Below are 115,343 nucleotides of genomic sequence, written 5' to 3' on the forward strand. Positions count from 1 at the left end.
CGCAGCCAGCGTCAAAGGCGTAGAGCGCGATCCCGGAGCGATACAAACATGCCGCACTCCATGGCGAGCCAGCGCTTCCAACAGCAACGCCGCCCACCGGCGATTAAAAACACTTGTCGACATAGTTCGCTCACAAGTCGGTTAACAGAATCTGCCTCTGGCACCCGCCGATCGGCGGCATGCCAAAAATGATGTTCTGCATTATATGAGTAGTTATCTTTACGACTTTTGCGCCAGCGCAAAAACGCCGTACATCCCGGTGACTTTATGGTAGACAATCAATTGATTTAGAACAAAAAATAAACATAAAAATCACACGCAGTTTACACTCACCGCGCCGTTCCCTCAATAAATCCGTAACCCAAGCAGGGAAATTCAGGGTAAAGCGTCTGGCTGCAGCAATGTCAGTAACCCGGCGGCCTTGTTTTCAATCTCCTGCCACTCTTCGGCGGCGTCGGAACCGGCCACGATACCGGCACCGGCGTACAGCCGTAACCGGTCACCGTCTAACTGCGCGCAGCGTAGCGATACGCAAAACTCGCTGCGGGAAGCGGACAAATAGCCGGCAGAACCGGCATACCAGCCGCGCGAGAAGGGTTCGTGCTGCAGGATAAACTCACGCGCTGCCTGACGCGGCAACCCGGCGACCGCCGCCGTGGGCTGTAACCGATGCAAGCAATCGGCATCGTCATCACGTTTCAGCCGGCCTTCAATACGGCGCCGCAGGTGCTGCACCTTACGCAAACGCACAACTTCCGGCGGCAGTACATCCACGGCATTAGCTCCCCCTTGCAGGCGCTGGCAGATGTCGTCCACCACCAGCAGGTTTTCACGCCGGTTCTTGCCATCCTGCAGCAACCATTGCGCCAGGGCCTGAGCCTGTTGATTCTCGGGGTGATTGGCCACGGTACCTGCCAGGGCTTCGGTCAGCAGATGATGCCCCTTGCGCAGATACAGCCTTTCCGGGCTGGAACCGAGAAAGGCGGAATCTGCATCAAATCGCAGCATATAGTGGTAACATCGGTGATTCACTCTGCGGCTGGCTTCCATCATCGCCGGCGCAAACAGCGGACCATCCAGCGTCAGTAGCGTACTGCGCGCCAACACCACCTTCTCCATCTGTTGCCGATCTATCGCCTTAAGCGCTTCGTGCAACATGGTTTCCCACCCGGCGCGTTCCGGTTGATGCTGCACCTTTCTCACTTCCGCCTTTAATGGCGTTATAGGCTGTGCAGCCACGCTATTTTCCAGCCAGCGCTTGGCGATGAGCGCATCCTCGTGCAGCGAGCTTTCAGAAAACAGATTAAGCGTTAATCGTGCTTCACCCTCGCGGCTGAGAATTTCCAGACGCGGCAAAAATAAATGCGCCGTACCGTCGAAAGCGTTCAGCCCCCACACACGCGCATCTTCATGCGCCCTGAGAAATGCCTGTGCTTGTTCCGATTGGGTAAACAGGCGCAATGCACCACAGACCACGGCCTCTTCATGCCCGTCGCGATGATGCCAGTAAAACTGAGGGAATGTCTGCTGTGCCGCCAACCATGCCAGCAAGGGAGTGGCCAAGGGTGCGGGAACGGGAAGTGAAAGCTGGCGAAAGCCGCTCTCAGCAGGAAAATGTTGCTCAAGCTGCCGGCGTAATCGCCCCAGCAATGCCGAAAGTTGTTCCACGGCCACCTCAATAACCAAACTTAATGTAGGGAATTATACGGCAAATCAAGGATCAACGACGGAAAAATAGCGTCGTGACGCTCACAGCAGGGCCCGCAAATTGTTTATAAAAATTAAACAATTAGCTCAAAAAGCGGCCAATAATGCATTGTCCGACTATACTGAGAAAGCATGTTCCTGCCTGCTGTGAACCCACGCCAGATCTTCCCGGCGTTAAAAACAGGATGTTCACGCTCTCCCAGCGGTTTCACCGGCTGTCCTTTGGGTCAGATGTAAGGAGCTTTTGTGTGAAAGAAATACTAATCAATTGGTTAAAAAAACAGCGTAAAATTTCTAAAATTAAATCTTTGCCGCTGCGGCGTCAAAAAGACGCCCCTGACAACAGCGGCAGCGCCATTAAGGCAGAGCTGTTTTCTGTCGATCAGATGGAGCGCTACGGGCAACGCCTGGCGCGTTCCCACAAGCTGGCGACGCGTAAAACGCCCTACTACCTGCTGAAACGGCTGGACGATAACGAACGCACCCTGGCGGAAAGCTGCCACCAGCTCAGCAACGGCAAGAAAGCCAGCATGACTCCCGCCGGCGAATGGCTGCTGGACAATTACTATCTGATTGAAGAACAAATCCGCGTCGTGCGCCACCACTTGCCGAAAACCTTCGGTCGCGGTCTGCCACAGCTGGCGCCGCCGCATAACTGCCCGCGGATCTATGACGTGGCTGCCGAAGCCATCGCGCACGGTGACGGCCACTGGGACGCCGAAAGCCTCACGCGGTATATCGCCGCCTACCAAAAAGAAGTCAATCTGACGCTCGGCGAACTCTGGGCGCTGCCCGGCATGCTGCGCCTGGCGCTGATCGAAAACCTGCGCCGCGTCAGCGTGGAAGTCGCGCAGGCCCAGCAGGAACGGAATCTGGCCGACAGCTGGGTGACGAAAATGCTGGAGTCGGCGGAAAACGATCCGGCCAACCTGATCGTGGTGATCGCCGATATGGCGCGATCCAATCCCCCACGCACCAGCGCCTTTGTCGCCGAGCTGGTCCGCCGCCTGCAGGGGCACGGTACCATGCTGGCGCTGCCGCTCACCTGGGTAGAGCAGCGGCTGGCGGAAGTCAGCCTGACCTCGGATGAATTGATCCACCGTTTTAACCAGCAGTTGGCCGTCAGCCAACTGTCGGTCAGCAACAGTATTTCCGGCCTGCGCCAGCTGAGCGAAATGGATTGGGCAGAATTTGTCGAAACCATGAGCCAGGTAGAACAGACCCTGCGTGAAGATCCGGCGGGGGTTTATCCCTTGATGCATTTCACAACCCGAGACAACTATCGCCACGTGATCGAAATGCTGGCACGCCACTGTCCGCACAATGAAGTCCAGGTCGCTCAACACGTGCTTAATATGGCGCGCGTGGCGGCTGAAGACCCATCCAGCGATCCTCGCCGCAACCACATCGGCTATTACCTGATTGACGATGGTCGCCCTGAGCTGGAACAGCAATTAGAGGTAAAACTCGGACGCATTACCCAACTGCGCCATGCGCTCAGTCAGGCACCGCTGCTTTCCTGGCTCGGCAGCCTGAGCCTGATCACCACCGCCATCTGCGCGGAACTGCTGCGGCACGCTTACAGCACCGGCATCAGTTGGGGACTGGTGCTGCTGTTCTTCCCAATGGCTATCGTGGTCAGCCAGTTTGTGCTCAATCTGCTCAGCGAGGTCACCACCCGCAGCCGCACGCCACAGTCTCTGCCAAGGCTCGATTTCTCCTGCGGTATTCCCGCTGAATTCCGCACTCTGGTGGCGATCCCGACGTTAATCGACAGCAAAAACGGCATCGATACACTGATCAATACGCTTGAGGTTTGTTATCTGGGCAACGCGATGAAGCATCTGCACTTTGCCCTGCTCACCGACTTCAACGATGCGCCCCAGCAACGGCATGCGGACGACGCCGCCTTGCTGGACTACGCCTGCCGGCAAATGGCAGCGTTGAACGCACGCTACCCTTGCGAGGGGCCCAGCCACTTTTTCCTGTTCCACCGCGACCGCGAATGGAACGAAAAACAGGGCGTTTGGATGGGGCTGGAGCGAAAACGCGGCAAACTGAATGCGCTGAATGACTGGCTGCGCAACCGAGGTAACGCCTTCTGCACGCAGATTGGCGATGGGCTGGAGGTGCTGAAAAACGTCAAATACGTCATTACGCTCGACAGCGATACCGTCCTGCCGCGCGAAAGCGCCCATCAGCTGATCGCCGCCATGGCGCACCCGCTCAATCAGCCTCAGTACGATGCACGCCAGCAACGGGTGGTGGAAGGCTATGCCATTTTGCAACCGCGCATGGCCGAAGAAATCCCCAGCTACGGCCAGGGCCGTTACGCCGCCCTGTGCAGCAGCACGCCGGGTAATGATCCCTATACGCTGATGGCTTCGGATATCTATCAGGACCTGTTTGGCGAAGGCTCGTTCATCGGCAAAGGCATTTACGACGTGGACGTGTTCTCCCACAGCCTGAAAGGCACCTGCCCGGCGAACCTGGTACTGAGCCACGACCTGCTGGAGGGCTGCTACGCCCGTTCCGGCCTGCTGAGCGACGTGCTGCTGTACGAGCAATATCCCAGCAACTATCTGGTGGACGTCGCGCGCCGCACGCGCTGGATCCGTGGTGACTGGCAATTGCTCAATTGGCTTCTGCCACGGGTGAAAACCGAGGACGGTACCCGCACCGCCAATCCGCTGAGCACCCTGTCGCGCTGGAAGCTATTCGATAACCTGCGCCGCAGCCTAGCTGCCCCCAGCCTGCTGCTGTTGCTGTTTTGCGGTTTTGTCTGGCTGCCAAACACCCGTTACTGGTTCGGGGTGTTCGCCCTTATTCTGCTGTTACCGACCCTGTTGGCGTTAGCACAGGATATCCTGCGTAAACCGCCGCGCAGATCTTTCCTGCAACATCTGCTGTTGGCGTTGAACGGTTCGCTGCATCGCCTGGCACAAATCGGACTGCGGTTGGCGACGCTGCCGCATGAAACGCTGTACAGCCTGAAAGCGATCGTCGTGACCCTGTGGCGACTGTTGATTAGCAAACGCAACCTGCAAGAGTGGACCAGCTACGATCAATCCAGGGCTCGCCAGCAGGTCACGCTGGAAAACTTCTACCGCGCGATGTGGATCAACCCGCTAGCGGGCGTCGCATTGCTGCTGTTTAGCTTCCTGCATAACCCAATGGCGCTGTTTATCACCTTGCCGTTCGCCACTCTGTGGATCCTGTCACCTTTCCTGCTGTATTACCTCAGTCGGGAACCGCAACGCAGCAAAACCGCAATCAATGATGAACAACGGCGCTTTCTGCGCCACACCAGCCGTCAAACCTGGGACTTCTTCAATACCTTCGTCAACCAGCAGGAAAACTGGCTGCCGCCGGATAACTACCAGGAAATACCGGAGCCGGTGGTGGCGCACCGTACCTCACCGACCAATATCGGGCTGTCGTTACTGGCTAACCTCACCGCCTATGACTTCGGCTATCTGACGCTCAGCGAAGCACTGCGGCGCATCGAGCTAACGCTCAATACCCTGGATCGCATGGAGCACTATCGCGGTCATCTGTACAACTGGTACGACACCCGCACCCTGGAGCCGCTGAACCCGCGTTATATCTCCAGCGTCGACAGCGGCAACCTGGCCGGCCACCTGCTGACGCTCAGCGCCGGCTTGCCGGCACTGGCCCACCAGCCGGCCATAGATCCGCTGCGGGTGCTGACCGGCCTCGGCGACAGCCTGCAACTGCTGGAGCAGCACTGGGGCGACGCCGCACCGAAAAATCTGTCGAAGCTGCGCAACCATTGGGAACAGGCCCATCACAGCCACCCGGCCGCCCTGCTGGCGGAACTGAACGCCATGCGCAACTACAGCAACGGGCTGCAGGAACCGGCGCTGAATCATGATGAGGAAACCAAACGCTGGGCCGGAGCCGTGCACCAGCAACTTAACGAACTCTGTGCCGAATGGACGCAGTGGTTCGGCTGGCTGAGTGACGGCATGCCCGAACTGGAGCAGGTGCCCAGCCTGCACTGGCTGGCTAACCCGCCAGGCCAGTTGACGCTGTCGCCAGAACAGCAAAATCAGCTGAGCGCGGCGGGTACCCTGGCGCAGGAACGTCTGACGCAGTTGCAAAGCCTGCAGCAGCGGCTGGAAAAAATGGCGCAAATGGACTTCAACTTCCTGTATGACGAATCGACCCATTTGCTGAGCGTTGGCTTTAACTGCGATCAAAACAAGATGGACAGCAGTAAATACGATCTGCTGGCCTCCGAGATCCGTTTGACCAACTACGTCGCCATCGCCACCAACCAGGTGCCGCAGCGCAGTTGGTTTGCACTTGGCCGCCTGTTCACCGTGATCGACCACGAACCCGCGCTGATGTCGTGGAGTGGTTCGATGTTTGAGTACCTGATGCCGCAGCTGGTGATGCCCGCCTACCCTGACTCCTTGCTGGTGCAGATGTGCCATGCGGCGGTGGCGCGGCAAATTGCCTGGGGTAAGGAACGCGGCGTTCCCTGGGGCATTTCCGAATCCGGCTACTTCGGTTTCGACGCTGACCAAAACTATCAGTATCACGCCTTTGGCGTTCCGGGGCTGGGCCTGCGACGCGGGCTGGGTGACGATATGGTGGTCGCGCCTTACGCCACGGTGATGGCGCTGATTGTCGAACCAGACGCCGCCTGCAATAACCTGATTACGTTGGAGAAAAATGGGGCCAAAGGCCGCTACGGCTTCTACGAAGCGCTGGATTACACCACCGCTCGCCTCAGCCGGGGTCAACTGTATGTGATCATCCGTTCCTATATGGCGCACCACCAGGGCATGAGCTTCCTTGCCCTGTCGCATTTGTTGCTGGATGCGCCGATGGTGGCACGCTTCGCTGAGTATCCGGCGTTCCAGTCGACGCGTTTGCTGCTGCAGGAACGGGTGCCGGATGCGGTCGAGCTGTACAGCACCCGCCGCCATTTCGAAACCCACGAGGGGACCATCACCCCGGCCAGCTTCGCCGCACGCGAATTCAACCGGGTGGACTCCCCGATCCCCGAAGTGCAGTTGCTGTCCAACGCCAACTATCACCTGATGCTCACTCAGGCCGGCGGCAGCTATAGCCGCTGGCAGAACCTGGCCCTGACCCGCTGGCGCGAAGACGCCACCTGCGATAACTGGGGCGCTTTCTGTTACCTGCGCGACCCGCAAACCGGTGAGGTCTGGAGCAATACCTGGCAACCGATTGGCGGCGCCGCCAAGGGGTACAGCGCCGTGTTCAACGACGCCGGGGCCGAGTTCCAGCGTCAGCAGGGGTCGCTGTCAGTGAAAACGCAGGTGGTGGTATCGCCGGAAGATGATATTGAGCTGCGCCGCGTGACGCTGGTCAACCGCAGCAAGCAACCGCGTACCATCGAAATCACCAGCTATGCAGAAGTGGTGCTGGCACCGGCCGGCAATGATCTGGCCCACCCAGCGTTCAGCAACCTGTTCGTGCAAACCGAACTGTTGCCGGATCAGGACGCCATTTTGTGCCACCGCCGCCCGCGCGAGCCGAAAGAAAAATGCCCGTGGTTACTGCACATGATGACGGTGCAAGGCCGCACCAGCCAGACGTCGTTCGAAACCGACCGCGCCAAATTTATCGGCCGCGGCCGCACCCCGGCCAATCCGCAGGAGCTGTATCAAAATACCCCATTGAGCAACAGCGCCGGGCCGGTCATTGATCCGATCATCGCTATCCGTCAGCGCGTGGTCCTGGAGCCGAACGTACCGCTGACGCTGGATATCTTCTATGGCGTCAGTGAAGACCGCGCCAGCGGCCTGGCCATGCTGGAAAAATACCGCGATCGCCATTTGGCAGACCGCGTGTTTGAACTGGCATGGTCGCACAGCCAGGTGGTACTGCGTCAGTTAAATGCCAATGAGGATGACGCCAACCTGTTCAATCGTCTGGCCAGCGCGGTGGTCTTCCCGGCGCAGGAAATGCGCGCCGCCAGCAGCGAAATCATTAACAACCGCCGTGGTCAGTCAGGGCTGTGGGGGTATTCAATCTCCGGCGATCTGCCGATTGTGCTGCTGACCGTAACCGACGGCGAAAACATCGAGCTGGTTCGGCAACTGATCCAGGCACACAACTACTGGCGCCTGAAAGGGTTGCAGGTGGATCTGGTGATCCTCAATGAGGACATCGGCGGCTACCGTCAGGATCTGCAGAACCAGATCATGGGCCTGATTGCCGCCGGCATGGAGTCGACCCAAACCGATAAGCCGGGCGGCATCTTCGTACGCACCAGCGAACATATGTCACCGGAAGATCATCGTCTGCTGCTCAGCGTCGCGCGTATTTATCTCGACGATCGGCGCGGCGGTTTAACGGAGCAGCTCAACCAGCGACTGCAGTTGCCGCAGATCCTGCAGCAGCCGCTGTCGCCGGTGACCGCCTCGTCGAAACTGGCAACGGTGGATAATTTGCCGCGCAACCTGCATTCGCCGCAGTTGCCTGACATTGCCGCACTGCAGTTCTATAACGGTCTCGGCGGCTTCTCGGAGAATGGCCGCGAATACGTGATTGCGATGAACGAAAGCAAGATCACCCCTGCGCCCTGGTCGAACGTAATGGCCAACCCCATGTTCGGCTCGGTGGTTTCGGAGAGCGGCCAGGCCTACACCTGGTACGAAAACGCCCACGAATACCGTCTGACCCCTTGGGACAACGATCCCATCTGTGACCGCAGCGGCGAAGCTTTCTATCTGCGCGACGAAGAGAGCGGCCATTTCTGGTCGCCGACACCGCTGCCCGCACGGGGCCGCGGCCATTACCTGACCCGTCACGGTTTCGGCTACAGCGTTTTCGATCACCGCGAAAGCGGTATCGACAGCCAGTTCACCCTGCTGGTGGCTAAAGATGCACCGGTAAAACTGTTCCTGCTGACGCTGACCAACACCTCAGGACGCACCCGCAAGCTCTCGGCTACCGGTTATGTGGAGTTTATCCTCGGCGATTTGCGGCAAAAGTCGGCCATGCATATCGTCACCCAGGCGGCTACGTCTGAAAACGGCTGCGGTATCCTGGCAACCAACCACTACGGGGGTAACGGATCGGATCGCACCGCGTTCTTCGGCGTATCGGGGGCGCATTGTTCGCTCACCGGCGATCGGCGTGAATTTATCGGTCGTAACGGTTCGCTGGCCAATCCTGCGGTGCTAAAACTGCGACGCCTGTCTGACAAAGTTGGCGCCGGTATGGATCCGTGCGGTGCGGTGCAGTCGGCCATCAGCCTGATCGACGGCGATCAGCGCAGCTTTGTGTTCGCCCTAGGGTTAGGGCAAAACGCCGAAGAAGCCGAAGCCCTGCTGCACAAATACCTCCAAGAAGACAACCTGCAGGATGAGCTGCAACAGGTGGCTGCGCACTGGGACGCTATTCTCAACAAAGTGCAAATAGGTACGCCGCAACCGGCCGTTGATTTGCTGGCCAACGGCTGGCTGCTGTACCAGACCCTGGCCTGCCGTATTCAGGCGCGCAGCGGTTACTACCAATCCGGCGGTGCCTTTGGCTTCCGCGATCAGCTGCAGGATACCCTGGCGCTGACTCACGCCGCCCCGGAACGGCTGCGGGAACAGATCCTGCTGTGCGCTTCGCGCCAGTTTGTCGAAGGCGACGTGCAGCACTGGTGGCATCCGCCGCAGGGCAATGGCGTGCGCACCCGCTGTTCGGATGACTATTTGTGGTTGCCGCTGGCCATTTGCCACTATCTGGACGCCACCGACGATCGGAGCATCCTGGATGAACAGGTGGGCTATCTGGAGGCGCGCAAGCTGGCCCCCGGCGAGGAGTCTTCCTATGAACAACCGGCGCAAAGCGCCACGCAAGAAACCTTGTACCAGCACGGCGTCCGGGCGTTAAAACACGGATTGAACTTCGGCGAACACGGCCTGCCGCTGATGGGGGCCGGTGACTGGAACGACGGCATGAACATGGTGGGTCTGGAGGGCCGTGGCGAGAGCGTCTGGCTTGGCTTCTTCCTGTTCCATATCCTGCAGCGTTACGGCAAGCTGGCAACCGCGCGTCATGACGACGAACTGGCAACGCTGTGCCGCCAGCAGGCCGATATGCTGCGCAATAATCTGCGTGACCATGCCTGGGACGGCGAATGGTACCGCCGGGGCTATTTCGACAGCGGGGAACCGCTGGGCTCTCATCAGTCGGCGGAGTGCCGTATCGACGCCATCGCCCAAAGTTGGTCAGTGCTGTCCGGTGCCGGTGATGAGCCGCGCAGCCTGCAGGCGATGCAGTCGTTGGATAAACACCTGGTCGACACCCAGGCCGGCTTGATCAAGCTGCTGACGCCGCCTTTCGACGGCAACGGCCCCAACCCGGGCTATATCCGCGGCTACCTGCCCGGTGTGCGGGAAAATGGCGGGCAATATACCCATGGCGCGGTGTGGGCAGTGATGGCCTTCGCCGAAATGGGCAATATCGAACGCGCCTGGGAACTGATGGCGCTGATCAACCCGATCAACCACAGCCTGGACAGCACCGCCGCCGAACGCTACAAGGTCGAACCTTATGTGGTTACCGCCGATATTTACGCGGTGGCGCCGCACGTCGGTCGCGGCGGCTGGAGCTGGTATACCGGCTCTGCCGGTTGGATGTATCGGCTGATCCTCGAGTCACTGCTGGGTCTGAAACGCCATGGCGATCGGCTGAGCGTCAACACCCGCCTGCCGGCGGATTGGCCACAGGTGACGCTTAACTACCGGGAGGGTAGCAGCGAATATCGGTTGGTTGTTCGTCAGGGGCAAGGCGCGGCACAGGTTAGCGTCGACGGTGAAAAACAGTCGGAGGCCGTGATAGCGCTGATAGACGATGGCAAAATCCATCAGGTGGAAGTGACATTAGGGCAGTAAATATCGGGGCGCGGCGGATGCCGCGCCCAACGTCTACAGGCCGTTATTTACGCGCCAGCAACAAGCCCATCACCAGGCCAACCGTTGCGCCAATCCCTACGCTGCACCAGGGATTTTCACGCACGTAACCGTCGGTACGGCAAACGGCGTCCTTGGCGCGCGCATAGTAGGACTCGGTGGTGTCAGCCAACCGCGATTTGACCTCACTCAATGCCTCTTCGGCATGAGTTTTGATATCGATATAGGCCTGATCGGCGCGATCGCCGGAGTACTTCAACACTTCTTCCAGCGTGTCGCTCAGCATTCTCAAATCGTCATCGAGCGTGGTTTGATCCGCATCCGTATTTCTCGCCATGTTAAGTTCTCCGTGTTTAAAAAATGAAACGGCCCTTAACTATAGACAAGGATCGCCGATCCCCGCCATCAGACTGACGGCTAAAATCAGAATACCAACTGGACTTTGGCAGCACGGCTCTTGTCACCGGCAAACGTCAGCGCCTCAGCCAGTTGACGATTGTCAAACTCGGCGGACAGCAGCGGCAGCGGATTGACTGTTCCCTCGGCCAGCCACGCCACCGCCAGGGCAAACTCTTCAACAAATCGGAAGGATCCCAGCAGATTCAACTCTTTGGCGATCAACAACATCAGCGGGAAATCCGGGAAGCTGCTTCCCATACCGACTTGCACCACCGTCCCCTTGGCGCGGGTGATCTCCAGACAGCGCTGCAACGACAAAGGGTGCCCGGAGACTTCAAAAGCGATATCAAAATACCCTTTTTCCTGCTGATAGAAGCTGAAATCGTCATTGCCGGCGTGCAGACAGCGGGATGCCCCCATCTCTCCAGCGATATCCAGGCAACGCGGGCTGAGATCGGTGCAGACAATCTCTTCGGCACCCAACGCCTTCAGCGCCGCCACCAGCAGGCAGCCTATCGGGCCGACGCCGGACACAAACACCTTTTTCCCTTTGACTTCACCGGGCTGCCTGGCGGCATGTATCGCCACCGCCAACGGCTCGGCAAAAACCATCACCTTCTCGTCGCAATCGGCGTCGAACGCAATGCACTGCGCGCTATCAACCACCTTGTACTGGGTAAAAGCGCCGTCAACATGTGGAAAATACATCGCGCTGCCGAAAAATCGCATCTGGATACACTGGTTTTGCTGCTCTGCCAGACAATACTTGCACTGCCCACAGGGCTTGCTGGGGTTTAACGCCACTTTCTGGCCAACGGGCAGCCGAGCCGTGTCGCTGGCGACCACTTCACCGATCACCTCATGGCCCAGCACCATCGGCTGACGCACCTGAAAACTGCCGACCTTGCCTTCCTGATAATAATGCAGGTCTGAGCCGCAGATGCCGCCGCGGGTGATTTTCACCAGCGTGCCGCTGCCCTGGTAATCGACCTCCTGCTCCACTACCGCCACGTCATATTTGCCGTTGACCACGCAGGATTGGGTTTGAATTTTCATCATCATGTTCTCATCAGCAGGCGGTTATACCGCAGCGGACATCCCGCCATCGACAAACAGCAGGTGGCCATTGACAAAATCCGAGGCTTTGGACGACAGGAACACCGCCGCACCAATCAGCTCCTGTGGATCGCCCCAACGGGCAGCCGGCGTACGCTTGGTCAGCCAGGCGGTAAACTCTGGGTTGTCCGCCAGCGCCTGAGTCATTTCGGTTTTGAAGTAGCCCGGAGCAATACCATTGACCTGAATGTTGTAGCGCGCCAGCTCAACGCACATGCCGCGCGTCAGCATTTTCACCGCCCCTTTGGAGGCGGCATAGGGCGTGATGGTATCGCGGCCCAGTTCGCTCTGCATCGAGCCGATATTGATGATTTTACCGCTTTGGCGCTGCACCATATGGCGGGCTACCGCTTGCGACACCATAAATACCGCCTTCTGGTTGACGGCGATAATGTCGTCCCAGTCTTTTTCCGGAAATTCGGTAAACGGGTGGCGTCGTTGTATGCCGGCGTTGTTGATCAGCACATCGATCCCGCCGCTTTGTGCCTCAACTTTCTCAATGGCGGCATGAATGGCCTGGGAGTTAGTGACATCAAAGGCCGCAGCATCGGCACGGAAGCCCTCACGGCGCAGTGCTTCAACGGCTCGCTGGGCGTTTTCCTCGGTGGTCGCATTGACCAATATGTGAGCGCCGTACTCCGCCAGCCCGCGCGCCAGCAGAAAACCAATGCCCCGAGAAGCGCCGGTAATCAGTACTTTTTTATTATCCAGTGAAAATAAGTTGTTCATAGCATTCCCCGGCAGTGTTATTCCGATAAGACAGGCGCCTATCTCAGCGGATCGCCGCCGGCAAAAACGTGATACCGATCACTTAAAACAGTGTTACTAAAACCTGTTACCTTTAACGTGAAGCCACGCAAGCGCACAGGAAGGAAAATGCATACATTTCATTGAAAAATAAGATTTTTATACTTTATAACGTCGATTGTTATCGCCAAATCGATTTGTTAACATGGCGTTATTCGCGATTTCGCCGCCCCACCCCGTTAAGGCCTCAGAATGAAGAACCAACGCGTCACGCTGCAAGATATTGCGCTGCTCGCCGGCGTGACCAAAATGACCGTCAGCCGCTATCTGCGTACGCCGGAAAAGGTGGCGGCCGAAACCGCCGAGAAAATTGCCCAGGTGATGAAGGAAGTAAACTTTACCGACAGCGATGAGGCGCGTTCGACGCAAAAGCCGCGCATTGGCGTCTTGATCCCCTCCTTCAACAACCAAATTTTCGCCGATCTGCTGGCCGGTATCGAATCCATCACTCTGGAACAGGGCTATCAAACGCTGGTGGTGAACTATGACTACAGTCGGCAGCGCGAAGAAGAACATATCGTCCAACTGCTGGCTTACCCGATCGCCGGGCTGATCCTGACGGATTCGGAACATACTCTGCGGGCAGAAAAATACCTGACGGCGGCCAAAATCCCGGTGGCGCAGGTGATGGATCTGGAAGGCCCGGAAGGAAGGATCGCCGTGGGGTTCGATAACTTCCAGGCGGGTTACGACATGACCGAAGCGCTGCTCGCCAGCGGTAAACGTCAGGTGGTTTATTTTGGCGCCATGTCCGATGCACGCGACACCAAACGTTTCCAGGGCTATTGCCGGGCAATGGAAAAACAGGGCCTGACACCGCGCCAAATCACACCGCACCGTGTTTCGTCGGTGACGGTCGGCTCCGACATGTTGGCCATGGCACGGCAGCTCTACCCGGATTTGGACGCTATCTTATGCACCAATGACGATCTGGCGGTTGGGGTGTTACAGGAGTGTCTGCGGCTGGGGCTGCGGGTTCCGCAGGACATCGCGCTGTCGGGCTTCCACGGTCTGGATATCGGCAAAGCCACCACGCCGGGCATCGCCAGCGTGATCACACCCAGGTTTGATATCGGCAAGGTCGCCACTGAGATCTTGCTGAAACGCATTAAAGGGGTGCCGTGCATTGAGCGCGTTGATCTGCACTACCGCATCTCACTCGGCGGCACCATTTAATTCAACGGTTAACATGTTCGGTAACAGCGGCCGCCGGTTTCGGTTTTTCGCTGCGCGCCGCCAGCCACAGGCCGCTGTTTTTCATCGCGTAGCCGAACACCAGCCCCACCAACAGGGAAAGGGTCACCAGAGACCAATTGCCGCCGCCGGCAAAGGTAGCGCAAGCGCCGATAAAGGTGCCGGGCACAAAACCCAACCACTGCTGTTTTGCCTGAATGCACATCAGGAAAGCCACCGCGCCGGTCAGCAGATAACCGAGCAGGCTCCAGCCGGGTGCCAGCTCACTGCCGTGAATGATCGCCATCGCCCAAAATACCCCGCTGCAGCAGGTCAGCGTGCTGATCAACAACCCTTTCAGGCCCCCCTGCGGGCAAGCAAAATAGGCCGTACAGCCCAGAAAACCGGCCCAACTGATCAGCCCCAGGCTAACAGCTACCCATCCCCACACGCCGGAGAGGATCCCGGTAGTCACAGCAATGGCAAAAATAACGTTCATAAACTGACCCGCAGCAAAGAAAGCGCGCAGTTTACGCGAAAATCGGCAAATTCACGTGATGGAAATCACAAAAATTTTGTAATGAGAAATACTGAAATTGCAGAATTGAGGAATTTGTCACAAAAAAAACCAGCGTGGCAAGCACGCTGGAAATGACACACAACAACACCAGGGAAATCGTTCGCCACCTTGCGTGGCTAAAATCTTTGTTCACCTACCCTGCGAATTTCACCTTGCCCACGGGCAACATGAAACTCGGCGGGTATCAGCGCGGGAAGCCCGCGCGGGTCACCATGAAGCTCAAGGATAAGCACACCACGGCACTGACCAGAAATAACAGATTGACCGCCAGATGCAGGCTGGCATGGTCGATAACCGCCCCCAACAGGATCGGAACCCAGTTGGCGATATAGGCGATTACGTAAAACAGTGAAATCAGTCTCGCATGGCTGGCCTTCGGTGAAATCAGGTTCACCAACGTGGCACTGCCGACAAAAATGGCCCCGTAGGCGTAACCGGCAATCACCATACCGGCACTGGCCAAAGCCAGCGAGTGGATCTGAATCGCTTCGGCGAACACCACCACCGACAGCGCCTGCGCCAGACAGCCAAACATCAGCGAATGGCGCGCATTAACCCGACGGCTCAGGATCTGGCTAATACCGGCAATCACCAGATACACCGCAATCACGTAGCCGTAGATGCCCCGGCTGTGCATGCCCAACAGCTTTTCTGACACGCTTGGCCCAATCGCCAGAATACTGGCCGCCACCGCCCAGCAGATAAACAGCGCACCGGCACACAGGAAGAACTTGCCTCCTGTAGCGCGCAGGCCATCCGCCAACGAACTTTTTTCCGGCGCAGCCTCGGCTACGGGCGTCCCGCCTGGCGGTACCGTAACGGCTTCAACCGGCCATTTCAGCATCACGCCCAGTGCGGCAACGGCCGCCACTGCCATGATGATAATGAACGGCAGCGAGGTAGTGTGGAACCCGGTTTGCAGCGCCACGCCGCTGAAAATCGGCCCTAAAGCCAGACCGGTGGTGAATGACAGCGTGGCAATCAGCGCCGCATTTTTACCGCCGTCTTTCGGCCCAAAACGCACCAGCGCAATGTTAGCCGCGCCGGTTAAGGCACCGGTGCCGACCCCGGCCAGCAGACGCGCCATAAACATCATCAGAAACGAATCGGCCATCGAAAACAGCAAGGCCCCAGCCAACACCACCAGCAGCGCCGGTACAATCATGCTGCGCAGGTCTTTGACCTTGCCGGCCATGTTGCCCACGCCGAACAGGGAAATCAGGACGCCGGCGGCATAGGCACCATAAATGACCGTCAGGCTGACCGAGCTTAGCGCCAACTCATGTTGATAAAGCGGATAAAGCGGCGTCGGCGCACTGCTGTTCAGCAATGCGGACATTAATGCCAAAGCTAAAAACAGCAGGATGGCAAAATGCGACGCGCCCGAATTCGCTTTAGCGGCTTCATCAACAGCCACACCTTCAGACATTTTTCTCTCCCGAAACAATCTGGATAAACACCTAACCCTGAAAACCAAACTCCTCAGGAAACGCGTTTATCATACCTTTCGGGTATAACGGTCAAAATAGCCAAGAATGCATCATAGTGATTCATTAATGCATTTGCGCTGACGCCCGCCAGCGCTTAATGCCGAGCAATTTACACCGCCGCCGCCTTCGAGGCTTTTGCCGGAGCGCGTTTCACTATCGCCAATGCACCGGAGAGAATAATCAGCGCCATGCCGCCCGCGGCAATGTAGGACAGCTTCTCGCCAAACAACAGATAGCCGAGCAGCGTGGAGAAAATGATGGTGCTGTAGGAAAGAATGCTGACAATCACCGCATTGCCGCTGCCGTAGGCGCGAGTCATGGTGATTTGCCCCAGGCTGCCGAACACGCCGATGGCACAAACGCACAGCATCATGGCGCCGTCCAGTGCGGTAAACCCCACCGCCGTGGTCATCACAGCGCCCACCAGGGTGCCCACCAGCGAGAAGTAAAACACCACTCGCAGTTCCGGTTCGCCGCTGCGCACCAGCTTACCGACGTTAAAATAGGCCAGCGCGGTCAGCAGACCGGAAAGCAGGCCAATCAGGGTCGCGGCATACTCGCCGTTCGGCGTATCGGGCCGCAGCAGCACCAGAATGCCGATAAAACCGAGCAGTACCGAGAACAGCAGCTTGCCGGTCAACTGGCCTTTGGAGGTGACAAAGGCAATCGCCGACTGAAAAATAGGATTGGTGTAGCCCAACGTGGTGGCCGTGGCGATCGGCAGATGGATCAGTGAGTAGAAACCGCAATACATTGCCGCATTGCCAATGGCGGCGCGTTTCATGTGCAACCCCAGGTGTCGGGTGCGGAAACCGAGATTTTTCACATGGATCAGCGCGGCAACGATCAGGACGTTAATGACAGAGCGGTAAAAAATGATGTCGAAAAAACCGACCTTGGCCGAAGCCAGTTTGATGCTGGCCCCCATCAACGCAAAGAACCCGCTGGCGACGACCATCCACAAAGCAACCATGATTTCCTCGGTATATCACCCCAACGGGCGACAAAATAAAACGGGGCGAATGAATTCGCCCCCTCAGGTTATTGACAAAGGGGGGATAAAAGCGTGGTTTTTCCCCCTTTGTGTTATCAGGCGAAAATCAATAAATTGATTTTCCTGATTTATTTTCAAAACCTTTAGCGCCTGCCGCCAAACATTATATGTTTGTCAGCAGTCTTACGGGGCGAATGAATTCGCCCCGTACGGCCAATGCAGTCAACAACGCCGCAGCTAAAAAAACGGCGGGGATATTATTCGGCAGCTTTCACCGTCAGCGGTTTGTTATCAGCGCAGGCGAAGAATACCAGCATCTCCGCGCCTTTATCACCGGAAACCCCCTGGTGAACGATATCTACCGTGTCGGTAAAGGAATCGCCCTGCTTAAAGGTGTGTTTCACGCCGGTTTTCTTGACCGTCAGCGAAACGCTGCCCCCGGTCATATACACCGCGCTGATGCACGGATGAGTATGCCAGGCGAGCACCTTGTTCGGCTCTACGGTCACCTTCAACATGGTGATCTGCGGAGCACCGGCCGGGTAATGCTGGTACGGCGTCCCTTCCCACGAGGTCTCGGTTTTCAGCAGGGTTTCTTTGCTGATGCCTTCGCCGTGATCCTCTGCGGCCTGCGCATAGCCCTGAAATGCCATCATTAATGCCAGAAGTGTCAGTTTGTACATTGTTATCGCTCCATGACTACGGTAAACAAAATAGAATGGCGTGATACAAAGGGCAATCATGACGGCTCCCGCTGGGATTGGGCTACGCCTTACCCCCTTTGATACGCTGCTCGTATTCTACGATGCTCTCGGCATAGTATCGATTAGGTGCCACATGATTTCCTACCAACACTTCTATCAGGAAAGGCCCCTGGTGCTCAGCCGCGGCGGTCAGCGCCTCGTCCAGTTCCTCCAGCGTCGCCGCTTTGGCGGAGGCAACCCCCAGGCTGTTGGCGAAGGCCTTCCAGTCATGATTCGGCAACGCGGTGTAGTCCGCAGATACCCCACGGTTTTGCAAGGTGTCGATGTGCATCGCTCCGTGAGCGCAGTTGTTCATTACCACAAAGGTCATTTTGACCTGATAACGGGCAGCCGTCTGGATCTCGATGCCGTGCATCAGCATGCAGCCGTCGCCGGTGACCACTACGCAGTCGCGGTGCGGCGCTGCCAGTTTGATACCGATGCCGGCGCAAATCGCCCAGCCCATCGGCGCCAGGGAGCTTGAGGTATGGTAATCGCCGCGCCCGCTGGCCTGCCAGTGATGCGCCATAAAGATACGGTGTGCGCCGGAATCGACCACCACGTTGGTGTCGTGATTCATGCGGCTGCGGATGCGCTTGATGGCATCGCCGGGGTACATGTTGGCCTCGCCCTCGGCAAGACGCACCTGCAAATCGGGCCGCTGCTGCTCCAGCGGCAGTTGACTCACCTGCTCCAGCCAGCCGTTACGCAAGCGTTTAATGCTGTCCAGGTGCGCGTCATCGTCGCCGATCGCATCCAGCAGGTGCTGCAACGAGCCGGTCAGGCTGGAGAAAATCTGCATATCCGGTTGATAATGCGAGCTGACCTTATCGAAATCCTCATCAATCACCACCAGCGTTTTGGTGCCGTGCAGCCGCGGATTCCAGTTCAGGCTATCGCGCTGGCTCAGGTCACAACCCAGCACCAGCAACACATCCACTTCATCGCCATTGATGGTTTCCACCGCCCGGGTATGGCCGGCAAAACCGTACAGCCCCAGCGCCAGCTCGTGCCCCTCGGGAAACGCGCCCTTGCCGGACAGCGTAGTGGCAACCGGCAAACGGTATTTCTCCGCCAGGCGCAACAGCAGGGCCGCATCCAACGGATTATTCATGCGGTTACCCACCAGGCAGGCAACGTTCAGCCCACGCAGCAGATAGTCATCCAGCAACTGATCCAATGCCTGTGGGTCGATTGCGGCCTCTCGGCATTGAGGCGTGCGAGGCGGGCTGACTTCATGATGACCGGCCACCTCTTTCTTTTGCATATCGACCGGCACGCTGAGATAGGTGCGACCTTTTCGCTGGGTGTTAAGGCAGGACAAACTGCGCCGCAGCTCGTGCTGCAACGTGAGATTATTTTTCACTTCTATCGCGGCGGAAAGCAGCGGTTTGACGATAGTCAGCTCATCGATGCCACTATTGCTGCCGTCCTGGAAGGCACCCTGCGCCTCATGATAAGTGGCAATGCCGCCGGCCAGATACAACACCGGGATTTTGTCGGCCTGTGCCGCCGCCATCGCTGGCAGAAAATTCATCGTGCCGGGGCCGGAGATGCCCAGACAAACGCCAAACTTGCGGCTGGCGCGAGCATAGCCGTCCGCCATAAAGCCGCAGGCGGTTTCATGGGCGCCGACGATCCCGGCAATGCCTGAATGTTCAATGGATTTTATCAGTGGGTACACCAGCTTGCCGGGTACCAGGAATATGTGCTGAATGCCGCGTGCTTCAAGACTCTGGATAATTGCATCCGCGTTGCTTTGCGTTGCCGCTTTCGCACCGGGGGTTGCAATAACTCTGACACCGTCCGCAGTTGCCAGTGCTACCGGGGTGTATAACTTCTCTGCGTGAGACTCCATTTTCAATGTCCAGTCGTGGTGGGCCAACCTAGATTCAGAGTCGATCCCACCAGGCGATTAGCCCACAGAGACAGGCTCTCATGCGCGTCTGCTTACGCGTTCAGGGTAACATTGGCACAAAATGTGCGCCAGATCACAGCATAAACGTTGATAAGCATAAAGATTGTCGGGTAAAAATAAAGATGCAAAACTGCTTCACGTTGATGCATTTATTCATATCCTGAAACATAATTAATAATTATGATACGTGAGCCTCATTGGCAGCCAAACCAGAGCCGGTACGGTTGCGCAATAATGAACACCGACAAGACCGATAAGCCTGCACAAAGGAAATGGCATGATGAATTGGGATGATGCACGCTTCTTCCTGGCAGTGGCGCGCTGCGGCACTTTACGAAAAGCCGCCAATGAACTACACGTTGACCAGGCTACCGTCGGGCGGCGTATTACCGCTTTTGAAGAAAGCCTGGGTTCCAAGCTGTTTATCCGCACGCCAAAATCCTTCTCCCTCAGCCCCTTGGGTGAGGAAATGCTGGCGGACGTGATGAACATGGAGAACTCGGTGCAGGCGATTGGCCGCAAAGCCACCAGCGGCGACGACAGCCTGTGCGGCAACGTACGCATCGCGACCACCGATACCATGGCCGAGGCTTTCGTCATCCCTGCGCTGAAGGCGCTGCGAGAGCAACACCCGCTAATTACCGTCACTATGCTGACGGCGGTCAATATCTCTGATATTTCCTACCGCGGTGCGGATCTGGCGATCCGTGGCGCGCGGCCCGAATCCGATGAGCTGATTATCAAACGCATGGCTACCATCGAAATGGGGCTGTATGCAACGCAGGACTATCTCGACAAACACGGCCTGCCCACCAAGGGCGACCACCTGCGTGGTCACGACCTGCTGATGTTCCCGCGAGAACTGGTGCCCCGCCACTGGAACAACTTCTGCGGCGAAACGCTGATCGACCCTAACGTGGTGCTGCAGTGTAATTCGCAGTTGCTGCTGCGCTCGGCAACGCGCAATGGTTTGGGGATTGGCCTGCTGTCCTCGTTCCTGGCGGATAAGGACCCGGACCTGGTGCGAATTTTCCCGGAAAATAAAGACTGGGTAGATATCTGGCTGGTGCTGCATCCTGACCTGCAACGTGCCGCCAGGGTGCGTGCCGTAGTCCAGGCACTGGAAACCTCATTTAAAAACAACCCCGGCTGATCCCCCTACTCAGGGGTTAGGGTGACTTACCCTGCCCCTCTTATCCCGTTTCGCCACATTGCAACAATTAGATAAAAAGCTTATTATCTAATTAACGCACAGGACGTGCCCCCACAGTCGAGGGAATGATGGCAAAGGTTAACTGGTCGCGCAAAGCCGTTAAACAATTGATGACGCTACCTACTCAGGATCGCTCAGCCATTAAAGACAAGGTCGGGCTGTTAAGCGCGTTTCCGGCCATCAGGCTGGATATCAAAAAATTGCATGGTGCTGACAGCCAATTTCGCCTGCGCGTCGGCAGCTATCGCATTATTTTTGAGATGAGTGATGGTGAACCGCTTGTCTGCCTGATCCAACAAGTGAAGCGTAGAACGTCGACAACTTACTGAACCGCGTTGAGCTGAAATTTATAATCCGAGGTATGCCAGATGGCGAAGTTACAATATATCCATGATGAATCAGGTAAACCGCTGTACGTGGTATTGCCTGTCGATGAATATAAAAAGCTGGTAGGCCGGCAAGATGACTATGAGTCTATTCCCTATCATAGCGATGCACACGATGATGAAACTGTTCCTCACGAAGTGGTCTCTATCATGTTGGATCAGAACATCAGCCTGATAGCCGCATGGCGAATTTTCCGCGGCTTCTCGCAGTATGATGTGGCGACAAGACTGGGTACCACCCAATCTGCCGTTTCGCAGTGGGAAGCCAACGACTCTAAACCGCAAAAAAGAACCCGGGAAAAACTGGCGGAGTTATACCGCTGTAACCCGGCGCAGATGACGCTTTAATCTGTTCCCCTCGCCATAAAAAAAGGTCGCCAAAGCGACCTTTTTCACTGCCCTGATGCCCATCAGAACATCGGTTGTGCCATCTGCACCAGCGTAATCAACGGCTGCGGATAAACACCCAGCAACAGCACCAACGCGGCGGAAATCAGCACCACTACGCCGCCTGCGGTCAACGCCCAGTTGTTTGGGGTATCGCGCTGCAGCGCTTCCGGCGCGCTGAGGAACAGGCTGACGGTGACGCGCAGGTAGTAGTACAAACCAATGGCGCTACCCAGCACCACGGCGCCGGTCAACCACCACAGGTGAGCGCTGACGCCCATTGCGATCACGAAGAACTTACCGATAAAGCCCAGGGTCATCGGAATACCGGCCAGTGACAGCATCATCACCGTCATGACGGCAGACAGGATGGGCTTATGCCAGAACAGACCGCGGTAGGAGAACAGTGAATCTGCATCCGGACCACGGTACGGGCTGGACATCAGGCTGACCACGCCGAACGCGCCCAGGCTGCTGAACAGGTAACCGGCCAGGTAAACCCCGGCGGTTTCCAGCGACAGCTGGTGGGTTTGCACCGCAATCAGCGCCACCAGCAGATAACCCAGGTGAGCAATCGACGAGTAACCCAGCAGGCGCTTGATGTTGGTCTGGCTGATGGCCATCAGGTTGCCGAACAGAATCGAACAGACGGCAATGATCGACAGCACCATGCGCAGCGCTTCGTTGTCGGCAGCAGGTGCATACAGGAACAGACGCATAACGACCGCGAAGATAGCAATCTTGCTGGCGGTGGCCAAGAAGGTTGAAACCGGCGCAGGCGCCCCCTGATACACATCCGGCGTCCACAGTTGGAACGGCACCAGCGACAGCTTGAAGCCCAGACCGACAATCATCATGCCCATACCGGCCAGGATCAGCGGCTGGTGCATCATGTTTTCTTGCAGGCTCTTGCCCAGGCCGGCCAGCGACAGGTCACCGGACTCCGCATACAGCAGCGCCATACCGAACAGCAGGAAGGACGAAGCCGCAGCGGACAGCAGCATGTACTTGATGGCCGCTTCCAGCGGACGCTTCTGGCGGTAGGCGTAACCCACCAGACCAAACAGCGGCAGCGAGATCAGTTCAATACCGAGGAACAGCGAGGCCAAGTGGTTGGCGCTCGCCAGCAGAATGCCACCCAGGGTAGCAATCAGCACCAGCAGGTAGAACTCTTCGCGGTTGTCCGGGTAACCGACCAGCCACGGATAGGCAAAGGTACAGGTCGCCAGACTCGCCAGTATCACCAGCCCGGTATAGAACATCGAGTAGCCGTCAACCCGCAGCAGCGGGGTGACGTCCATTGGGCCTGCCTGGCCGACAAAGTACAGCGAAAGCAGCGCCAGGTTTAGACCGATCACGGTCAGGGTGGCGTTGATAAAGTGGTCGCGTCGCCACGCAATGCCTAGCATCACAACCACCACCGTCAATCCGACGATCAACAGCGGCAACAGTGCGATCAGTTGTTGAGGAGTTATTGTCATGGCGAATTACGGCCTTGTTGTTGAAATTGCTGAAACTGACGAACCAAACCAGTGTTGCACGTTGCTCATCGCCGCATTAGAAGTGTCCAGAATCGGTTGTGGGTAGACCCCCAACAGAACCAGCAACACCACCAACAGCAGAATGATGAACAGCTCACGCGCGGTCATGCCCGGCAAAGGTTGGTCAGACTTGGCTTTGCCGTAGTAGGCACGCTGCATCATGATCAACGAGTAAACCGAAGCAAACACCAGACCGAAGGTAGAAATCACGGTGATCACCGGCACAACCTGATAGCTGCCGAACAGGATCATGAATTCACCGACGAAGTTACCGGTACCCGGCATCCCCAGCGTAGCCACCGCGAAGAACAGCGACAGCGCAGGGATGTATTTGATACGCCCCCACAGGCCGCCCATTTCACGCATGTCGCGAGTATGCAGACGTTCGTACAACTGGCCACAGATGATGAACATACCGGCCGCAGACAGGCCGTGTGCAATCATCTGGATCACTGCACCCTGGTAAGCCAGTTGGCTGCCGGTGTAGATGGCGATCAGCACGAAGCCCATATGGGAAACCGAGGTGTAAGCGATCAGACGCTTGATATCGGTCTGCGCAAACGCCATCCAGGCGCCGTAGAAGATACCGATAACACCCAGCCACATGGCGATTGGCGCGAACTCATGCGAAGCTTCCGGGAACAGCGGCAGGCTGAAACGCAACAGGCCGTAGGCCGCGGTCTTCAGCAAGATCCCCGCCAGGTCGACAGAACCTGCGGTCGGTGCCTGGCTGTGCGCATCGGGCAACCAGCCGTGCAGCGGCACCACCGGCATTTTCACCGCGAAGGCAATGAAGAAGCCCAGCATCAACAGGTATTGCACGTTGTGTGACATTGGCGTTTGCAGCAGGTCTTCGTAATCGAAGGTCCACACGCCGGTCGCGTTATAGTGCACAAACACCAGGCCCATAATGGCAATCAGCATCACCAGACCGCTGGCCTGGGTATAGATGAAGAACTTGGTGGCCGCAGTGATACGGGTTTTCCCGTCCGACGCCTTGTGACCCCAGAGTGCGATCAGGAAGTACATCGGCACCAACATCATTTCCCAGAAGAAGAAGAACAGGAACATGTCGATGGCGAGGAACACGCCGATAACCCCACCCAGGATCCACAGCAGGTTCAGGTGGAAGAAGCCCTGGTATTTCTGGATTTCACGCCAGGAACAGAGGATAGCCAACACGCCCAGCAGGCCGGTCAGCACCACCATCAGCAGTGAAAGGCCGTCCAGCGCCAGGTGGATGGAAATGCCAAAGCGTGGGATCCACGGCAGCAGGAATTCAGACTGCCACTGTGGAATGCCTTTCGGCGTAGTCAACGTGTAGCCGCCCTGCATCCACAGATGCAGAGAAAGCGCCAATGTCAGCCCCATTGCGATCAACGCAATCCAGCGCGGCACCTTAGTACCGAAGCGCTCAAACTGCCAGCACAGCAGACCGCCAATAAAGGGGATAAGAATTAGCCAAGGTAATAGCATGGCGTTTTGTGTCCCTTATACGAATAATTTCAAACTTTGTACGTAGCGCCTGCCCTGCAGGGCGCTACGCCCGAAAAATGCGTCTGTTTAAATTATTCAATTAAACCAAAATCAACAGAGCCAATACGACCACTGCACCCACACCCATAGACGCTATATACCAACGCACCTGACCGTTCTCGCTCACCGTCAGACCACGGTTCCCCCAGCGGGAGAAAATGGCCGGCAGGTTCATCATCGAGTTCAGCGGATCACGTTGCAGCAACTTCGCAATGCCCAGGTACGGCTTGACGAACACTTTGTCGTACAGCCAGTCGAAGCCCCAGGCATGGAACCACCAGGTCGAGAAGAAACGTCCCGGTGCGCTATTGGCGATGCGGGTAACCAGGGTACGTTTGCCCAGCCACAGCGCCGCCGCTAACAGGATGCCGACAATAGCCACTACGCCGGAGGTGATCTCCAGCTGCAGCACGCTAGCGTGTGCCAGCTCGGTGGTCTCTGGCAGTACGCCCTGCAGTGGCGGAACAATCATCGCGCCAACGAAGGTGGACAGCACCAGCAGAACCAACAGCGGCAGGTGGTGAGTGATGCCTTTACCGGCATGCGCTTTGATTTTCTCTTCGCCATGGAACACGATGAAAATCATACGGAAGGTATACAGCGAGGTCATGAACGCACCGACCAGGCCGGCAATCATCAGGTTGATGTGACCGTTGGCCATTGCACCCGCCAGGATCTCATCCTTACTGAAGAAGCCTGCGGTGATCAACGGCAGTGCCGACAGCGCAGCGCCCCCCACCAGGAAGCAGACGTAAACCAGTGGAATGCTCTTGCGCAGGCCGCCCATCTTGAAGATGTTCTGCTCGTGATGGCAGGCCAGGATCACCGAACCGGAGGAAAGGAACAGCAGCGCCTTGAAGAACGCATGGGTCATCAGGTGGAAGATCGCCGCATCCCACGCCTGCACGCCCAACGCCAGGAACATGTAGCCAATTTGGCTCATGGTGGAGTAGGCAAGTACGCGTTTGATGTCAGTCTGCACCAGCGCGGCAAAGCCGGCCAGCACCAGGGTCACTGCCCCGATAATACCCACCAGATGCAACACTTCCGGCGCCATCAGGAACAGGCCGTGCGTACGGGCAATCAGGTAAACGCCCGCGGTCACCATGGTCGCCGCGTGGATCAGTGCGGAAACCGGGGTTGGACCTGCCATGGCGTCTGCCAGCCAGGTCTGCAACGGCAGCTGCGCTGATTTACCGACCGCGCCGCCCAGCAACATCAGGGTAGCCCAGGTGATCGCCGTATCGCCGACCGCCAGTTTTTGCGGTGCCAGGATCATCAGTTCACGGATGTTCAGCGTGCCCAGCTCGTTGTAGAGGATGAACAGCGCGAACGCCAGGAACACGTCGCCGACGCGGGTCACGATGAAGGCTTTCATCGCCGCCGCACCGTTGGCCGGATCCTTGTAGTAGAAGCCGATCAGCAGGTAGCTGCACAGGCCCACGCCTTCCCAACCCAGGTACATCAGCAACAGGTTGTCTGCCAGTACCAATACCACCATGCTGGCGATAAACAGGTTGGTGTAAGCGAAGAAGCGCGAGTAGCCCTCTTCACCGCGCATGTACCAGGACGCGAACATGTGGATGAAGAAGCCCACGCCGGTGACCACGGACAACATGGTCAACGACAGGCCGTCCAGCGTCAGAGTCACGCCGATATTGAAGTTGCCGACGGTCATCCAGTTCCACAGGCTTTGCTCAAACAGCTGCACGCCGGTCGCTTTCTGGGCGAAGAAGTCCATCGCCACATGTACCGTGACCAACGCAGCCAGGCCGATAGAGCCTACGCCAATGGTTGCCGAGACGTTCTCAGACCAGCGGCCTCGGGAAAAGGCCAACAGCAGGAACCCGATCAGCGGTAGCAGAACAGTTAAATATAATAGGTTCATCCGCGCATCTCACTGACAGTATCAATATTCAGGGTATGACGGCGACGGTAGAGCTGCAGCAGCAACGCCAGACCGATACTGGCCTCGGCTGCCGCCAAACTGATCGCCAGGATGTACATCACCTGCCCATCCGGTTGGCCCCAGTAACTACCCGCCACGATAAACGCCAATGCTGCGGCGTTGATCATCACTTCCAGACTGATCAGCATAAACAGCAGATTACGACGAACCAGCAACCCGGTCAGACCCAGGACGAACAGGATCGCCGCCAGGATCAGGCCATGTTGAAGAGGGATCATGCTTGCTCCTCCGATTTTCTTCTCGCCATTTCGCCACCGACCGGGGCGTTGCTCAACACCTCACCCGGTTTGTGCTCACGGCCAATGTGGAAGGCAACAACCAGACCTGCCAACAGCAGCATTGAAGCCAGCTCAACCGCCAACACGTAAGGACCGAACAGGCTGATCCCCACGGCTTTGGCGTCTACCATCTCACCGCTGATGCCCTGATCGGACACGCTGCGAATAGCGAAAATCAGCACCGCCAGCAGCAGCAGCGACAGCAGGCCTGGGCCAATCCATACCGACGGCTTCAGCCAGTCGCGCTCTTGCTTTTGCACCGCGCTGCCGAGGTTCAGCATCATGACCACGAACACGAACAGCACCATGATGGCACCGGCGTAAACGATGATCTCCAACGCCGCAGCGAAGTACGCGCCGAGTGAGAAGAAGACTGCAGAGATCGCCAACAGCGAGACGATCAGATACAGCAACGCATGCACAGGGTTGGTATGCGAGATCACGCGAATAGTCGCGATCACCGCAATCAAACCTGCCAGATAAAAGGCAATTTCCATGCTTGCTGGCTCCTTAAGGCAACAGACCTTTGACGTCGATCGGTTTGGCTTCGTTTTCGGCTTCGCCCTTGGCTTTGCCGTCAATCGCCATACCGGCCATCCGGTAGAAGTTATATTCCGGATATTTACCCGGCCCCGAGATCAACAGATCTTCTTTTTCGTACACCAGGTCCTGGCGTTTGAACTCACCCATTTCGAAATCCGGCGTCAGCTGGATCGCGGTAGTTGGGCAAGCTTCTTCGCACAGGCCGCAGAAAATGCAGCGCGAGAAGTTGATGCGGAAGAACTCCGGGTACCAACGGCCATCTTTCTGTTCTGCTTTTTGCAGCGAGATACAGCCCACCGGGCAGGCAACCGCACACAGGTTACAGGCTACGCAACGCTCTTCACCGTCCGGATCGCGCGTCAGCACGATACGGCCACGGTAACGCGGCGGCAGGTAAACCGGTTCTTCCGGATACATCTGGGTTTCGCGCTTGGCGAAGGCGTGCAGGCCTATCATCCAAATGCTGCGCACCTGGGTGCCGAAACCAACCAATAACTCTTTCAATGTCATGGTTTATTCACCCCTTATTGAGCGTTGTACAAAATGACTGCGGCAGTCGCCAGCAGGTTCAGCAGCGTCAGCGGCAGACACACTTTCCAGCCGAAGGCCATTACCTGGTCATAGCGCGGACGTGGCAGAGCGGCACGAATCAGAATGAACATCATCATGAAGAAAGCCGTTTTCAGCGCGAACCAGATAAATGGCGGCAGGAATGGACCCTGCCAGCCACCGAAGAACAACGTCACAATCAGGGCAGAAACGGTGACGATACCGATGTACTCACCCACGAAGAACAGACCGAATTTCATGCCGGAGTATTCAATGTGGTAACCGTCAGCCAGTTCCTGCTCGGCTTCCGGCTGGTCAAACGGGTGACGGTGACACACCGCAACGCCGGCAATCGCAAAGGTCACGAAACCGAAGAATTGCGGGATGACGTTCCACAGATGCGCCTGAGATTCAACAATGGTCTGCATGTTGAAGGAGTCCGCCTGCGCCACCACGCCCATCAGCGACAGGCCGATGAACACTTCGTAGCTCAGGGTTTGCGCAGAAGCACGCATCGCCCCCAACAGCGAGTATTTGTTGTTGCTCGACCAGCCGGCGAACAGCACGGCGTATACCGCCAGGCCGGCCATCATCAGGAAGAACAAAATACCGATGTTGAGGTCGGACACCGCCCAGGTCGGGCTGACCGGGACGATGGCAAAGGCCAGCAACAGGGAAGTAAAGGCGATCATCGGCGCCAGGGTGAAGATCACCCGGTCGGAGAATTTCGGGACCCAGTCTTCCTTGAAGAACATTTTGATCATGTCGGCGACCAGCTGCAGCGAACCGCCCCAGCCGACACGGTTTGGCCCGTAACGGTTCTGGAACAGGCCGAGCAGGCGACGTTCGCCGAAGCTCATGAAAGCACCGCAGGTGACGACGACCAGCAGGATCACTACCGCTTTAAGCACGGAGATCAGAATGTCGATCACCTCAGGGGTAAACCAGCTCATCGTGTTGCCTCCCGCAGATTTTCAACCGTCGCACCCACCAATACCGGCGGGATCCCTGGCAAGCCTAGCGGTAATCCCACCTGGCCCTGGGTAAGAGTTTCACTCAGGCGCACCGGCAGACGCAGCGTCTGGCCCGCACAGCTGAACTCCACCAGCGCGCCGGCATTGACACCAAGCGTAGCGGCATCCGCCGGGTTCACCATCACGTAGGCCTCTGGCATACGCTGCTGGATCACGCCGGAACGCTGTGACATTTCATCACTGCCGAACAGGTGGTAATAAGGCGCGACACGCCAGCCTTGCTCATGACCGAAGGCGGCAGGCACCTGCGTGAAGTAATCCAGCTTGCCCTCCCCTGCTTCGATCAGACGCACGCCCGGATCGCCATGACGCAGCTTGCCGCCCACTTCGGCCTGGAACTTGTTCCATGCCTGCGGTGAGTTCCAACCTGGTGCCCAGGCGAATGGGATCTGCTGACGATCGGCCAGCGGGCTGTTGTTCCCTTCCATCGAGAAGGCGAACATAGTGTCTTTATCCTGCGGCTGACGCGGCTCGTGCACGCTGATGTTGGCGCGCATTGCCGTACGACCACTGGAGCGATGTGGCGAACGTGCCAGTTTTTGACCGCGGATACGGAAACTTGCGTCCGGTGCGGCGTCCACAATGCCCTGCAACTGCGGCAACGCGGTAACACAAGCTTCGATAACGTGATCGAGCTGCGTCCAGTCCACGTGACGGCTGGTGTAGGTGGAATGCAGCGAGTGCATCCAACGCCAGCTTTCCAGCATTACGGTGTAAACGTCTTTTTTCGCATCGTCGTAGTAGGCCGGATCGTAAACCTGGAAGAATCGCTGTGCGCGGCCCTCCTGGTTGACCAGGGTACCGTCGCTTTCCGCAAAGCTGGCCGCCGACAGGATCAGGTTGGCCCGATCCATGATCGCGGTGCGCTGATGATCAACCACGATCAGGTTGCTGACCTTGGCCAACGCGGCGTCCACTTTTGCCGCCTGCGCATGCCGATAGAGATCGTTTTCCATCACGATAGCGGTGTCTGCTTCGCCGTTTTCCAGCTGAGTCAGCGCCTGATCGAGCGAACCACCGCCAATCATCGACAAACCGATGCTGTTGGCCGCACTGGCCACGAAGGTGATGCCCACATCAGAGCCGCGATCCTTCAGCGCTTTGGCGATGTTGGCCGCCGCTGCGATGATGGCTTCACTGCCGGCGTTGCTGCCGGTGACGATCAGCGGTTTACGTGCGTCGGTCAGCGCCTGCACGATGATATCGACTTTCTTGTTCAGGCCTTCAGCCAAGTCGTTGACCGCCGGCGCCGCGTTGTCCAACGCATGAGCGACAGCGAAGCCGAGACGTGCCTGCTCATCCACCGGCGCACGGTAGTTCCATGCGGCGATGTCGTCCAGACGGGTGTTATCCACGTTAGTGACGAACAGCGGGTATTTGGCATGCTGACCAATGTTTTGTATCGCGGCAATCTGCCAGTCGGCAACGCGCTGGGCCGCCGCCATGGCGCGGGCCTTGCCCTTCACCGCCTGACGTACAGACAAAGCAATACGTGCGCCGGTCTGGGTCAGATCTTCACCCAACACCAATACCGCGTCGTAGCCTTCGATTTCGCGCAGCGCAGGCGTGTGAACGCCGCTGTTTTGCAGCACGTTCAGCATCAGGTTCAGACGACCCTGTTCCGCCTGCGAAATACCGGTGTAGAAATTCTCGGCACCGACCAGTTCACGCAGTGCGAAGTTGCTTTCCAGACTGGCGCGGGGTGAACCGATACCGATGGTTTTCTTCGCCTGACGCAGGATGTCCGCCGCGCCCTGCATAGCCTGTTCGGCGTTCAGGGTGATCCAGTCGTTGCCGCGCAGCTGCTGTGGCTGACGTGGACGATCTTTCTGGTTCACGTAGCCATAACCGAAGCGGCCGCGGTCGCACAGGAAGTAGTGGTTCACGCTGCCGTTATAGCGGTTTTCAATGCGACGCAATTCACCATAGCGCTCGCCCGGGCTGGTGTTACAGCCGATGCTGCACTGCTGGCAAATGCTTGGCGCAAACTGCATGTCCCACTTACGGTTATAACGCTCGGAGTGGGTTTTGTCGGTGAATACGCCGGTCGGGCACACTTCTACCAGGTTGCCGGAGAACTCGCTTTCCAGCGTGCCGCTCTCAACGCGACCGAAGTAGACGTTATCGTGCGCGCCGTACACACCGAAGTCGGTGCCGTCCGCATAATCCTTGTAGTAACGCACACAACGGTAGCAGGCGATGCAGCGGTTCATCTCATGCGAGATAAACGGCCCCAGTTCCTGGTTGTTGTGGGTACGCTTACTGAAGCGGTATTTACGGAAGCTGTGGCCGGTCATTACTGTCATATCCTGCAGGTGACAGTTACCGCCTTCTTCACATACCGGACAGTCGTGCGGGTGGTTGGTCATCAACCACTCAACCACGCTTTCGCGGAACTGTTTGGCTTCGGTATCGTCGATGGAAATAAAGGTTCCATCGGATGCCGGTGTCATACAAGACATCACCAAACGGCCACGCGTATCTTCCGCGTTTTGGTATTGCTTTACCGCACATTGGCGGCAAGCGCCGACGCTTCCCAGCGCCGGATGCCAGCAAAAGTAAGGAATATCGAGGCCGAGAGAGAGACAAGCCTGCAACAGGTTGTCAGCTCCATCTACGTCGTATTCTTTGCCGTCTACATGAATCGTAGCCATAGTCAGCATGCTTCCAAGTGGCCTGCCTTGCGGCAGGCGTTAATCAAAAATTCTGGCCGTGTCGTCGGGGCGAGTCGGCTTACCAGCGTTGCTTCAGCAGGTTGTTCGGCTGAATGCCGCCAATCGCATGCGCGTTACTGAAATGCTTCACGGCGATGCCCGCTTCGAACTCTTCACGGAAATATTTAATTGCGCTTTGCAGTGGCTCTACGGCACCTGGCGCGTGGGCGCAGAAGGTTTTGCCCGGGCCGAGGGAACGGCACAGCTGCTCGAGGGTTTCGATATCCCCCGGCTGCCCTTGGCCATTTTCCAACGCGCGCAGGATCTTCACGCTCCACGGCAGGCCGTCACGGCATGGCGTACACCAACCGCAGGACTCGCGAGCGAAGAACTCTTCCAGGTTGCGCACCAACGGAACCATGCCGATTTCGTGGTCCACCGCCATCGCCAGCGCGGTGCCAAGACGGCTGCCGGCTTTGCCGATGTTCTCGAAGTCCATTGGCAGATCGAGGTGATCGGCAGTCAGGAAGTCGGTCCCTGCGCCACCTGGCTGCCAGGCTTTGAAACGCAAGCCGTCACGCATGCCACCGGCGTAATCTTCCAGAATTTCACGTGCGGTGGTACCAAACGGCAGCTCCCAAACGCCAGGGTTTTTCACCCGGCCGGAGAAGCCCATCAGTTTGGTCCCGGCGTCGTTACTCTTGCCGGCGGAGATCCCCTTGTACCAGTCGATACCGTTCGCCAGAATGGCCGGCACGTTACACAGGGTTTCTACGTTGTTAACGCAGGTCGGTTTGCCCCACACGCCGGAGGAAGCCGGGAATGGTGGCTTGGAGCGCGGGTTGGCACGGCGGCCTTCCAGCGAGTTAATCAGCGCGGTTTCTTCGCCGCAGATGTAGCGACCGGCACCGGTATGAACAATCAGCTCGAAGTCGAAACCGCTGCCCATGATGTTCTTGCCCAGATAGCCGGCTTCGGTAGCTTCGGCAATCGCACGGCGCAAATGCACCGCCGCTTCGATGTACTCACCGCGCAGGAAGATATAGCCGCGGTAAGCCTTCAGCGCGAAAGCCGAGATCAGCATGCCTTCCACCAACAGGTGCGGCATCTGCTCCATCAGCAAGCGGTCTTTGTAGGTGCCCGGCTCCATTTCATCGGCGTTACACAGCAGGTAACGGATGTTCATGGATTCGTCTTTCGGCATCAGGCTCCACTTCAGACCGGTGGAGAAACCTGCACCGCCGCGACCTTTCAATCCGGCGTCTTTCACCAGGTTGACGATCTCGTCCGGAGCCAGGCCTTTAATGGCCTTTTCGGCACCCGCATAGCCGTTTTTGTTGCGGTATTCATCCAGCCAGACCGGCTGTTTGTCATCACGCAGTCGCCAGGTCAGCGGGTGCATTTCGGGAGTGCGTACAATGTCTTTAATCATTGATACTGCTCCAGTAGCGTCTCGATATCTTCAGGCTTCAGCTGACTGTGAGTGTCCTCATCAATCATCATGGTCGGCCCTTTATCGCAGTTGCCCAGGCAGCAGGTTGGCAGCAGAGTGAAGCGACCATCAAAGGTGGTTTGACCCGGTTTGATGCTCAGCTTCTTCTCGATGGCGGCCTGAATGCCCTGGTAACCGGTGATGTGACAAACAACGCTGTCACAATAACGGATCACGTGACGTCCTACTGGCTGACGGAAAATCTGGCTGTAGAACGTGGCCACGCCTTCTACGTCGCTGGCAGGAATGCCCAGCACTTCCGCGATGGCATAAATCGCACCGTCCGGAACCCAGCCGCGCTGCTTCTGCACAATTTTCAGTGCTTCGATGGAGGCGGCGCGTGGATCCTCGTAATGGTGCTTTTCGTGCTCGATCGCATCACGTTCTTCCGCGCTCAGCTCAAATGCATCAACGCCGCTCTGAGGAGCGGCCGCATTGATGGGTTCAAGCGCTTCGTTATTCGCGTGATTGTCTTTTTGATCATGCATAGTTAGCGGTCCACATCTGACATTACAAAATCGATACTACCCAGATAGACGATCAGGTCGGAGACCAGGCTGCCACGGATTACCGCTGGGATTTGCTGCAGGTGCGCGAAGCTTGGCGTACGTACCCGGGTGCGGTAGCTCATGGTGCTGCCGTCGCTGGTCAGGTAGTAGCTGTTGATCCCTTTGGTGGCTTCAATCATCTGGAATGATTCGTTGGCTGGCATCACCGGGCCCCAGGAAACCTGCAGGAAGTGGGTGATCAGCGTTTCAATGTGCTGCAGCGTACGCTCTTTCGGCGGCGGCGTGGTCAGCGGGTGATCGGCCTTGAACGGGCCTTCCGGCATGTTGTTCAGGCACTGCTCAAGGATGCGCAGGCTCTGGCGCAGCTCTTCTACCTTCAGCATGACGCGGGTGTAGCAGTCGCTGTTGCCGTCGCCGACCGGGATTTCGAAGTCGAAATTCTCATAGCCGGAATACGGACGCCATTTGCGCACGTCGAACTCGATACCGGTAGCGCGCAGACCGGCGCCGGTCACGCCCCACTCCAATGCCTCTTTGGCATTGTAGGATGCAACACCTACGGAACGGCCTTTCAGGATGCTGTTCTTCAACGCAGCCTTGACGTAGGAATCCAGACGTTTTGGCATCCACTCGAGGAATTCACGCAGCAGACGATCCCAACCGCGCGGCAGGTCGTGTGCAACACCGCCAATACGGAACCAGGCCGGGTGCATACGGAAACCGGTAATCGCTTCCACCAGATCGTAGATTTTCTGACGATCGGTAAAGGCGAAGAACACCGGGGTCATGGCGCCGACGTCTTGAATGAACGTACTGATGTACAGCAGGTGACTGTTGATGCGGAACAGTTCGGACAGCATCACGCGGATAGTATCAACGCGCTCCGGTACCTTGATCCCGGCCAGTTTCTCAACCGCCAGCACGTAAGGCATTTCGTTCACGCAGCCGCCGAGGTACTCGATACGGTCGGTGTACGGAATGTAGCTGTGCCAGGACTGGCGCTCGCCCATTTTCTCGGCGCCACGGTGGTGGTAACCGATATCCGGAACGCAGTCGACGATCTCTTCACCATCCAGTTGCAGAATGATACGGAATGCACCGTGCGCAGATGGGTGGTTCGGGCCGAGGTTGAGGAACATGAAGTCCTCGTTCTCGGTGCCACGCTTCATGCCCCAATCTTCCGGCTTGAAGGTCAGCGCTTCCATTTCCAGATCTTCTTTCTGTTTGGTCAACACAAAGGGATCGAACTCGGTAGCACGCGCCGGGTAGTCTTTACGCAGCGGGTGGCCTTCCCAGGTTTGCGGCATCATGATGCGCGTCAGGTGCGGGTGGCCGTCGAAGGTAATACCGAACATTTCCCAGGTTTCACGCTCATACCAGTTGGCATTAGGGAAAACCTTGGTTGCTGTGGGCACGTGCAGGTCTTTTTCAGACAGCGCCACTTTCAGCATGATGTCGCGGTTGCGTTCGATAGAAATCAGATGGTAGAAAACAGAAAAATCCGCGGCCGGCAAACCGTCGCGGTGGGTGCGAAGACGCTCGTCCACGCCATGCAGATCGAACAGCATGACATAAGGCTTCGGCTGTTTTCTCAAAAACGTCATTACTTCCAGTAACTGGTCAGGCTTGACCCATACCACGGGCATTCCGGTACGGGAGGGCTGAACAGTGAAGGCTTCCGGCCCAAAACGGTTGCGCAGTTCGCCAATCACCGGATCGTCGAGGTGATCTCGGGTCTGCCAGGCCGGCAAGGCGTCGTGCGTCGTTGAATCTGTCATAATTTTTTTTCACCACACTAAAGGGTTATTTCGCCGCAAGTTCACTTTTCGCTGTGTTAACCAATAGCGCACTAAGATGGACGTTAAATGAACGTCTTAAATCTCGTCAGGCGTCCGAAGGTTGGTCACCGCGATACGCTCGCCGTGTTTACGCTCTCTTTCAGACTGCATATTGGCGCGGTAAACGCCCTGATCGCCAACAACCCAGGACAGCGGACGGCGTTCTTTGCCGATCGATTCCTGCAACAGCATCAGCGCCTGCATGTAAGCTTCTGGACGCGGTGGACAACCCGGGATATACACGTCGACCGGCAAGAATTTGTCCACGCCCTGCACCACGGAATAGATATCGTACATGCCGCCGGAGTTGGCACAGGCGCCCATCGAGATCACCCACTTGGGTTCCAGCATCTGTTCGTACAGGCGTTGAATAACCGGAGCCATCTTGGTAAAGCAGGTACCGGCTACCACCATCAGGTCAGCCTGACGCGGCGAAGCACGCAATACTTCGGCACCAAAACGAGCCACGTCGTGAACGGCGGTAAACGAAGTCACCATCTCCACGTAACAGCACGAAAGGCCAAAGTTATAGGGCCAAATAGAGTTTTTACGCCCCCAGTTCACCATGTCATGCAATGCATGTTCGAGTTTACCCATGTAAACCGTGCGGTGAACCTGTTGGTCCAGGGGATCGGCGACAATCTCCTGTTTTTGCAGGGGGTAACGGTCGTTCTCACCGTTCGGGTCTATGCGGGTGAGCGTATAGTCCATCTTAATGCCTCGTTTTTTACCGACTACTGCGGATGACTGTTGGTGTTAGTGATCGTGCCTGGTTTGCTCAGACGTTTGGAACGCGACGGTGTCCAGTCCAATGCGCCGATACGCACCAGATAAAACAGACCGGCCAATAGCACCAAAATGAAAATGGCGGCTTCGATGAAGCCAACCCAACCGCTCTCGCGAATGGAGACCGACCAGGCGTACAGGTACAAGGCTTCAACATCGAAAATAACGAAGAACATGGCGACCAGATAGAACTTGGCGGACAGACGCATACGCGCCGTGCCGACAGAGTCGATACCTGATTCAAACGGGGTATGTTTGGCACGCGCACGGGCTCTCCCACCCAGGAAGAACGCGCCCAGCAGCATTAAACCGCAAAGCCCGATAGCCACGACAAAAAATACGGCGAACGCCCAGTGATGAGCGATAACTTCAGTGGTTGTTGACATACTCTATGCTTACTCATCAAAAGTGGCGTCGATCGCTCTGCTCTTGTATCTGGCAGTTAGTGCACCACATCGATTTAAGGGAAGGATAAATAAACCACACAAACAAACTGCTTTTACAGCGAGTTAGGCAGCGTTTTACTGTGGGCTTTTTACTCCTTTCTATAACCTTTTGTCAACTTTGACAAAAGTATCTACACACTAGTTTACATACGTATCATTTAATTAACATTTGATGCGCCTGGCTTAGGCTAAATCGTGTCAGTTAATTGCCGTGTAGAAACAGATAGATATAAACCAACATGCACATTTCAGTTTTACTATACCATTGTCTCAGGAATCTCCTGTTCTTCCACTCACTACCTAGGGGTATTTTTTTGATCCAGGACACGTTTTCAGCATAAAACCTCAAAAAAAGTGTGGCCCTTTAATAAATTTTGTCAATTCTGGCGGTAAAAATCGCCGAGACAAACTATCAAAATAACCCTATCCATTCCAGGTCTTTAGCTGAAAAACTAATCGTGCAAAAAATCACCGAAAGTCATTTTCTTCGTCTGATAACCGTTCTCATTACCCACAGATACTCAAACAAATAACCACTTCGTAATAAAAAATCATCCAATGCGCCATAAATTGATTTTTAGCTAAATTTTGACCAAAAAAAACCTCCGCCGAAGCAGAGGTTTTTTCATCGGGTTTAACGCTTTTTGGCGTTATTCCTCATCGTCAACCAGACAGGCATCATCTTGCAGCGATGCACCGGGCCCGCTGAAGCTGTAGCTGTCGTTGCCGTTTTGCATGGCGCTGAAGATCGCCATCGCCAGCTCATTACCGCACTGAGGATCCTTGCACAGGCTGTACTGAGTATCAGGCAACACCGGCAATCCCTCCGTTGCGCCAAGCACGCGCAGGTCCGGACTCATCATTTCGATTGGGCGAACGGTAATGCCCAGCCCGGCCTTACAGGCCGCGCGAACGGCGGAAAGCGTTGAAGCCACATAGGCGATCCGCCATGGGATCCCGGCGTCATCAAGGTGTTTGATCGCCATCGCGCGGAATGGACTTGGATCGTCCATCACCACCAACGGGATCGGTTCGCCAGCCTGGAAATGGTAATCGGCCGCGCAGTACCACAGGGTTGGCGAGGTACGCAGCACAATATGCGGACGATCTGCGGCAGCTATCGTGGTGATGGCCAGATCGACTTCGCCACTTTCCAGCATGTCGACCATGAACGAACTGGGTTTCACCCGGACATCAATCGCCAGTTTTGGGTATACCGACGTGACGCGGTTAAGCAAGAAAGGCAGGATGGTATCGGCGGTATCATCAGAAGCGCCAATAGTCAGAACACCCTTTATATTGTTGTACATCAACGAAGTACAGGCTTCGTCATTGAAGCGCAGGATTTTCCTGGCGTAGCCGAGAAGCTGAATACCGTGTTCGGTCAGTAATTTATTGCGCCCATGACGGGCAAACAACTCTTTGCCAACCAGTTGCTCTAACCGCTGCATTTGTTGGCTGACGGCTGATTGAGTACGACAAACGGCGACTGCCGCCGCCGCAAAAGTATTCAAATCAGCAACAGCTACAAAGGTTCTTAGCAGATCGAGGTCGAGATTGAGTATCGGACGATTTGCAGTTGTCATAGTGTTTTCTTCACTTTTTGAATTCTAATTTACAAACTACCCTGGTGTGTTTCTAAGACATCGTTAAAGGACGATGCCAGACATGACAGTACCCCACTCATAAGTGGAGGGCAAAAAAATTACTTTTATTTCGTTACCTCTATCGCCTTTTAAAATGTGATCTATCGTGAATGCTTATAGAAATGCCGTACTTTATAAGTGGTGAAAGTGTTTCATTTTTACCGGGTTAAATATTTTACTCATTCAACGCGTGAGATTTCCACACCAATCGTGCTGCATAACCCCCGCGTCCAGACTGGCCTCAGCGTCGTTTTCTGCACGGAAAAATCCTTAGGCCGCAGCGTAACGTCTGGTTCATTTTTTCATGACTTTAATAAATTCAATCAGTAACATTTATTACGTGAATAAATCAGAAATAACTACTTAAACAGCGCTTAAGTTAGAAACTGAAATACGGCTAATGTAATTCACCCTTGTCTTTCAGTTTGGATCGCCGATTGACATCCCGCTATCAGACTACTCTGGCATTATCATTTCTTTACATTTTAACTTCTTTAATCTCTGCGCAACTAATCCATTTATCGGGTCCCGTTCCGTCACGAGGATGATCCCGGGTAATTATGACTGCACACCATCCCACTTACAGAATAAAAAACCAATTTTAAAACAAAATGCAGGACTAAAGCCCAAGAAAACACTTTAGCATTGCTTATCTCACCTGGGTTCCTGCGTTACCCCCTTCGTTTGCACCAAAGGCGTGCATGGCCCTTCAAAAGCGCCCGCGCCAGGAGTACATTGGGCAAGTTGCGGCATTCCACGGTAGGAACGCCCCCATCCCAGCAAAAGGCTCAACTTTTTATGTCCCCCATTGAGAAATCCAGCAAACTGGACAACGTCTGCTATGACATTCGTGGCCCGGTGCTCAAAGAAGCTAAACGTCTTGAAGAAGAAGGCAATAAAGTCCTGAAACTGAACATCGGCAACCCAGCCCCATTCGGTTTCGACGCCCCTGATGAAATCCTGGTCGACGTGATCCGCAATTTGCCCACGGCGCAAGGGTATTCCGATTCCAAAGGGCTCTTCTCGGCGCGTAAAGCGATCATGCAGCACTACCAGGCACGAAACATACGCGACGTGACCGTTGAGGATATCTACATCGGCAATGGGGTTTCAGAGCTGATCGTGCAATCCATGCAGGCGTTGCTCAATAGCGGCGACGAAATGCTGGTGCCGGCACCGGATTACCCACTGTGGACCGCGGCGGTTTCGCTGTCCGGCGGTAAGGCCGTGCATTATCTGTGCGATGAGCAAGCCGGTTGGTTCCCGGATCTGGATGACATCATCAGCAAGATCACCCCGCGCACCCGCGGCATCGTGATCATCAACCCAAACAACCCTACCGGCGCGGTATACAGCAAAGCGCTGCTGGAACAAATCGTCGAGATTGCCCGTCAGCATAACCTGATCATCTTCTCCGATGAGATTTACGACAAAATTCTGTATGACGAAGCCGAACACCATTCGATCGCCGCGCTGGCACCGGACCTGCTGACCGTCACCTTTAACGGACTGTCCAAAACTTACCGCGTTGCGGGTTTCCGTCAGGGCTGGATGGTATTGAACGGGCCCAAAAAACACGCCAAGGGGTATATCGAAGGCCTGGAAATGCTGGCGTCGATGCGCCTGTGCGCCAACGTACCGATGCAGCACGCTATTCAAACCGCACTGGGCGGTTACCAGAGCATCAGCGAATTTATTCAACCCGGCGGCCGTCTGTATGAGCAGCGTAATCGCACCTGGGAACTGTTGAATGAAATTCCGGGGGTTTCCTGCGTGAAACCTCAGGGCGCGCTGTATATGTTCCCGCGCATCGACGCCAAACGTTTTAATATTCACGACGATCAGAAATTGGTGCTGGATCTGCTGCTGCAGGAAAAAGTGCTGCTGGTGCAGGGCAGCGCCTTCAACTGGCCGTATCCGGATCATGTGCGCATCGTTACGCTGCCGCGCGTAGATGAACTGGAAATGGCGGTCGGCAAACTTGGCCGCTTCCTGGAAGGCTATCGTCAATAGTCATGATGGGCGCAGCCTACTGCGCCCTTCTCCCCCATCACCGCACTGCCTTGGGTTGCATAACCCGCCATCACTGCTCACAATGGAACCCTCACTTGCCGTTGTATAAGAGAGCACCATGAGCCAGAGCCAGAGCCACTTTTTTGCCCATCTGTCACGTTTGAAACTGATTAACCGCTGGCCGCTGATGCGCAATGTCCGTACCGAGAACGTTTCCGAGCATAGCCTGCAGGTGGCATTTGTCGCCCATGCGCTGGCGGTGATCAAGAACCGGAAGTTCAATGGCAACCTGAGTGCCGAGCGTGTCGCCCTGCTGGCGATGTACCACGATGCCAGTGAAGTGATCACCGGCGATATGCCGACGCCGATCAAATACTACAATCCGCAGATCGCCCATGAGTACAAAAAGATCGAAAAGATCGCCCAGCAGAAACTGCTGGATATGATCCCGGCCGAATTGCGCAATGATTTCCGCTCGATACTCGACGAGCACTATTACACCGAAGACGAAAAGTTGGTGGTGAAGCAGGCCGATGCGCTGTGCGCCTACCTGAAGTGCCTGGAAGAACTGTCTGCCGGCAATAACGAATTCAAGCTGGCGAAGGCCCGATTGGACAAGACCTTGCAGCAACGCAGCAGCCCGGAAATGGACTATTTCATGAACGTGTTTATTCCCAGCTTCAGCCTGTCACTGGACGAAATCAGCCTCGACTCTTCCCTGTAAATCCTATGGCGCAGCATGCTGCGCCGTTAAAATGCATATAGCCAGGGCACAATAATCACGCTAACCAACATCACCAACAGCGTGAACGGCACGCCCATACGCACAAAATCACCGAACTTATAGTTCCCAGGCCCCAACACCAAAGTGTTCACCGGTGAAGAAACCGGCGTCATAAACGCCGCCGAAGCGGCAATGGCGATAATCATGGCAAACGGGTACGGTGAAACCCCCATTTCGCGGGCGGCGGCAATGGCGATCGGTGCCATCAGCACGGCGGTCGCCGTATTGGAAATAAACAGCCCAATAGTGGCGCACAGTGCAAACAGGCACACCAGCATCACCCTTGGCCCGGCACCGCCGGCAACGTCCATTAACCCGCGCACGATCAAATCCACCCCGCCAGTCTTCTGCAGTGCCTGAGCAAAGGGCATCATGCCGACAATCAAAATAATGCTTGGCCAGTGGATCGATTTATAGGCACTTTCCATGTCGATACAGCGGAACTTGCCCATCAGCAGACAGGCAATCAGCGCGGCAATGGGGTTGGGGATCTCGTCGGTCAGCATCATTGCCACCATCAACGCCAAGCAAAATAATGCGTGCGGTGCCTGAGTGATGGCCGGCGCAACCTCGTCGACTTCGGCCGGCAGATTGAGCACAATAAAATCGTGGGTTTTCGCCTGCAGCTGACGAATAGCCTTCCAGTCGCCAATCACCAACAGAATGTCGCCCAACGCCAGCGGCTCATCCACCAGCTTGCCCGCCAGGGTTTCGCCATTGCGGCGGATCCCCACCACGTTCAGATCGTAACGGCTGCGAAAGGCGGATTCGCGCAGGCTTTTGCCCAACAGCGTCGAGTCGGGAATCAACGACACTTCCGCCATGCCGACGTTGCGCGACTGCTCGGAAAAATAGTCGCCGCGCAGCACCATGGGTTCCAGTTGCTGCTCACTGCAGAATTCACGTAAATCGACCTGGCTGTCCGACATGTCGAGCAGCAGCACATCGCCTTCACGCAGCTCGGTGCTGCCGGATGCGCTGACCATCACCCGCCGAAAGCGTTTCCAACGTTCAATGCCCACCACATTGGCGCCGTAGCGAGCACGCAGGTGCAGCTCGTCCAGGGAATGCCCCACCAACGGCGAACCGCTGCGCAGCGCCAGCCGACGCGCCCGGCCGGTCAGCTTGTAGTCGCGGATCAGATCGCGGAAGGTGCGTCGCTGCCAGGTTTCGCGCGTTTTATCGCCGTCTTCATTACCTAGCCAACGGCGGGCCACCAGCATATAGCCCACACCCAGCACCAGCACCGCCAGGCCTACCGGCGTCACGCCGAAGAAGCCAAAACCGCTGATGCCTTCGCGCACCAGTTCGCTGTTGACCACCATGTTCGGTGGGGTCGCCACAAGGGTCATCATGCCGCTGATCAAGCCGGCAAAGCTCAGCGGCATCATCAACCTTCCCGGGGCGATTTTCATTCGCGCCGCTACGCTGAGCACCACCGGGATAAAAATCGCCACTACGCCGGTTGAGCTCATAAAAGCCCCCAGGCCGGCGACGGTGACCATCAGCAACATCAGCATTTTGGTTTCGCTACTGCCGGCAACCTTCACCAGCCAGTCCCCCACCTGATAAGCCACCCCGGTGCGCACCAGCCCTTCCCCAATCACGAACAGCGCGGCAATCAGGATCACGTTGGGATCGCTAAAGCCGACCGTGGCCTCCGGCAGGGTCAGGGTACCGCTCAGCACAAAGGCGATGATCACCAGCAACGCCACTACGTCCATACGCAGTTTATTGGTGGTAAACAACACAATGGCAATCAACAGTAAACTCAGCACCCACAGTAATTCGCTGTTCAAAACGGCCTCACCCGGCAGAGATATCCAAGGGCTTAAAAATTAGCATAAAAAAACCCCGCCGGTGCGGGGTCTAATCAATTTGGGTGAAGATAGGGCGTTACGCCACCAGGTTAATCGCGGCGCCCTGCTCCGTTTTGCTCACGGCGATCTGCTCAAGCGATGACAGCAGCAGATCGACCTGATCCAACTTTGGCGCATCGGCCGGAGCATTGACGGCTATCACCTGGCAGCCTGCAGCCAGCCCGGAAAGAATACCGGCAGCGGCGTCTTCCACCACCACACAATCCCGCGGTGCCAACCCCAGGCGCTCAGCCCCCAGCAGATACGCATCCGGCTGTGGCTTGCCTTTTTTCACCTGCTCGGCGGTAATGAAAACCTCCGGCTGTGGCAGGCCACCGGCATTCCGCCGAGCGGTAGCCACCGGGATCGAGCCGGAAGTGACGATCGCCCAGGGAATGTCGAGTTGATTCAAGCGCGCCAGCAAGGCAGCGGCGCCGGGCAGTGCGGTAACGCCCTCCGTGTCCTGCGCTTCCACCTGTTCCAGCAGCAGAAACTCCTGCTGAATCTCGGCCTCGCTTTCACCCGGCATAAAATGACGCAACGAGGTAATGGCCTGTTTACCGTGAATAAAATCCAGCACGTCCTGCGGATCAACGCCGCGGCGTTTGGCCCAGTTAACCCAGGCGCGCTCTACCGCAGGCAATGAATCCACCAGCGTCCCATCAAGATCGAACAGAAAACCCTTACACTCCACAGGAAACCTCTTTTAATCAGGCATTGATAATTTGCGCTATCTCAACGGCGCTCAAATGATACTGGCGTGGGCATGACAGCCAGATAGCCAGCATACGCTGGTACTTTTCCCACATTTTGGTTTGGGCGTTGAAGCCGTGGCTGCCGGAATCGAAATGAGTATAGCGCCCCTCGGTGTTAACCAGGAAACGCACGTAGCTCAGATGGCGCGCCTCGGTCGCGGCGTCAAAGCCGAGAAACGCCAGGCGGCGGGCTTCAATGCCTTGTTTGTCTTTCAGATTGTCCCAGGAAACCTGCAGCGCGTGGTGCATTTCCATAACGTTGATAATGGTGCGGCACACGTCTTCGCTCATTTCGCCGAAGTCGCGATCCAGCTCGCGCATCTGCAGGCCAAAACCGCGTTCGATAATGGTCTGCAAGCGACGATAACGTTCAGCGCTATCCGGATCCAGCAGGGTCATCATCTTGTATTGGTTCGACAGGATCAGGCGTTGGGCGTGGGTCATTTCCATTATAATTTCCTCGATAAATTACTCATGGCGAAAGCATCGCACAGCGCAATATCACAGGAAATCACAACTCGCCGGTTCTTTGATTTGAACGGGGGTTATTGGCCAGAACGCTAAAATGGCCGCCAGGAATACGGCCATTTTTAGTGTTAAAGGTCATCCAGGAAGGTTTTATCCAACTGCTTGAAGGCGCGTTTCAGCAGGTCCGCCAGCGACTGGTAGGTCGGCGTGCCTTCTACCGGCGCGACGGCCTGACCGGCTTCGGTCAGCTTGTTTCGTACCTCATGGAACCACTGCAACAGCGTTGGCGGTAACGGAGTGACAGAACGACGGCCCAACCACCACAGGCCCTGCATCGGCATGCTGCAGGCGAACAGAGCGGTGGCGATCGCCGGGCCCAACTGGCCCCCCAGGGCAATCTGCCAGGTCAGGGTAAACACCGCCAGCGGCGGCATAAAGCGGACGGCAAAGCGGGTGGCACTCGCAACGCGATTCTCCGGAAAGACCGGAGCCAGACGTTTGTCTGACGGCCAGGTTTTCATGTAATGCTGCCCGCGCTGGAAGACCTGAAACCAGCTTACGGAACCGGACGGTTTGCTCGTCATCGCGTACCTCAACGTCACAAAGAAAAATAAGGGCACGGCCAACACATACTAAAAAATTTGAAGCTTTAAATTTATTTTGTGTTTGCCTCGGGCTATCGGTATCCTAGGCCGGCCTTTTGGCCGGTAGAAGATGACAATAATTCTGTCAACTTTTAGCCCTATAAAAATCAAGATTACTTAAACCGCAGAGAAATCATCGGTTTTTTCATCGTCATGTGGTTTGTGCAATTCACATGATGTTAATCATAAATGTCAACGGCATTATGCGCTACGCTTGTTGTCTGATTGACGATTAATTCACCACGTGTTTTGGTATTTCCTTTAACAACACGAACTATTTAAGTAGGTACTTCCATGTCGAGTAAGCTAGTACTGGTCCTGAACTGCGGCAGTTCTTCCCTGAAGTTCGCTATCATCGATGCTGTCAACGGTGAAGAACACCTCTCCGGCCTGGCCGAATGTTTCCACCTGCCTGAGGCTCGCCTCAAGTGGAAGATGGACGGCGCCAAACACGAAGCGGCTCTGGGTGCCGGCGCTGCGCACAGCGAAGCACTGAACTACATTGTTAATACTATTCTGGCACAAAAACCGGAGCTTTCTGCACAGCTGACCGCTATCGGTCACCGCATTGTGCACGGCGGCGAGAAGTTCACCGCTTCTGCCGTGATCAATGACGAAGTCTTGCAGGGTATCAAAGATTCGGTGCCGTTTGCACCACTGCATAACCCGGCGCACCTGATCGGTATCGCTGAGGCATTGAAATCCTTCCCTAAACTGGCGGATAAAAACGTTGCCGTGTTCGACACCGCGTTCCACCAGACCATGCCGGAAGAATCCTACCTGTACGCCCTGCCGTACAGCCTGTACCGTGACCACAGCGTTCGTCGCTATGGCGCACACGGCACCAGCCACTTCTACGTCACTCAAGAAGCTGCGAAAGTGCTGAACAAGCCGGTTGAAGAAGTTAACCTGATCACCTGCCACCTGGGCAACGGCGGTTCCGTAACCGCAGTGCGCAACGGCAAATGCGTTGACACCTCCATGGGTCTGACCCCGCTGGAAGGCCTGGTCATGGGCACCCGCAGCGGTGACATCGATCCAGCGATCATCTTCCACCTGCACGACTCTCTGGGCATGAGCATTGATCAAATCAACAAAATGCTGACCAAAGAATCCGGCCTGCTGGGCCTGACCGAAGTCACCAGCGACTGCCGTTACGTTGAAGACAACTACGCAACCAAAGCCGATGCAAAACGCGCGATGGACGTATTCTGCCACCGTCTGGCCAAGTACATCGGTGCCTATAGCGCCCTGATGGACGGTCGTCTGGACGCGGTCATCTTCACCGGCGGCATCGGCGAAAACGCCGGTATGGTTCGTGAGCTGACCCTGGACAAACTGGGCCTGCTGGGCTTCGAGATTGACCACGAGCGCAACATGGCCGCTCGCTTCGGTAAATCCGGTGCAATCACCAAAGACGGCAGCCGCCTGGCGCTGGTTATCCCGACCAACGAAGAGTTGGTCATCGCGCAAGACGCATCCCGTCTGACCGCGTAAACGCTCTCCGACACCGTCAGCTCAGGCTGGCGGTGCTGTTTTAGCCTCATGTTAATTCGTGAAGAGGACTATTCTGTGTCACGTACAATTATGTTGATCCCCACCGGCACCAGCGTCGGCCTGACCAGCGTCAGCCTGGGTGTCATCCGCTCCATGGAGCAAAAAGGCGTTAGCCTGAGCGTGTTCAAACCTATCGCTCAGCCACGCACCGGCGGCGACTCGCTCGACCAGACCACCACCATCATCCGCAGCAGCAACTCCACCATCACGGCGGCCGAGCCGCTGCGCATGAGCTACGTTGAGGGCCTGCTGAGCTCCAACAAGCAAGATGAGTTGATGGAAGAGATCGTGGCGCGCTACCACGAGAACACCAAAGACGCGGAAGTGGTGCTGATCGAAGGCCTGGTGCCGACTCGTAAGCACCAGTTCGCCAACGCGCTCAACTATGAAATCGCCAAGACGCTGAATGCGGAAATCGTTTTTGTACTGGCACTGGGCAATGATTCCCCGGCTCAGTTGAAAGAGCGCATCGAGCTGGCTCGCAGCAGCTTCGGCGGCAGCAAGAACAAAAACATCACCGGCGTGATCATCAACAAGCTGAACGCCCCGGTTGACGAGCAGGGCCGTACCCGTCCTGACCTGTCCGAGATCTTCGACGACTCCACCAAGGCCAGCGTAACCAACGTTGACCCGGCGCAACTGTTCGCCAACAGCCCGCTGCCGGTACTGGGCTGCGTGCCGTGGAGCTTCGACCTGATCGCGACCCGCGCTATCGACATGGCCCGTCACCTGAAGGCCACCGTGGTCAATGAAGGCGACATCATGACCCGTCGCGTGAAGTCTGTAACCTTCTGTGCGCGCAGCATTCCGCACATGCTGGAACACTTCCGTCCGGGTTCACTGCTGGTCACCTCGGCAGACCGTCCTGACGTGCTGGTTTCTGCCTGTCTGGCGGCGATGAACGGCGTGGAAATTGGTGCTGTGCTGCTGACCGGCGGCTACGCTATCGACGAACCGATCAGAAAGCTTTGTGAACGTGCGTTCCAAACCGGCCTGCCGGTCTTTATGGTCGAAACCAACACCTGGCAGACCTCGCTGAGCCTGCAAAGCTTCAACCTCGAAGTGCCGGCGGACGACCACCAGCGCATCGAGAAAGTGCAGAACTACGTGGCCAGCCACATCAACGCAGAATGGATCGAGTCTCTGACTGCGACCTCCGAGCGTTCGCGTCGCCTGTCTCCACCGGCGTTCCGCTATGAGCTGACTGAGCTGGCGCGTAAAGCCGGCAAACGCATCGTGCTGCCGGAAGGCGACGAGCCGCGTACCGTGAAAGCGGCGGCTATCTGCGCCGAACGTGGTATCGCAGAGTGTGTGCTGCTGGGCAATCCGGAAGAGATCCAGCGCGTTGCCGCGGCTCAGGGCGTTGAGCTCGGCAAAGGCATCGAGATTGTTGATCCGGTCGCCGTGCGCGAACAATATGTTCCGCGTCTGGTTGAGCTGCGTAAGAGCAAGGGCATGACCGAAGTGGTTGCGCGCGAGCAACTGGAAGATAACGTGGTTCTCGGCACCCTGATGCTGGAGAAAGGCGAAGTCGACGGTCTGGTTTCCGGCGCGGTTCACACCACCGCCAACACCATCCGTCCACCGCTGCAGCTGATCAAAACGGCGCCGGGCAGCTCGCTGGTGTCCTCCGTGTTCTTCATGCTGCTGCCTGATCAGGTTCTGGTGTACGGCGACTGCGCGATCAACCCGGACCCAACCGCAGAACAGCTGTCTGAAATCGCGATCCAGTCGGCAGACTCCGCTGCGGCCTTCGGTATCGAACCACGCGTAGCCATGATCTCCTACTCCACCGGTAACTCCGGCGCAGGTAGCGACGTTGAGAAAGTGCGTGAAGCGACGCGTCTGGCGCAGGAAAAACGTCCTGACCTGATCATCGACGGCCCACTGCAGTACGACGCCGCCATCATGGCCGACGTCGCCAAGTCCAAAGCGCCAAACTCACCGGTTGCAGGCCAGGCTACCGTGTTCATCTTCCCAGATCTGAACACCGGTAACACCACCTACAAAGCGGTACAGCGTTCCGCTGACCTGGTGTCCATCGGGCCAATGCTGCAAGGCATGCGCAAGCCGGTGAACGACCTGTCACGTGGCGCACTGGTAGACGATATCGTTTATACCGTAGCCCTGACCGCTATCCAGTCTTCCCAGGCTGATGCAGCAGCAGTCAAAGCCTGATAATCCCCGAATTATCAGATAAAAAAAACCGGTCAATTGACCGGTTTTTTTATTTGCGGAAACGCATCAGGCATTTTCATCGCTATCGCGTAACGGCTTGCCATAGGCCTGTTCGTTGTTGCGCGTCAGCCACAGCGACAGCGCTTTTAGCGAGTCCGGCGTGAATTCATCGCAGCGGGCGGTGATCTCTTCCGGCGTCAGCCAGCTCACCTCAACCACTTCTTCTTCCTGCAGTGCAAATGGGCCATGAGAGACACAGCTGAACAGCGCGCCCCACACCCGGCACTGCTCTTCTTCAAAGTAGAACAGCCCATGCTCGGCGAAAGGCACGCCAGCAATACCCAGTTCCTCTTCCGCCTCGCGGCGAGCGGAATCCAGCACGTTCTCCCCGCTTTGCACTACGCCACCCGCAGTGGCGTCCAGCCAACCCGGATAGAAATCTTTAATGTCGGTGCGACGCTGCACCAGAATTTTTCCCATTCCATCATGCACCACAATATAGGTAGCACGATGACGCAGCCGTTGAGCACGCATCTGTTGGCGACTGGATTGAGCAATCACTTCATTTTGCTCGTTGACGATATCAACCCACTCGGTATCTGCAGCCTGACCCTGTTCCGCCATCCTCTAAAACCTTCTATTTTGGCGCGATGCATCCCGCGCACTGGTTAATCAATGAGTGTTTTTCAAAGATTTTTATTGTGTGTGTATAAATTAGTGCGTTAATGCCACCTCTGCAACAGCCTTGCCGCCGTCCAAAGTGACCACACTTAAAATGCCGTCCTCCAGTATGCCATAGCTGGCGGGAAAGCCCCCTTTCGGAATGCTGACCGACCCTGGATTAAAGCAGTAAATCTCTCCCTGCCGTTCCGCCTGCGGCAAATGGCTGTGCCCGTAAACCAGCACATCACCAGCAGATAACGGCGGCAGTGCGGAGGGATGATAAAGGTGTCCGTGGGTTAAAAACAATCGTCTTTTTTGCAATAGCACCTGCTGCCAAGACGCGGTGATGGGAAACGACAATAACATCTGATCAACTTCACTGTCACAGTTGCCGCGAACGGCGATGATCTTGTCGCTATAGCGATTCAATTGTTCGGCAACCTGCGCCGGTTGATAACCCGCAGGCAAAGCATTTCGCGGCCCGTGATTCAGCAAATCGCCCAGCAGGATCAGCCAATCGGCTCCGCTTTGTTCAAAACGTTCCAGCACGCTTTCGGTGGCGGGTAGCGAACCGTGTATATCGGAGGCGAATATCAGCTTCATAACCTTTCCTTTGACGGGGAAATAACGGCTATTTTATCGCAGTGGCCGACGACGGCAAGGCTGCCGAGCAAGCGGCGGCTAAAGACCTGGAACTGTGATGCATGTTGTAGAGATAGCATCAGACGAATCTCACATAGCCTGCTATTCTTAGCTGCTATTGTGGGTAACCCTATAGAAAGATCTTTGATATACCTTTGTGCGCGGCGAAGACCGCAACAACGTGTAATGACTTACAGATCACCTTACCGCAGGAGGCAACATGATTGACCTGTATTACGCGCCTACTCCCAATGGTCACAAAATTACCCTGTTTCTGGAGGAGGTTGGCTTACCCTACCGTATCCATCGCGTAAATATCAGCGCCGGCGACCAGTTCAAGCCGGATTTTCTGAGCATTTCACCCAACAACAAAATTCCGGCCATCGTCGACCAGCAGCCGGTTGATGGCGGTGCGCCCATCAGCCTGTTCGAATCCGGCGAGATTCTGCTGTATCTGGCGGAGAAAACCGGCAAATTGCTGAGCAAAGGCCTGCGCGAACGTGCCGCTACGCTACAGTGGCTGTTCTGGCAAGTCGCGGGCTTTGGGCCCATGCTCGGGCAAAACCATCACTTTAACCATTACGCGCCTCAGCCGGTGCCTTACGCCATCGAACGCTACCATCTGGAAACCAAGCGTCTGTATGCCGTGCTGGAAGCCGAGCTGCAAAAGCACCCGTACCTGGGCGGCGACAACTACAGCATCGCCGATATTGCGACTTACCCCTGGGTGGTGTCTCACCCGCGCCAACGCATCGATCTGGCGGATTACCCGGCGGTACGCAACTGGTTTGAACGCATCAGCAACCGTCCGGCCACCGCTCGCGCCTACAAGCTGGCCGAACAGGGCTAAATTTCCCGCTCCCCGACCCGCGGGGAGTTTCCTTCGGCTCGTTATCTTTTCCTTACTTTCCGTGTATTCTGAGCGGCAATAATCAGACCTGTGGAGATCTTCTGATGTCATTCAGTCAACCCGACGCCATTATTCGTATAAAAAACCTGCGGTTGCGTACTTTCATCGGTATCAAGGAAGAAGAAATTAACAATCGTCAGGACATCCTGATTAACGTGGTGATCCACTACCCGGCGGATAAAGCGCGCGACAGTGAAAATATCGACGACGCGCTCAATTACCGCACTATCACCAAAGCCATCATCCGCCATGTGGAAGATAACCGCTTCGCCCTGCTGGAAAAATTAACTCAGGATGTGCTCGATATCGTGAAACAACATGCCTGGGTAACCTATGCTGAAGTAGAGATAGATAAACTACTGGCCCTGCGCTACGCCGACTCGGTTTCGATGACCATGAGCTATCGCCGGGCCTGAAAACCACCTGTTTCAGGGAGAATCGACCATGCGAGTCCTGATAACCGGCGCCACAGGATTGATAGGGAGCAGCCTGACGCAGCGGCTGTTGGGCCTTTCTCACCAGGTTACGGTACTGAGCCGTAACCTGCCCCGCGCTCGTGAACGCTTCGGTGAGCAGGTCAGCTACTGGTCAACGTTGCAGGATCAGCCTTCGCTCGATGGCTTTGACGCGGTGATCAACCTGGCCGGCGAGCCGATCGCAGACAAGCGCTGGAGCAAAGCGCAGAAAGAGCGCCTGTGCCACAGCCGCTGGGATCTGACCGAACAGTTGGTGAAACTGATTAACGCCGGCAGTACCCCGCCCAGCGTGCTGATTTCCGGTTCCGCGACCGGTTACTACGGCGATCAGGGGCAGGCGGTCGTCACCGAAGACGAAGCGCCGCATGACGAATTCACCCATCAACTCTGTCAGCGTTGGGAATCTCTGGCGCTACAGGCGCAAAGCGACGCGACCCGCGTCTGCCTGCTGCGCACCGGCGTAGTGCTGGCGGCAAAAGGCGGCGCGCTGGCGAAGATGCTGCCGCCGTTTCGCTTCGGGCTGGGCGGGCCCATCGGCAGCGGCCGTCAATACCTGCCGTGGATCCACCTGGACGACATGGTCAATGGCATTATCTATTTGCTGGATCACCAGACCCTGCAAGGCCCTTTCAATATGGTCGCCCCTTATCCGGTCCACAACGAGCAGTTTGCCGCTCAGTTGGCCAACGTGCTCGATCGGCCGGCATTTTTACGCGTCCCGGCATTCGCCCTGCAATTATTGATGGGGGAAGCGGCGGTATTGGTCTTGGGCGGGCAACGTGCGGTGCCGAAAAGGCTGGAAGAGGCAGGCTTCAGCTTCCGCTTTCTGGAGCTGGAGCAGGCGCTGGATGATGTGATCAATCAGCGGGACTCCGTGCGCTGAGGAAGATATCGGGGCCAGAAAAATACGGCCCCGACAGCCGATTATTTTAAAGCGCCGGAAAGAAACTGCTGCAGACGCGGGCTTTTCGGATTGCCAAACAGTTCGGCCGGTGGCCCCTGCTCTTCGATCAACCCTTTGTGCAGGAAAATCACGTGGCTGGACACGTGGCGAGCAAACTCCATCTCGTGCGTCACCACCACCATGGTTTTCCCCTCTTCCGCCAGCTTCTGCATGATGCGCAGCACTTCACCTACCAGCTCCGGATCCAGCGCCGACGTCGGTTCATCAAACAGCAAAACTTCCGGCTCCATCGCTAACGCCCGGGCGATCGACACGCGCTGCTGCTGCCCGCCGGACAGGTGCACCGGGTATTTGCCGCGGGCACGTTCGTCGATGCCGACCTTATCCAGATAGCGTATCGCACGCTCACGCGCCTCGGTCTTGCTCAACCCCAGCACCTGCACTGGCGCTTCCATCACGTTCTCCAGCACGGTCATGTGGCTCCACAGGTTGAAGTGCTGGAACACCATGGTCAGGCGGGTACGCAGCAGCTGCAGCTGTTTCTTGTCGAACACCTTAAGCTGCCCGTCCTTGTCGCGCACCATGCGGATATCTTCATTGTTCAGGCTAATGGACCCTTCACTCGGCTTTTCCAGGAAGTTAATGCAGCGCAAAAAGGTGCTTTTGCCGGAACCGGAAGAACCGATGATGCTAATCACGTCCCCTGCGTTGGCCGCCAGCGATACGCCCTTCAACACTTCGTGTTCGCCATAGCGCTTATGCAGTTCGGTGACGGCTAATTTATTCTCAGACATAGTGTGTTCCCGTCATTATCAGTGATTAACGTGTGCCATCCAGCGCTTTTCCGCCTTGCGGAACAGGCTGATTAACCCGTAAGAGATGATCAGATACAGCACGGCCGCAATGCCGAAGGCATAAAACGGTTGATAGGTCGCCGCATTGATATCACGCGCTATTTTCAGCAGATCCGGCACGGTGGCGGTAAACGCCAGCGCGGTGGAGTGCAGCATCAGGATCACTTCGTTGCTGTAGGCCGGCAAAGCGGTGCGCAGCGCGGAAGGCAAAATGATGCAGCGATACATTTTAAAGCGCGAAAAACCGTAGGCATTGCCTGCCTCGATTTCACCGTGCGGAACCGCGCGAATAGCCCCGGCAAAGATCTCGGTGGTATAGGCGCAGGTGTTCAGCGTCAGCGCCAAAATGGTGCAATTGAGCCCGCTGCGGAAGAAGGCGTTGAGAAAGTCCGTGCCCCGCACGATTTCCAGGCTGTACATGCCGGAGTAGAACACCAGCAATTGCACATACAACGGCGTGCCGCGGAATATGTAGGTATACAGCCATACCGGGAAGCGCACCCATCTGATGGGGGAAACGCGTGCCACCGCCATCGGGATCGCCAGCAAGCCGCCCATCACCACCGAGGAGATCAGCAACCACAGCGTGACCGCCACGCCGGTAAAGCGATAACCGTCGCTCCACAACAACGACTGCCAGTACTGTTGCAAGATTTCGATCATAGCTCAGCCCTCCGAACGCCGAGGGAATAACGCCGTTCAAGCCACAACAGCACGCCATTGGACAGGGTGGTGAACACCAGATAAACCACCCCGGCCACGATCGCGAAGAAGAACGGCTGGTAGGTGCCTTTTCCGGCCAGCTGAGTGGCCTTCACCACGTCGTTCAGGCCCAGGATCGACACCAGCGCCGTCGCCTTCAGGATCACCTGCCAGTTATTGCCGATGCCCGGCAGGGCAAAACGCATCATCGAAGGGAACAGAATGCGGCGGAAAATCTGGGAGCCGGAAAAGCCGTAGGCAGTGGCCGCTTCGATCTGCCCTTTCGGCACCGCCAGAAAGGCCCCGCGAAAAGTCTCGGTGAAATAGGCGCCGTAGATAAACCCGAGGGTGATGATCCCCGCGCTGAGCGGATCAATATCGATTTGCGAAAAACCAAGCAGTTCGGTGATGTTGTTAAGTGCAATTTGCAGGCCATAGAAAATCAGCAGCATCAGTACCAGATCGGGTACGCCACGGATCAGCGTGGTATAAGCGCCAAACAGCGTGGAAAGCAGGCGGCTATGGGAAAGCTTGCCGCCGGCGCCGATCAAACCAATCACCACCGCCAGCAGTACGGAACTGAGGGCCAGCTCCAGCGTCACCAAAGCGCCCTCAAATATCAATTGGGAGTAGCCTTGCAGCATTTACTTCACCCTGTCGTCATAGGATCCCGAACCATCGAGGCCGGCAGACCGGCCCCGTAGTCACAACATGGAAGGGTATGCGGCATTAACCGCCGTAGACGTCAAAGTCGAAGTATTTCTTCGCAAACTTGTCGTAGGTGCCGTCTTTGCGCATTTCGGCAAAGGCCTTATCCAGCGCCGCCTTGAGCTCGGTATCGGTCTTGCGCAGGCCCATGCCGGTGCCTACGCCAAAGAATTTGTCATCCTTCACCGATTCGCCGGCGAAAGCGTAATCCTTGCCTGGAGGCTGTTTCAGGAAGCCATCGCTCCCCGCCACTTCATCCTGGAAGGCGGCGTCGATACGGCCGGATGCCAGGTCGGCGTACACCAGATCCTGGTTCTGATAAGGCACAACGGTGATGCCCTTCGGCTGCCACATGGCGTTGGCATAGGCTTCCTGGGTGGTGCCCTGCAGCACGCCGACGCTCTTGCCTTTCAGCGCATCCACGGTAGGCAACAGTTTCGACCCTTTCGGCGCGATCAAGCGGGCGTTAGCGGCATACAGCTTGTCGGTAAAGGCAATTTCCTGCTGGCGTTTTTCGGTGATCGACAAAGAGGAGATGATGGCGTCAATTTTCTTCGCCTTCAGAGAAGGGATCAGCGCGTCAAAATCGCTTTCCACAAAGGTACATTGGGTATTTATGCGTTTGCACAGCTCTTTGGCCAGATCGATATCAAAGCCGACCAGCTCACCTTTGGCATTTTTGGACTCAAAGGGTGCATAAGTCGGATCGGTACCTATCTTCAAGGTCGATGGTACGGCGGCAAATGCGCTGCTTGCCGCGCTTAAAGCCAAGACTAAAGGAAGAACCTTAACCAGCATTTTCATAAATTACCCTCAAATTGATTTTTTCGATGCCACTGCGGGCATTACTTTTTCACCAAATCAATTTGCAGTAATCGTGCCACATTGGTTGCTGCAGGCGGAGGGAACGGCTCCGGCCTTCACAAAACTGTTTCCTGGGACGATAACCGCAAAATTAAATCGGCCAGTCTGGGCCGCGCCACGGGCAAAGGAGAAATACCAGAGCCTTGAAACAGTGAACGTGATGAAGTGGGATCATTATGGTGCAGGCGCCGCCCTAATTCAGTGCGGTGTTGCACAAATGTGCCAAATTGGAGAGAAATTTGTTAATTGGCACCTTGCCAGCGGGTAAATAAATCTTCGGGTAATTCAATATCGAACTGATCGACCACCCGGTTCACGGTTTGATCGATGATGTCTTCTACGCTTTCGGGGCGGTGATAAAACGCCGGCACCGGCGGCATAATGACGGCCCCCATTTCTGCCGCTTGAGTCATCAGGCGCAGGTGGCCCACGTGCAGCGGGGTTTCACGCACGCACAGCACCAACCGGCGACGCTCTTTCAGCACAACGTCAGCGGCACGCGTCAGCAGACCATCGCTGTAGCTGTTGGCGATACCGGACAATGTTTTGATTGAGCAGGGTAAAATCACCATACCGATAGTTTTGAACGATCCGGAAGAGATACTGGCGCCAATATCGCGCGAGTCATGTACCACATCGGCCAGCGCCTGCACTTCGCGCAGGCTGAGCGTGGTTTCCAGCGACAGCGTTTGTCGTGCCGCATTACTCATCACCAAATGGGTTTCCACCTCTGCGACGTCACGCAATACCTGCAGCAGGCGCACGCCGTAGATAGCGCCGCTGGCGCCGGAAATACCGATGATGATTCGTTTCATAAAGCTGGCCTCTGCCACGGAAAAAATAGGATCAGGCAGACTTTGCCGCAATGGCGCTATATAAGCAAGTCAGGCGGGGATAATGCACCGCAGCGAGCGCCGCGGTGCACCATTTTGGTCAGTGCGAAGGCTTAACCTTCGTTGTGCATTTCCAGATTTTCCGCTTCGGTCTGGCTACGCATTTCTTTGGCGTCGTCATTGCGCAGCGATTCCAGATACTCGAGGTAGCTCTGGTCGACGTCTTTGGTGACGTAGATACCGTTGAATACCGAGCATTCGAACTGGGTGATGTCCGGGTTCTCTTCACGCACCGCTTCAATCAGATCGTCCAGATTCTGGAAAATCAAACCGTCGGCGCCGATGATCTGACGGATTTCATCCACTTCACGACCGTGGGCAATCAGTTCGTTGGCGCTTGGCATGTCGATGCCGTACACGTTAGGGAAGCGAATCTCCGGCGCTGCGGAAGCCAGATAAACACGTTTCGCCCCGGCGTCGCGCGCCATTTCCACGATCTGTTCAGACGTGGTGCCACGCACGATGGAATCGTCCACCAGCAGCACGTTCTTGTCACGGAATTCGGCGCGGTTGGCATTCAGCTTGCGGCGTACCGATTGGCGACGCGCCTGCTGGCCCGGCATGATGAAGGTACGGCCGACATAGCGGTTCTTCACAAAGCCCTGACGGTACGGCTTGTCCAGGATACGGGCGATTTCCAACGCGATATCACAGGAGGTTTCCGGGATCGGGATCACCACGTCGATGTCCAAATCTTCCCATTCGCGGGCAATTTTCTCACCCAGCTTCTGCCCCATGCGCACGCGAGCGCTGTAGACCGAAATCTTGTCCATAAAGGAGTCTGGACGGGCGAAGTAAACGTATTCGAACAGGCACGGGTTGGTTTTTGGGTTCTCTGCACACTGACGAGTGAACAGTTGGCCCTTGTCGGTGATGTACACCGCTTCGCCCGGCGCTACATCGCGCAGGAACTCGAAGCCCAGCGTGTCCAAAGCTACGCTCTCGGAAGCCACCATGTACTCATTGCGGCCATCTTCAAGCGTGCGTTTGCCAATCACCAGCGGACGGATGCCGTTAGGGTCACGGAACGCCAGCAGGCCATGGCCGATGATCATCGCGACGCAGGCGTAAGCGCCGCGCAGCTGCTGATGCATGGCGGCAACGGCGGTGAAAACGTTGTCGGACTCCAGCGGATAGTGTTGGAAACGGTCCAGCTCGCTGGCCAGCACGTTCAGCAAAATCTCGGAATCGGAGGTGGTGTTGACATGGCGACGACCGCTTTCAAACAGCGTTTGGCGCAGTTCATGGGCGTTGGTCAGGTTGCCGTTGTGTGCCAGCGTAATGCCGAACGGCGAGTTTACATAGAAAGGTTGAGCCTCTGAGGCACTGGAGCTGCCAGCCGTCGGGTAGCGCACATGGCCAATACCCATGTTGCCCTGCAAGCGCTGCATATGGCGTGCCTCGAACACATCCTTCACCAGACCGTTCGCCTTACGCAGACGGAACCCGTTATGGGCATCAATGGTGACGATGCCTGCGGCATCCTGGCCACGGTGCTGTAGCACCGTCAACGCATCATAAATCGACTGGTTTACCGGCATAAAACCGGCGATACCGACAATACCGCACATGTTGTCTTTTCCTCATCAGCGCTACCGCCCCGGTAAATGGGTCGGTAAGAAACTCGACGTGCTCTGCAGGTAGTCAAAGAACCACCTGATGATGTAACTGAACTGGGGAATGAGCTGCGACTGTTTCCAGTCTGCGCTTTGCGAAAAGCCGGTAAAGGTATCCAGGAAAAACAGTATCGCCGAAACGATTAACACGCCGCGCAGTGCGCCGAAACAGACGCCCAGCACCCGGTCGGTGCCTGATAACCCGGTTTTCTCTACCAGTGAGCTAATCACATAGTTAACAATAGCTCCTACGATCAGGGTCGCGATAAACAAGATGGCAATCGCGATGCCGTTTCGCACCAGTTCATCTTCAAAACGAGTGAAGTAGACCGCAAGGTAAGAGTAGAAATGGCTGGCAACAAAAAACGCACATCCCCATGTCACAAGTGACAATGCTTCGCGAACAAACCCTCGGATCAGGCTCACCAGAGCCGAAAATCCAATCACCGCTATAATGACGTAATCAATCCAGACCATGAACTATTCCAATGATGAATCGCCCCTGCATCCAATTCGCGGCGAATTCTAACAGAAAAAGAAAACGTTTGCGTAGGGGTTTTCCTACCACGTTACAAATAAAAAGCGGCGATAAAAAAATTCCCAATCGCCGCGCCTACATAGGCCATTTCAGCTACGAAAGGCACAGTTTTTTTAATGATTATACCGTCATCTTTCGGTTCCGGGGCACAGCATGCTGTGCCCCCTGCGGTTAACGTACGCCGTACGGCTTCACCTGACCACTCAAGCCGCTGATGGAGTTCAGCGCGGGCAGCGAAGACTGCAGTTTCTGTTTCGAGGCGTCTGGCCCGACATAAATCCGGGTGATCTGCCCCTGTACCGGCGTTGAAGGCACGGTAAAGGCGCGATAGCCGGACAGCCTCAGCGACGCCACCACCTCATTGACCTTGGCGGCGTTCTTCAGCGCCCCGAGCTGCACCACATAGGCCTGCCCTGCCGGCGCTTTCTCTTCCGCCGGTTTCTGCACCGGTGCAGGTTCAGGCTTCGGTGCCGGCGTAGGCTCCGGTTTCGGCTCTGGCTTAGGTTCAGGTTTCACCACCGGCTTCACTTCCACCGGTTTCGGCTGCTGCACCGGTTTTGGCTTCACTTCCACCGGCTTGGTCTCAACCGGTTTCGGTTTCGGCTGCTGTACCGGTCGGGTTTCAACCGGCGGCGGCGTAACCTGGGTCGGCTGCTGAGCCGGCTGGCGGATGGCCTGTTGCGTCGCCGCTTCATTGGCAGCCTGCTGCTCCACCATCGCGCCCGCGCCTTCCGGCGGTTGGGCCGGCAGCGTCTGGCTTACCGGCGGCACCACGTCGTTTTCTTCCACATCACCGGCCTTCGGCACCAAAGGGATGGCGGCGAACTCGTCCTCATAATGTTTCTTTTTACCGTCCAGCAGCCCTGGCAGGATAATCACCCCCAGCGCAACCAAAATGACGGTACCGACCAATCGGTTTTGAAATTTACTTGCCACTCACACTCCCCGCATCTCGTCTAACGCCGCCATTACCTGTGCAACGGTGTGGAACGATCCACAGACGATCACAATATCCTGAATATCAGCGTCCTGCATAGCCTGACGCCAGGCAGTTTCGACATCGGCGAACTGCCGCGGTTCCGTCAAATGTTGCGCCAACTGCTCGGCGCTGGCACCGCGCGGCCCTTCCAGCGGCGCACAATACCACTCATCGACCTGCTCATTCAGACAGGCCAGCGTACCGGCGATGTCTTTGTCCGACAGCATGCCCACCACCGCGCGCACTTTACCGCCATTCCGCGGCAGCGTCGCCAGACGCCCAGCCAGATAACCGGCGGCGTGTGGGTTATGCGCGACATCGAGGATCAACATCGGATCGCGGCGCACAATCTGGAAGCGCCCGGGCAGCGTCGCCTGCTGCAAGCCGGTGAAGATCGCGCGCTCATCGATTTCCAACGCAGAAAAATGCAGCGCCGCCAGCGCCGTTGCGGCATTGGCCAGCGGCACGTTTGGCATCGGCAAGTCGGTCAGCAAGGTGCCACCGCCCTCCCACTGCCAGCGTTCGCCCTGTTCGCTGAAGGTCCAGGCGTCACCGCGACGATACAGCTGCGCGCCCAGCGTTTCGGCCACCTGCTGGATGGTCGCCGGCATATCCGGCTCGCCCACCACCGCAGGCTTACCGCCACGGAAAATACCGGCCTTTTCGCGGCCAATGCTTTCGCGATCGCTGCCCAGCCAGTCGGTATGATCCAGCGCGATGCTGGTCACCACCGCCACGCTCGGATCGACGATATTGGTTGCGTCCAGGCGTCCGCCCAGGCCCACTTCCAGGATCACCACGTCAAGCTTAGCCTGTTTGAACAGTTGCAACGCCGATAGAGTGCCAAATTCGAAATAAGTCAGCGAGGTTTCGCCCCGGCCCGCTTCAATATAGGCGAACGAACGGCTGTGTTCGGCCTCACTCAGCTCATCGCCTTGAATGCGTACACGCTCGGTGTAACGCACCAGGTGCGGCGAGCTATAAACGCCGACGCGCAGACCGGCCGCCATCAGGATTGCTTCTAACGTTTTGCAGGTGGTGCCTTTGCCATTGGTACCGGCAACGGTAAACACCGTCGGTGCAGGGGTGAGTAAATCAAGATGCGCTGCAACGCGCTGTACGCGTTCCAGACCGAGTTCGATCGCCTGGCTGTGCAGACGCTCAAGATAGAAAAGCCACGAGCTCAATGGCGACGTGGCTTGGGGAATTTGGTGGTTTTGCATGAGTCCCGTCACTGAACTTGGGTTCATTAATCCATCAGGGCACCACCCTCACCGCGGTAAAGGCGATGCTCTGCATGATACCCGTTGTCTTCCAAGCGTCGGAATGGACCGCTACGCTCAATCTACAAGGGTATTTCAACCGTCACTTAGCCACAAAATAACGGTTGAAACCCGCGAGACCTGCGCCGCGCGGGTGACTTATCTGCCTCAGGCGTCGGCCTGACTTTCCTGCTCGGACACCGGCGCTACCTCATCGAAATGCGGCTGCGGCTGGTTGGTCAGCTTGGAAAGGATACTCGCCAACGTCTGGCGCATTTCCGGGCGACGCACGATCATGTCGATCGCACCTTTTTCAATCAGGAACTCACTGCGCTGGAAGCCCGGCGGCAGTTTCTCACGCACCGTCTGCTCGATAACGCGTGGGCCGGCAAAGCCGATCAGCGCTTTCGGTTCGGCGATATTGATATCGCCCAGCATGGCCAGACTGGCGGAGACGCCCCCCATGGTCGGGTCAGTCAGCACCGAAATATACGGCAGACCGCGTTCCTGCAATTTTGCCAACGCTGCGCTGGTTTTCGCCATCTGCATCAGCGACATCAGCGCTTCTTGCATACGGGCACCGCCGCTGGCAGAGAAGCACACCAGAGGACAGTTGTCTTCCAGCGCCTGCTCAACCGCACGAACAAAACGCGCGCCGACCACGGACGACATGGAGCCGCCGATGAAGGCAAACTCAAACGAAGCTGCGACAATCGGCATGCCGTACAGCGTGCCCTTCATCACTACCAATGCGTCTTTTTCACCGGTCGCTTTCTGCGCGGCAACCAGGCGATCCTTATACTTCTTGGAATCCTTGAACTTCAGAACGTCTTTCGGCTCCAGTTCGCTGCCCAGCTCCACTTCACTGCCTTCATCAAGCAGGGTATGCAGACGCATACGCGCAGTCATGCGCATATGGTGGTCGCATTTCGGGCACACTTCCAGATTACGCTCCAGCTCGGCGCGGTAGAGAACCTGGCCGCAGCTATCGCATTTGGTCCAAACCCCTTCAGGAATGCTCGCCTTACGGGTTTGGGTAATATTGCTCTTGTTAAGAATTCGTTCAATCCAGCTCATCGATGACCTTTCTGTTTGAACCTGGCAGACGCCAGTCCGCAGTTCATGCTTTAACAATCCCCCCGAAAACAGACCCAATGAAAAAGTGCCCGAGCGAAACGCGACAAGCGCGCGACAGAGGCACTGGCTTCAGGGTTGTTCACAGGAACAGACCATAAATGTCGCTCATTAAACCATATCGGCCCGACACTGTGGATAAAAAACTGGTCGAACCGACAGGTTAAGCGATGTTTTTACTGTTTTTGCTGGCGGGCAGCCGCGCGCTTGTGGCGCCAGATTTCAATGATGCCCGGCAGAATTGAAACAATGATGATAGCCACGATCAACAGTTTCAGGTTTTCCTGCACGATCGGCAAGTCGCCGAAAAGGTAACCAGCATAGGTGAACAGCAGCACCCAAACCAGCGCACCAATCACGTTGTAGGCAGCAAAATGGCGATAGGACATATGCCCCATGCCGGCGACGAACGGCGCAAAAGTACGCACGATCGGCACAAATCGCGCCAGAATGATGGTTTTCCCGCCGTGTTTTTCATAAAACTGGTGGGTTTTATCCAGGTAGCTGCGGCGGAAGATTTTCGAATTCGGGTTACTGAACAGCTTTTCCCCGAACAGCCGCCCAATGGTGTAGTTCACCGCGTCCCCGAGGATTGCCGCGCCGATCATCAACGCCACCATGGTATGCACATTCAGATCGTTGGTCGGCAAGGCCGCCAGCGCTCCTGCAACAAACAGCAGAGAATCCCCCGGCAGGAAAGGCGTCACCACCAGGCCGGTTTCACAAAACAGGATCAGGAACAAAATACCGTACACCCACATACCGTATTGCGCCACCAGCTCGGCCAGATGCACGTCAATATGCAGAATAAAATCAATCACAAACTTGATGATGTCCATAGGTTCTCTCTCTTACCGGGTGTCTCACCCACCCGGCAGATACACAAGGGAGCAACGCGTCAGTCGCGCCGGCGTTTAATCGTCGGGTAAAAACAGTGGCCCCATCGGTGGCCGGGGTAGTGCAAAATGCTCAGGATAATCAACGCTCACCAGGTATAACCCTTCGGCCCGCGCCGTAGCCGCAGCCAGATTGCGATCCTTCAGCGCCAGCAACTCGGCCATCCAGTTCTCGTCCTGATTGCCGCAGCCAATTTCCATCAGGCTGCCGACAATATTGCGAACCATGTGATGCACGAAGGCATTCGCCTTGATATCTACCACAATATATTCACCGTGGCGCGTAACCTTAACGTGTTTTACGTTACGCCAGGGCGTTCGCGACTGGCATTGCACGGCGCGGAACGAAGTAAAGTCGTTCTCGCCCAGCAGCGCCTGCGCCGCCCTTTCCATCCGATCGGCATCCAGCGGGTGATAAAAATGGGTCATCCCCTGCTGCAATACCGCCGCGCGGTAGCGGTGATTATAAATAATGTAGCGGTAACGGCGCGCGGTGGCGCTGAAGCGCGCATGGAAATCTTCAGGCACGCCGGTTACCCAGCGCACGGCGATGTCCGGCGGCAGATGGGTGTTGACCCCCATCGTCCAGGCGGCGTCCTTGCGCTGCGCGGTGGTTTCAAAATGCACCACCTGACCGGTAGCGTGCACCCCGGCGTCGGTACGTCCGGCGCACAGCACGTTGATCGGCGCGTTGGCCACCTTGCTCAAAGCCTGTTCCAGACAGGCCTGCACGCTGGCCACTTCCTGCTGACGTTGCCAGCCATAATAACGGCTGCCGTCGTATTCAATCCCCAGCGCGATTTTCAGGGTCGGCTGGGTGGGCAAAACAACCTCTGACATCAGTACATCTGCTCCTGCACCAAACGCTCTGCGGTTTCGATCGCCATCAGCGCGCCGCCGAAGCGCACGTTGTCGGCGACCGACCAGAACTGCAGGATTTCAGGAATGCCGTAGTCATTGCGCAAACAGCCCAGGCTCAGCGCATCGCTGCCGGAGGCTTCCGTGACCTGAGTCGGATAGTCGTCTTCTTCGCTCAGTTGGATATCGTCCACCTGCTCCAGCTCGCTGCGTGCCTCTTCCGCAGAGATGGGACGCAACGCTTCCAGATGCACCACCTGCGCATGGCCGTAGAACACCGGCGACTGCACGCAGCTCACGGAGATCGGCAGCCCTTCGTCCTGCAGCACTTTGCGCACCTGATCGACGATCAACCGTTCTTCGCGCACGCTGCCCTGCTCGTCGGTCATCAACGGCAGCAGGTTGAACGCCAGCTGCTTGGCAAACACGCCCGGCTCGGCCGGAATGCCGTTCAGCAGACGCGCACTCTGACCGGCCAAATCGTCTACCGCCACTTTCCCGCGTGACGAAACCGACATCAGGGTGGTGACGTGCAGGCGAGAAAGCCCGGCCTGTTCGGTCAAGGGTTTGATTGCCGTCAGCAGTTGGCTGACCATGCTGTCGGCCACGGCGACAATATTGCGGTTACGGTAGTCCGCCAGCACCTGCGGGTTAACCCCAGGCACCACCAGCGGAACGTCCGGCTCCAGCGCAAACAGACCGCTGGTGTCGATCACCAGGCAGCCCATATTGCCGGCTTCTTCCGCGTAACGGGCCGAGGCTTCGCTACCGGCGACGAAGAACGCCAACTGTGCCTGTGACCAGTCGAATTCTTCCGCTTTTTGCACCAGTACCGATTTGCCATTGAAGCGCACCGTTGCACCGGCACTGCGCTCGCTGGCCAAAGGATAGAGTTCGCCCACCGGGAACTGGCGTTCCTGTAACAGTTCCAGCAACGCTTCACCTACCGCGCCAGTGGCGCCAAGCAGAGCGATATTCCAGCCGTCAGACATTGGGTTTCTCCAGAGTATTTATTCAAATGCAGAGGGGCGACTGATTCGCCGCCCTGATAACAAAATTAGTCGCCGTTGCTTAAGAAAGCCTTACGCGATCAAAAAGCCCAGCTTGTGCAGCAGTTCCGCACTGGCGCTGTCATCGCACTGGACGCGCAATGAAGACCATTCACGGCGCTCCTGATAATGTTTGCGCAGACGATCAAACTCGCCCGGTTGCCCGGCCACTTTACGCAGTGGTGCGTCGTCGCGGCGCACATCATACACCAAGTGCATCAATCGTTTTAATTTGCCTTCGTCCAGTGGACCATTGAGCTGGATCTGGCTGAACTCCGGCACCGGCAACAATGAGGCCAGTTCGATCTGCTGCGGCTGCCCCAGATGGCGGCTGAAGGCCTCGAAGACCTGCGTCGTGCCGCGCGCCTTGCCCTCCAGCGTGTAACCGGCGATATGCGCGGTACCGATATCGACCCGCGCCAGCAGCGGCAGAGACAGCTCCGGCTCCGGTTCCCACACGTCCAGCACCGTGCTCAGCTTTTTGCCTTTTTCCAGCGCCTGCAACAGCGCCGCGTTGTCGACGACCGGACCGCGGCAAGCGTTGATCAGAATCCGGTTGTCCGGCAGCGCCGCCAGCAAATCGGCGTCCGCCAGGTGCAGTGAATGGTAAGGACCGGATTTATTCAGCGGAGTATGGAAGGTCAGCACGTCAGCTTCCGCCACCAGCTTCTCCAGCGGCCAGAATTCACCGCTGTCACCGCGATCGGCACGCGGCGGATCGCACAGTAAGGTACGCACGCCCAGGGCTTTCAAACGGGCATCCAGCCGTGAACCTACGTTGCCGACGCCGATAATGCCGACGGTTTTATCGCGCAGGTGAAAACCGTCACGCTCGGCCAGCAACATCAGCGCAGAGAAGACATACTCCACCACGGCAATGGCGTTGCACCCCGGGGCCGCAGAAAAACCTATGCCCTGCTGTTGCAACCAGGCGTCGTCTACGTGATCGGTGCCGGCTGTCGCGGTGCCGACAAAACCAATGCGGGTGCCGACCAGCAGCGCTTCATTCACTTTGGTCACCGAGCGCACCATCAACGCATCGGCATCCGCCAGCGCATCACTCGGAATTGGGCGGCCAGGCACGGCCTGTACGTTTCCCAGGCGACTGAACAATTCAGTCGCGTACGGCATATTTTCATCAACCAGGATTTTCACTTGTCGCTCCGACGGTTTACGGCTATTTGGCTGGGAAATAGTGTGCCACTGAATCATGCCCGGCGAAAGCGCTCGGGGGTGGTGCCGGCGATTTGCTGAAACATGACAATAAACGCCGACGCCGAGCTGTAGCCCACTTCCAGCGCGACCTCCTGCACGGTTTTTCCCTGTTCCAATAATGAAACGGCATGGAGAAAACGCAGTCGCTGGCGCCATTCGCTAAACGACATCCCCAGGTCCTGCTGGCAACGGCGCGACAGGGTGCGTTCGGTGGTGTAGACCCGGGTGGCCCAGGCGGCGAGCGAGGTATTGTCCGACGGGTTGTGCTCCAGCGCTTCCAGCACCGGTGCCAAAAATTTGTCTTCGGAGGTCGGCAGATAAGTTTGTTGCACCGGCGAAACATGCAGTTGGTCTATCAATGCGCGGCACAAGCGTAAATCCTGTTTGCTTTGCGGGATGTATTGTTTGCGGGCGTAAAAGTCTTCGGCAATGGCACGGAAAATCGGAGTGACGCTGACCAGGCAAGGCGCTTCCGGCAGGCCGACGCACAGCGGCAGAGCAATATCCACCATACGGCACTGCGCCAGGCGCTGGTTATAACAGGAGTGTTCAATCTCCGCCGGCGCCCATAACACAAACTCCGGCGGTGCCAGAAAGCGCTGACCGCCAATGCGCAACACCATGACACCGGCTTTTACCCACATCAGCTGTCCCCAGCTGTGGCGATGCGGCTGGAACTCGGTGCGCGCATTAAACTCCTCGCAGCGGAACTGTACCGGACGCGGTGCCGGGATCAGCGCTTCGGGATAATGGCGGATTTCTGACATGGTTTCGCTCCGTGACTTGTCTTGTTTGGCCAAAAATTTGTCTGGATATCGCTATATATAATAAACCGGACACGCGTAAACTAGCCAGCATGTCAGTCGTTAATGAGAATAATTATCATGAATATGATCTTCCCTTTGCTGGCGGTTTTGATTTGGTCAATCAATGCCGTGGTCAGTAAGCTCTCGGCCACCGCTATCGATCCGGCCGCGATCTCCTTCTACCGCTGGTTGCTGGCGCTGATCACCCTGACGCCATTTGTGCTGCCTGGCGTGATCCGCCACTGGTCGGCAATACGCGCCAACTGGTGGAAATTGCTGGTCCTCGGCATGTTGGGCATGGTGCTGTATCAGAGCCTGGCCTATTACGCAGCGCACAGCGTCAGCGCGCTATTTATGGGCATTATTGTTTCACTGATCCCATTACTGACCATTCTGATCAGCATAGTGCTATTGCGCGTCGCGCCCACGGTAGGCATTGCCATCGGCAGCCTGTTGTCTTTGGGCGGCTTGATCTGGCTGGTGAGTGCCGGTAACCCGGGTGAGTTGCTGCAGCACGGCATCGGCAAGGGGGAATGGATGATGCTCGCCGCCACCGCCTCTTATGCGCTGTACGGCGTGCTGACCAAACGTTGGGCAATTGCCCTGCCGAACTGGCAGTCGTTGTATGTGCAGATCCTGTTCGGCGTGGTGCTGTTACTGCCGAACTTCCTGATGGCACAAGACGTGTCTCTGACCAGCCAAAATATTCCGCTGGTGCTGTTTGCCGGCATTCCGGCCTCGATTGTCGCACCTTACCTGTGGATCCACGGTGTTATGCGCCTGGGGGCCAATACCGCGTCGATCTTTATGAACCTGGCACCGGTATTTACCGCCATCATTGCGGTGCTGTTCCTGCATGAACACCTGCACAGCTACCATCTGATCGGCGGCGGCATTACCCTACTGGGCGTGATCCTGTCGCAGCGCCTGCGTACGCCGCTGGGGCGCAAAGCAAAACAAGCCGCAGAATGTCAGAGCTAAGATAACAATTGAAAACGCACCCGCACCAGCAGGCCACCCAGCGTGGCCGAGGTCAACAGCTCCGGGCGGGTGCCGTGATAACGGGTAATATCGCTGACCAGCGCCAGCCCCAATCCGGCACCGGGTTGATCACCCACGTTATCCAGCCGATGAAACGGCTGCAGCGCCTGCGCGGTATCCTGTTGGGCAATACCCGGGCCGCTGTCTTCAATTTCCAATATTCCCTCCCCGGCCTGCTTGTCCAGGGTTAAACGTGCGGTGACCGTGCCCTGATACGGCGTATACTTCAGTGCGTTATCCAGCAAGTTGGCGCACAGTTCGGTTAGCAACAGCGTTTCTCCGCCGACCCAACAAACCGCTTCTCCCTCGTACCCCAAATCGATACGCTTGCTGCGGGCCTGGGGTAAACGTGAAAAGCAGGCGTCACGCAGCACCTGCGCCAGGTTTACCGGCTGCAGTTGGCGATCGGCGTGGTGCTCATGAGCTTTGAGCCGCGAAAGGTAGAGCAGGCGATCGGTCAGCGCCACGGTGTTATCCAGCGTTGCGCTCATGGCCAGCAAGCTTTCCCGCCACTGCTGCGGCTTATCGCTGGCCAGCGCCACTCCCACCTGGGTTTTCAATACGGTCAACGGCGTGCGCAGCTGATGTGAAGCGTCGGCGCTAAAACGCTCCTGTCGCGCCACCATCAGCCGCAGCCGTTCAATATACCGGTTGAACGCCAGCAGCAGCGGCTGCATTTCCGACCAGGGTAACACCATCGGCAGCGGCGTCAGCTCACCCGGATCGCGCCGCAGCATAATGCCGGAAAGCTTGCGCATCGGCTTAAGCACTCGCTTGAGCAACGCAAAGGCCAGGATCATGGTCAGTACCACCACGGTTCCCTGGCTGAGCAAAGCGGAAAGCATCATCTGCCGCGCCAGATAGCGGCGCGACTCCAGGGTTTCTGCCACCAGAATGGTTGCCATGCCCATCACTCCGGATTCGTTGACCGGCTGGTACAGCGCCGCCACGCGGATCGGCCGGCCGCGATATTCGGCGTCGTAGAAATGCACCAGCGCCGGATACAGGCTTGAGCGCAAAATATGCGGCGGCATCGTCGGCAGATCGTCATAGCCGGAGATACTTACGCCCTGCGGTGAGATCACTTCGTAGTAAAGCTGATCGTTCATGTTGCGCTCAAAGCTGTCGAGCACCACATAAGGCACATCCGCCTCAAGCCGGCCATTACGTACCACCAGCCGCTCCGCCACGGTGCGCGCCGACGCCAGCAACGTGCGATCGTAAGCCAGCGTCGCGGCATTCATCGCGCTGAAGTAGTGGGTATAAATCGAGATGCCGCCCAACACCAGCAGCGGCAAGCCAAAGAACAACAACAATTGATAAAACAGCGATCGCGGCGCGTTAAACCACCTCATTGCAAAGCTCCAGGCTGTAGCCCAGACCGCGCAGAGTGATGATCGCCACGTTGCTGCCCTGCAGTTTTTTTCGCAGCCGGTGGACATAGAGTTCGATGCTTTCCGGATTGGCCTCGTCGGCCAAGGTAAACACCTGTTCAAACAGCTGCTGTTTGGCGACCGGCCGACCACGGCGGTGGATCAACGCGGTCAGCACCGCCAGTTCACGCGGCGTCAATTGCAGCGGTTTGTCGTCCAACTGAAAATAGCCTTCATCGTGATAGGTCAGCGCACCGTATTGCAGCGCCTGAGGAGTCACGCCAACGCTGCGGCGCAGCAGCGCCCGAATGCGCGCCTCCAACTCATCCAGTTCGAAAGGCTTGGTGAGATAATCGTCCGCCCCCAGGTTCAACCCTTTAACCCGATCGGCGACGTCGGTTCTGGCCGTCAACAGCAGCACCGGTAAGTCCTGCCCTCGCTTGCGCAGGCGGGCCAGCAGTTCCAGACCGTTCAACCGCGGCAGCGCCACGTCCAGCACCACCAGCGCATAGGATTCGTTTAACAACAGATGATCGGCCGCCAGCCCGTCCGGCGCGACGTCGACGGCAAAACCGACGCCGGTTAACGCCTTTTGCAGCCAGTGGGATAACTCGGGATGATCCTCAACCAATAACAGACGCATGTTTCCATTCCATTGATTTGTCTATGCCGGCAGGCCGAATGCTGCACCGTGGCATCAGGATCCGGCTTATTGTGAATTAACATATTCATAACAGAAGGATGGCATGGAAGGCGTAGGGATAGAAGGGTTGCTCCCGGTCAGTTTTGAGAGCTGGAACACAATTGCGACACGGAACAAACCCTGAGCCGTCGGCAACAGGGCTGATTCGGTTAGCCAGCCACTACATTTCGATTTCGCAGTCGGCCAGGGCGATATCCAGTACCGGGTTCAATTTGGCGGGGGTAAACGGTGGAGACACCAGTACCGAGCGGTTGTTGGCGGCGAAGACCAGATCAATACCGGTGATACAGGCCGTCATCTGGCAGGCATACTTTTCGTTTTTCCCATTCGAAAAATGCAGTTCAAAAACGCCGATCTCCGCGCGCAGGCGCTTAAGACGACAATGGCCTTCTTCCCCGACCCTATCGGCATAGGCCACCGGCAACATCTTGATGGCGTTAACTTTATTGCTGTCTTTGCTACCGAATAACTTCCCTAACGAAAACATAATAATGCACCTTCATTCATTTTATTTTTCGGCATTTTATCGCAAGACGGAACCGACAAAACTGACATTACGCAGGCTTTAAGCAAGGTTTACGCGCTGTTCTTCCCTCACCGCATGTGTTAACCGGCGAGCAATCTGGCCCATTGTCAGCGGTGTGATTAGCGCTAACAGGAGACACGTATCACATCCCGGAAACTTTTCCCTCGGTTGAAAGGTAAATGAAAGGTTGTTGATTTAACAATCCAGCAACCCGTATCGGCGGGGATCCGCACCGACTGAAAAATACCTTGGGGAAAGCAATGAAAAAAATAATCACCCGCACACTGACCGCTACCGCCCTGCTGCTGGCCACCCAACAGGCTTTTGCCCTGGAAGCGCCGAAACGCACCGAATGCATCGCTCCTGCCAAGCCTGGCGGGGGGTTTGACCTGACCTGCAAGCTGATTCAGGTCTCGCTGCAAGAAACCAAAGCCATCGACAAACCGATGCGCGTGACCTATATGCCCGGCGGGGTCGGCGCGGTGGCTTACAACGCCATCGTGGCTCAGCGCCCGGCGGAATTCGGCACGGTAGTCGCCTTCTCCGGCGGTTCGCTGCTGAATTTGTCACAGGGAAAATTCGGCCGTTACAACGTCGATGACGTGAAGTGGCTGGCCGCGGTGGGTACCGACTACGGCATGATCGCCGTGCGCGCCGACTCGCCGTACAAAACCCTGAAAGACCTGATGAACGCCTTCCAGAAAGATCCCAATAGCGTGGTGTTCGGCGCTGGGGCCTCTATCGGCAGCCAGGACTGGATGAAAACCGCGCTGCTGGCGCGCGAAGTCGGCGTCGATCCCCACAAGATGCGTTACGTGGCATTCGAAGGCGGCGGCGAGCCGGTTACCGCCCTGCTCGGCAACCACATTCAGGCCGTTTCCGGCGATTTGAGCGAAATGGTGCCCTACCTACAGGGTGACAAAATTCGCGTGCTGGCAGTGTACTCCGAACAGCGTCTGCCGGGTCAGTTAGCCGATGTTCCGACCGCCAAAGAGCAAGGGTTCAATCTGGTCTGGCCGATCATTCGCGGCTTCTACGTTGGCCCGAAGGTCACGGAAGAGGAGTACCAGTGGTGGCTCGATACCTTCAAGAAAATGATGACAACCGATGAATTCAAGCAACAGCGCGATCTGCGCGGCCTGTTTGAATTCGACCTGACCGGCAAAGAATTGGACGCCTACGTGAAAAACCAGGTCAATCAGTACCGTGAACAGGCCAAAGTTTTCGGCCTGGCCAAATAACCGGGGGCTACCATGAGCGATCGCATTTTTGCCGGGTTCTGGCTGCTGCTGTGTATCGGCGGCCTGTTTATCGGCTGGGGTATCCAGAGCGAATACAGCTATGAACCGCTGGGGCCGCGCCCCTTCCCGCTGGCTATTCTCAGCCTGATGGCGCTGTGTGCGGCACTGCTGCTGTTGAACAAACCGCAGGCCGTTGAATGGCCGCACAACAAGGTGATGCAGCGCCTGCTGGTGCTGGTGATCACGCTGGTGCTGTACGCCTGGGGCTTCGAGTGGCTGGGCTTCCCGCTGGCGACCGCGTTGCTGACCTTCAGCATTGGCCTGCTGTTCCAGGCCAGCCTGACGGCGGCATTGGTGTCCGGCGCGATCATGGGTGTTGCGCTCTATTACGCCTTTGACCGCTTACTTGATGTGACACTGCCACTCGGCGTTTGGCTGAGCTAACGGGGGCGATGATGGAAACCTGGATGTATTTGTCTCAAGGGTTCGAGGTGGCGTTGGTGCCCCAGAACCTGATTATCGCCCTGATCGGCTGTTTCGTCGGCACCATTGTCGGCCTGCTGCCGGGACTGGGCCCGATCAACGGCGTGGCTATCCTGCTGCCGCTGGCGTTTGCGCTCAAGTTGCCGGCCGAGTCCGCGCTGATCCTGCTAGCGACGGTGTATATCGGCTGCGAATACGGCGGGCGTATCTCCTCGATCCTGCTCAATGTTCCGGGGGATGCCGCCGCGATCATGACCGCGCTGGACGGTTACCCCATGGCACAGCAAGGTCGTGCCGGCGTCGCGCTGTCGATTTCGGCGGTCAGCTCCTTTGTCGGTTCGATGATCGCCATCGGCGGGATCATTCTGTTTGCCCCGCTGCTGGCCCGTTGGTCACTGGCATTTGGCCCGGCGGAGTATTTCGCCCTGATGGTGTTCGCCATCGCCTGCCTGGGCAGCATGATGAGCCAGAACCCGTTGAAGTCGCTGCTGGCGGCGCTGATTGGCCTGGGGCTGGCGACGGTCGGGGTGGATGCCAACACCGGCGTTTATCGCTTTACCTTCGACAGCGTTCACCTCTCCGACGGCGTGCAGTTTATCGTGGTGGTGATTGGCCTGTTCTCGGTCAGTGAAATTCTGCTGATGCTGGAAAGCACCAGTACCGGGCAAAAACTGGTGCGTAAAACCGGCCGCCTGCTGTTTAACCGCAAAGAGGCCGCCGAGTGCGTGGGCCCTACGCTACGCTCTTCGGTGATCGGTTTCTTCGTCGGCATTCTGCCGGGTGCCGGGGCCACCATCGCCAGCGCCCTCACCTACATGACCGAAAAGAAAATCAGCGGCAACAGCGAAACCTTCGGTAAAGGGGATATTCGCGGCGTCGCCGCGCCTGAAGCGGCCAATAATGCTTCGGCCTGCGGCTCGTTCATTCCGATGCTGACGCTGGGCGTACCGGGCTCCGGTACCACCGCGGTAATGATGGGAGCGCTGACGCTATACAACATCACGCCTGGCCCGGCAATGTTCACCGAACAGCCGGATATTGTCTGGGGACTGATTGCCGCGCTGCTGATTGCCAACGTGATCCTGCTGATCATGAACCTGCCGCTGGTGGGCCTGTTTACCCGTATGCTGACCGTTCCATTGTGGTTCCTGGTACCGGCGATTGCCGCGGTGTCGGCGGTCGGTGTTTACGCGGTACACAGCACCACCTTTGATCTGCTGTTGATGGTCGGGCTGGGGGTGTTTGGTTACATACTGAGGAAAATGCACTTCCCAATGTCACCGCTGATCCTGGGCTTCGTTCTGGGGGAGATGCTGGAGCAAAACCTGCGCCGTGCGCTGTCGATCAGCAACGGTGAGTTCAGCATCCTGTGGGGCAGCGGCATCGCGCAAACGCTGCTGGTGCTGGCGGTATCCGTGCTGGTGCTGCCGCTGCTGTTGCGCAGAGTGCGCAAACGCCGCCTGACGGCGGAAGCGGCCAAGGCTGAGTAAGCAAAAAGGGCGGAGTATTAACTCCGCCCTTTTCATTTAACGCTTAATTTCGCTTATCGCCCGTTCAAGGGCTGCAATATCGTCATTGGCCAGCAAAGGCTGCACCTGAGCAAAATCCTCGGCCGACAGATCATAAATGCGCAAAGCGAGTAGCCTGGCTACAATCTGCGGAGCAAAGCGCAGTCTTATTGGTCGCGCCGGATTACCCCCCACCAGGGTGTAAGGCTCAACATCCTTCGTCACAACGCTGCCGGCGGCGACTATCGCTCCTTCACCAATCGTCACGCCCGGCATCAGCATCGCCCGCATGCCTATCCAGCAGCCGTCCCCTAACCGGGTGTCGCCCCTCGGCTGATAGGAAGCCAGAATGCTTTCCATCATCGGATACAGGCAGAACCAATCGGCACGATGGGTATGGTTGCCCCCCATCAGGATCACCGCTTCGGCGGCAATGCAGACATAATCGCCGATCAGCAGTTGGTCTATCGTCCCAAGCGGCTGCCACTGTTGGCTGACCTCGTCTCCGTGCAAATAACGCACCACGGAGCGCTCAAAGCCGTCATCCAGGTAGTCGCTGTAATAGCTGTGGGTCCCTTTGACGATAATATTGGGGTTGGTCACCGTTTGGTGTAACAGTTCTGTTTTTGACCAGTGTTTTTCAGTCATGGCGCTTTCTCTTATTCATTGCAAGAGCCACAGCAAAATGTCTGTGGCAGTGTTTTTTGGTCGCAAAACACTGCCGCTTTAAGCGATTAACGCCCGTTTTAATCTTGGGTTATTGGTCATTGTTACCTCCACATCAGGGCGAAGTTTAACAAATCACGCCTCCACCGTCTTGCTCTTCAGCATCAACACCCCGCCCATCACCAGGGCGCTGCCGAGCAGTTGTAACGAGTTCATGTTTTCCCCCAGCAGGAAATAGGCGATCACCGCCGTGAACACCAGTTCCAGCGACAAGATCAGGTTCGCCACCGCCAGCGGCAAGGTTTTCAGGCTGATGTTGTACAGGCCGAACCCCAACAGCGTTGGGCCGGCGGCCAGGGTCAGCAGCAACCACCAGCCCCCCCACTCGATGCCCTGAACGCCCTGGGACAGGAACCACAATGACCCCGTCATGCCGTGGAACGCTTCCAGCGGATAAAAGGTCAGCGCGGCATTGAACAACCACTGATAAACAGCCGAAAAGCCGAACACGTACAGAATGGTGTTCCACACCGGGTAACGCCGCTCGGTCGCAACCCGCCCGCCCAGCGTATAGAGGGTGTAACCGATACCGGACAGCATGCCCACCACCAGCCCCAACAGGTTAAAATGGCTGTTGCCCATGCTGTCGCCGTTGCTGACCAGAAAACAGCCGCCCAGGCTGACCACAATCACCACCAACTGACGCAGGCTCAGGCGTTCGCTGTACAGCATCCAGCCGAGAAACACGGTAAAACCGACCGAGCAGTAGGTCAGGATAGTCGCCACCGACGCACCGTTCAGCGCCACCGACAGCGTCCACAGGCTGTTGAACACCGCCAGCAGCAGACCGTAACAGGCATAAAAGGGGATCTGCGAACGCTGTAAACGCGCCCATTCGGGTTTGAACAGCAGCAGTACCGGCAACAGCACCAGAGCAACCAGCGCCGCGCGCCAAAAGGCCAGCACAAAGGTCGGCAGGTGATAATACTCCGTCAGCACGCGGATAATAATGGCGGTAAAGGCCAGCAGCATGGCGCTGATGATAGCAATCACATACCCCTGACTGCTGCCCTGTAAAATACGTGCCCCCGGAAAAACCGGCCTGGCTGAGATACCCGATGGTAATGACATGACACCCTCAAAAAACGGCGATAGTGGACTCAGGCGTGATTCTAACGCCGCGCAACTTTACCGCCAGAGCCACTTTTCCCCGATGTTATACAGGCCACTTTTACCCTCTTTAAGCCCTGTAACTATGGGGTATAGTAAAAAGTAACACCGCTAACCGGGCCAATTTTGCATGCATATTCCCTTAGACCGTCAGCAAAACATTCCTTTATATCTGCAAATTGAGGAAGCGCTGCGGCGGGCGATCCTCAGCGGCGCATTTGTCGACGGCGATAAGCTGCCCTCCACGCGCACGCTGGCCGCCAAGTTGGCGGTCAGCCGGTTGACGGTGGAAAACGCCTATGCCGAACTGGCGGCCAAAGGCTTTTTGCACCAGCGGCGCGGCAGCGGCGCCTATGTTTTGCACCCGCTGATCCAGCCCGCCCAGCCACGGCCGGCAAGCGATGCGCCCTTCCCGGCGGAGCGTTTCACCACCCTGACCTCTCGGCTGGATGGCTACCCCGATACGCCGTTGCCGGACAACATCATCAACTTTGCCGCCGGCGTCGGCAGCCCGAAAGTCTTTCCGCAGGAGGAGTTCCGCAAAATATTGCTGTCGGTGCTCAGCCGCCATGCGGAAGAAGCCTTCAGCTATGGCGAATACTGCGGCTATTACCCGCTGCGCGATACGCTGGGACGGATCCTCACCGCTCAGGGTATTCCGACCCATGCAGAGCAACTGCTGATCACCAACGGTTCGCAACACGCCATCAGTCTGATAGTGCAAAGCCTGCTGGAGCCAGGCGACACGGTGATCGTCGAACAACCGACCTACGCCGAAGCGCTGGGGCTGCTGCGCCAGCACCGCATCAATATCGTCACCGTTCCCAGCGACCGGCACGGCATGTTGGTTGAACAACTGCCCGTACTGATCGAAAAACACCAACCGAAGCTGATTTACACCATTCCCAATTTCCATAACCCCACCGGCCGCTGCATGAGTGAAGCGCGCCGTCGACGCCTGCTGGCTTTGGCCCAGCAGGCCGGTGTAGTGATTTTGGAAGACGATTTTGTCGGCGATCTGCGCTACAACGGCAAACAGCTGCCGTCGCTGCGAGCGCTGGCACAGCCGGGGGCGGTGATTTATGTCAGCACCTTTTCAAAAATGCTGCTGCCCAGTATGCGCATCGGTTATCTGGTGGCGGACAGCGAACACTATCAGCGACTGGCCCGACTGAAACACGTCGACAGTTTTACCAGCTCCAACCTGATCCAACGGGCACTGGACGCATTCGTCACTATCGGTCGTTACGACAAACAGCTGCGGCGCGCCGGGCGGTTATATCGCCAGCACAGAGACGTGATGGTGGCAGCCTTGCAGCAGCAACTGCCGCCCGGCTGTCAGTTTGAAACGCCGGAGGGTGGGCTGTTTATCTGGCTGACGCTGCCTGCCGCCGTCAGCACCGAGGCGCTGATGCCGCTGGCCTGGCGACACGGCGTAACCTTTGCTCGCGGGGAGTGCTTTTATGCCGAAGAACAGCAAGGCGCACATGGCCTGCGATTGAATTTCGCCGCCAATACGCCGCCGCAGATAGAAGAAGGTATCGCCCGACTGTGCCGGGCGATTAATGAGGTCATCACTTCAGAATAAGACGCGGTTCAGAGCCCGGCCCACCATAGCCGCAGCTTCATTCCCCAATAGCTGGTCCAGCCGGTGGTGCTTTGCACCACCTTGCCCTGGGAAATGACCACCAACGTCGGCGTGATGCCGATCTGCCACTGCGCCGACAGCTCACCACGCGGATCGTTAACCACCGGCAACGTCACACGCTTGCCCGCCAGCCACTGTTCCACCTGACGATCGTCGCCGGAACGCAGCGCCACGGTCAATACGTTGCCGCCCTCGCCGACCAGTCTGGCGACATACGGCGTGGTAAACCGGCAAACCCCGCACCAGCTGGCCCAGAAATAAACCAGCAGCGGCTTGTCCTGGCTGAGCTGCGCCAGCGAGACTTGTTCGCCGTTCAAAGTCGTCAACGGTTGCGAATCGAACGCCGCCGGTGGCTGCGGCGCGCGTAGCCAGTCCATCCCGAAGGCAACCGTCAGCACAATCAGCAGCAGGATCAGCAGTTCGCGGCCCCAACGCCGCAGCTTAGCCATTGTTAACCTTCGCAAGCTGTTGTTTCACTACCGCCTCCAGATCCTCATACGACACCGCGCCTGGCAGCATTTGATCGCCGATCAGGGTGGCCGGCGTCCCCTGCACCCCAAATTGCTCCGCCAATGCCATGTTGGTACGCAAGGTGGTCATGCTCTGTTCGCTTGGCGCGACGGCTTTCACCCCGGTTTTCTGCTGTGCGGCAGCGATGCTGGCCGTGTCATGGAAGCCTTTTTTCGCCATCAGCCGCTGATGCAGCGCCCAGAATTGGTCCGGGTGTTGCTGCCAGGTCGTCAGCGCCACGCGTGCAGAACTGACGGAGCTCTCTCCTTTGAACGGCAGCAGTTTTACCACCAGCGCCACATCAGGATACTGTTTGACGATTTTTTCCAGCATCGGGTCAAAACGCTTACAGTACGGGCAGTTGTAATCGGTAAAGGCCACCAGCGTCAGTTTGGCGTTGGCGGCCCCCAAGCGCGGGCTGGCCGGATCTTGGTATAGGGTTTTGGCGTTTTGCTTGATCGCCTGACTGATTTGCTGACCGGCGGTCTGTTGCTGCCAGGCATCCACCGCTTGCGCCAGAATATCCGGGTTCGACACCAGCGTTTCGCGGATCAGCTCTTTAATGCGCACCTCTTGTTCCGGGGTAAAAGGAGCCGCAGCCCAGACCGGAGTAACTATCAGCATCAGTAACATCAGTAATTTTTTCATTGTGAATTTCCTTTGGCGGCGGACAGGGTTTGCAAGACGGCATCGCGGGTCAACAGCGGGGATAACACCACGCCGTCAGGGCTGCCGGGGCCATAAATCTGGTTAAAAGGCACGGCGACGCTGCCGCGTTTTTGCAGGAAAGCGCTAATCTCGGCCGAGGGGCGACTCCAGTCTCCCCGCAGGGCAACGACGTCGTCGGAACTCAGCGCCTTTTGCACGTCATCACGCATCAGCACGTTGAATTTGTTGGCTTTACAGGTTACGCACCAGTCCGCGGTGACGTCGACAAACACCCGTTTGTTCTGAGCAAGTGCCTGGGTGATCGCCTGCTCACTCAGAGGTTGCCAACGGATATTGTCGTGCAGCGGCTGACGCCACAGCCCGGCGGTCAGCGAACCGATCAACAACACCACTCCGGCCAGCACCAGCGTACCGGCCGCCAGCTTGGCCGCCAGACGAACGCCATGTTGCCAGCCTACCGCCAACAACAGGGCCAGCAGTGCGATCCCGCCCAACGCCAGCGTCGGCAAGGTGCCAATATGATTGACCATCAGGCTCAGCAGCCACAGTGAAGAAGCCAGCATCAGCAAACCCATGGCCCAGCGTAAAGTGTTCATCCAACGCCCCGGACGCGGCAGGCGCAGCGCCAAAGCAGGCCATGCGGCAATCAGCAGCCAGGGCAGGCTCATACCGACGCCCAGCGCTACAAACATGCCCCACAGCACCGGCAGCGGTGCAGCCAGAGCAAAGGCTACGGCAGTGCCCAGGAAGGGAGCCGAACAGGGCGTCGCCAGCAAGGTGGCAAATGCGCCCTGCCAGAAATGCCCGCTCAGGCCACGGCCGTTATGGGTCGCCAGTTTGGTATTGAGGGAAGAAGAGAGTTGCAGATGGAACAGGCCAAACAGGTTGGCGCTGAACAGCAGCGTCACCAGCACCATAAAGCCGATAAACCACGGGTTTTGGAACTGAATGCCCCAGCCAAGCGCCTGGTTGCTCAAGCGCAGCAGCGTCATCAGCAACGCCAGCGCCATAAAGGACGCCACTATGCCGAACGACGACGCCAGAAACTGCAGCCGAATGCTGTGTCGGTCGCGCTGCTCCACCTGCAAAATCGATCCCAGTTTGATGCCGAGAACCGGCAGCACACAGGGCATCAGGTTGAGGATCAGGCCCCCCGCCAACGCCATTAGCACCGCTTGCCACAGCGAGAAGCTGGCCGCGTTCGGCAGCGTCAGCGGCCCGCCAATCGGCAACGTCACCTGCTGCGCCATGCCACCGTCGCCGATCACCAGCGTCAGAGTTTTACCGCGCAGATCCGGGGCGCTGTCACCCCAGCCATCGCTGACCGGTACCCGCGCCGTCATCAGTGAACCTTCGCTACTGACCCGTGGCTTGCCGAGGTCCGCGTCCTCCAGCGTGTCGAAGAACAGCTCCGGCTGTTGCCAACCGGCGGCTCGCTCGGCGCTGATCTGCAATTCGCCATTGAGATAACCGGCCTTGATGCTGTCCACCAGCCCCTCGGCAATAGGCACTTGCCCCATCGCCTGGGCAAAGTCGTGGGTAAACTGCGCCTCTGACGGCGCGGCAAGATCCAGACTGAACGGATAGTCGGTCAAAATACAGACGTTACTGCAGGTGGACAGCGTCAGCGTGCCAGCCAACTGGCGCGGTGCCGTTCCCTTCATCACCATCGGTAGCTCGACCCGATCGTGGTAGCCCTGAGTGGAAATGCCGGCCACCTCAAAACGCTGCGGCGTCGGCCAATGCCAGGTCACCGGGGGCGGATTGCCTTGCCAGGTTATTGCCGGCGCAATGCCGCCTTCCCCCGGTGAACGCCAGTAGGTTTTCCAGCCTTTTTGCAGCTCAATAGCCAACAGCAGACGGGTTTCTCCTGGCTGCGAGGTGTCAGCGCGGAGGCGCACCTTGGCATGATCGTTGGTCGGGCTTTGCAACCAGCCGCTGTCCGCCGCCTGCAAAGCGGGCAGCCACAGCATTAACAGGCAGACAAACGTCGACCTGATGATATTCAACATGTTTTTTCTCCATAAATAAGACAATCACCAAAACAGACGGGCGATTAACTCATTCACGGAAGACGCATAATCGGAGATGCACCCTGAGGGTGGGAGGGGAAATCACTCTGGGAGGGGGAATGCGCAAACGCGCTGCCACGGTAGGCGCCAACAGCGCCAGCAGCAGGCCAAGCCCGAGCAGCACGGTTTCAAACATTACCGGCGGTGAGGCCAACAAGGATTTAGCGCTCAGTTCACAGGGCGTAGGCTGCAGTTCAGCGGCATCATCGGCGGCGGAGGACGCTGCGCTGGCCACGGGCAGCCCCATCGCTTGCTGCAACGCATGCAGGCTCGCCATGCGCTGAGTCATGCAGGTCAGCACCACCAGGCAAGCCAGGCATAAAAACCATTTCGCAATCCGCTGCTGTTTAACCATGCCGTCCTCAATTCCAAGTCTGCGCTTATCTTAGCGGCGCAGGCGCGTTTAGCAATGTTTTGCCTGTAAAGAAATGTCTTACGACGGTATTGATGGCGGGCATTTACGGGTATCATAGGCGCACACCTGCGCTTTTCGCCGGGTACGACGATTATTCTTTCCCCAAAGTCATGGATGTTGCGGCCAGGCGGCAAGCAAGCGAGTCTCGATGAGCTTACTCAGGTAAGTGTTTCGAGTGAGATTGCACAGCCTACACCGCGGCAACGCCACGTAAGCTGGGGATACACAGCGAAGGACAGGTGATATGCAACCTTTGAGTGGACCGGGCACCCCGATCGCCAGCGATCGTCCTTCAACCCCGGGCAAAACCACCCCCACAGACGATAGCCCGCTCTCCCCGGCACAGCGTACGACGCTGGAGAAGCTGGTGGTCAAAATCATGGCGCTAAGCCCGGCCAAATCCGCAGAGATTTGGGTCACGCTGCGTCACGACCTGCAGACAGACAACAGCAGTGAACTGCTGGCGCGTCATTTTCAGCCGGCCGAGCAACTGCTGCAAAACCGTCTGACGCAGGTACAGCAAAACCATGCCAGCCGCCAACTGCTGCTGCAGCTCACCGAACTGTTGCCGCAGGGTAATAACCGCCAGGCCGTCAGCGATTTTATTCGCCAGCAGTTTGGCCACACGGTACTGAGCCAGTTGAGCCACTCGCAGTTGCAGCAGGTGCTGAACCTGTTACAAACCGGTAGCCTGACGATCCCTCACCCGCAGCAAACGGCCACCAGCGATCGCCCGCTGCTGCCCGCCGAGCATCAAAGCCTGCAGCAGCAGGTCACCAAACTCAGTGCCGCCACCGGCGAGTCGCCGGCCAAGATCTGGCAAACGCTTTTTGATCTGACCGGGGTTAAAACCAACGATCCGCTGCCGGCACGCCACTTCCAATTGCTGAACCAGTTTTTGCAGGTAAAAGTCGCGCTGAGTCCGCAGACCGCACCGACGCTGAACAACCTGTTCGCCGCGCTCAAACAGCCGGCGGATGTGCAGGAGCAGCAGCAGTTGAATGACTACTGCCAGTCCCGCTTCAACTGCCATGCCAGCGCCCCCTTGACCCACCCGCAGATGAGCGACGTCATTAACCAGCTGTTTGCACGTCGTCTGGAAAAGGCCGGGCATGCACAGCCGATCGCCGGCAACGCTACCGAGCCGCAACCGCTGCTCAATCCGCTGATTGCCGCCCTGCCCCTGCCGCTGCAAAAAGCGCTGAGCAAACCGGCGGTGGCGTTTATCCTGTTCGTACTGGTGCTGGGCCTGGTATTGGCGCTGGTGTTTTGACGCTTTCCCTCCTCAAACGATTTCTGGCCTGCGGATGCCCTGTCCAGGGCCAGACTCGAATGCTGATGTTAACTGCGCGGTAATTCCGGCCAACGTCAGGCGCAGCCACAGTCCTCTCCACTGGCACTTCCCAGCAGTGAACCCGGCTGTTCACCGGTGGCCAGGGGATGGCCATCGCGTATCCAGAAGTCCAATCCGCCAATCAGCTCTTTCACCCGCAGCCCCTGTTGCGCCAGTTTGTAGGCCCCCTTGGTCGAACCGTTGCAGCCGATGCCATCGCAATAAGTGACATAGACTTTGTCGCGATCCAGATGTGCGGTCCCCGCCTCGTCCATCAGCCGGTGCGGCAAACTGATAGCGCCGGGGATATGCCCGGCCGCATAGAGCGCCTCTGCACGGGTATCGATCACCAGGATCTCACTGACCCCATTGCGCAGATCCTCTGCCACGTCCCACGCATCCGCGTAATAACTCAGCTTTGCGGCCAGGTAATCCAGACTCTGCGCCGCGCTGCCCGGTGGAAAAGCCAAAACCAATGAAGATACCGCCATGGAACTCACTCCTGTAGAGAAAGACTGATGACAATATTGCCTGATTTTGGTCTTATGCTTGATACCCATTTTTACCCATGGATAAGTCCCATTATGGCTAACGCATTGCCCACTCTGTTTCACCAACCGGAACACGCCGGTGGCACCTTGCGTGAACGCGTCTGCGGCACGCTGCGCCGGGCTATTCATAATGGGGCGCTTGGCCGTGGGCAACGCTTGCCCTCATCGCGGATCCTGGCTGAAGATTTGGGCGTCTCGCGCGTAACCACCGAAGCGGCCTATGCCCAGTTGGAAGCCGAAGGCTATCTGCAGCGCCGCGTTGGTCAAGGCACCTTCGTGGCGATCAACATCGTCAAATCAGCGCCCGCCGCCAAAGTCAGCGGCGCCCCCCGCCTTTCGCTGCGCGGCACGCAGATCGCGCAAACCGGTGGCTGCCACGATCCGCTTCAGCCTCTACCCTTCGCTGCCGGTTCGCCGGATTTACGTGCTTTCCCGCTAAAACTGTGGAGACAGCTCACCGCTCAACAACTGCGCCTGCGCGGGGAAGCTCTGATGCGCTATGGCGATCCTCAGGGCTACTTTCCGCTACGCGAAGCCATTGCCAGCTATGTCAGCCAGACGCGCGGCGTTAACTGCGATGCGCAACAGGTCGTGGTGCTGACCAGTTCGCAACAGGCCCTGCAGCTGGTTGCCACCCTGCTGTTGGACAACGGTGACAAGGTGTGGATGGAAGATCCCGGTTATCGCGGTGCCAGAAACGCCTTTAGCAGCGTCGGAGCCCAACTGGTGCCGGTCAGGGTTGACGAAGCCGGGTTGCTGCCCGATGGCCAGCTCCCCACGCCTCGGTTGATTTACCTCACGCCCTCGCATCAATACCCCACCGGCGTGGCACTCAGCCTGCCACGCCGGCTCGAGCTGCTGGCGCTGGCGCAACGGCAGCGGGCGTGGATTATTGAAGATGATTACGACAGCGAGTTTCACTATGACGGCCAGCCGATGCCGGCGATGCAGGGATTGGATCGGCACGGCAACGTGCTTTATCTGGGCACCTTTTCCAAGGCGCTGTTTCCTTCCCTGCGGCTGGCTTATTTGGTGTTGCCACCGGCGTTGGTGGAACCTTTTACTACCGCACGCACGGTATACGACGGCCACAGCGCCCAATTGATGCAGGCGGTGACCGCCGAATTTATTCAGCAGGGGCACTTCGCCGCCCATATCCGCTATATGCGTCAGTTGTACCGCAGCCGACGTGACCTGTTACTGGCGGAGGTGCAGGAAAAGCTCGGGCATTTTGCCACCCCGCAACCGACAGGGGGCGGCTTGCAGCTCAGCGTGTGGCTGCCGCCCGGACAGGAGAGCGTCCTGACTCAGCAGGCGCAGCGTCTGGGCGTAGTCACGCCGGGGTTGGCGGCACAGTACCAAACCCCGAGCCTGCGGCGTGACGGCTGGCTGCTGGGGTTTTCTGCCCTGACGCCGGGCGAGATCCGCGCCGCCGTCGAGCGCTTGGCACGGATCTCGCCGGCTTAACCCAGGGCACAGTTTCCACGGCGCCAGGTTACCTTACTGCTCGGTCAGCCTCAGTTCGGCAACCAACGGCAGGTGATCGCTGACCGCAGGCCAGTGAATACCGTTCCAGTCGCCGCTGGCGTTCGGCACCGTCAGGCTGTCCAGATGCCAGCGCTGGGCATTGCCGCTAAAGATGTAATCGACCTTGATTTCGGCATTTTCCGCCGGCCAGCTGCGGCCATCCTGCTCCTTGGGCATGATGTCGTTCCAATAGCGGTTCAGCTCGGTCCAGGTGACGCTGCCCGGCACGTCGTTCATGTCGCCGAACAGCAGCTTGATACCGCGCATTTCAATAGTGCGGTCATTCAGTTCGCGCACCTGATCCAGCCGCATCGCCGGATCTTCCTTGGTGTCCAGATGGGTATTGATCAGGGTAATCGGTGCCGGGAATTCGGGCACGTCGGTCTGGGCGGTGAAAGCAATTCGCTGTTCGCGCTGACCGGAAGGCAACGGGTAAATCTTGCTGTCATGCAGCGGGTATTTCGATAAGAACGCCAGCCCATACTCGCCGCCGTCAAAATCAATCGCGCGCCCGAACGCGACGTGCATACCGGTCAGTTTGGCCAGTTCCTCCGCCTGATCGAGCTTGCCGCTGCGGCCGGTCAGCTTGTCCACCTCCTGCAGCGCCACCACGTCGACGTTCATCGCCTTGATCGCTTTGGCGATTGCGGTCATGTCGCTGACCTTGCCGGCGGCGATATTGAAGCTGGCTACGCGGATCTTCGGTGCCTGCTCCAGGCTATAGGTTTTGTTTTTCAGGCCGCCGAGCGCACTGGCCACTTCGCGGCTATTGGCGTTGCTGTTGGCATGGCCACCATCGGTGGATGACCAGGCCGTTTGCGATATTCCCAGGGATAACAAAGTGATAAGTAAAGCATGACTTGAGCGCATGTATTCTCCTTTAACGATCCTATTATTTGGGGGCACCCGTTCCCCCACAGCTAACAACGATTTTGCCGCAGTTACCCGAGACTATTTCCTAGTTGCGCCGCTATTTTTTTATTCTGCGCGGCATCTCGCATTCCGGCAGCGAAAGCATTGCACCATTGGACAACCGGCTGATTTAGCTTTAAAACCGATAGACCGCTTATCGAGAGGAACCCGCATGACCAGCGCCATTGCCGAACAGCTCACCGAACGTTTCTTCCGCTATCTGGCGGTGACCAGCCAGAGCGACGCCGCCGCAACCACCTTGCCCAGCACGCCGGGCCAGCATGATATGGCCAAGCTGCTGGCGGCCGAACTGCGCCAGCTAGGCATGCAAGACGTGCAAATTGACGAGCACGCCACCGTGACCGCCCGCAAACCCGGCAATCAGCCAGGCGCTCCGCGTATCGGCTTTATCACCCATATCGATACCGTTGACGTGGGTCTGTCGGCCCATATTCACCCGCAGCGCCTGCGCTTTACCGGCCAGGATCTGTGCCTGAATGCCGAACACGATATCTGGCTGCGCACCGCCGAGCATCCGGAAATCCTGGCCTATCCGAATGAAGAGATTATTTTCAGCGACGGCACCAGCGTGCTCGGCGCCGATAACAAAGCGGCGGTCACGGTGGTCATGACCCTGCTGGCCAACCTGAGCGCTTCCGATCGTCACGGCGACATCGTGGTGGCCTTTGTCCCGGATGAGGAAATTGGCCTGCGCGGCGCCAAGGCGCTGGATCTGACGCGTTTCGAGGTGGATTTTGCCTATACCATCGACTGCTGCGAGTTGGGGGAAGTGGTGTATGAGAACTTCAATGCCGCAGGGGCGGAAATCCGCATCGAAGGGGTCACCGCGCACCCGATGTCGGCGAAGAACGTGCTGATCAACCCAATTCGCATCGCCAACGACATCATCAACCAATTCGACAGTCTGGATACGCCGGAACATACCGAGGGGCGCGAAGGCTATTTCTGGTTCAACGATCTGACCGCCAATGCCAACCTCGCTACGTTGAAAGTGTCGATCCGCGATTTTGACCTGGCCGGGTTCAATGCGCGTAAAGAGCGCATTCAGGAAGTGGTGCGACAGGTGGCGGCAAACTACCCGCGTGCCAAGGTCAGCTGCAAGGTGACGGATATCTACAGCAATATCAGCAACTCTATCGGGGAAGACAAGCGAGCGATTGAGCTGATTTTCGGTGCCCTGGCCGCCCACGGTATTCCTCCCAAGGTGATCCCGATGCGCGGCGGCACAGACGGCGCCGCACTCTCCAGCCGTGGGCTGCTGACGCCGAACTACTTCACCGGCGCGCACAATTTCCATTCGCGCTTCGAGTTTCTGCCGGTCAGGGCCTTTGTAAAATCCTATCAGGTCACTCGCAGCATCTGCTTGCTGGCGGCACGCGGTTAGACGCCACTCTCAACCAGCGCGGTATCACCGGTAAAAATACCGCGCTTAAACCAACAGCCAGCCAAGCAAGCCGGCCCATACCAGTAACGGCAACGAAAAGTAATGAAATTTCAGCCAAATTTTGCGCTCGTCCGCCATACGCAGCGCAATCAGGTTCGCCAGCGAACCGATCGCCAGCCCAAAGCCACCGGCGTTGACCGCGTAGGCCAGCAGTTGACTGGAAGGCACGTAATTGAGCATTAAAATGGTCGCCGGCACGTTGCTGATCACCTGCGACAGGCCAATCCCCAAAGCGTAAATGCCTCCGTTACCCAGCGTAGCGATATCGGCGAACCAAGGCTGGATCGCCTGCAACCGAGTAAACAGCCCCACGTCGATAAACATGGCGATAAAGACAAAAATCAGGCTCCAGTCGATCTGCAGCAATACCCGACGCGCCAGCAGTAAAAAACCGACGAACACCGCCAACAGGCCATACAGCGGCAGATCAAGATCCAGACACAGCAGAAAAATCACGTACAGCGCCACGCAGCTCAGCAACAGGCGGAGCTGATACGGATAACCTTCGGTGTGTGGCGCTTTAACGATATCCCGCGCCGGAAAGCAGAACCCGGTCAGCAGCAGCAAACTGACCAGCATCACCACGCCAAACGGCGCCATTTGGGCAATGAACCCCAGGAAAGAGAGCGAAGACTTGCTCCACAGCAGAATGTTTTGCGGGTTGCCAATCGGCGTCAGCAATGAGCCGGCATTGACCGCCAGTGCCTGGAAGATAATCAACCGGCCAATCGGTAACGACGACAGTTTTTTCAGCGTGATAGTCAGCGGTATAACGATAAACAACGCCACGTCGTTGGTCAGGAATGACGACAGCACCGCGGCGGAAAACACCAGAAACAGCGCCAATCGCCGCTCGCTGTGCAGCGTATTGATGATTTTTCGGCCGACAAAATCGAAATAACCGCTGACCTCGACGCCCTTGGTGAGTAACATCAATCCAAGCAGCGTAATGATGGTGCGCCAGTCGATAAAACTGTTTAACGCAGGCAGCTGTTGCGGATTAAAGGCCGCCATCAGTACGCCGGCTAACAGCAAAATATGCAAAAAACGATCTTTCAGGAACGGCTGAACCAGCCGGGCAACGGCATTTGAACTCATGTTGGGCGCTTCAAAAAAACAACCAGGGATCAGGAGCCAGACGTTAGCCCAAGCGCGGCGGCAACGCCAGCAAAATGCTCTTTTACCGTTAACTGCTTTTCATTTGCCGCGCTTTACTTTATTTGTAGCGCCTTTCACTGTTTCAAAGGATATTTTCATGGCTAACGTTTTTGCCAAAGGGCTGTTGCTGAGTATGACGATCGGCTTGCTGGCCGCCTGTAATGACCCCGATACCCGCCCACAGATCGACATTGAAGGCAAAACCATGGGTACCTTCTACAGCGTCAAGGTAAGCGGTGACGTCACGGTCAATAAACAGCAGTTGCAACAGCAGATTGACGCCGTGCTGGAACGCGCCAATGACGATATCTCCACCTACCGCAATGATTCTGTGCTTTCGCGTTTTAATCAAACCCAGAGTACCGAGCCTCAGCCGATCCCGCGCGGCATGGCGGATATTATCCTGATGGCTCAGCGCATTGGCCGCGACACTCAGGGCGCAATGAATATCACCGTGGGTCCGCTGGTGAATTTATGGGGCTTTGGCCCAGACAAGCGTGTGGTCAAGGTGCCGAGCCAACAGCAAATAGAGGCGGCACAAAAAAATATTGGCCTGCAGCATCTCAGGCTACTCAGCGACAGCCGTGGCGAATGGCTGCAAAAGGACTTGCCTGGGATGTATGTTGATCTCTCGACGTTGGGCGAAGGCTATGGCGTCGATCAGTTGGTGCAGTTGATGGCCCATAATGGCATCACCCACTATCTGGTGTCGGTCGGCGGTGCGGTTTCCTCGCGCGGCGTTAATGGGCAGGGCAAACCCTGGCGCGTGGCGATCCAAAAACCGACCGACCGCGAAAATGCGGTGCAGGCGCTGGTTGATTTACAAGGCTACGGCATCAGCACCGCCGGCAGCTACCGTAACTATTTTGAACAGGACGGGCAGCGCTATTCGCACGTGATCGATCCCACGACCGGCAAACCCATTACTCATCGTCTGGTCTCCGCCACGGTGATCGCCCCGACCGCGCTGGAAGCCGACGGTTGGGATACCGGGTTGATGGTGTTGGGGACGGAAAAAGCGCTCAAACTGGCGGAAGAGAAAGGCCTGGCGGTCTACCTGATAAGCAAAACCGATGACGGGTTCAGCGCCGTGATGACGCCGCAGTTCAAGGCCTTTCTGGTGAAATAGCTTCTGTGCGATCTTCTGTGCAATAAAGACGGGGCGCAGTGTTGAACGGCGCCCCGCTTGCTTATCCTTTTCGGTGCAGTAACAGGTAGACCACAGGAACCACCAGCATCGACAGCAGCGGCGCACTGACCATACCGCCAATCATCGGTGCCGCAATGCGCCGCATCACCTCAGAACCGGCACCGTTACCCCACATGATCGGCAATAGCCCGGCCATGATGGTGGCGACGGTCATCACTTTTGGCCTAACCCGCAATACCGCCCCCTCGGTGATGGCATCCATCAGCTGTTTTTGCGTGAGCGGCTGCCCCGGCTGGCGGTGTTTTTCCAACGCATGGTTCAAGTACAGCACCATTATCACGCCGAATTCCGCCGCCACACCCGCCAGCGCGATAAAGCCGACTGCCCCGGCCACCGACAGGTTGTAGTTCAGCAGATACAGCAGCCACACGCCACCTATCAGCGCAAACGGCAGCGTCGCCATGATCAATAACGCATCACGTACGCTGCTGAAGGTGACAAACAGCAGCACGAAAATGATCGCCAACGTTACCGGCAATACGATTTTCAACTGAGCGCTGGCGCGTTCCAGATATTCAAACTGCCCGGACCAGCTCAACGACACCCCGGCCGGCAGCTTGACCTGCTGCGCGACGGCCTGCTGCATCTCTTCCACCGCCGATTTGAGATCGCGCCCACGCAGATCGACATAAATCCAGTTGGAGAGCCGCGCGTTCTCACTTTTCAACATCGGCGGCCCTTCGCTAATCCGAATGTCGGCCAGCATCGACAACGGCACCTGGCCACCGCTGGCGGTCAGTACCGGCAATGCCTGCAACTGCTGCACCGAATCACGCACCTCGCGCGGGTAACGCACATTGATCGGATAACGCGCCCGGCCCTCGACGGTTTCGCCAATGTTTTCGCCCCCCACCAGCGTCGCCACCATGGATTGCAGCTCTTTCACCGAAACCCCGTAACGCGCAGCCCGCTGGCGGTCGATATCGATATCCACGTAGCGGCCGCCGGTGATACGTTCCGCCAGCGCCGAAGTGACGCCCGGCACCTGCTTCACCACCTGCTCAATCTGCCCGGAAATCCGTTCGATATCGGCCATGTTATTGCCGTTCACCTTGATGCCCACCGGGCTTTTGATCCCGGTGGCCAACATGTCCAGCCGATTGCGGATCGGCGGAACCCAGACATTGGCAATACCCGGCACCTTAACCACCGCATCCAGTTCCGCCACCAGCTTGTCCATGGTCATGCCCGGTCGCCATTGGTCACGCGGTTTGAAACGAATCGTGGTTTCCAGCATGGTCAGCGGCGCGGGATCGGTAGCGCTTTCCGCCCTGCCTGCCTTGCCGAATACCGTCGCCACTTCCGGCACGGTTTTGATCAGCCTGTCGGTCAGTTGCAGTAGCCTGCTGGCCTCGCGCGCCGACATCCCCGGCAGTGAGGATGGCATATACAACAGGTCGCCTTCGTCGAGCTGCGGCATAAATTCGCTGCCCAACCGGCTAAGCGGATAGGCGGTTAACAGCAACAGCAGGCACGAAATCCCCAGCGTGGTTTTCGGCCATGCCAACACCGACGCCAACACCGGCTGGTACAGGCGGATCAGCCAGCGGTTGATCGGATTGGCATGTTCGTCGGGGATGCGGCCGCGAATAAAGTAGCCCATCAACACCGGCACCAGCGTAATGCCCAATCCCGCAGCGACGGCCATGGCGTAGGTTTTGGTGTAAGCCAGCGGGGAGAACATGCGGCCTTCCTGCGCCTGCAGGGTGAACACCGGAATGAAGGACAGCGTGATAATCAGCAAACTGCAAAACAGCGCCGGCCCCACCTCTACCGCCGCCTGCTCTGAAATGCGCCAATAATCCGTCGACGTCGGCTGCTGGCCGGGATGGCGCTGCCGCCACTGCTCCAGCACCTTATGCATGTTCTCAATCATGACGATGGCCGCATCCACCATGGCGCCAATGGCGATGGCGATCCCCCCCAGCGACATGATATTGGCGTTTACGCCCTGGTAATGCATCACCACAAAGGCGCCAAGAATGCCGAGCGGCAGCGTGATCATCGCCACCAGCGCCGAACGAAAATGAAACAGGAACAGCGTGCACACCAAGGCCACCACGATAAACTCCTCCAGGAGCTTGTGGGACAGGGTTTCAATCGCATGTTCGATCAGTTGGGAGCGGTCGTAGACTGTCACAATTTCCACACCCGGCGGCAGGGTCTGCTGAACCTCCTGCAGCTTCGCCTTCAGCGCGTTAATGGTCTCCAGCGCATTTTTGCCGTAGCGCATCACGACGATGCCGCCCGCCACTTCGCCCTCGCCGTTCAGCTCCGCCACGCCCCGGCGGATCTCCGGCCCTTCGCGCAACGTCGCCACTTGCGACAGCAGGATCGGCACGCCGTCACGCACGGTGATCACCACGTCGGCAAAGTCGCTGAGTTTTTTCAGGTAGCCCGAGGTGCGGACCATATACTCCGCCTCCCCCATTTCCAGCAGCGCACCGCCACCTTCCTGGTTGGCATCCTGAATGGCACTGACCACCTGTTGATGAGTGATGTTCAGCGCACGCAGGCTGGGCGAGTCCAGCACCACCTGATACTGGCGTACCATGCCGCCCACGCTGGCCACTTCCGCCACGTTGGGAACGGTTTTCAGTTCAAACTTCAGCGTCCAGTCTTGCAGTGCGCGCAGGTCGGCCAGGCTGTGTTTACCGCTTTTATCCACCAGAGCATACTCGTACACCCAGCCGACACCGGTGGCGTCCGGCCCCAGCGCCACCTTTACCTGCGCTGGCAGTGAGGATTGCACCTGGCTGAGCGCCTCCAGCACCCGCGAACGCGCCCAGTACAGATCGGTGCCGTCCTCGAACAACACGTAGACGTAAGCGTCGCCAAACATGGAGAAACCCCGCACCGTTTTGGCCCCCGGCACCGACAGCAACGTGGTGGTCAGCGGATAGGTCACCTGATCTTCAATCACCTGCGGTGCCTTGCCCGGGTAGGTGGCGCGGACAATCACCTGTACGTCGGAGAGATCCGGCAGCGCATCCAGCGGCGCTTTCTGCAATGCCCAGATCCCCCAACCGGCCAACAGCACCGAAGCCAGCAGCACCAATAGCCGGTTGCGCAGCGACCAGCGGATCACGAAAGCAATCATAAGTGGCCTCCATGCTCAGCGTCTGCCGGTAAAAACTGGCTGATATGCGAACCCTGATCGTCGACGCTAAAGCGGATTTTCACTCTGTCACCGGGTTTGATTCCCGTCGGCAATCCCTCCGGCGGCAGGGTAAAATCCATGGTCATCGCCGGCCACTGCAGCTCCGGCACGGGGCCGTGGGACAGCGTTATGGCGCTCTCGCTCACGGCATCGATCACCCCCTCGGCCTGGTACTGTTTCACCTCGGTTTGCGCCGCCATCTGCGGCAGGGCACTGCGCATGCTGGCCTCGGAATCAATCAGGAATTGGCCGGAGGTCACTACCCTTTGACCGGCGTTCAGCCCACGCCTGATTTCTACCCAGCCATCCTGCATCCGCCCGGCGACCACTTCAACCGGTGAGAAATGCCCATTGCCTTCGGCGATCAACACCCTATTGCGATCGCCGCTGGCGATCAGCGCCTCCTGCGGTATCGCCAACACCGGCTGGCCGAGGCTGCTGTGCGACAGCGTGAGTTGCAGGTACATGCCCGGCCGAAGTTTTTGCTGAGGATTTTTCAGCAGGATGCGCGCTTTAAAGGTTCGGGTCAGCGGATCGACATTGGCCAGCAGTTCGCTCACTTCGCCTTCAAACCTTTCCCCCGGCCAACTGGCGGAGGCGGCCTGCACCTTATCGCCCACTTTCAGCAATCCGGCCTGCGCCTGCGGATAATCGGCAACGATCCACACCGGATCGAGACTGGCTATCTCAAACAGCCCCTGTGCGGCCGTTACCTGAGCGCCTTCGAGCACGCTCAGCTTATTTACAAAACCGCTTTCCGGTGCCGCTATCTGAACGCGTGGTTCGGGTTTGCCCGAACGCTCCACTTGGCGGATCACCGTCTCGGGCATAAACAACAGCTGCAACCGCTGACGTCCAGCGGCGGTCAGTGAGCTGTCGCCCAGTTTGCGTATCGCCAGATATTCCTGCTGCGCCGCACTCCAGTCGGGGATCCACAGCTGCGCCAGGGCTTCGCCCTTTTTCACCTGTTGCTGGCTGGCACGCACGTAGAGTTTTTCCACCAGCCCGTTGGCTCGGGCTGCGATGATCTGAACCCCGCGTTCATCGGTCGCTACGCTGCCGAAAGCGCTCAGCTGCGGCTCCAGTTGACGCAATTGCGCCGCTTCGGTGCGAACGCCCAGGTTCTGCTGCTGCCGGGCGCTGATGGTCACGCCCCCCTCAGGCTCTGCCTCATCGGCATAGCGCGGCACCAGTTGCATATCCATAAAGGGCGATTTACCCGGTTTGTCAAAACGCTGCCCCGGCATCATCGGGTCGTACCAATAAAGCACCTGTCGCTCACTCTTGGCGGCCGGTGCGGGCGCGTCTCCCGCAGCGCCAAACCAGTATCCCGCCAGCCCACTGCCGATCAGCGCCGCTAACAGCGCCAGCTTGAATGGTATTTTCATTGCATCGATTCCTGAGGGGTAAGATAACGAATGGCGGCCCAAATCTGCGCCAGTTCCCTGGCGGCCTTGCCGGCGCTGAGGCGGCTGTCGAGCAGCGCGCGCCGAGCTTCCAGCACCGCTGACAAATCGCTTTTACCGCTGCGGTACTGCGCTAACAGCAAAGTGACCCGCTGTTGTTGCAGGGGAACGACCTGCCCCTGTTGGCGCTGCCACTGCGCCTGAGCCGCCTGATATTGTGCCAACAGCGTATCGAGCTGTGCCTGATGATCTCGGATCAACAACGTGAGCCGATCGCTGGCCTCCATGCTGCGGGAAACATCAGCGGCGTAGTCCTTATCCTGCCGCTGCGAGCGGAACAACGGCAGATCGACGGTAAACATCACCCCGGCCAAATCCTCGTACTCGTCGGCACGTTTGCCGTAATACACCTCGACGCCGACGTCCGGTATCGCCGCCACCTCTGATTGCGCCGAACGCGCCCTGGCGACGTCTGCCTCACGGCTGGCCTGAACAACCTCGGGATGTTGCCTGATGGCCTGCCGCAACACCTCGCTGTCCGCCGGTAAACGTTCAAAGCGCGGCATGGCTCCGGCGGTATCCGTCGCAGACAGGCCGGTCAGCTGCGTCAGGCGCGCCTGCGCGACAGCAACATCACGCTGCGCCTCGCTGATGCGGTCCTGCATGCTCAGCAGCGTCAGCCTGGCATCCAGCACCCCGCTAGCCGGAACTCCCCCCCCGGCTACGGCAGCATGCTGCGTGGTAATCTGACGTTCACTCTCCGTCACCAGAGCCGAGGTATCCCGCAGGGTTTGTCGACTCAACGCCAGCGCCAGCCAGGCCTGTGCGGTTTGCTGCTGCAAACGGGCCCGAAGGGTGGCACTGCCTGCATCTGTCTGCCTGGCTTCGGCGCGCAGGGTGTCCGATTTACGCTGGCGTTTGGTGCTGCTGACGTAATCCTGCATGATGCCGATTCGCCCCATGGTCATGCCTTCGCGGGTAAAACGCTGAGCGTTTCCGCCCTGCACCGGCACGTTTTCAATGCCGAACTTCAGCTTGGGATCGGGCAACTGCATTGCCGAATCCGCCATGTTCTGCAAGGCGTCAACCTGATGCCGATTGGCGGATAACTCTGCCGAATAACCTTCGGCCGCCGTCAATGACTGTTGCAGCGTCAGACTCGCAGCCAGGGTGGCCGGTGCCCAACAGGCGAGCAGCAGCCAGCCCACCCGCAAAGGGTGAGAAAGGATAATGGTCATAACGCCTCCGTTATGGCCGAGTGGCGGCGATGGCGATCAGCTGATAACCACCGTCGATCGGCAGGAAGCTGAAATCAACCGTGGTACCCACCGGCAATACGGGGAATGAAGGCGATGGAGGGAGCAGGAAGCTCATGGTCATTGGCGGCCAACTGAGCGCAGGAATGGCCTGGTGCGCGATAGACACCTTTCGCTCATCCCAGCTTTTGACGACGCCCTGGCTGTGGATTTCAACGGCAGTTTTTGCGGCAGGATCCTGCATTGCCTTATCGGCAGCGCTGGCGCTAAAGGAGAAAAACAGGGCGATCACTACGGCAGCAAATACATTACGCATAACGGGTACTCCATAAAATAGTTAACAAACGCGGAAAACCGTCGGGGACGGCAAAGCGGTTGTCAGAGCTATTCACGGAACCGGCAGAAAACAATCTCTGCCGGCGGGCCTGTTATCGGGGGCGTTTGCCAGGTAGCGGACGAAACGGCAGGTGATGGGAAAGGCGCAATAACGGCCAACTCACTGCTGATAGGCAGCGCGGCCAACGTCAGATTGCTGTGATCCTGTTGGGCTGACTCCGGAACGCAGTGTTTCTCACACAGCGGCTCTTGGGTCTGCATCTGCTGCTGCGACGGCACGCTGTTTTGCATATGCATCATATGCTGAGCCATCGGCGCTTCACCGCTGAACTGCAGGTTGCAGTTGTGGCTGGCCAACGCCAGTTGAGTATTCAACAACAGCCAGCTGACCATCAATAACCATGCGCAGGCCCGCTTTTTAGCAAAGCGCAGGCGGTGCATGGATAAGGAGATGGACGCCAAAGCCGACATCAGATCGTTCCAGAGTGTGAGATAGCGGGAGTATATCGGCCCTGACCGGGCGCAGGAATGGAATTTACATCCGCTGACAAAGCGTTACCCGTCGGCACTCCAGAAATATAAATACCATGACTTCAATCAACTGACGGTACGCCTTGCAAAGAAAAAGCCCAGCGCGGGCTGGGCTTTATACGGGAGAAATTCATCGACCGGGGTTATTTGGTTAACGCGATAATCCCCAGCGTCAGACCGGCAACTGCCGCTGCCCCACCGGCGATGACTCCAGCGGTTTCCCAGTTGTCCTGCGTGGTGCCTTTCATGCAGGTATTGGTGTGTACCAGACGGCCTTGATCGTCATAGACCGGGACACAAGGTGAGTCAGTCGCGCACCCAGCCAGAATGACCGACAGCAAACCAACCGCAATTAACTTTTTCATACTCTTGCCTCAATGTTCGATCACTCTGAAACGCTACGCCGAGTGATATTCGCGCTATTGAGCCATTGTATGCGCAAAAGGCTGAACAAAGCGTTAATGATCCGTCAGGAGATGTAATTTGGGATAACTCCTAGCGGCGCGTCAGCGGGGGATTACAGGCAATAAAAAGCCCGCAAAAATGCGGGCTTGATCCTGCGCCTTGAGGGCAAGGAATTACTTCTGCAGTTTACGCATCACCAGCGTGGCGTTGGTACCGCCGAAGCCGAAGCTGTTGGACATCACGGTGGTCAGCTCGCGTTGCGTTGGCTGAGTCACGATGTTCATGCCCGCGGCTTTCTCATCCAGATTATCGATGTTGATGCTCGGTGCGATAAAGCCGTGTTCAACCATCAGCAGGCTGTAGATCGCTTCCTGCACGCCCGCGGCACCCAGTGAGTGACCGGTCATGGCCTTGGTGGATGAGATGGCCGGGGTGTTGTCGCCAAACACTTCGCGAATGGCACCCAGCTCTTTCACGTCGCCCACCGGCGTGGAGGTGCCGTGAACGTTCATGTAGTCGATTGGGGTATCAACGCCTTGCAGCGCCATCTTCATGCAGCGCACCGCGCCTTCACCTGATGGAGCCACCATGTCGGCACCGTCGGAGGTCGCACCGTAGCCGATGATTTCAGCATAGATGTGCGCACCACGTGCCAGAGCGTGTTCCAGTTCTTCAACCACCACCATACCGCCGCCACCGGCGATGACGAAACCGTCACGCGCAGAGTCGTAAGTACGGGAAGCTTTTTCAGGGGTGTCGTTGTAGCTGGTGGACAGTGCGCCCATCGCATCGAACTCACAGGCCATTTCCCAGCACAGCTCTTCGCCGCCGCCGGCAAAGACTACGTCCTGCTTGCCCAGTTGGATCAGTTCAACCGCGTGACCAATGCAGTGTGCAGAGGTTGCGCAGGCGGAGCTGATGGAATAGTTAACGCCACGAATTTTGAACGGGGTTGCCAGGCAGGCAGAAACGCCTGAAGCCATAGCCTTGGTCACCATGTACGGGCCAACGCCGCGCAGGCCTTTGGCACGCATGCCGTCGGATCCGGCAACCTGGTTGCGCGGAGAACCACCACCTGAGCCAACAACCAGACCGGTGCGATCGTTGGAAACCTGATCGGCAGCCAGACCTGAGTCCTTGATGGCTTCTTCCATGGAAAGATAGGCATAAACGGACGCGTCGCTCATAAAGCGCATCACTTTACGGTCAATCAGACCGGTGGTGTCCAGTTTAACATCGCCCCATACGTGACTACGCATGCCGGAATCTTTCAGCTCCTGGGAGAAAGTGATCCCAGAACGACCTTCCTGCAGGCTCGCCAGGACCTCCTGCTGGTTGTTACCAATGCTGGAGACGATTCCCAGGCCAGTAATCACTGCACGTTTCATTCAATACCTCTTCCACAATTTTACATTCGGGATTTTGCATCGCACTTTAGCGTACAGATGTACGCCGAACAAGTCCGATCAGCGTTTTTCAGCTTTATTCTTATCCAGTTTGCGCCATAGCGCCAGCGCCGTTAGAATCCCGTCACCCCTTGAGTTACGAGCAACCAACCGTGAGCCACGCCCCGATCCAAACCGCAGCGTTATCCTGGAATGAACAGGGTACACCTGTTTCGAAACAGTTTGATGACGTCTACTTTTCTAATCAGGATGGGCTGGAAGAAACCCGCTATGTGTTTCTCAGGGGCAACCGACTGCCGCCACGTTTTGCCGAGCACCCTCGCCCGCTGTTTATCGTGGCGGAAACCGGCTTCGGCACCGGGCTTAACTTTTTGACGCTGTGGCAGGCCTTTGCCGGTTTCCGCACGGCAATGCCGGACGCCCCGCTCCAGCGCCTGCACTTTATCAGCTTTGAAAAATTCCCGCTGCTGCAGGCCGATTTGGCGGCGGCGCATGCCCGCTGGCCGGAACTGGCACCTTACGCCGATGAGTTACGCGCTCAATGGCCGTTGCCGCTGCCGGGCTGCCACCGCCTGCTGCTGGCCGAAGGGCGCATCACGCTCGATTTGTGGTTTGGCGACGTGAACGCGTTGCTGCCCCACTTCGACTCCAGCATGAACCGCCAAATCGACGCCTGGTTCCTCGACGGTTTCGCCCCGGCAAAGAACCCGGATATGTGGACGGAGCAGCTGTTCACCGCCATGGCGCGCTTTGCCCGGCCGGGCGGCAGCCTTGCCACCTTTACCGCCGCAGGCTTCGTGCGTCGCGGGTTGCAGCAGGCCGGGTTTGATGTCACTAAAACCAAAGGCTTCGGCCAGAAGCGCGAAATGCTGATCGGCGAGTTGCCTGCCGATGTGCCCGATATCGCCCATCCGGCCCCCTGGCTACTGCGCCCGGCGGCGGAGAATACCGAAGATATCGCTATTGTTGGCGGTGGCGTCGCCAGCGCGTTAACCGCCCTCGCCCTGTTGCGACGCGGCGCAAAAGTCACGCTGTATTGTGCAGATCCACAGCCGGGCGAAGGGGCATCGGGCAACCGCCAGGGCGCACTCTACCCTTTGTTGAACGGCCGGGCCGATGCGCTGGAAAATTTCTTCAGCGCCGCCTTTCCGTTCGCCCGCCGCCAATACGATACGCTGATGCAACAGGGCGTGGAATTCGACCATCAGTGGTGCGGTGTAAGCCAACTGGCCTTTGACGAGAAGAGCGCCGGGAAAATTGCCAAGATGCTGGCGGTTGAATGGCCGCAGGCACTCGCCATGCCGGCCGACCGCGCAACGCTCAGTGCCCTGTGCGGCATCGACAGCGGTTTTGGCGGCATTAATTATCCGCAGGGAGGCTGGCTGTGTCCGGCCGAGCTGACGCGCAGTGCAATTGCGCTGGCGCAACGTCAGGGAATGAGCTGCCATTATCAGTCGGTGCTCAGCGCCCTGACCGCCAATGAGAAAGGTTGGCAGCTCAGCTTTGGCCAGGGTGAAATTCGGCAGCATGCGACGGTCATTCTGGCCAACGGCCACCGGTTGTCCGAACTGGCGCAAAGTGAAGCGCTGCCGGTTTATGCGGTGCGCGGTCAGGTATCCCATATTCCTACCACGCCGCAGCTGAGTGCATTGAAGCAGGTGCTGTGTTACGACGGCTACCTGACGCCGGTGAATGCCAATAACCAGCAGCACTGTATCGGCGCCAGCTACCAGCGCGGCGAGACCGCCACCGAATACCGCGAAGAAGAGCAGCAGGAAAATCGGGCTCGCCTGCTGCGTTGCCTGCCGGATCAAACCTGGCCGCTGGAGGTAGACGTCAGCGACCGCCAGGCACGCTGCGGCGTACGCAGCGCCACTCGCGATCACCTGCCAATGGTAGGCGCAGTGCCCGACTACCAGGCCACGCTAACGCAGTACCAGGATCTGCAACGTCAATACCAGCGCGGTGAAGCTATCGCCAATGCGCCGAGCTACCCCAATCTGTTTGTGATAGGTGGGTTAGGCTCTCGCGGGTTATGCTCGGCCCCACTGGCGGCAGAGATTTTGGCGGCGCAGCTGTTTGGCGAACCCTTGCCTGGCGATGCAGAGACGTTGGCGGCATTGAATCCGAATCGGATGTGGGTAAGAAAATTGCTGAAGGGACGTGCGGTAGTTTGAAGAAAGTCTCACAGGGCGCGGTCGACTGCGCCCTGTGGCAGAAATATCAGGCAGTCGGCAGTGCGGTTTGATACAGATTTTCCCACATGCCATACACCAACGCCTGATCGGGGGGTGACAACTCACCGGCGGCAATGGCTTTATGCAGGCTGCTTTCCACCTGCGCCTTCAGCGCTTCGGCAGTGTGTTCGCCCAGCTCTTCCACTTCAGCCACCGCCAGCGTCAGATGACCGCGCAGGTAGCCACCGGCAAACAGTTCATCATCGCTGGCGTGCTCTACCATGTCATCAATCAGCGCCAAAATGCGCGCTTCGAATTCTGCGATCATCAAATTTCCTCATTAAATAACAAACTGGCGATCAATTGAGATCTTCCGGATAGGGAAAATGCTCCGCCGCCAGCGGTGGCGTATTGTAAAACGATTGTAACGCCTGAATAAAGCGCGCAGGTCTTGTGGGTATTCCCTGCTCTAACAGCAGCAGCACCCGTTCGCGAACTTTGCGCTGGAAGGCAATGCGATCCGGCTCGCAGTCACCGTTGAGGTTGTCGCAACTGACGTTGAACGGGAAACCGGCGGCGACGCAGAACATCCACTCCAAAGATTGCGGTTTTATCTCCACCGCTTCGAATTCACTTTGCGTCTGCGCGTCTCGCCCGTCCGGGCAGTACCAGTAACCAAAATCCACCAGCTTGCGGCGCTCTTCGCCGGCGATGCACCAGTGCGAGATTTCATGCATGCCGCTGGCGTAATAGCCGTGGGCAAAGACAATGCGGTGGTACGGCAGTTGGTCGTCGGCCGGCAAATAGATCGGCTCATCGTCGCCTTTGACCAGTCGCGTGTTGTATTCATCGCTGAAGCACTGATTAAAAATTTCAATCAGTTGCTCGTATTGATGGGTAGCCTGTGTGTCTGACATAAATAAAATCCAATAACCACAAAAATAAAGAGGTAATTATTTCATTTTGCCGCTCTTTTAGCATGCTAAATATGCAGGGCCAGCCACTGCTGAATTTCAGCACCGTGGTTGTCGTACAAGAGCTTGCAGCTCATCACCAGAGAAACGATGACGATCATCGGTCGGATCAGCTTTTGCCCGCGGGTCATCACCATGTGAGCCCCCAGGCGCGCACCGAGCACCTGCCCAACCAGCATCACCAGGCCAATGCCCCACAGCACTTTGCCGCCGATGATAAACAACACCAGGCTGCCAAAGTTGGAAGTGAAATTCAGCACCTTGGCGTGCGCGGTGGATTTGGCCAGGTTAAAACCGCACAGCGTCACGTAGGCCAGCGCATAAAAGGAACCGGCACCGGGCCCAAAGAAGCCATCGTAAAAACCGACGCAGCCACCGGCCACCAGCCCGAACGGCAAGGCACTTAAACGGCGCTGCCGATCGTTTTCCCCCAAACGCGGCGTCAGCAGGAAGTACAGACCGATGCCGATCACCAATAACGGCAGCATTTGCCGCAGCAGATCGGCGCGCATGTGCTGCACCAGCACCGCTCCGGCAACGGAACCGATCAGGGCCAGAAAAATGGTCAGTTTCTGATCGTTGAGATCGACCGCCCGTCGGCGGATAAAATACAGGCTGGCAGAAAGGGACCCGCCCACCGACTGCAGCTTGTTGGTCGCCAGCGCCTGCGCCGGGGGAACCCCCACCGCCAGCAGCGCCGGTACGGTTAACAGCCCGCCGCCACCGGCGATAGAGTCGATAAAGCCTGCGAGTAACGCCACCACAAACAAAACCCCGAGCATCTCGGGGCCAACGACGAACCAATCCATTTATTATTCCGCAGCGAAATGGTTATCCAGCAAAGCCTGACAGGTAGGCGGTAACGGCGGCGGCACCGGTTTACCCGGTTTGGCGCTCGGCTGATGCGGCACAAACCAGCTTGCCAGCTCGGCGCCGCAACCGTCGCCCGGCGGCGGCGTATCCTGTTCTTTACATTCCAGGCTGCCTGGCGGACAGCGCAGTCGCACGTGCATATGGGCACGATGACCAAACCACGGACGCACCTTGTGCAGCCAGTCGCGGTCGGCACCGGCATCCAGACACAGACGCTGCTTGATCGCCGGGTTAACGAAAATGCGCGTCACTTCCTGATCCTGAGCCGCCGCTTTGATCAGCGATTCAATCTGCGGCTGCCACTGACGAGCCACCACCTGCTTGCCGTCGCTGGAAACCAAATCGATCGGCTGCGGCTTCAGCAACTGCTGCGCGCTCCAACGCTGGCGCGGCAACTGTAACCAGATATCGACATCAAGCCCGGACTGATGGCTGGCATGGCCGCTGCTAAAGCGTCCGCCCGCAGGCATCGCCATATCGCCGATCAGCACCGTGCCCAAATTTCTTTGGCTGGCCTTGCTGCTCAGGCGCTGGATAAACGCCAGCAGATCCGGGTGGCCGAAGTAGCGGCGTTGATCGGGCCGCATCACCTGATAATCCGGTGAGTTCAGCGGCAGCGGCTGAGCGCCGATAATGCAACCATTGGCAAAACCGCCCACCGCCTGCGGCGCGCCGGCCACCGGGTGGTCAATCTTCTGCCACGGCGTCAACGCCAGGGCGGAGCCCGAAGCCATCAGGACAAAGATGCCCAATATCCAGTTTTTCATGGGGTTACCAGCGTGGAACGTTAGAGACCACATCACCGTTTTGCGCACGCTGGCGCAGCAGGTGATCCATCAGCACAATCGCCATCATCGCTTCAGCAATCGGCACCGCACGGATGCCTACGCAAGGATCGTGACGGCCACGGGTGACCATCTCCACCGCTTCGCCCTGACGGTTAATGGTTCTGCCCGGCACCATAATGCTGGAGGTCGGTTTCAGCGCCAGATGGGCCACCACCGGCTGACCGCTGCTGATGCCGCCAAGAATGCCGCCCGCATGGTTGCTCTGGAAGCCTTCCGGGGTGATCTCATCACGGTTTTCGCTGCCGCGCTTGTTGACCACCGCGAAACCGTCACCGATTTCCACGCCTTTCACCGCATTGATGCTCATCAACGCATGCGCCAGATCCGCGTCGAGGCGGTCAAACACCGGCTCGCCAAGACCCACCGGCACGTTTTCGGCAATCACGCTGACCTTGGCGCCAATGGAGTCGCCCTCTTTCTTCAGCGCGCGCATCAGTTCGTCGAGAGCTTCCAATTTGTCGGGATCCGGGCAGAAGAACGGGTTTTGTTCGACCTGCTCCCAGTCTTTCAGCTCGCAGACCACGTCGCCGATCTGCGCCAGATAGCCACGCACCTGAACGCCATATTTTTGCAGCAGGTATTTCTTGGCAATGGCCCCAGCCGCAACGCGCATCGCGGTTTCACGAGCCGAAGAACGCCCACCGCCGCGATAATCGCGTACGCCGTATTTCTGCTCGTAGGTGTAATCCGCATGTCCCGGACGGAACACGTCTTTGATGGCGCCGTAATCTTGTGAACGCTGATCGGTGTTTTCTATCATCAGCCCAATGCTGGTACCGGTGGTCACCCCTTCAAACACGCCGGAAAGAATGCGTACCTGATCCGGTTCGCGACGTTGAGTGGTATAGCGAGAGGTGCCTGGACGGCGACGGTCCAGGTCATGCTGCAGATCGGCTTCGGTAAGCGGGATACCCGGCGGTACGCCGTCTACGATACATCCCAGCGCCACACCGTGAGATTCACCAAATGTGGTAACGCGGAAAATCTGCCCAATACTGTTTCCTGCCATCGCGGCTCCTTACCCTTAATTATTATCTTTGTGGGGCCCGCCAAAGCAGGCCCGAAGAATGCTTAGCTGCGGTAGAGGCTGAAGTGCTCTTTGCAATCCACCAGTTGCTGCTTGGTCAGCATGAACACGCCGTCACCGCCGTTTTCAAACTCCAGCCAGGTGAACGGAATATCCGGATACTGTTCCATCAGATGTACCATGCTGTTACCCACTTCACAAATCAGCACGCCGTCGTCGCTCAGGTAGTCCGGTGCGCAGGCCAGAATACGGCGCACCAGCTTCAGGCCGTCGCTGCCTGCCGCCAGGCCCAATTCCGGCTCGAAGCGGAATTCCTGCGGCAGATCGGACATGTCTTCCGCATCCACGTACGGCGGATTGGTGACGATCAGATCGTACTGGATCGCGGGAACATCGCGGAACAGATCGGAACGGATCGGGATCACCTGCTGTTCAACGCCCAGCGCCTGAATATTGCGCTCGGTCACCGCCAGCACGTCGCTGGAGATATCGACCGCGTCAACTTCCGCTTCCGGGAAAGCGTAGCTGCAGGCAATGGCGATACAGCCGCTGCCGGTGCACATGTCGAGAATATGGCGCGGCGGGTGCGGGATCAGAGCGCTGAAACGATCGTTGATCAGTTCGCCAATCGGGGAACGCGGAACCAGCACACGCTCATCGACGTAGAACTCCAGATCGCAGAACCAGGCTTTGTTGGTCAGATAGGCTACCGGGACACGTTCGTTGACGCGGCGGATCACGCGCTCAACGATGCGATGGCGCTCGCTGGAGGTCAAACGGGCGGTGTGCATGTCCTCTGGAATATCCAGCGGCAGGAACAGGCTTGGCAGCACCAATTGCACCGCTTCGTCCCACGGATTATCGGTTCCGTGACCATAGTAGATATCGGCGGCGTTAAAACGGCTGACCGTCCAGCGCAGCATATCTTGAATGGTGTGCAGTTCGTTCACTGCTTCCTCGACGAAAATTTTGTCCAATTTGCCCTCCGGCAGGCACTGTGATTCATGATTTAGCCGCATAGTTTGCCATGAAGCCCGCGACAAATCACGCTAACCCCTTGCGCTTTTCATTCTGGCGAGAATTTTGCGTCGACAGAGACCCGCGACAAGGTAAACTGTCGCGATAAATGATTTCCGGTGAATTCCAAATGAAGAACAAGCACCCTCTGAGCAAAGATGAATTGCAGCTCTTCAGAGAGTCGGTAGTAGACGCAAAAAAGCTGCGTCAGGACACCATCGTCCACCGTAAACCCAAGCCTATAACCCAGAAAATTGCTCCACAGCGCCTGCTGCAGGAACAGGTAGACGCCAGTTATTATTTCTCGGATGAATACCAGCCGCAGTTGGAAGAGGAAGGTCCGACGCGCTATGTGCGCCCCGGTTACAGTGCCTTCGAGCTGAAAAAACTGCGCCGCGGCGATTATTCGCCAGAGCTGTTTCTCGATCTGCACGGGCTGACCCAGATGCAGGCCAAGCAGGAACTGGGGGCGCTGATCGCCGCCTGCAAGCGCGAACATGTGTACTGCGCCTGCGTGATGCACGGCCACGGCAAGCACATCCTCAAACAGCAGACGCCGCTGTGGTTGGCGCAGCACCCTGACGTACTGGTGTTCCACCAGGCGCCCAAAGAATGGGGCGGCAGCGCGGCAATTTTGCTGCTGGTCGAACTGGCTGAGTGATCGGCAGAAATGACAAAGGGCGATGTTTGACATCGCCCTTTCGTTTTGGCCCCGCGCTGGGGTGCCTTATACTTTAGCCATCACCTGCGATGGACTCACCTGCCACTCAAATTTACCGTAGCTGCCGTCGGCGGCCAAATCGACATTGGCAATCGCCGAGGTCGCGAACATCGGCGGGCATTCGCCCGGGCAGAGTTCCGCCACCAGGTAACCCACCAGCGGTAAGTGGGAGACGATCAGCACCGCGTGAACCCCCTGCTGCGCCAGCGCCTGCAGGTAGCTGCCGACCAGACTGGCATCCCCGCCCGGCGTCAGCTCAGGCAGCACTTCTTCGCTTGCCGGCAAGGTCAAGGCTTCGCGCACCGTAGCCAGCGTCTGTTCGGCCCGCAGGTAAGGGCTGACCAGCACGCGTTCAATATCCACAGACTTGGTATTTAACCAGGCCGCCATCTGACGTGACTCATCACGGCCACAAACAGTAAGAGGTCTTACCGAATCGCTGGCCGCATCAAGTGCCGCCTCTCCGTGACGCATAATCAAAACTTGCATATTGCACCGCTGTTGTTGACAAAATAACGCTATACAGAAACGCCGAGCGTGCTGTATCGCCGAGTTTTACAACCCCAAAGCAAAAGCTTTGAAACGATAACGCGCCGTCTCTTTATGGCGGCCGGGCATTTTGCCTGAAAGTTCACGTAAAGAAAACGCTGTTTTTTACACCAATGGCGCCTTGAGATGACTTTGACGCTCACATAACAACCAATTCAACAGGTTAAATTTTAACCTTTACATCATGAATTTTATTGATGGCGGCCAGCCTTTCACCGCCATCGAGCTACGTTACCGCGTCGCTATCTCCCTGTATAGGGTCAGGGATTGCCGGTATTGCAAGGAGTGATAGCGATCACATGCCCTGTTGATCCTACTCTAGTACAAATCACGGCGCCGCGCCGCTCAGGTCCCCTGCGGATAGAAACGTTCACCCTGCTGAGCCATGCGCTGCAGGCGTTCGCAAGGCGCAAAATATTCGCCGTGCTGCCGCTGCAGATACTCCAGCGTTTTAACCACCTTATCGGCCCCCAACTGATCCATATAGCGGAAAGGCCCGCCGAGGAACGGAGGAAAACCAATGCCGAACACCGCGCCGATATCGCCGTCGCGCGCGCTGCGGATCACGCCTTCATCCAGACAACGCGCGGCTTCATTGAGCATCATCATTACGCAACGCTGAGCGATGACCGCCGGTTGCAAATGCGATTTCGGCGTGATGCCCAGCAAAAGATAGACCGAGGTATCGGCGCGCTTGTTCCGCTGACGCTGCTGGCCTTCGCTGGGATAGAGATAGAAACCACGGCCGTTTTTGCGTCCTTTGCGTCCGTCTTTCAATACCGCCTCAAAGGCGGCTGGAGCGGCAAAGCGCGGGCCCAACTGTTCCACCAATACCGGGATAATCTTGGTACCGACGTCGATGCCCACTTCATCCAGCAGGGTAATCGGCCCAACCGGGAAGCCGAAATCCACCAGCGCCTTGTCCAGCGCTTCGATCGGCTCACCTTCCAGCAGGCAACGAGTCGCCTCATTTATATAAGGTGCCAAAATGCGGTTAACGTAGAAACCGGCGCGATCGGCCACCACAATCGCCGTTTTGCCCTGCTTGTGCGCCAGCGCCACGGTGGTGGCAATGGTTTCCTCGCTGGTGGTAGCGTGCGGGATCACCTCAACCAACGGCATTTTATCTACCGGGCTGAAATAATGCAGGCCGATCACCTGCTCGGGCCGCTGCGCCTTGGCGGCAATCTGGCCAATCGGCAGCGATGAAGTATTGGAGGCAAAGATGGTATGCGGCGCCGCGTGCTGTTCTATCTCGGCCACCATCTGCTGCTTGAGCGCCAGGTCTTCAAACACCGCCTCAATCACCACGTCCACCCGTTCAAAACCGGTGTAGTCGGTCGAGCCGGAAATCAGCATCATCTGTTTTTGCCGTTCCGCCGGGCGCATGCGTTTACTGCGTACCCGCTTGCCGAGCACGTCCCAACTGTATTTTAACGCGTGGTTAATGCCGGTCTCGTTTACGTCTTTAATCCGCACCGGCAAGCCACCGCGAGTGGCAGTCACACAGGCGATACCGCCGCCCATCAGGCCGCCGCCCAGAATGCCGATACGGTGCAGTTCATGAGGTTGCGCATTGCCACCGCGTTCTTTTTTCAGCGAAGTGGAGGCAAAGAACAGGCTGCGCAACGCGGCTGACTGCGGGGTCATGGCCAATTCGCCAAACGCCCTCGCCTCGGCTTCATAACCGCTGGCGCTGCCGTGATCCAGGCCGGTACGTACCACCTGGATGATGCGCTCTGCCGCCGGGTAGTTGCCGTGGGTTTTTTCCAGCGTTTTCTTGCGCACAATGCTGAACAGCAGGCTTTTACCCAGTGGGCCATTGAGCAAACGCTCCTGCCACGGCAATTCACGTCGGCTCTGCCAGCCCTGTTTGACCCGTTCGATCGCGGCCTGCAATAAAATCGACTGCGGCACGGCATCGTCCACTAATCCCATACGCAACGCCTGCCGCGCCCGAATGTGTTTGCCGGTCAGGATCATGTCCAACGCCTTGCTGGCGCCAATCAGCCGTGGCAAACGCTGGGTGCCGCCGGAGCCCGGCAGCAAACCAAGCTGAACTTCCGGCAGGCCGAGTGCGGTTTTATCATCCAGAGAGCAAACGCGGCTGTGGCAGGCCAACGCCAGCTCCAGCCCGCCGCCCAGGCAGGCGCCGTGAATAGCCGCCACCACCGGGACCTGGAACGAGGCAATCTGTGCCAGCGTGCTTTGGCCTTTCTTCGCCAGCGCTTCGGCCTCTTTGGCGGTGGTACAGGCGGCAATCATGCTGATATCCGCCCCGGCAATGAACGAATCCGGCTTGCCGGAGATAATCACCAGCCCTTCCAGCGCCGGATGCTGCTGCGCGCGGATCAGAACGTCGTTGACCTGCTCGACAAACTCGGCCTTCAGGGTGTTTACCTTCTCCCCCGGAACATCGATGGTGATCACACCAATGTTGTCCGGACGAAGGGTCAGTTGAAAGGCCGAGGGTTTGGCCCGCTGTTCGTGCAATGCGTTTTCAAAGCTCATTATTCCACCTCTACGATCATTGCGGCCCCTAACCCTCCGGCCGCGCAGGCGGTCGTCAGCCCCAGACCGCCGCCACGACGTTTCAGCTCGTGCAACATTTGGGTGATCATGCGCGCGCCGGTGGCGGCAAATGGGTGACCGTAAGCAATTGAGCCACCCAATACGTTGAATTTTTCCATGTCCACTTCGCCAATCGCCCGGCTGCGGCCCAGCTTTTTCTGAGCAAATTCGTCGCTGGCAAACATTTTCAGGTTGGCCAGCGTCTGGGCAGCAAAGGCTTCATGCATGTCGATGAGCGTCAGGTCGGCCAGGCCGATGCCGGCGCGATCCAGTGCCAGCGGCGTAGCATAAGACGGCCCGAGCAGCATATCTTCCCACACATCGATGGCGGAGAAGGCAAAGCTACGCAGATAACCCAGCGGCTGCAACCCCAACTCCTTCGCTCGCGACTCGCTCATCATCAGCACCGCTGCCGCGCCGTCGGTCAACGGCGTACTGTTGGCTGCGGTAACGCTACCGTGCTTGCGATCGAATGCCGGTTTCAGCTTTGCGTAGGACGCCAGGCTGGAATCTTTGCGGACGTTGTTGTCTTCGGTAATTTGCGTACGGTATGGCGGCACATAGGCCGTCATCACCTCGTCGCGCAGCAGCCCCTGCTCCCAGGCTTTGGCAGCCAGTTGGTGAGAGCGGTGCGCCAGCGCATCCTGCTCTTCCCGGGTGATGCCGTGGCTTTTCGCCATTTGCTCTGCGGTATCGCCCATGCGCAGCCCCGTGGAGTATTCGGCCACCGCCGGCGGTACTGGCATCAGGTCGCGGAACTTCAGTCGGCTAAACAGCTTGAGACGCTGCGACAGGGTGCGGGCTTTGTTGACGTCCACCAGCGTACGCGCCAGCGCTTTGCTGACGCCGATCGGCAAAACGGAAGAAGAGTCGGCGCCCCCAGCGATGCCAATGCTGATGCTGCCCGCCATGATGCTTTCCGCCACGTTGGCAATCGCCTGGAAGCTGGTAGCACAGGCGCGCGACACGCTATAAGCATCGGTATGCACGCTCATGCCGGTACCGAGCACGATTTCACGCGCAATATTCGGCGCTTCAGGCATTTGCACCACCTGGCCGAACACCAGTTGTTCAATCAGCGCCGGATCGATACCGCTGCGGGCCAACAGTTCACTCACCGCCGTTTTCCCCAGATCCACCGCAGGAATACCGTGATAAGCGGTCGCCTGTTTGGCAAAGGGGGTCCGCAGTCCATTTACAATCGCAATACGGTCACCGTGACGGGTCACCAACGGCAGTGCCTTACTCATAAACGCTCCTGAAGAGAATAACGCCAGCGCAACGGTCAAGAAGAGGTCTGACCTGATGGGGTCATTGTTAACCAAATGTTTACATTTGGCAAACCGGCAGAAGTGAAAACTGAGAGCAGGAGCAACTTTCTAGCGGGGGTTTGAGGAGGAAGCGAGCGGCGCGGGATAGCCCCGCACCGCTTTAAAGTCGTGATTAACGCAGGCCGAGCTGGAAAATCAGGGTTTCTGCCTGGCAGGCGAAGGTGAAATCGGCCACCAGTTCCACGCCACCGTCAACCGGTTTAATGCTACTGCTGATGTCGCACGGGTCGGATTCCACGCCGCGGGCTTTTGCGGTCAGCGTAGCCAGCATTTTTTCTGCATCCTGCTGATTAGCAAACACCTGGCTGTAGGAGGCGGTGCAATCGGTATTGTCCATCACGGTACCGACATCAACACAGCAACAGGCAGCCGTTTCCTGGGCGCTACATTTATTAATTGGATTGGACATGATTCATTCTCCTCAGGGACCGCCGTTACGCGAGTCCAAATTGCCATTTAGCTACTGGCGCAAAGACACAAGATTCTGCGCTTATTTTACTCTGCGATGAAACCGATCACTAGCACTTACTTTTTATAGGTGTTTTAAGTGATGGAAATCACAAATGAAAATCGTTGTCTGCTAAGGAATGGTAAGAATATTGTTATGTATCGCTGGTTTTTTGTTATGCAGATCTCCTTTTTGATATCAATTTGGAAATATCTCAAAAACAATGTTGCAACATTTTCACAGGTCGGACCTATAATTCAGCCACTGGTCTGATTTGTCTGAATGAGATCGGACCCTACAATCGCGCGCTCCTTGTTACTTTATGTAACATGTTTAAATAATAAACACATAAAATGAGGTTTTGGTCATGAGCCAGAAAAACCTATTTACTAAATCAGCTCTCGCAGCTGCAGTGGCAATTATTTCTTCAAACGTGTCTGCCGCAGGATTCCAGCTGAATGAGTTCTCATCAGCTGGTTTAGGACGTTCGTATTCTGGCGAAGGCGCCATGGCAGACACGGCGGCATCTGCCAGCCGCAACCCGGCCTTGTTGATGATGTACACCCGCCCGGAACTCTCCTTCGGTGCGGTGTTTATCGATCCGGATGTAGACATCACCGGCAAGTCACCTTCCGGTGCCAGCCTGGACTCCAAGAACATCGCCCCTACCGCCTGGGTGCCTAACCTGCACTACGTTCAACCGATTAACGATCAGTTTGCCGTGGGTGGCTCGGTTACCAGCAACTACGGCCTGGCGACCGAATTCAACGACGGTTATACCGCCGGGGCCTACGGCGGCAAAACCGACCTGACCACCGTCAACCTGAACCTGAGCGGTGCTTATCGTCTGAACAAACAATTCAGCTTCGGCCTGGGCTTCGATGCGGTTTACGCCAAAGCCAAGCTTGAGCGTTATGCCGGTGAATTGCCGAAGCTGCTCGCAGCTCAGGGTATGCAGAGTGGAAAGCTTACGCCGCAGCAGGCACAGCAGATTGGCGGCATCCCGGCAGATACCCAGATTTCTCACCTGAAAGGTGACGAATGGGGCTTCGGCTGGAACGCCGGTATTCTGTATGAAGTGGATGAAAACAACCGTTACGGTTTCACTTACCGTTCCGAAGTGAAAGTCAAATTTGACGGCGACTACAAAAGCAGCCTACCGTCGGCTTATAACCCGCTGCTCGTTCCTGCCGGCCTGCCTTATGGCACCAACGGCAGCACCATCCCAGGCTCTCTGGATCTGAACCTGCCGGAAATGTGGGAAATCTCGGGTTACAACAAGGTTGCTCCGCAGTGGGCTATCCACTACAGCCTGGCTTACACCAGCTGGAGTCAGTTCCAGGAGTTGAAAGCTACCGGCAACAACGGTCAAACGCTGTTTGAGAAGCATGAAGGCTTTAAAGACGCTTACCGCATCGCTCTGGGTACCACTTACTTCTACGACGATAACTGGACCTTCCGTACCGGTATCGCCTTCGATGACAGCCCGGTGCCGGCCCAGAACCGTTCTATCTCTATCCCGGATCAGGACCGCTTCTGGTTGAGCGCAGGTACCAGCTACGCCTTCAACAAAGACGCCTCTGTTGACGTCGGTGTTTCCTACATGCACGGCCAGAAAGTCACCATCAAAGAAGGTCCATACACCTTCGAATCCGTGGGCAAGGCCTGGCTGTACGGCGCCAACTTCAACTACCGCTTCTAATCTTTTCGATGACGAAGCCAGGAGCGCCCTTAGGGGCGCTTTTTTTTGCCCGCTAATCTTAAAGCATAAAAAAACCCGCCATCAAAGCGGGTTGTTTCTCTTCGCCAAGCGAGATTATTGCGAGTCGATCTCGTCCAGATCGCCCTGGATCGCCTGAGCGTTCGGGTTGATCTCAGGTTTCAGCGAGCCGCCGTTCGCCAGGAAGTCGTTACGCTGGAAGTAGGCTTCGCGCACCATCAGGTACGGATCGGAAGAGTTGCGCAGCAGACCGTCGGAATCCAACAGCTCGGCACGAGTTTCAATCCCTTCAACCACCCATTTGCCCGCCGACATCCAGAAGGTCAGGTAGCTCAGCACCGGATAAACCGTATCCGCCCAGTCACCGCCCTCCTCACGCAGCGTAAAACTGCCGTAGCCCGGCAACATCACATAAGGACCGTAGCCGACGCCATAATGCCCCATAGTGCTGCCGAAGCGGTTCGGCTCTTCGCGAGCCAGTTTCGGGTTGGCCATCCCCGCCACGTCGATCAGGCCGCCCATCCCCAGAAGGGTATTGAGGAAGAAACGGTTAAAGTGGATCATCCCCTTATAAGGGTCGCCTTTCAGGAAGGAGTTGACCATGCTGGCCGGCTCTTCCAGGTTAGACGTAAAGTTGCTTATCCCATTACGCGCCGGCATGGGCAGGTAATTGCGCCAGGCCACGGCCACCGGGCGAAGTACATACGGATCCAGGACGTTATAGTTGAAGTTGAACATCGTCCGGTTAAATCCTTCCAGAGGATCGGATCGCCCTTGTGGTTCATCTTGTGGCGCGCTGGCACAGCCCACCAATAACACCGTTGTGAAAGCCAGCCCAGTCAGGCGAAAGTTCATATTTTTCTCCATAAAAACACGTTCGGTCTTTTTATTTAAGGGACCTGTTTGTTTATCTGAACGTCAATCTGCTCTTTACCGCTGAAATTCTGCAGCGCACTCTCGCCGAACCAATCACCCGCCTGTGGCGTGGCCAGACCATCCTGAGAAATTCGTACCCGCACCTTGACCTGATGCTGAGCCGAAAGCAGGCGTTCAGGCATCATGGCGTTGCTGTCATCCAGAGAAAATGACAGCGGGAAACGGCTTAAGGGCAGTTGTTTTACCGCAACCGGCACCGGATTGGCGCCATCGGTCACCGAGATTACCAGCGTCCCCTGCTGCGGCAATGCGTTCGTCGCCTGTGGCGATAACGTCACGTTAATGCCAAGTTTAACAGTTTCTTCGCCCGCCTGTGTTTTTGCTTGTTCAATGCTGCGCTTTATCACTTCGGCACGTTGATCGTTGGCCGGCAACAGCTTCAGCATGACCTGCCAGGCGCCAATGGCCTGCTTGAAATCCCCCTGTTCGAAGGCGTTGAACGCCAACAGGCTCAGCACGCGCATATTGGTGTGATCTTCGGCGATCATCTTGCGCAGCATCTGAGTGGCCTGCTTGTTATCCTCCGGATCGTTGGATCGCGTCAAGACTTCTGCGTAGCCGAGACGGACTTCCAGACTATTCGGGTCCAGCTGATAAGCATGAGCAAATGCCTGGGTGGCGGTGGTGGCGTTATTCAGCGCCATCCCCACGCGCCCCAGCATCATCCAGTCGTTGATATTGCGATCGTCCTGCTGCAGTGCAGTACGCAGCCCCAGCCCGAGGCGGGCAATCTCTTCCATGCTCAGCGGTTGGGCACGTTCATTAGCGACGCGCGCGCGCAGATCCGGCATTTGCGCTTCGACCTGTTGCCAGTCCAGTACCTGCGCCAACCCACCGGTTTTCAGATAAAAACCCAGGGTGACCACCACCAGCAAGGCTACGCCGGGCACCAACGCCCAGCGGTTAATGGGCTTCTCCTGCGTATCCTGCTGGCCGGGGATGTCATTGAGCAGGTTTTGCTGCAGCTCTTTCACCAGTTCGGGGCGCTCAGCCACCACGCCCTGCTGTTCGTCCTGCTCCAGCTCATTCAGACGATCCTGATAAAACGCTTTGTTCAGCGTATCGCGACTAGCGGCGGTGCTTTTACCGCTGTGGCGCATCGCCGGTACCACCAGCAACGCCGCAGCGCCTACCAGCAGGACAATAATACTCAGCCAAAAAGCCATTAGGGTTTCTTCCTGTCAGTCTCTTTCAGCAGCGCCGCCAGACGCTGTTGCTCCTGCTCGGAGAATTCATCGTTAGCATTTACGGCACCGGTACGGCGATGGCGGGTACGCAATATCACCACCGCGCCGCCGATCAGCACAAACAGCAACGGGCCCACCCACAGGATCAGCGTCGCCGGGGTCACCGGCGGTTCGTAGGTGACAAAATTACCGTAGCGCGCCACCATATAATCGATGATCTGCTGCTTGTTCTGCCCCTGCATCATCAACTCGTACACCTTGGTACGCATATCTGCTGCAATGATGGCGTTGGAATCAGCGATGCTGTTGTTCTGGCATTTCGGGCAACGCAGCTGTTCGGTCAGTTCCCGGTATTGCTGTTCCTGCTCGACCGAATTGAACCGATAAGTGTCGATAGCCGCCGCGGCACTCCAACTCAGTAATGCGGCAAATATCAGGGTCAGCAGCCTCATGCATCACCCCCATATTTTTTGTACAGCGGCAGCACTTCCTGCTGCCAGACGCGCTCATTCATGTCCCCGGCGTGGCGGTAGCGAATAATGCCCTGCCCGTCGATCAGGAAGGTCTCAGGTGCGCCATACACGCCCAAATCCAACCCCAGCATGCCGTCGCCATCATACAGGCTGAGTGCGTAAGGGTTGCCCAGCGAGTTCAGCCAGGTCACCGCTTTGCCGCGATCGTCTTTATAGTTCAGCCCCACCACGCGGATACCGCGCGCGGCCAGCGTATTGAGATATTGATGTTCGGCGCGGCACGTCGGGCACCAGGTAGCCCAGACGTTCAGCAGCATGGGTTTGCCATTGCGCAGCACCGCCTGATCATAAGTTTTGCCAGGCTGGTCGAGGGATTCCAGTTTGAAGGCCGGCACCGGCTTGCCGATCAAAGCCGACTCCAGCATGGTCGGGTCCTCGCCACCGGCGTTGCGCGTCAGCTGCACCATAAACGCCGCCACCAGCAGCAGGAACAGGATTAACGGGATAAACAGCAGCTTACGGTTCATGCCTGCTCCTCCAGCTTGCCTTCGCGCTTGAGTTTCTTGCTTATCCGATAGCGCGGATCGAGAATGCACAGGATACCGCCGATCGCCATAAACACCCCGCCGAACCAGATCCAGCGCACGAAGGGTTTGTAGTACAACCGCACCGCCCAGGAGCCGTCGTCCAGTTCTTCACCCAGCGCTGCATACAGATCGCGGCTGAAGCCGCCGTCAATCGCCGCTTCGGTCATCATGCTGCGCGCCACGCTGTAATAGCGTTTTTCCGCGTGCAACGTCGCTTCCGGCTTGCCGTTGCGCGTGACATCGATAATGCCGACGCCGCCGCTGTAGTTGGGCCCACGAATATCGTGCACATCGCGGAACACAAAGTGATAGTTATGGATATCCACGCTGTCGCCGGCTTTCATGCGGACATC

At 57.3% G+C, this 115,343-nt stretch carries 103 protein-coding genes (2 of these 103 running past the window's edge); 24 read left to right on the forward strand and 79 right to left on the reverse strand.

Annotated elements, in window-relative coordinates:
* Both menD and menF read right to left on the reverse strand, forming a co-directional pair.
* On the reverse strand, nt 1-123 hold the 5' portion of the coding sequence (gene menD / locus LQ945_RS05770) for a 2-succinyl-5-enolpyruvyl-6-hydroxy-3-cyclohexene-1-carboxylic-acid synthase (protein ID WP_270102489.1). 1,551 nt of this gene lie to the left of the window's left edge; only the first 123 of its 1,674 coding nucleotides appear in the window; it begins with the start codon at nt 121-123; the stop codon falls past the left edge of the window.
* Between the two features lie 252 nt (nt 124-375).
* Entirely contained in the window at nt 376-1,668 is a 1,293-nt protein-coding gene (gene menF / locus LQ945_RS05775; protein ID WP_270102490.1) for an isochorismate synthase MenF, read from the reverse strand.
* Nucleotides 1,669-1,955: 287 nt separating this feature from the next.
* Between menF and LQ945_RS05780 the strand changes: the two genes are divergently transcribed.
* Nucleotides 1,956-10,598 carry a GH36-type glycosyl hydrolase domain-containing protein gene (locus LQ945_RS05780; protein ID WP_270102491.1) on the forward strand — a complete coding sequence of 2,881 codons (8,643 nt, stop codon included), beginning with the start codon at nt 1,956-1,958 and terminating at the stop codon, nt 10,596-10,598.
* 43 nt (nt 10,599-10,641) lie between these two features.
* Here LQ945_RS05780 and elaB read toward each other — a convergent pair whose 3' ends face one another.
* The 3 genes from elaB to idnO all read right to left on the reverse strand — a co-directional run bounded on the left by elaB (nt 10,642) and on the right by idnO (nt 12,860).
* On the reverse strand, nt 10,642-10,953 hold the full coding sequence (elaB, locus tag LQ945_RS05785) for a stress response protein ElaB (RefSeq protein ID WP_044552615.1): 312 nt from the start codon (nt 10,951-10,953) through the stop codon (nt 10,642-10,644).
* A gap of 86 nt (nt 10,954-11,039) precedes the next feature.
* Entirely contained in the window at nt 11,040-12,071 is a 1,032-nt protein-coding gene (gene idnD / locus LQ945_RS05790; protein WP_044553008.1) for an L-idonate 5-dehydrogenase, read from the reverse strand.
* A 24-nt stretch (nt 12,072-12,095) separates the two neighbouring features.
* Nucleotides 12,096-12,860 (reverse strand): gluconate 5-dehydrogenase, encoded by a 765-nt coding sequence (gene idnO, locus LQ945_RS05795; protein ID WP_044552617.1) that lies wholly within the window; start codon nt 12,858-12,860, stop codon nt 12,096-12,098.
* 270 nt (nt 12,861-13,130) lie between these two features.
* On the opposite strand from idnO, the gene LQ945_RS05800 reads away from it, so the two are divergent.
* Nucleotides 13,131-14,114, forward strand: coding sequence for a LacI family DNA-binding transcriptional regulator (locus tag LQ945_RS05800; protein WP_044552618.1), 984 nt, complete (start codon nt 13,131-13,133; stop codon nt 14,112-14,114).
* 1 nt (nt 14,115) lies between these two features.
* Here the strand turns inward: LQ945_RS05800 and LQ945_RS05805 are convergent, their stop codons facing one another.
* The 5 genes from LQ945_RS05805 to LQ945_RS05825 form a co-directional block, all read right to left on the reverse strand.
* On the reverse strand, nt 14,116-14,610 hold the full coding sequence (locus tag LQ945_RS05805; RefSeq protein WP_270102492.1) for a DUF1097 domain-containing protein: 495 nt from the start codon (nt 14,608-14,610) through the stop codon (nt 14,116-14,118).
* Between the two features lie 265 nt (nt 14,611-14,875).
* Nucleotides 14,876-16,120: an MFS transporter gene (locus tag LQ945_RS05810; protein WP_044552621.1), complete on the reverse strand. Its 1,245-nt coding sequence runs from the start codon at nt 16,118-16,120 to the stop codon at nt 14,876-14,878.
* A gap of 170 nt (nt 16,121-16,290) precedes the next feature.
* Nucleotides 16,291-17,154, reverse strand: a complete 864-nt coding sequence (locus LQ945_RS05815; RefSeq protein ID WP_044552623.1) for a DMT family transporter — start codon at nt 17,152-17,154, stop codon at nt 16,291-16,293.
* 278 nt (nt 17,155-17,432) lie between these two features.
* Nucleotides 17,433-17,858 (reverse strand): cupin domain-containing protein, encoded by a 426-nt coding sequence (locus tag LQ945_RS05820; RefSeq protein WP_044552625.1) that lies wholly within the window; start codon nt 17,856-17,858, stop codon nt 17,433-17,435.
* A gap of 82 nt (nt 17,859-17,940) precedes the next feature.
* Nucleotides 17,941-19,776 carry a thiamine pyrophosphate-binding protein gene (locus tag LQ945_RS05825; protein WP_269935872.1) on the reverse strand — a complete coding sequence of 612 codons (1,836 nt, stop codon included), beginning with the start codon at nt 19,774-19,776 and terminating at the stop codon, nt 17,941-17,943.
* Between the two features lie 337 nt (nt 19,777-20,113).
* On the opposite strand from LQ945_RS05825, the gene LQ945_RS05830 reads away from it, so the two are divergent.
* The 3 genes from LQ945_RS05830 (at nt 20,114) to LQ945_RS05840 (ending at nt 21,783) form a co-directional block, all read left to right on the forward strand.
* Nucleotides 20,114-20,989, forward strand: coding sequence for a LysR family transcriptional regulator (locus LQ945_RS05830; protein ID WP_044552628.1), 876 nt, complete (start codon nt 20,114-20,116; stop codon nt 20,987-20,989).
* A 128-nt stretch (nt 20,990-21,117) separates the two neighbouring features.
* Complete coding sequence (locus tag LQ945_RS05835; RefSeq protein ID WP_270102962.1) at nt 21,118-21,378, forward strand: type II toxin-antitoxin system RelE family toxin; 261 nt, start codon at nt 21,118-21,120, stop codon at nt 21,376-21,378.
* Nucleotides 21,379-21,417: 39 nt separating this feature from the next.
* Nucleotides 21,418-21,783, forward strand: a complete 366-nt coding sequence (locus LQ945_RS05840; RefSeq protein ID WP_270102493.1) for a helix-turn-helix domain-containing protein — start codon at nt 21,418-21,420, stop codon at nt 21,781-21,783.
* Between the two features lie 62 nt (nt 21,784-21,845).
* Here LQ945_RS05840 and nuoN read toward each other — a convergent pair whose 3' ends face one another.
* The 14 genes from nuoN to lrhA form a co-directional block, all read right to left on the reverse strand.
* Complete coding sequence (nuoN, locus tag LQ945_RS05845) at nt 21,846-23,303, reverse strand: NADH-quinone oxidoreductase subunit NuoN (RefSeq protein ID WP_044552632.1); 1,458 nt, start codon at nt 23,301-23,303, stop codon at nt 21,846-21,848.
* A gap of 6 nt (nt 23,304-23,309) precedes the next feature.
* On the reverse strand, nt 23,310-24,839 hold the full coding sequence (gene nuoM / locus LQ945_RS05850) for an NADH-quinone oxidoreductase subunit M (RefSeq protein ID WP_122079906.1): 1,530 nt from the start codon (nt 24,837-24,839) through the stop codon (nt 23,310-23,312).
* A 100-nt stretch (nt 24,840-24,939) separates the two neighbouring features.
* Nucleotides 24,940-26,787, reverse strand: a complete 1,848-nt coding sequence (gene nuoL / locus LQ945_RS05855; protein WP_262242325.1) for an NADH-quinone oxidoreductase subunit L — start codon at nt 26,785-26,787, stop codon at nt 24,940-24,942.
* Complete coding sequence (nuoK, locus tag LQ945_RS05860; protein WP_012146014.1) at nt 26,784-27,086, reverse strand: NADH-quinone oxidoreductase subunit NuoK; 303 nt, start codon at nt 27,084-27,086, stop codon at nt 26,784-26,786. Before nuoK ends, nuoL begins: the two co-directional genes overlap by 4 nt.
* A complete protein-coding gene (nuoJ, locus tag LQ945_RS05865; RefSeq protein ID WP_020827843.1) occupies nt 27,083-27,643 on the reverse strand; it encodes an NADH-quinone oxidoreductase subunit J in 561 nt (186 codons plus the stop codon). The genes nuoK and nuoJ overlap by 4 nt, the downstream gene beginning before the upstream one ends.
* A 13-nt stretch (nt 27,644-27,656) precedes the next feature.
* Nucleotides 27,657-28,199, reverse strand: coding sequence for an NADH-quinone oxidoreductase subunit NuoI (gene nuoI, locus LQ945_RS05870; RefSeq protein ID WP_004947256.1), 543 nt, complete (start codon nt 28,197-28,199; stop codon nt 27,657-27,659).
* Nucleotides 28,200-28,213: 14 nt separating this feature from the next.
* On the reverse strand, nt 28,214-29,191 hold the full coding sequence (nuoH, locus tag LQ945_RS05875) for an NADH-quinone oxidoreductase subunit NuoH (RefSeq protein ID WP_020827844.1): 978 nt from the start codon (nt 29,189-29,191) through the stop codon (nt 28,214-28,216).
* Nucleotides 29,188-31,926: an NADH-quinone oxidoreductase subunit NuoG gene (gene nuoG, locus LQ945_RS05880; protein WP_182823889.1), complete on the reverse strand. Its 2,739-nt coding sequence runs from the start codon at nt 31,924-31,926 to the stop codon at nt 29,188-29,190. Before nuoG ends, nuoH begins: the two co-directional genes overlap by 4 nt.
* Nucleotides 31,927-32,005: 79 nt before the next feature.
* On the reverse strand, nt 32,006-33,358 hold the full coding sequence (gene nuoF, locus LQ945_RS05885; RefSeq protein WP_270102494.1) for an NADH-quinone oxidoreductase subunit NuoF: 1,353 nt from the start codon (nt 33,356-33,358) through the stop codon (nt 32,006-32,008).
* Nucleotides 33,355-33,906, reverse strand: a complete 552-nt coding sequence (gene nuoE, locus LQ945_RS05890; RefSeq protein ID WP_104410952.1) for an NADH-quinone oxidoreductase subunit NuoE — start codon at nt 33,904-33,906, stop codon at nt 33,355-33,357. Before nuoE ends, nuoF begins: the two co-directional genes overlap by 4 nt.
* Nucleotides 33,907-33,908: 2 nt before the next feature.
* Nucleotides 33,909-35,705, reverse strand: a complete 1,797-nt coding sequence (nuoC, locus tag LQ945_RS05895) for an NADH-quinone oxidoreductase subunit C/D (protein WP_020827848.1) — start codon at nt 35,703-35,705, stop codon at nt 33,909-33,911.
* A 96-nt stretch (nt 35,706-35,801) separates the two neighbouring features.
* Complete coding sequence (locus LQ945_RS05900) at nt 35,802-36,476, reverse strand: NuoB/complex I 20 kDa subunit family protein (protein ID WP_004947278.1); 675 nt, start codon at nt 36,474-36,476, stop codon at nt 35,802-35,804.
* A gap of 23 nt (nt 36,477-36,499) precedes the next feature.
* Nucleotides 36,500-36,937 (reverse strand): NADH-quinone oxidoreductase subunit A, encoded by a 438-nt coding sequence (locus tag LQ945_RS05905; protein WP_020827849.1) that lies wholly within the window; start codon nt 36,935-36,937, stop codon nt 36,500-36,502.
* Between the two features lie 710 nt (nt 36,938-37,647).
* On the reverse strand, nt 37,648-38,583 hold the full coding sequence (gene lrhA / locus LQ945_RS05910; protein WP_269935876.1) for a transcriptional regulator LrhA: 936 nt from the start codon (nt 38,581-38,583) through the stop codon (nt 37,648-37,650).
* Between the two features lie 858 nt (nt 38,584-39,441).
* On the opposite strand from lrhA, the gene LQ945_RS05915 reads away from it, so the two are divergent.
* The gene (locus LQ945_RS05915) at nt 39,442-40,656 is read left to right on the forward strand and encodes a pyridoxal phosphate-dependent aminotransferase (RefSeq protein ID WP_020827851.1); all 1,215 of its coding nucleotides are present in this window, start codon (nt 39,442-39,444) and stop codon (nt 40,654-40,656) included.
* A 118-nt stretch (nt 40,657-40,774) separates the two neighbouring features.
* The gene (gene yfbR, locus LQ945_RS05920; protein ID WP_044552640.1) at nt 40,775-41,380 is read left to right on the forward strand and encodes a 5'-deoxynucleotidase; all 606 of its coding nucleotides are present in this window, start codon (nt 40,775-40,777) and stop codon (nt 41,378-41,380) included.
* A gap of 26 nt (nt 41,381-41,406) precedes the next feature.
* Here yfbR and LQ945_RS05925 read toward each other — a convergent pair whose 3' ends face one another.
* The 4 genes from LQ945_RS05925 to yfbV all read right to left on the reverse strand — a co-directional run bounded on the left by LQ945_RS05925 (nt 41,407) and on the right by yfbV (nt 45,106).
* Nucleotides 41,407-43,239: an SLC13 family permease gene (locus LQ945_RS05925; RefSeq protein ID WP_260679815.1), complete on the reverse strand. Its 1,833-nt coding sequence runs from the start codon at nt 43,237-43,239 to the stop codon at nt 41,407-41,409.
* Nucleotides 43,240-43,336: 97 nt separating this feature from the next.
* Entirely contained in the window at nt 43,337-43,993 is a 657-nt protein-coding gene (locus LQ945_RS05930; RefSeq protein WP_044552643.1) for a sugar phosphatase, read from the reverse strand.
* A 16-nt stretch (nt 43,994-44,009) separates the two neighbouring features.
* Entirely contained in the window at nt 44,010-44,504 is a 495-nt protein-coding gene (locus tag LQ945_RS05935; RefSeq protein ID WP_270102495.1) for a YfbU family protein, read from the reverse strand.
* Between the two features lie 146 nt (nt 44,505-44,650).
* On the reverse strand, nt 44,651-45,106 hold the full coding sequence (gene yfbV, locus LQ945_RS05940; RefSeq protein WP_020827856.1) for a terminus macrodomain insulation protein YfbV: 456 nt from the start codon (nt 45,104-45,106) through the stop codon (nt 44,651-44,653).
* A gap of 354 nt (nt 45,107-45,460) precedes the next feature.
* Here yfbV and ackA point away from each other — a divergent pair, with 354 nt between their 5' ends.
* Both ackA and pta read left to right on the forward strand, forming a co-directional pair.
* Nucleotides 45,461-46,663, forward strand: coding sequence for an acetate kinase (gene ackA / locus LQ945_RS05945; protein ID WP_044552644.1), 1,203 nt, complete (start codon nt 45,461-45,463; stop codon nt 46,661-46,663).
* A gap of 75 nt (nt 46,664-46,738) precedes the next feature.
* On the forward strand, nt 46,739-48,901 hold the full coding sequence (gene pta, locus LQ945_RS05950) for a phosphate acetyltransferase (protein WP_044553012.1): 2,163 nt from the start codon (nt 46,739-46,741) through the stop codon (nt 48,899-48,901).
* Nucleotides 48,902-48,967: 66 nt separating this feature from the next.
* On the opposite strand, the gene yfcD is transcribed toward pta, so the two are convergent.
* Together yfcD and yfcE are read right to left on the reverse strand one after the other, a co-directional pair.
* Nucleotides 48,968-49,525 carry an NUDIX hydrolase YfcD gene (yfcD, locus tag LQ945_RS05955; RefSeq protein WP_020827859.1) on the reverse strand — a complete coding sequence of 186 codons (558 nt, stop codon included), beginning with the start codon at nt 49,523-49,525 and terminating at the stop codon, nt 48,968-48,970.
* 90 nt (nt 49,526-49,615) lie between these two features.
* Nucleotides 49,616-50,167 (reverse strand): phosphodiesterase, encoded by a 552-nt coding sequence (gene yfcE, locus LQ945_RS05960; RefSeq protein ID WP_020827860.1) that lies wholly within the window; start codon nt 50,165-50,167, stop codon nt 49,616-49,618.
* Nucleotides 50,168-50,426: 259 nt separating this feature from the next.
* Here yfcE and yfcG point away from each other — a divergent pair, with 259 nt between their 5' ends.
* The 3 genes from yfcG to LQ945_RS05975 all read left to right on the forward strand — a co-directional run bounded on the left by yfcG (nt 50,427) and on the right by LQ945_RS05975 (nt 52,475).
* Nucleotides 50,427-51,056 carry a GSH-dependent disulfide bond oxidoreductase gene (gene yfcG, locus LQ945_RS05965; protein WP_020827861.1) on the forward strand — a complete coding sequence of 210 codons (630 nt, stop codon included), beginning with the start codon at nt 50,427-50,429 and terminating at the stop codon, nt 51,054-51,056.
* A gap of 104 nt (nt 51,057-51,160) precedes the next feature.
* Nucleotides 51,161-51,532 carry a dihydroneopterin triphosphate 2'-epimerase gene (gene folX / locus LQ945_RS05970; protein WP_012146035.1) on the forward strand — a complete coding sequence of 124 codons (372 nt, stop codon included), beginning with the start codon at nt 51,161-51,163 and terminating at the stop codon, nt 51,530-51,532.
* A 28-nt stretch (nt 51,533-51,560) separates the two neighbouring features.
* A complete protein-coding gene (locus LQ945_RS05975) occupies nt 51,561-52,475 on the forward strand; it encodes a TIGR01777 family oxidoreductase (RefSeq protein ID WP_270102496.1) in 915 nt (304 codons plus the stop codon).
* Between the two features lie 41 nt (nt 52,476-52,516).
* On the opposite strand, the gene hisP is transcribed toward LQ945_RS05975, so the two are convergent.
* From hisP to LQ945_RS06050, 15 genes are all read right to left on the reverse strand, one after another.
* On the reverse strand, nt 52,517-53,290 hold the full coding sequence (gene hisP, locus LQ945_RS05980) for a histidine ABC transporter ATP-binding protein HisP (RefSeq protein WP_020827863.1): 774 nt from the start codon (nt 53,288-53,290) through the stop codon (nt 52,517-52,519).
* Nucleotides 53,291-53,308: 18 nt separating this feature from the next.
* Nucleotides 53,309-54,013, reverse strand: a complete 705-nt coding sequence (locus tag LQ945_RS05985; RefSeq protein WP_044552648.1) for an ABC transporter permease — start codon at nt 54,011-54,013, stop codon at nt 53,309-53,311.
* Nucleotides 54,010-54,696 (reverse strand): histidine ABC transporter permease HisQ, encoded by a 687-nt coding sequence (locus tag LQ945_RS05990; protein WP_044552649.1) that lies wholly within the window; start codon nt 54,694-54,696, stop codon nt 54,010-54,012. The genes LQ945_RS05985 and LQ945_RS05990 overlap by 4 nt, the downstream gene beginning before the upstream one ends.
* Nucleotides 54,697-54,781: 85 nt before the next feature.
* Nucleotides 54,782-55,564 (reverse strand): histidine ABC transporter substrate-binding protein HisJ, encoded by a 783-nt coding sequence (hisJ, locus tag LQ945_RS05995; RefSeq protein WP_044552651.1) that lies wholly within the window; start codon nt 55,562-55,564, stop codon nt 54,782-54,784.
* Between the two features lie 302 nt (nt 55,565-55,866).
* Complete coding sequence (locus tag LQ945_RS06000) at nt 55,867-56,439, reverse strand: UbiX family flavin prenyltransferase (protein WP_044552652.1); 573 nt, start codon at nt 56,437-56,439, stop codon at nt 55,867-55,869.
* A 131-nt stretch (nt 56,440-56,570) separates the two neighbouring features.
* The gene (purF, locus tag LQ945_RS06005) at nt 56,571-58,088 is read right to left on the reverse strand and encodes an amidophosphoribosyltransferase (protein WP_044552654.1); all 1,518 of its coding nucleotides are present in this window, start codon (nt 58,086-58,088) and stop codon (nt 56,571-56,573) included.
* Between the two features lie 21 nt (nt 58,089-58,109).
* On the reverse strand, nt 58,110-58,610 hold the full coding sequence (gene cvpA, locus LQ945_RS06010) for a colicin V production protein (protein ID WP_020827869.1): 501 nt from the start codon (nt 58,608-58,610) through the stop codon (nt 58,110-58,112).
* A gap of 232 nt (nt 58,611-58,842) precedes the next feature.
* Nucleotides 58,843-59,607 carry a cell division protein DedD gene (gene dedD, locus LQ945_RS06015; protein ID WP_044552656.1) on the reverse strand — a complete coding sequence of 255 codons (765 nt, stop codon included), beginning with the start codon at nt 59,605-59,607 and terminating at the stop codon, nt 58,843-58,845.
* Complete coding sequence (folC, locus tag LQ945_RS06020) at nt 59,608-60,873, reverse strand: bifunctional tetrahydrofolate synthase/dihydrofolate synthase (protein WP_270102497.1); 1,266 nt, start codon at nt 60,871-60,873, stop codon at nt 59,608-59,610.
* 207 nt (nt 60,874-61,080) lie between these two features.
* Complete coding sequence (gene accD / locus LQ945_RS06025) at nt 61,081-61,989, reverse strand: acetyl-CoA carboxylase, carboxyltransferase subunit beta (RefSeq protein WP_044552659.1); 909 nt, start codon at nt 61,987-61,989, stop codon at nt 61,081-61,083.
* A gap of 233 nt (nt 61,990-62,222) precedes the next feature.
* On the reverse strand, nt 62,223-62,885 hold the full coding sequence (locus LQ945_RS06030) for a DedA family protein (protein ID WP_020827873.1): 663 nt from the start codon (nt 62,883-62,885) through the stop codon (nt 62,223-62,225).
* A gap of 75 nt (nt 62,886-62,960) precedes the next feature.
* Nucleotides 62,961-63,782: a tRNA pseudouridine(38-40) synthase TruA gene (truA, locus tag LQ945_RS06035; protein ID WP_270102498.1), complete on the reverse strand. Its 822-nt coding sequence runs from the start codon at nt 63,780-63,782 to the stop codon at nt 62,961-62,963.
* Nucleotides 63,782-64,792, reverse strand: a complete 1,011-nt coding sequence (locus LQ945_RS06040) for an aspartate-semialdehyde dehydrogenase (protein WP_044552663.1) — start codon at nt 64,790-64,792, stop codon at nt 63,782-63,784. The genes truA and LQ945_RS06040 overlap by 1 nt, the downstream gene beginning before the upstream one ends.
* Before the next feature lie 90 nt (nt 64,793-64,882).
* On the reverse strand, nt 64,883-66,004 hold the full coding sequence (gene pdxB / locus LQ945_RS06045; RefSeq protein WP_270102499.1) for a 4-phosphoerythronate dehydrogenase PdxB: 1,122 nt from the start codon (nt 66,002-66,004) through the stop codon (nt 64,883-64,885).
* Between the two features lie 53 nt (nt 66,005-66,057).
* Entirely contained in the window at nt 66,058-66,831 is a 774-nt protein-coding gene (locus tag LQ945_RS06050) for an AraC family transcriptional regulator (protein ID WP_270102500.1), read from the reverse strand.
* Between the two features lie 117 nt (nt 66,832-66,948).
* Here LQ945_RS06050 and LQ945_RS06055 point away from each other — a divergent pair, with 117 nt between their 5' ends.
* Nucleotides 66,949-67,851: a DMT family transporter gene (locus LQ945_RS06055; protein ID WP_270102501.1), complete on the forward strand. Its 903-nt coding sequence runs from the start codon at nt 66,949-66,951 to the stop codon at nt 67,849-67,851.
* On the opposite strand, the gene LQ945_RS06060 is transcribed toward LQ945_RS06055, so the two are convergent.
* The 3 genes from LQ945_RS06060 to LQ945_RS06070 all read right to left on the reverse strand — a co-directional run bounded on the left by LQ945_RS06060 (nt 67,848) and on the right by LQ945_RS06070 (nt 70,474).
* A complete protein-coding gene (locus tag LQ945_RS06060; protein ID WP_270102502.1) occupies nt 67,848-69,266 on the reverse strand; it encodes a sensor histidine kinase in 1,419 nt (472 codons plus the stop codon). The two genes, LQ945_RS06055 and LQ945_RS06060, sit on opposite strands and share 4 nt — an antisense overlap.
* Nucleotides 69,253-69,927, reverse strand: a complete 675-nt coding sequence (tctD, locus tag LQ945_RS06065) for a transcriptional regulator TctD (protein ID WP_044552669.1) — start codon at nt 69,925-69,927, stop codon at nt 69,253-69,255. Before tctD ends, LQ945_RS06060 begins: the two co-directional genes overlap by 14 nt.
* Before the next feature lie 220 nt (nt 69,928-70,147).
* A complete protein-coding gene (locus LQ945_RS06070) occupies nt 70,148-70,474 on the reverse strand; it encodes a hypothetical protein (protein WP_270102503.1) in 327 nt (108 codons plus the stop codon).
* Nucleotides 70,475-70,773: 299 nt separating this feature from the next.
* Here LQ945_RS06070 and LQ945_RS06075 point away from each other — a divergent pair, with 299 nt between their 5' ends.
* From LQ945_RS06075 to LQ945_RS06085, 3 genes are read left to right on the forward strand one after another with little or no spacing between them, the layout of a single operon-like run.
* The gene (locus tag LQ945_RS06075) at nt 70,774-71,754 is read left to right on the forward strand and encodes a Bug family tripartite tricarboxylate transporter substrate binding protein (RefSeq protein ID WP_270102504.1); all 981 of its coding nucleotides are present in this window, start codon (nt 70,774-70,776) and stop codon (nt 71,752-71,754) included.
* 12 nt (nt 71,755-71,766) lie between these two features.
* Nucleotides 71,767-72,198 (forward strand): tripartite tricarboxylate transporter TctB family protein, encoded by a 432-nt coding sequence (locus tag LQ945_RS06080; protein ID WP_044552673.1) that lies wholly within the window; start codon nt 71,767-71,769, stop codon nt 72,196-72,198.
* Between the two features lie 11 nt (nt 72,199-72,209).
* A complete protein-coding gene (locus LQ945_RS06085; protein WP_270102963.1) occupies nt 72,210-73,727 on the forward strand; it encodes a tripartite tricarboxylate transporter permease in 1,518 nt (505 codons plus the stop codon).
* Nucleotides 73,728-73,763: 36 nt separating this feature from the next.
* Here LQ945_RS06085 and LQ945_RS06090 read toward each other — a convergent pair whose 3' ends face one another.
* Together LQ945_RS06090 and LQ945_RS06095 are read right to left on the reverse strand one after the other, a co-directional pair.
* Nucleotides 73,764-74,393 (reverse strand): CatB-related O-acetyltransferase, encoded by a 630-nt coding sequence (locus LQ945_RS06090; protein WP_044552676.1) that lies wholly within the window; start codon nt 74,391-74,393, stop codon nt 73,764-73,766.
* Nucleotides 74,394-74,546: 153 nt separating this feature from the next.
* A complete protein-coding gene (locus tag LQ945_RS06095; RefSeq protein ID WP_270102505.1) occupies nt 74,547-75,542 on the reverse strand; it encodes a DMT family transporter in 996 nt (331 codons plus the stop codon).
* A gap of 169 nt (nt 75,543-75,711) precedes the next feature.
* On the opposite strand from LQ945_RS06095, the gene LQ945_RS06100 reads away from it, so the two are divergent.
* The gene (locus LQ945_RS06100; RefSeq protein ID WP_270102506.1) at nt 75,712-77,169 is read left to right on the forward strand and encodes a PLP-dependent aminotransferase family protein; all 1,458 of its coding nucleotides are present in this window, start codon (nt 75,712-75,714) and stop codon (nt 77,167-77,169) included.
* Between the two features lie 8 nt (nt 77,170-77,177).
* Here LQ945_RS06100 and LQ945_RS06105 read toward each other — a convergent pair whose 3' ends face one another.
* Genes LQ945_RS06105 through LQ945_RS06120 form a run of 4 tightly spaced genes read right to left on the reverse strand, consistent with a single transcriptional unit; the run spans nt 77,178 to nt 80,835 of the window.
* A complete protein-coding gene (locus LQ945_RS06105) occupies nt 77,178-77,678 on the reverse strand; it encodes a protein disulfide oxidoreductase (protein ID WP_270102507.1) in 501 nt (166 codons plus the stop codon).
* A complete protein-coding gene (locus LQ945_RS06110) occupies nt 77,671-78,387 on the reverse strand; it encodes a DsbA family protein (RefSeq protein ID WP_269935893.1) in 717 nt (238 codons plus the stop codon). Before LQ945_RS06110 ends, LQ945_RS06105 begins: the two co-directional genes overlap by 8 nt.
* Nucleotides 78,384-80,420, reverse strand: a complete 2,037-nt coding sequence (locus LQ945_RS06115) for a protein-disulfide reductase DsbD family protein (RefSeq protein ID WP_270102508.1) — start codon at nt 80,418-80,420, stop codon at nt 78,384-78,386. Before LQ945_RS06115 ends, LQ945_RS06110 begins: the two co-directional genes overlap by 4 nt.
* Before the next feature lie 49 nt (nt 80,421-80,469).
* Nucleotides 80,470-80,835, reverse strand: coding sequence for a copper resistance protein (locus LQ945_RS06120; RefSeq protein WP_270102509.1), 366 nt, complete (start codon nt 80,833-80,835; stop codon nt 80,470-80,472).
* A 304-nt stretch (nt 80,836-81,139) separates the two neighbouring features.
* Between LQ945_RS06120 and flk the strand changes: the two genes are divergently transcribed.
* The gene (flk, locus tag LQ945_RS06125; RefSeq protein WP_270102510.1) at nt 81,140-82,168 is read left to right on the forward strand and encodes a flagella biosynthesis regulator Flk; all 1,029 of its coding nucleotides are present in this window, start codon (nt 81,140-81,142) and stop codon (nt 82,166-82,168) included.
* A 95-nt stretch (nt 82,169-82,263) separates the two neighbouring features.
* Here the strand turns inward: flk and LQ945_RS06130 are convergent, their stop codons facing one another.
* A complete protein-coding gene (locus LQ945_RS06130; protein ID WP_270102511.1) occupies nt 82,264-82,719 on the reverse strand; it encodes a rhodanese-like domain-containing protein in 456 nt (151 codons plus the stop codon).
* Between the two features lie 93 nt (nt 82,720-82,812).
* Between LQ945_RS06130 and LQ945_RS06135 the strand changes: the two genes are divergently transcribed.
* Nucleotides 82,813-84,246, forward strand: a complete 1,434-nt coding sequence (locus LQ945_RS06135) for a PLP-dependent aminotransferase family protein (RefSeq protein WP_420136177.1) — start codon at nt 82,813-82,815, stop codon at nt 84,244-84,246.
* Between the two features lie 33 nt (nt 84,247-84,279).
* On the opposite strand, the gene LQ945_RS06140 is transcribed toward LQ945_RS06135, so the two are convergent.
* Nucleotides 84,280-85,176 carry an endonuclease/exonuclease/phosphatase family protein gene (locus LQ945_RS06140; RefSeq protein WP_182824373.1) on the reverse strand — a complete coding sequence of 299 codons (897 nt, stop codon included), beginning with the start codon at nt 85,174-85,176 and terminating at the stop codon, nt 84,280-84,282.
* 214 nt (nt 85,177-85,390) lie between these two features.
* Here LQ945_RS06140 and pepT point away from each other — a divergent pair, with 214 nt between their 5' ends.
* The gene (gene pepT / locus LQ945_RS06145; protein ID WP_270102513.1) at nt 85,391-86,623 is read left to right on the forward strand and encodes a peptidase T; all 1,233 of its coding nucleotides are present in this window, start codon (nt 85,391-85,393) and stop codon (nt 86,621-86,623) included.
* A 45-nt stretch (nt 86,624-86,668) separates the two neighbouring features.
* Here the strand turns inward: pepT and LQ945_RS06150 are convergent, their stop codons facing one another.
* Nucleotides 86,669-87,781 (reverse strand): SLC13 family permease, encoded by a 1,113-nt coding sequence (locus LQ945_RS06150; RefSeq protein WP_270102514.1) that lies wholly within the window; start codon nt 87,779-87,781, stop codon nt 86,669-86,671.
* 157 nt (nt 87,782-87,938) lie between these two features.
* Here LQ945_RS06150 and apbE point away from each other — a divergent pair, with 157 nt between their 5' ends.
* Nucleotides 87,939-88,970 (forward strand): FAD:protein FMN transferase ApbE, encoded by a 1,032-nt coding sequence (gene apbE, locus LQ945_RS06155; protein WP_270102515.1) that lies wholly within the window; start codon nt 87,939-87,941, stop codon nt 88,968-88,970.
* 61 nt (nt 88,971-89,031) lie between these two features.
* Here the strand turns inward: apbE and LQ945_RS06160 are convergent, their stop codons facing one another.
* From LQ945_RS06160 to fabB, 7 genes are all read right to left on the reverse strand, one after another.
* Nucleotides 89,032-92,151 (reverse strand): efflux RND transporter permease subunit, encoded by a 3,120-nt coding sequence (locus tag LQ945_RS06160; protein ID WP_270102516.1) that lies wholly within the window; start codon nt 92,149-92,151, stop codon nt 89,032-89,034.
* The gene (locus LQ945_RS06165) at nt 92,148-93,599 is read right to left on the reverse strand and encodes an efflux RND transporter periplasmic adaptor subunit (RefSeq protein WP_270102517.1); all 1,452 of its coding nucleotides are present in this window, start codon (nt 93,597-93,599) and stop codon (nt 92,148-92,150) included. Before LQ945_RS06165 ends, LQ945_RS06160 begins: the two co-directional genes overlap by 4 nt.
* Nucleotides 93,596-94,855: a TolC family protein gene (locus LQ945_RS06170; protein WP_270102518.1), complete on the reverse strand. Its 1,260-nt coding sequence runs from the start codon at nt 94,853-94,855 to the stop codon at nt 93,596-93,598. Before LQ945_RS06170 ends, LQ945_RS06165 begins: the two co-directional genes overlap by 4 nt.
* Nucleotides 94,856-94,865: 10 nt before the next feature.
* Nucleotides 94,866-95,189 (reverse strand): copper-binding protein, encoded by a 324-nt coding sequence (locus LQ945_RS06175; RefSeq protein ID WP_262241447.1) that lies wholly within the window; start codon nt 95,187-95,189, stop codon nt 94,866-94,868.
* A 68-nt stretch (nt 95,190-95,257) separates the two neighbouring features.
* Complete coding sequence (locus tag LQ945_RS06180; RefSeq protein WP_270102519.1) at nt 95,258-95,680, reverse strand: hypothetical protein; 423 nt, start codon at nt 95,678-95,680, stop codon at nt 95,258-95,260.
* A gap of 203 nt (nt 95,681-95,883) precedes the next feature.
* Complete coding sequence (locus tag LQ945_RS06185) at nt 95,884-96,105, reverse strand: hypothetical protein (protein ID WP_270102520.1); 222 nt, start codon at nt 96,103-96,105, stop codon at nt 95,884-95,886.
* Between the two features lie 213 nt (nt 96,106-96,318).
* On the reverse strand, nt 96,319-97,533 hold the full coding sequence (fabB, locus tag LQ945_RS06190; protein ID WP_044552704.1) for a beta-ketoacyl-ACP synthase I: 1,215 nt from the start codon (nt 97,531-97,533) through the stop codon (nt 96,319-96,321).
* Between the two features lie 170 nt (nt 97,534-97,703).
* Here fabB and mnmC point away from each other — a divergent pair, with 170 nt between their 5' ends.
* Nucleotides 97,704-99,728: a bifunctional tRNA (5-methylaminomethyl-2-thiouridine)(34)-methyltransferase MnmD/FAD-dependent 5-carboxymethylaminomethyl-2-thiouridine(34) oxidoreductase MnmC gene (mnmC, locus tag LQ945_RS06195; RefSeq protein ID WP_270102521.1), complete on the forward strand. Its 2,025-nt coding sequence runs from the start codon at nt 97,704-97,706 to the stop codon at nt 99,726-99,728.
* Nucleotides 99,729-99,774: 46 nt separating this feature from the next.
* On the opposite strand, the gene LQ945_RS06200 is transcribed toward mnmC, so the two are convergent.
* The 6 genes from LQ945_RS06200 to prmB all read right to left on the reverse strand — a co-directional run bounded on the left by LQ945_RS06200 (nt 99,775) and on the right by prmB (nt 104,427).
* Nucleotides 99,775-100,056 (reverse strand): YfcL family protein, encoded by a 282-nt coding sequence (locus LQ945_RS06200; RefSeq protein WP_044552706.1) that lies wholly within the window; start codon nt 100,054-100,056, stop codon nt 99,775-99,777.
* Nucleotides 100,057-100,087: 31 nt separating this feature from the next.
* On the reverse strand, nt 100,088-100,645 hold the full coding sequence (locus LQ945_RS06205) for an elongation factor P hydroxylase (protein WP_269935901.1): 558 nt from the start codon (nt 100,643-100,645) through the stop codon (nt 100,088-100,090).
* 65 nt (nt 100,646-100,710) lie between these two features.
* On the reverse strand, nt 100,711-101,511 hold the full coding sequence (locus tag LQ945_RS06210; protein WP_262241443.1) for a sulfite exporter TauE/SafE family protein: 801 nt from the start codon (nt 101,509-101,511) through the stop codon (nt 100,711-100,713).
* 3 nt (nt 101,512-101,514) lie between these two features.
* On the reverse strand, nt 101,515-102,342 hold the full coding sequence (gene mepA / locus LQ945_RS06215) for a penicillin-insensitive murein endopeptidase (protein WP_270102522.1): 828 nt from the start codon (nt 102,340-102,342) through the stop codon (nt 101,515-101,517).
* 4 nt (nt 102,343-102,346) lie between these two features.
* Nucleotides 102,347-103,432, reverse strand: a complete 1,086-nt coding sequence (gene aroC, locus LQ945_RS06220; protein ID WP_044552710.1) for a chorismate synthase — start codon at nt 103,430-103,432, stop codon at nt 102,347-102,349.
* Between the two features lie 62 nt (nt 103,433-103,494).
* The gene (prmB, locus tag LQ945_RS06225; RefSeq protein WP_041415542.1) at nt 103,495-104,427 is read right to left on the reverse strand and encodes a 50S ribosomal protein L3 N(5)-glutamine methyltransferase; all 933 of its coding nucleotides are present in this window, start codon (nt 104,425-104,427) and stop codon (nt 103,495-103,497) included.
* Between the two features lie 170 nt (nt 104,428-104,597).
* Here prmB and smrB point away from each other — a divergent pair, with 170 nt between their 5' ends.
* A complete protein-coding gene (gene smrB / locus LQ945_RS06230) occupies nt 104,598-105,128 on the forward strand; it encodes an endonuclease SmrB (RefSeq protein WP_270102523.1) in 531 nt (176 codons plus the stop codon).
* Nucleotides 105,129-105,194: 66 nt separating this feature from the next.
* On the opposite strand, the gene sixA is transcribed toward smrB, so the two are convergent.
* The 4 genes from sixA to LQ945_RS06250 form a co-directional block, all read right to left on the reverse strand.
* Nucleotides 105,195-105,677, reverse strand: coding sequence for a phosphohistidine phosphatase SixA (sixA, locus tag LQ945_RS06235; RefSeq protein WP_041414795.1), 483 nt, complete (start codon nt 105,675-105,677; stop codon nt 105,195-105,197).
* Nucleotides 105,678-106,082: 405 nt separating this feature from the next.
* Nucleotides 106,083-108,248: a fatty acid oxidation complex subunit alpha FadJ gene (gene fadJ / locus LQ945_RS06240; protein WP_270102524.1), complete on the reverse strand. Its 2,166-nt coding sequence runs from the start codon at nt 108,246-108,248 to the stop codon at nt 106,083-106,085.
* A complete protein-coding gene (gene fadI / locus LQ945_RS06245) occupies nt 108,248-109,558 on the reverse strand; it encodes an acetyl-CoA C-acyltransferase FadI (protein ID WP_270102525.1) in 1,311 nt (436 codons plus the stop codon). Before fadI ends, fadJ begins: the two co-directional genes overlap by 1 nt.
* Nucleotides 109,559-109,751: 193 nt before the next feature.
* Complete coding sequence (locus LQ945_RS06250) at nt 109,752-110,048, reverse strand: YfcZ/YiiS family protein (RefSeq protein ID WP_182824349.1); 297 nt, start codon at nt 110,046-110,048, stop codon at nt 109,752-109,754.
* 406 nt (nt 110,049-110,454) lie between these two features.
* Between LQ945_RS06250 and fadL the strand changes: the two genes are divergently transcribed.
* Nucleotides 110,455-111,789, forward strand: coding sequence for a long-chain fatty acid transporter FadL (gene fadL, locus LQ945_RS06255; RefSeq protein ID WP_269935904.1), 1,335 nt, complete (start codon nt 110,455-110,457; stop codon nt 111,787-111,789).
* Between the two features lie 114 nt (nt 111,790-111,903).
* On the opposite strand, the gene mlaA is transcribed toward fadL, so the two are convergent.
* The 5 genes in view from mlaA to LQ945_RS06280 are tightly spaced (at most 35 nt apart) and all read right to left on the reverse strand, a layout consistent with a single transcriptional unit that may run on beyond the window.
* Entirely contained in the window at nt 111,904-112,662 is a 759-nt protein-coding gene (gene mlaA, locus LQ945_RS06260; RefSeq protein WP_262241439.1) for a phospholipid-binding lipoprotein MlaA, read from the reverse strand.
* A 35-nt stretch (nt 112,663-112,697) separates the two neighbouring features.
* Nucleotides 112,698-113,909: a c-type cytochrome biogenesis protein CcmI gene (gene ccmI, locus LQ945_RS06265; RefSeq protein ID WP_270102526.1), complete on the reverse strand. Its 1,212-nt coding sequence runs from the start codon at nt 113,907-113,909 to the stop codon at nt 112,698-112,700.
* Nucleotides 113,909-114,382 (reverse strand): cytochrome c-type biogenesis protein, encoded by a 474-nt coding sequence (locus LQ945_RS06270; RefSeq protein ID WP_020827920.1) that lies wholly within the window; start codon nt 114,380-114,382, stop codon nt 113,909-113,911. The genes ccmI and LQ945_RS06270 overlap by 1 nt, the downstream gene beginning before the upstream one ends.
* Complete coding sequence (locus tag LQ945_RS06275; RefSeq protein ID WP_182824341.1) at nt 114,379-114,930, reverse strand: DsbE family thiol:disulfide interchange protein; 552 nt, start codon at nt 114,928-114,930, stop codon at nt 114,379-114,381. Before LQ945_RS06275 ends, LQ945_RS06270 begins: the two co-directional genes overlap by 4 nt.
* Nucleotides 114,927-115,343 carry the final stretch of a heme lyase CcmF/NrfE family subunit gene (locus LQ945_RS06280; RefSeq protein WP_270102527.1) on the reverse strand. Its footprint extends 1,554 nt past the window's final position, so only the last 417 of its 1,971 coding nucleotides appear in the window; its start codon lies beyond the right edge, outside the window; it ends in the stop codon at nt 114,927-114,929. Before LQ945_RS06280 ends, LQ945_RS06275 begins: the two co-directional genes overlap by 4 nt.

Source organism: Serratia liquefaciens (assembly GCF_027594825.1).
Taxonomy (GTDB): Bacteria; Pseudomonadota; Gammaproteobacteria; order Enterobacterales; family Enterobacteriaceae; genus Serratia; species Serratia liquefaciens_A.

Excerpts from the sequence above, each read along its gene's own strand:
- elaB (WP_044552615.1), bottom strand. The coding sequence starts at position 10,953 with ATGGCGAGAAATACGGATGCGGATCAAACCACGCTCGATGACGATTTG.
- idnD (WP_044553008.1), bottom strand. The coding sequence starts at position 12,071 with ATGAAAATTCAAACCCAATCCTGCGTGGTCAACGGCAAATATGACGTG.
- idnO (WP_044552617.1), bottom strand. The coding sequence starts at position 12,860 with ATGAACAACTTATTTTCACTGGATAATAAAAAAGTACTGATTACCGGC.
- LQ945_RS05800 (WP_044552618.1), top strand. The coding sequence starts at position 13,131 with ATGAAGAACCAACGCGTCACGCTGCAAGATATTGCGCTGCTCGCCGGC.
- LQ945_RS05805 (WP_270102492.1), bottom strand. The coding sequence starts at position 14,610 with ATGAACGTTATTTTTGCCATTGCTGTGACTACCGGGATCCTCTCCGGC.
- LQ945_RS05810 (WP_044552621.1), bottom strand. The coding sequence starts at position 16,120 with ATGTCTGAAGGTGTGGCTGTTGATGAAGCCGCTAAAGCGAATTCGGGC.
- LQ945_RS05815 (WP_044552623.1), bottom strand. The coding sequence starts at position 17,154 with ATGGTTGCTTTGTGGATGGTCGTCGCCAGCGGGTTCTTTGCGTTGATG.
- LQ945_RS05820 (WP_044552625.1), bottom strand. The coding sequence starts at position 17,858 with ATGTACAAACTGACACTTCTGGCATTAATGATGGCATTTCAGGGCTAT.
- LQ945_RS05825 (WP_269935872.1), bottom strand. The coding sequence starts at position 19,776 with ATGGAGTCTCACGCAGAGAAGTTATACACCCCGGTAGCACTGGCAACT.
- LQ945_RS05830 (WP_044552628.1), top strand. The coding sequence starts at position 20,114 with ATGATGAATTGGGATGATGCACGCTTCTTCCTGGCAGTGGCGCGCTGC.
- LQ945_RS05835 (WP_270102962.1), top strand. The coding sequence starts at position 21,118 with ATGGCAAAGGTTAACTGGTCGCGCAAAGCCGTTAAACAATTGATGACG.
- LQ945_RS05840 (WP_270102493.1), top strand. The coding sequence starts at position 21,418 with ATGGCGAAGTTACAATATATCCATGATGAATCAGGTAAACCGCTGTAC.
- nuoN (WP_044552632.1), bottom strand. The coding sequence starts at position 23,303 with ATGACAATAACTCCTCAACAACTGATCGCACTGTTGCCGCTGTTGATC.
- nuoM (WP_122079906.1), bottom strand. The coding sequence starts at position 24,839 with ATGCTATTACCTTGGCTAATTCTTATCCCCTTTATTGGCGGTCTGCTG.
- nuoL (WP_262242325.1), bottom strand. The coding sequence starts at position 26,787 with ATGAACCTATTATATTTAACTGTTCTGCTACCGCTGATCGGGTTCCTG.
- nuoK (WP_012146014.1), bottom strand. The coding sequence starts at position 27,086 with ATGATCCCTCTTCAACATGGCCTGATCCTGGCGGCGATCCTGTTCGTC.
- nuoJ (WP_020827843.1), bottom strand. The coding sequence starts at position 27,643 with ATGGAAATTGCCTTTTATCTGGCAGGTTTGATTGCGGTGATCGCGACT.
- nuoI (WP_004947256.1), bottom strand. The coding sequence starts at position 28,199 with ATGACATTGAAAGAGTTATTGGTTGGTTTCGGCACCCAGGTGCGCAGC.
- nuoH (WP_020827844.1), bottom strand. The coding sequence starts at position 29,191 with ATGAGCTGGTTTACCCCTGAGGTGATCGACATTCTGATCTCCGTGCTT.
- nuoG (WP_182823889.1), bottom strand. The coding sequence starts at position 31,926 with ATGGCTACGATTCATGTAGACGGCAAAGAATACGACGTAGATGGAGCT.
- nuoF (WP_270102494.1), bottom strand. The coding sequence starts at position 33,358 with ATGATTAAAGACATTGTACGCACTCCCGAAATGCACCCGCTGACCTGG.
- nuoE (WP_104410952.1), bottom strand. The coding sequence starts at position 33,906 with ATGCATGATCAAAAAGACAATCACGCGAATAACGAAGCGCTTGAACCC.
- nuoC (WP_020827848.1), bottom strand. The coding sequence starts at position 35,705 with ATGACAGATTCAACGACGCACGACGCCTTGCCGGCCTGGCAGACCCGA.
- LQ945_RS05900 (WP_004947278.1), bottom strand. The coding sequence starts at position 36,476 with ATGGACTATACGCTCACCCGCATAGACCCGAACGGTGAGAACGACCGT.
- LQ945_RS05905 (WP_020827849.1), bottom strand. The coding sequence starts at position 36,937 with ATGTCAACAACCACTGAAGTTATCGCTCATCACTGGGCGTTCGCCGTA.
- lrhA (WP_269935876.1), bottom strand. The coding sequence starts at position 38,583 with ATGACAACTGCAAATCGTCCGATACTCAATCTCGACCTCGATCTGCTA.
- LQ945_RS05915 (WP_020827851.1), top strand. The coding sequence starts at position 39,442 with ATGTCCCCCATTGAGAAATCCAGCAAACTGGACAACGTCTGCTATGAC.
- yfbR (WP_044552640.1), top strand. The coding sequence starts at position 40,775 with ATGAGCCAGAGCCAGAGCCACTTTTTTGCCCATCTGTCACGTTTGAAA.
- LQ945_RS05935 (WP_270102495.1), bottom strand. The coding sequence starts at position 44,504 with ATGGAAATGACCCACGCCCAACGCCTGATCCTGTCGAACCAATACAAG.
- yfbV (WP_020827856.1), bottom strand. The coding sequence starts at position 45,106 with ATGACGAGCAAACCGTCCGGTTCCGTAAGCTGGTTTCAGGTCTTCCAG.
- ackA (WP_044552644.1), top strand. The coding sequence starts at position 45,461 with ATGTCGAGTAAGCTAGTACTGGTCCTGAACTGCGGCAGTTCTTCCCTG.
- yfcD (WP_020827859.1), bottom strand. The coding sequence starts at position 49,525 with ATGGCGGAACAGGGTCAGGCTGCAGATACCGAGTGGGTTGATATCGTC.
- yfcE (WP_020827860.1), bottom strand. The coding sequence starts at position 50,167 with ATGAAGCTGATATTCGCCTCCGATATACACGGTTCGCTACCCGCCACC.
- yfcG (WP_020827861.1), top strand. The coding sequence starts at position 50,427 with ATGATTGACCTGTATTACGCGCCTACTCCCAATGGTCACAAAATTACC.
- folX (WP_012146035.1), top strand. The coding sequence starts at position 51,161 with ATGTCATTCAGTCAACCCGACGCCATTATTCGTATAAAAAACCTGCGG.
- LQ945_RS05975 (WP_270102496.1), top strand. The coding sequence starts at position 51,561 with ATGCGAGTCCTGATAACCGGCGCCACAGGATTGATAGGGAGCAGCCTG.
- hisP (WP_020827863.1), bottom strand. The coding sequence starts at position 53,290 with ATGTCTGAGAATAAATTAGCCGTCACCGAACTGCATAAGCGCTATGGC.
- LQ945_RS05985 (WP_044552648.1), bottom strand. The coding sequence starts at position 54,013 with ATGATCGAAATCTTGCAACAGTACTGGCAGTCGTTGTTGTGGAGCGAC.
- LQ945_RS05990 (WP_044552649.1), bottom strand. The coding sequence starts at position 54,696 with ATGCTGCAAGGCTACTCCCAATTGATATTTGAGGGCGCTTTGGTGACG.
- hisJ (WP_044552651.1), bottom strand. The coding sequence starts at position 55,564 with ATGAAAATGCTGGTTAAGGTTCTTCCTTTAGTCTTGGCTTTAAGCGCG.
- LQ945_RS06000 (WP_044552652.1), bottom strand. The coding sequence starts at position 56,439 with ATGAAACGAATCATCATCGGTATTTCCGGCGCCAGCGGCGCTATCTAC.
- purF (WP_044552654.1), bottom strand. The coding sequence starts at position 58,088 with ATGTGCGGTATTGTCGGTATCGCCGGTTTTATGCCGGTAAACCAGTCG.
- cvpA (WP_020827869.1), bottom strand. The coding sequence starts at position 58,610 with ATGGTCTGGATTGATTACGTCATTATAGCGGTGATTGGATTTTCGGCT.
- folC (WP_270102497.1), bottom strand. The coding sequence starts at position 60,873 with ATGCAAAACCACCAAATTCCCCAAGCCACGTCGCCATTGAGCTCGTGG.
- accD (WP_044552659.1), bottom strand. The coding sequence starts at position 61,989 with ATGAGCTGGATTGAACGAATTCTTAACAAGAGCAATATTACCCAAACC.
- LQ945_RS06030 (WP_020827873.1), bottom strand. The coding sequence starts at position 62,885 with ATGGACATCATCAAGTTTGTGATTGATTTTATTCTGCATATTGACGTG.
- truA (WP_270102498.1), bottom strand. The coding sequence starts at position 63,782 with ATGTCAGAGGTTGTTTTGCCCACCCAGCCGACCCTGAAAATCGCGCTG.
- LQ945_RS06040 (WP_044552663.1), bottom strand. The coding sequence starts at position 64,792 with ATGTCTGACGGCTGGAATATCGCTCTGCTTGGCGCCACTGGCGCGGTA.
- LQ945_RS06050 (WP_270102500.1), bottom strand. The coding sequence starts at position 66,831 with ATGTCAGAAATCCGCCATTATCCCGAAGCGCTGATCCCGGCACCGCGT.
- LQ945_RS06055 (WP_270102501.1), top strand. The coding sequence starts at position 66,949 with ATGAATATGATCTTCCCTTTGCTGGCGGTTTTGATTTGGTCAATCAAT.
- LQ945_RS06060 (WP_270102502.1), bottom strand. The coding sequence starts at position 69,266 with ATGAGGTGGTTTAACGCGCCGCGATCGCTGTTTTATCAATTGTTGTTG.
- tctD (WP_044552669.1), bottom strand. The coding sequence starts at position 69,927 with ATGCGTCTGTTATTGGTTGAGGATCATCCCGAGTTATCCCACTGGCTG.
- LQ945_RS06070 (WP_270102503.1), bottom strand. The coding sequence starts at position 70,474 with ATGTTTTCGTTAGGGAAGTTATTCGGTAGCAAAGACAGCAATAAAGTT.
- LQ945_RS06075 (WP_270102504.1), top strand. The coding sequence starts at position 70,774 with ATGAAAAAAATAATCACCCGCACACTGACCGCTACCGCCCTGCTGCTG.
- LQ945_RS06080 (WP_044552673.1), top strand. The coding sequence starts at position 71,767 with ATGAGCGATCGCATTTTTGCCGGGTTCTGGCTGCTGCTGTGTATCGGC.
- LQ945_RS06085 (WP_270102963.1), top strand. The coding sequence starts at position 72,210 with ATGGAAACCTGGATGTATTTGTCTCAAGGGTTCGAGGTGGCGTTGGTG.
- LQ945_RS06090 (WP_044552676.1), bottom strand. The coding sequence starts at position 74,393 with ATGACTGAAAAACACTGGTCAAAAACAGAACTGTTACACCAAACGGTG.
- LQ945_RS06095 (WP_270102505.1), bottom strand. The coding sequence starts at position 75,542 with ATGTCATTACCATCGGGTATCTCAGCCAGGCCGGTTTTTCCGGGGGCA.
- LQ945_RS06100 (WP_270102506.1), top strand. The coding sequence starts at position 75,712 with ATGCATATTCCCTTAGACCGTCAGCAAAACATTCCTTTATATCTGCAA.
- LQ945_RS06105 (WP_270102507.1), bottom strand. The coding sequence starts at position 77,678 with ATGGCTAAGCTGCGGCGTTGGGGCCGCGAACTGCTGATCCTGCTGCTG.
- LQ945_RS06110 (WP_269935893.1), bottom strand. The coding sequence starts at position 78,387 with ATGAAAAAATTACTGATGTTACTGATGCTGATAGTTACTCCGGTCTGG.
- LQ945_RS06115 (WP_270102508.1), bottom strand. The coding sequence starts at position 80,420 with ATGTTGAATATCATCAGGTCGACGTTTGTCTGCCTGTTAATGCTGTGG.
- LQ945_RS06120 (WP_270102509.1), bottom strand. The coding sequence starts at position 80,835 with ATGGTTAAACAGCAGCGGATTGCGAAATGGTTTTTATGCCTGGCTTGC.
- flk (WP_270102510.1), top strand. The coding sequence starts at position 81,140 with ATGCAACCTTTGAGTGGACCGGGCACCCCGATCGCCAGCGATCGTCCT.
- LQ945_RS06130 (WP_270102511.1), bottom strand. The coding sequence starts at position 82,719 with ATGGCGGTATCTTCATTGGTTTTGGCTTTTCCACCGGGCAGCGCGGCG.
- LQ945_RS06135 (WP_420136177.1), top strand. The coding sequence starts at position 82,813 with ATGGCTAACGCATTGCCCACTCTGTTTCACCAACCGGAACACGCCGGT.
- LQ945_RS06140 (WP_182824373.1), bottom strand. The coding sequence starts at position 85,176 with ATGCGCTCAAGTCATGCTTTACTTATCACTTTGTTATCCCTGGGAATA.
- pepT (WP_270102513.1), top strand. The coding sequence starts at position 85,391 with ATGACCAGCGCCATTGCCGAACAGCTCACCGAACGTTTCTTCCGCTAT.
- LQ945_RS06150 (WP_270102514.1), bottom strand. The coding sequence starts at position 87,781 with ATGAGTTCAAATGCCGTTGCCCGGCTGGTTCAGCCGTTCCTGAAAGAT.
- apbE (WP_270102515.1), top strand. The coding sequence starts at position 87,939 with ATGGCTAACGTTTTTGCCAAAGGGCTGTTGCTGAGTATGACGATCGGC.
- LQ945_RS06160 (WP_270102516.1), bottom strand. The coding sequence starts at position 92,151 with ATGATTGCTTTCGTGATCCGCTGGTCGCTGCGCAACCGGCTATTGGTG.
- LQ945_RS06165 (WP_270102517.1), bottom strand. The coding sequence starts at position 93,599 with ATGAAAATACCATTCAAGCTGGCGCTGTTAGCGGCGCTGATCGGCAGT.
- LQ945_RS06170 (WP_270102518.1), bottom strand. The coding sequence starts at position 94,855 with ATGACCATTATCCTTTCTCACCCTTTGCGGGTGGGCTGGCTGCTGCTC.
- LQ945_RS06175 (WP_262241447.1), bottom strand. The coding sequence starts at position 95,189 with ATGCGTAATGTATTTGCTGCCGTAGTGATCGCCCTGTTTTTCTCCTTT.
- LQ945_RS06180 (WP_270102519.1), bottom strand. The coding sequence starts at position 95,680 with ATGTCGGCTTTGGCGTCCATCTCCTTATCCATGCACCGCCTGCGCTTT.
- LQ945_RS06185 (WP_270102520.1), bottom strand. The coding sequence starts at position 96,105 with ATGAAAAAGTTAATTGCGGTTGGTTTGCTGTCGGTCATTCTGGCTGGG.
- fabB (WP_044552704.1), bottom strand. The coding sequence starts at position 97,533 with ATGAAACGTGCAGTGATTACTGGCCTGGGAATCGTCTCCAGCATTGGT.
- LQ945_RS06200 (WP_044552706.1), bottom strand. The coding sequence starts at position 100,056 with ATGATCGCAGAATTCGAAGCGCGCATTTTGGCGCTGATTGATGACATG.
- LQ945_RS06205 (WP_269935901.1), bottom strand. The coding sequence starts at position 100,645 with ATGTCAGACACACAGGCTACCCATCAATACGAGCAACTGATTGAAATT.
- LQ945_RS06210 (WP_262241443.1), bottom strand. The coding sequence starts at position 101,511 with ATGGATTGGTTCGTCGTTGGCCCCGAGATGCTCGGGGTTTTGTTTGTG.
- mepA (WP_270102522.1), bottom strand. The coding sequence starts at position 102,342 with ATGAAAAACTGGATATTGGGCATCTTTGTCCTGATGGCTTCGGGCTCC.
- aroC (WP_044552710.1), bottom strand. The coding sequence starts at position 103,432 with ATGGCAGGAAACAGTATTGGGCAGATTTTCCGCGTTACCACATTTGGT.
- smrB (WP_270102523.1), top strand. The coding sequence starts at position 104,598 with ATGAAGAACAAGCACCCTCTGAGCAAAGATGAATTGCAGCTCTTCAGA.
- sixA (WP_041414795.1), bottom strand. The coding sequence starts at position 105,677 with ATGCAAGTTTTGATTATGCGTCACGGAGAGGCGGCACTTGATGCGGCC.
- fadJ (WP_270102524.1), bottom strand. The coding sequence starts at position 108,248 with ATGAGCTTTGAAAACGCATTGCACGAACAGCGGGCCAAACCCTCGGCC.
- fadI (WP_270102525.1), bottom strand. The coding sequence starts at position 109,558 with ATGAGTAAGGCACTGCCGTTGGTGACCCGTCACGGTGACCGTATTGCG.
- LQ945_RS06250 (WP_182824349.1), bottom strand. The coding sequence starts at position 110,048 with ATGTCCAATCCAATTAATAAATGTAGCGCCCAGGAAACGGCTGCCTGT.
- fadL (WP_269935904.1), top strand. The coding sequence starts at position 110,455 with ATGAGCCAGAAAAACCTATTTACTAAATCAGCTCTCGCAGCTGCAGTG.
- mlaA (WP_262241439.1), bottom strand. The coding sequence starts at position 112,662 with ATGAACTTTCGCCTGACTGGGCTGGCTTTCACAACGGTGTTATTGGTG.
- ccmI (WP_270102526.1), bottom strand. The coding sequence starts at position 113,909 with ATGGCTTTTTGGCTGAGTATTATTGTCCTGCTGGTAGGCGCTGCGGCG.
- LQ945_RS06270 (WP_020827920.1), bottom strand. The coding sequence starts at position 114,382 with ATGAGGCTGCTGACCCTGATATTTGCCGCATTACTGAGTTGGAGTGCC.
- LQ945_RS06275 (WP_182824341.1), bottom strand. The coding sequence starts at position 114,930 with ATGAACCGTAAGCTGCTGTTTATCCCGTTAATCCTGTTCCTGCTGCTG.